Origin of the sequence: Streptomyces liliiviolaceus (assembly GCF_018070025.1) — a bacterium.
In the GTDB taxonomy this organism is placed as follows: domain Bacteria; phylum Actinomycetota; class Actinomycetes; order Streptomycetales; family Streptomycetaceae; genus Streptomyces; species Streptomyces liliiviolaceus.
The window spans coordinates 1,839,194-1,954,536 of record NZ_JAGPYQ010000002.1 but is presented as its reverse complement, the minus strand read 5'-3'; the positions used below and the strand labels follow the sequence as shown (position 1 = coordinate 1,954,536).

Sequence of the window (115,343 nt, the reverse complement as noted above, 5' to 3'; positions counted from 1 at the left end):
GGGCCGTGTCCGGCGGGGCGGGACGGTGCCGGTGAGCGAAGTGTGCGCCCACCGGTCGCGGTCCCGCCTCCCAGTCTCGTGCACGGCCTGCCCGGCCGACGGCACTACCGCCGTCCCGGAGCCGGTCTCCGTGGGTCAGATGCCCATGGAGGCCATCTCGATCGCCGACCGGTAGTTCGCCGACGCGGTCACCACGCAGGCGCGGTAGGTGCGGTTGTCCTTCACCGCGAGGAAGTAGTCCTTGAGGTTCTTCCAGTAGCTGAGCAGATAGCCGACGCCCGGGACGAAGCCGGCCGGACGGGGCACGAGGGCGAAGGCCTCGGAACACCGGAGGATCTCCCCGGTCGCCGTGGAGAGCACGTCGGCGACCTCGGGGTTCATGTTCCAGCCGGCGGCCAGGTCCGCGTTCCAGATGGCCGCGGCCACCTCGCGCAGATGGGCCTCCTCCTCCGGGGTGAAGCTGCTCTGTCCGAACGCCGCCTCCGCCGCCGCGGTCGAGGGTGCCGGAGCCGCGGCCGGTCCGGTGACGGCCGAGGCCGCGGTGCCCGAGACGCCGAGGAAGAGTACGGCCGCCGTGACTGCCGCCGCGTACGTGACCTGTCTGCCGCTCATGCTGATCGGTCCCCTCTGTGGATGTGCCCGGAGTCTGCCGCCCGGAGCCTGATGGCCGGGGCGGATCGACGCTGTCATGTGCGGCGCAAAGGGGTCAACGGCGACATCCTGCCAGCCGCGCCGCCCGCGGCCGAAGGGCGATGCTTGACGGTGTGACCGTCAACTGGGCGTCAGACGGGCCCGGTTGTGGATATGAGCGGCAGGAGGGGGCGGTCGGGGAGGGCCGACGGCACGCGTTCCAGGATGCCGCCGGCGAACACGTCGTACAGCGGCAGCGTCTCCAGGTGGACGTATCCGATGTGGCAGTCGCACAGGTCCTTGGGGCAGGCCCGGGGGCCGAGCGCGGCACGGTAGGAGCCGTCGTAGAGGTTGCCCAGTTCGGTGCGCACGAAATGGCAGCGGCGGACCGTGCCCTCGCCGTCGACCGACAGGACCGACTCGCCCGTGCGGCACGGCATGCCCGCGGAGCGGTGCGGGTGGCGGCTGAACGGGAAGAGCGGGTCCAACTCGGTCCACTCGGCAGCCTGGGCGTCCGTATAGGTGTGTCCCTCGGCGGCGTTGACCCACAGGTAGACGTGGGGCGGCAGCTCCGCGCGCAGCCGTCGCGCGTGCTCAAGGTGGTCGGGCACGCCGACGATCCCGACACTGAACCGGACCCCGAGACCGGCCAGCGCGTGCGTCTTGGCCAGGAAACGTTCGTACGGTGTCTGTCCGGGGTGGTAGGTGCACCACAGGGCGACGGTGTCGGGATCCGCGTCCCTCAGCCAGTCGGTCCGGCAGCTCAGATTGGTCTGGATGGCGACCCGCTGTATGTGCGGCTGGTTCGACAGCTCCACGAGGGCGCGGCGGTACCAGGAGCGCACCAGACCCTCGCCCCACGGGGTGAACAGCACCGAGAGACGGTCCTGCCGCTGCTCGTGCGCCCACGCGCCGAAGCGCTCAAGTGCCGCGCGGTCGGCGCGCAGCTGGGCCGTGGAGTCGCGCCGCTTCGCGAACGGGCAGTACGGACAGTCGTAGTCGCAGGAGGAAAGGGGGCCGCGGTACAGCAGGGTGAGGTCCATCGGCGCTCACTTCGTCTCGTAGGCGGCCATGGCCTCGCGCACGGCCGGTGAGAACAGCTCGGGGCCGATGGCGTCCGAGTGGGCGAGTCCCTCGGGGGAGAGGCGCAGCAGCCCGGGCCGGGTGTCGTCGAGCCAGCCGCGGCCGACGAGGGCGTCCAGCTCCGCCGGGAAGTCGTCGTACGGGTCCGTACCGAACCGCAGACGGTAGTCCTCGACGGGCAGGCCCTCCGCCTGGAGCAGCGACTGCAGCAGATGCCGCCGCCGTGCCTCGTCCTCGTCGACCCACCTGCCGTGCAGGGCGCGGGAGAAGTCCTCGGTGGCGGTGTAGTCGTCGATGATGCCGCGGATCTCGCGCATCGACACCGCGTAGTCGAAGGAGTAGTGCAGCCGCGAGGTGTACGAGCGCGCGCCGCAGCCCAGGCCGATCATGCCGTCGGTCTGGCACGCGTAGTCGTCCGGCCCCTGCGGCGGCGCGTCCGCCCGCCGGAACATCCGCATCGACACCTGCTCGTACCCCTGGGAGAGCAGATGGTCGCGGCCCTCCCGGTAGCGGCGCAGCCGTTCCTCGTCCCACTGCCGGTCGGCCGTGCGCCGGTCGGTGTGGCGGCCGAGACCGGTGAGCGGACGTATGTAGAGCGGGTAGAGGTAGATCTCCTCGGGCCGCCAGGACAGGGCCGCGTCGAGGGAGTACCGCCAACTGGCCGCCGTCTGGCCGTCGATGCCGTAGATCAGGTCGATGTTCAGGACCGGGATCGCGGCCTCGCGGATGCGGGTCAGCGCCGCCTCGACATCGCTCCTGCGCTGCGGGCGTACGGCGGCGCGCGACTCCTCCTCGACGAAGCTCTGCACCCCGAGGCTCAGGCGCGTGGTGCCCCGCTCCGCCAGGACGGCCAGCCGGTCGGCCGTCGCGGTGGACGGGGACGCCTCCACGGACAGGGGGACGGCCCGCAGGTCCACGCCCATCTCCCGCTCGGCGATGTCGCACAGCCGCTCCAGCTCGGCGGCCTCCAGATAGGTCGGAGTCCCGCCGCCGAACGCCGCGTTGGCGAACCGCGGCGGCTCCTCGTCGCCCAGAGCCTCGCGCACGGCGGCGGCCTGGCGCCGTACAGCATCCAGATAGCGGCCTGTCAGCCCGTCCGGCGCGCCGATGCGGGTGAAGAGGTTGCAGAAACCGCAGCGGATCTCGCAGAACGGGATGTGCAGATACAGCGAGAGCGCCTGCCGGGACTCCCCGGCCCACAGGTCCGCGAGCCGGGGCCGCGGGGCGAGCGGCCGGTAGGCGGTCTTGTGCGGATACGCGTACGTATAGCTCTGGTAGGGGCGTGGTACGGCGACGGAGGCGCCCGCGGACAGGCCCGCGGCGGGGTTCGAAGGGCTGCTCGCGGTGCTGCCCGCGGAGGTGGCGACGGTCATGCGGGCGGCTCCAGGAAGAAGTGGCCGTAGGGCACGGTCCACACGGATTCGTGGCCGAGGCGGTGGCCGGTGTAGCCGTCGTCCCCGTAGGCGGTGCCGTGGTCGGAGCAGACGATCGCGAAGCAGCGGCGGCGCGAACTCATCGCGCTGAACAGCCGCCCCACATGACGGTCGATGTACTCCAGCGCCGCGGCGTGGGTGAGGCGGCTGTCACCCGCCTCCCGGGTCGCGCCGGGGAGGTGGAACCAGTTCGGCTGGTGCAGCGCGGAGGCGTTCAGGAAGAGGAACAGCTTCTGCTCCGGCGGCAGTTCGGAGACCGTCTTCTCGGCCCGCGCCACCTGCGCCTCGAAGGAGGTCGGCGAGGCCACGGAGAACTCGGGCTCCCAGTGGCTCTCCTGGAAGTAGCCGGGCAGTACGTCGCCCAGGGCGCCCTGCTTGTTGAAGAAGCCGACCCCGCCGATGCACACCGTGCGATAGCCGCGCGCGGCCAGGGCGGACACGATGTCCGGGGTCTCGAAGACGAACGTGCCGTCCGCGGTGGTCTCGCTGCCCGCGAACCGGGCCGCGAACAGACGCGGATGCGGTCCGGGCCCGGCGGGCGTGGGGAGGAAACCGGCGAACATCGCCTGATGGGAGGCGTAGGTGAAGTTCCCCGGCGCGTGCCGCTCCTCCCACACGCCGCCCGGGAGATGGGCGGTCAGGTGGGGCAGCCGGCCGGCCGCCGCGAGCTCGACCGCCACGTCGTGGCGGAGGGTGTCCAGGGTGAGCAGGAGCAGATCGTCCCGGCCCACGACCTCGTTCATGTCCGGTGCGGCGGTGGACGTACCGGCCGAGGCGTCGGGGCGGTCGCCCGTGGGCGGTACGGGGTCAGGCTGTGGCATGGGCTGTCCTTGGCAGGTCGTGCGGTGAAGCGGGCGGGCCGGCCTCCCCGGTCGGTGCGGCGGGAGCGGGTTGCGGGCCGCGCCGGAAGGAGCCCGCCGCGGCGATCTGCGCCGCGTACGTGTCCCGGCCCTCCGCCCCGCTGCCCGGCAGGCCGGTGAGGCGGGGCAGCAGGTCGCCGAACGCGTTGACCTCGCCGACGGCGAAACGGCGCCAGCCGAGGGCGGGCAGCAGGTCGACCCCGACACAGAGCGTGCCGGGGAAACAGGCGGCGGCCCGCTCACTCACCTCGATCGCCGTGGCCCACCGGTCACCCGCCAGCGCGCGCACGGCCGCCAGATCGCCACGCGTCCCGCCGAGATGGAGATTGGTCAGCGGCGAACGGCTGGTGCGGACCACGGCATGGGTGGCCCGGCCGGCCACGACCACGATGCGCAGATCGGCCGACCGGCCGCCGAGGGAGGCCTTCGGCAGCCAGCGCTCGACATGCAGTCCGTCGGGGGCCAGGGTGTCGACGATCGCGGCGATCTCCGACTCCGACGTGTAGCGGCGCACCCGCAGGGAGTTGTACAGCCGGCCGTCCTCGGCGCGCTCCACCGAGGTCGTCGCACGGATCCGGCCCGAAGCGGCCGTCTCGACGGCCAGGACACCGGAGGCGGACGAGCCGTGGGCGAGCTTGACGAAGGCGCGCCGCATGCCCGCCGCCGCCATCATGTCCCGTACGTCCGACCACCCCCCGACCGGCGGGAGGTCGCCGGAACCGGACGTGGGGGACGGCGGCACCGGCACGTCCGCGCGGGCGAGCCGGTCGTGACACAGCCGTTTGTCGAACATCACGGCCAGCTCCGCCGGGTCGTCGAGCCGTACGCCGCCGCGCAGCGAGGCCACGCAGTCCAGGAACCGCGCGTACCACCGCGCGGAACCCTCCACCCGCGTCGGATCGTCCACACCCCGCAGCAAGGCGTCCACGCCCGCGTTCTCACCGGGGGAGTCGAGGCGCACGACCTCGTCGTCGGCGAAGGCGTGCCCGCCGTCGCGCAGGACGTCGAGCCACTCCACGACCCGGGGTGTGCCGTGACCGGCGGCCTCGGCGGCCGCGGTGAACAGCCCCACCCTGCGGTTGTCCCCGTTGGCGACGACCACCCACTTCGGCGGTGCGTCCGCCGATCCCGTACGGCGCATGCCGTTCCCCCTCCCTGGTCCGGACCTCGCGGCGCGCTACTCGCCCACCGCTACGAAACGCCAGACCTCGCCGTCGTCGTCCTCGTCGTCCTCGGCGTCCTCCTTGTCGGTGTCGACGAGCACACCCGCGGGTTCGAGGGTCTCCAGCAGCCGGGTGCTCAGGGCGGCGCTGAGGTAGTTGTGGTGGAGGTCGAGCTTCTTGAGGTGTGTCAGCGGCTGGCCGGTCAGCAGCGCCGTCGCGCCGTCGTCGGTGAGCACGCCCATGGAGACGTCGAGTTCCTCCAGGCGCGCCACCACCGGCGCGGACGCGAGGGCGGAGCAGATGGCGTCCTGGATCTCGCTGTTGTGCAGGGCGAGCCGGGTGAGGGCGGGCAGCCTGGTGCCCGCGAAGAACGGTTCGAGGTCGGCGATGTCGCAGTCCCCGCCGTACTCGGAGGTGCCGAGCCACAGGTCGAGTTCGACGAGGGCGGGCAGGTCGCTCGCGGCGATGCCGCGCACCACCCCGACGGGCAGTCCGCCGGTCTCGACGGTCAGCTTCCGCAGCCGCTCATGACGGGTGGCGGGGAAGACCAGGCCGTTGCCGCCGCGGATCCCGAACTCCTCCAGATCGGGGAAGGCCGCGAGGAGCGGACCCATGTCGCCCTGGGTGATCCAGGAGATCTCGGCCTCCTCCATCACGATGTCGCCGACGAACAGCGCGCGCAGGGCGGGCAGCCGGTCGCGGGCCGCCACCAGCGCCTCGATCACCTCGTCGGGGGCGGAGTCGTACACGTCGCTCCACGCGCCCACGACGATCGCCCGCACCCGCTCGGTGTCGACGGCCGCCACGAAGCGGCCGAAGGCCTCCTCCCACTGCTCGTCGGAGTCGTAGGAGTTCACCGCGATGTGCCAGGCCACGGACTCGGGAGACGGAAGCGACGACGGGTCCGGCTTCGGGTCGTCGACGCCCGGGAAGCTGAAGGCCGGCAGCCCGTGGAACTCCTTGAGGTGGTCACCGATGGTCATGCGCGCCTGCTCCTTCGTGCTGAGGTCGGTGGACTCGGCAGTCATGGGTCCTGATCCCGGCGCGCGCCGACCGCATCCAGGTACCGGAGTTCTACCAAGTCCCACTGACATCGCGTGGATCAGGGGTGCTCCTGCGGCGGCCCTCGCCCCGCACAGGGCGTGTGACCTGCGGGCGAGGGCGATTGTCAGTGGTCGCCTCTACGGTCCTTCCCATGGCACACGGTGTGCCGCAGCGGGAGGAGACCCATGTACCGGCAAGGAGACGTCCTGATCGTGGCGCTGGCCGAGAGCGCGGTGCCGGAGCACGCGGCCGACGCGGCGTCCGAACCGCGCGACGGCCGCGGCAGGCTCGTCCTGGCGCTCGGCGAAGTCACCGGCCACGCCCATGCGGTGGTCGGTCCCGGACGGCTCGTCCGCGAGGCCGGCCTGTTCGGACCGATGCTGCTGCACGTGCCCGACGGCGCCCGCGTCGTCCACGAGGAACACGCGGCGATCTCCCTCCCGAAGGGCTGGTACCGGGTGATCAGGCAACGGGAGTACGTGCCGGGCTCGGTGCGCATCGTCGCCGACTGACGAGAGACACATCGGTAGACACACATCGTTCGCGCGGTCAGAGCGACGCAGGACGGAACGAAGCAGGACAGCAGGACGCAGGACAGCACGGCGCAGGACCGGGCGGCACGGGGATGCGGCCCGGCACGGTACTCGGGGAGAGGAACGGCGTTGACGGAGCAGGGCAGTTGGCGGACGACGGCGGCGGCGACGGGGCCGGGGGACCGGGCGGCGGCCGAGGAGGGCGTACGGCTCGCCTACCGGCGGGCAGGACTGGCCGAACCGGAGCGGATCGTATGGACACGCTCCCCGCGCGAGGCGGTACGGACACTCATGACGACGGCGCGTCCGGACGCCCCGGAGACGGCCGCCCTCGGGGCGAGTGTCCGCGACGCGGTGCTGGGTGACCCCTGGGCCGCCGAGCGGGCGCGGCTGCACGCGGAGCTGGGTCCGCAGGGGTGGAGCGGCCACTGGCGTGCCACGGGAGCGGGACTGTGGGAGTCGACCCGCACCCTGGTCGACCGGGTGCGGGCGGGCATTGTCGACGAACTCGCCGGTGACCGGGGTCAGGAGACACAGGTCCGCCTCCTTCTGCTGGACGCGGCACTGGGACAGCACGACGCGGCCTGGCTGTGCGCGTTCGGCTCCGGGGACGGGAGCCCCCTGGAGGGCCTGGCTGCGGTGGCGCGCCACGCGGGCTGGTGGTGGCCCTACGAGAAGGTGGCGGTCATCAGCGAACGCCCCCTGACCCTGCACCGCGACGAGGCCGGCCGCCTGGACCGCGGCGACGGCCCGGCACTCGGTTACGCGGACGGGTTCGAGCTGTACGCGTGGCGCGGAATGCCCGTCCCGCGCGACTTCCTCGACGAGCTGACCAGACTGACACCGGAGCGGATCCGCGGCGAGGAGAACGCCGAACTGCGCCGCGTGATGCTGGAGTACTACGGCTACGACCGCTATCTGGACGAGTCCGGCGCGGTCCCCGTCCACCGCGACGAGACGGGTGTGCTGTGGCGGGTCCAACTCGTCGGTGACGAGGACGTGGTGATGGTCGAGGTCGTCAACTCCACCCCGGAACCGGACGGTACGAGCCGCACCTACTGGCTGAGGGTGCCGCCGTCGACCCGCACGGCCCGCGAGGGCGTGGCATGGACGTTCGGCGTCGGCGCGGAGGCCTACGAGCCGTTGCAGCAGACGTAGGAACGCGCGCGGGGGAGGTGTGTCAGGGAGCCGTCGGCGAGTCGTCGGAACCGCGTTCCAGCCTGATGTCGGCGGTGACGGGGAGGTGGTCGCTGCCGGTGGCGGGCAGGGTCCGCACGTTCGAGACGGTGGCCGAGCGGGCCAGGACCTGGTCGATCCGGGACACGGGGAAGGAGGCGGGCCAGCTGAAGGCGAAGGCCTGCCGTGTCGGGTCCGTACGGTCCATCCGCGAGGTCACCGGATCCAGACCCCGGTCGTCCAGCGTGCTGTTGAGGTCACCGAGCAGGATCACCCGGTCCAGCTCCTCGGCGGCCAGGGCCGCTCCCAGCAGTCCGGCGCTCTCGTCCCGCGGACCGGAACCGAGACCGCTCCAGCCGAGGCGGATCGAGGGCAGGTGGGCGACGTACACGGCGATGTCGCCCCAGGGAGTGCGAGCCGTGGACCGTATCCCGCGGCTCCAGCCCTCCTCGATCGCCGCCGGTCTGATGTCCACCCGGCGAACGTCCGCCAGGGGATGCCTCGACCACAGCCCGACCGTTCCCTCGACCGCGTGGTGGGGGTAGTCCGCCGCCAGGGCCTTCTCGTAGGCCGACAGTGCGGCAGGGGTCAGTTCCTCCAGGGCGACGAGGTCCGGTGCGGCCTCGATCAGGGCCGCCGCGGTGCCCGCGGGATCGGTGTTCACGTCACTGACGTTGTGCTGGACCACCGTGAGGTCGTGCGCGCCGCGGCCCTCCGGCAGGAACCGTCCGCCGAACGCCTGCCCCCACACGGCCACGGGCAGCACCAGGGCCACCAGCGCGGTCGCCGAGCGGCGCAGCAGGGCGAGAACCAGCAACAGCGGTACGGCCAGGCCGAGCCAGGGCAGGAACGTCTCCAGCAGGCTGCCGAAGCGGCCCACCCTGTTGGGCACCACCGAGGGGAAGGCCAGCAGGGCGGCGGTCAGTACGGCGAGCGACGCCACCACACGCCCACGCGCCCAGGACGACCGCCCGTCCGCGTCCGGGCCCCGATGCCGCCGGAGGAGGTGTCGCCAGGAGAGCTTGCGATGCCACCGTCCGGACGCCGACGCCGACGCCGCTATCGCGGCCTTCGTCCTCGTCCTCGTTGCCGCACTGCCGTCCTCCGTGCGCTCCACCAAGCCCCACCCGTATCCGTCCCGGGATCCCGCATCCGCTCCGGAACCGTTCTTCGCCCCGCGTCATGAACCCAGCGCCATGAACCCCGCTTCAACCTCGCGTCATGGACACGACGTGCCTGTAACGACGCTCGGCGCGGTGATCGGGTTCCGGCAGCGAGCCCTTCGCCCGGGGGAGGGTGGGTGCACCGGGGGAGGACGGGACGGCCGCACGCCGACAGGCCCGTAGAAGCAGAAGCTTCTACGGGCCTGTGAGCAGGTGCCCTTGCGGCGTCCTGTCGCTCAGAGACGACCGCCGCTGAGACGGGAGAGCGGACCTCGCTGCCGCAGACCGGCACGCCGGCCCACGGTGTAGGAGCCGAGGACCACTGCCGCTGTCCCCGCGGCGGCGCCGGCCGCGACGACCTTTCTGGCTTTCACGAGGGTCCAGACAAGACCGGCCTTCCCGACCGTCTGGTGCGCGGCCGTGGAAACACCGCCCTGCACCGTCCTGGCCGTTTCCTTGGCCTTCTGCGACGCGGCTCCGCCGAGGTTCACCAGGGCTTCCCTGCTGCCACGGCCGACGGCCCCGGCGGCGTCCCCGGCGTTCTTCACCGCCTCGGTGGCGGCCTTCTGTGACTCCTTCGCGGGCGCCTTGGCACCTTCGGTCACGGTGGTCTTCGCCGCTCGCGCATGCGCGGTGGGCGACTGTCCGTTCGTGGTTTTGTTGTTCGCTCCAGCCATGAACACCGGGTATCCGGCTCTGCGTTCGGCAAACGGGAATTGTTTTCTACGCCTTCACGGCCTTCACGCCTCCCCGTCGCACGCGTGTGCAGAGCGGGCCGGAAATGCTGCTAGACTCGATCTTGAGCGAGCCGCCCGGTACGGGCTCGCCTCGCGTCGGTGGTCCAAGGAAAGACGCCCCGCTTCCTGCGGGGAAATGCAGGTGCAAGGCCTGCCCGGCGCTCGACAAGACCCCACCCGATCTCCTCGGGTGGGGTCTTCGCGTTGGCCGGGGGCCGACCGCTCGATCGCGGTCAGCGTCGTCCGCGCAGTTTGCCCAGCAGTCGCTGCGCCTGGGCCCGGCGCCGCGGATCGGCGGAGGCGCGGCGTGCCTGCTCGATGGTGCGCCGTCCCTGCGGGCTCCGGGCGAACTGCTTGATCTTGTTCATGATGCCTGCCATGGCTCTACTCCTGGGCCGGGGGCGGTGGTGCGGTCCGTGCACAGGTCCGTATACCCCGCCGCGGGGAGACCACAACGGCCACCGGCCTCCGCTCTTGCCCGGAACCTGGTGGAGACAGCCTGGTGAGGCACCTGGGTCACAGGGCGAAGGTGTCGGTGAGGTGCACGGCGTAGCCGTCGTCCTCCATGAGGAGCACGGTGACTCCGAAAGGGGAGGGGTGGTCGAGATCGAGGGGAGTGAAGGAGTAGGTGAGGGCCGCCTGGATCGGCGGGGCCAGCTCGCCACCGGGCTGCGGCGCCGGGGCGGAGAGCCACAGGGGCTCGACCGCGTCCGGAACCTCGGACGTGGACCCCTCGGACGTGGACCCCTCGGGCGTGGACTTCACCGGCTGGTGCGTGCAGGGGAGTTGATGCAGGACGTGGCCGTCCTTGGTGGCGTGCACCAGGTTCAGGCAGGGCGCCGGGCCGACGACCGGAAGGCCGCATTCGGCCGCCACGTTCTCGGTGTCCCAGGCGAGCACGACCTCGTCCGCGCCTGCCGCCGCGGCGACGTTCGAGAGTTCGACGATCGCGGTCATGGCGTCCTCGCCGGTCTCGGCCGGGCGGAGCCAGACGAGCCCGACCAGTTCGCCGCGGACCAGCGGCATGATGACCGGGCGGGGCGCCCTCCCCTGAGCCAGATCCGCGGTGTACGCGTTCTTCATCGATGCGACCAGTGCGTCCCACGTCTGGGTGTCCACGGATTTTCCCCTCACCAACAGCCTGTTCACGAGCGACGCAGAGCCTGTCACGGCGGCCCGGTCCTGCGCCAGCGGCCCCGGCCGGAAGCGTCCGGAGCACGGCCGGCCGGGGGTGAACTACTGAGCGGGCTGTTCGAGGTGGTCGGTGACGAGCTTGGCGAACTCGTCGGGGGTGGCCAGGCGGATGCCGAGGGCCTCGGCCTTGGCGCGCTTGGATCCGGCGCCCTCTCCCGCGACCACCAGGGTGGTCTTCTTGGAGACGCTGGAGGAGGAGCGGCCCCCGGCCCGTTCGATCAGTTCGTTCATCTGGTTGCGGCTGAGCTTCTCCAGTACGCCGGTCATCGCGCCGGTGACCACCACCGTCATCCCGGCCAGCGGCCCGCCGGCCGGCGCCGATCCCTCCGTACCCTCCGCATCCTCAGGACCTCCTGAACCGGCCGGGGCCTCGGCGTCCTGGGAGCTGCCCGAGGCGTCCGTCGGCGGGCTCGGCGGAGTGGCACCCGGCTCGGTCATGTTCACCCCGGCGGCGACGAGCTTGTCGATGAGCGGGGCCAGTTCGGCGAGTTCGGAGACGATGGACGGCGCCTTCTCCGTCCCGATGCCCTCCACCTGCTGCATCGACGCGGCGTCGGCCGCGCGGACGTGGTCCATCGTGGCGAAGTGACGGGCGATGCGCCGGGACATGGACCGCCCCGTCCCCCGTACGCCGAGGGCGCACAACACCCGTGACAGCGGACGCCCCTTGGCCGTGGTGAGCGCCGCGAGGAGGTTGTCGGTGCTCGTGTCACCCATCCGCTCCAGCCCCAGGAGCTGGTCGCGGGTGAGGGTGAACAGATCCGCGAGATCGGCCACCAGCTTCGCCTCGACGAGCTGGACGACACGGGTGTGACCGAGACCCTCGATGTCGAGCTGGTCGCGGCCGGCCGCGTACGAGAGGGAGGCGACCAGGTGGCAGTCGCGGCCGTTCTCGCAGCGCCAGCGCTGCTCGCCGGTGTCGATGGCGCTCCCGCACCGCGGGCACACCTCGGGGAAGACGATGGGCTGTTCGTCCCCCGTGCGCAGATGGGCGACGGGGGCCTCGATACGGGGGATGACGTCACCGGCGCGGTGGACCATGACATGGTCGCCCAGGCGCAGATCGCGGCGGGTGATGTCGGCAGGGTTGTGGAGGGTGGCGTAGGTGATGGTGGCCCCGTCGATGACGACCGGTTCGAGGACGGCGCGGGGGGCGATGATGCCGGTCCGGCCCACGTTCCACTCGACCTCAAGGAGTCGGGTGATCTTCTCCACCGCGGGCAGCTTGTAGGCGATGGCCCAGCGCGGGGCGCGCGAACCGGATCCGGCGGCCTGCTGGTCGGCGGCCAGGTCGGCCTTGATGACGATCCCGTCGATACCGAACGGCAGGGAGGCGCGCAGCGCGGCGATCTCCTGCACCCGGGCCAGCACCTGCTCGGCCGTCTCGGCGGTGGTGCCGGGCACGGCGGTGCCCGCGGTGGTGTTCACCCCCAGTTCCGCGGCGCGGTCCATCAGTTCGCTGTGGGACAGCTCGTGCAGCCGCCCGGCCGACTCGGCGTCCGTGTCCGGCAGGGGCAGCAGACCGTAGCCGAAGAACGTCATCGGCACGGTGTAGGCACGCTCCTTGGCTCTCAGGGTGCCCGCCGAGGCGCCGCGCGGGTTCGCGAAGGGCTGCCCGCCGTGTGCCGTGCGCACCTCGTTGGCGTGCTCGAACTGGGCCGTGGTCATCAGGACCTCACCGCGCACCTCCACCGTCACGGGCTCGGCCAGGACCTCCGGCAGGCCCTCGACGGTACCGATCGCGTGCGAGACGTCCTCCCCGGCCGTCCCGTCCCCACGAGTGATCAGCCGCTCCAGGCGTCCTGCCGTGTAACGGGCGGCGATCGCCAGGCCGTCGAGCTTCGGTTCGACGCTGAACCGCTCCACGTCATGGCCGACGCGCCGGGCCAGCGACGCCGTCCAGGCGGTGAACTCGTCGGCCGAGAACACGTTGTCCAGACTGAGCATCGCCACCGTGTGCGGCACATCACCGTCCACCGCGCCGCCGGCGACCTTCCCGCTCGGCGAGCCGGGCAGCACCTCGTCGGGATGCTCCGCCTCCCAGGCGGTGATGGCGCGCACGAGCCGGTCATAGGTGTCGTCGTCCATCGGCGAGGTGCCGCCCGTGTAGTAGGCGGCCGACGCCTTCACGGCGTCCTCGACGGCCTGTGCGTAGGCGACGGCATCCACGATCACTGCAACTGGTGAGGTCATGAGGGTCATCCTGCCTGCCACCACTGACAACGGCTCCGGCTCGGGCGCCTGACACGACGTGCTCCAATGGAGGATGACATCGTTCTGGACCGGTGAACGCGTACGACTGCGTGGTGTCGAGCCCGACGACTGGACGGCGCTCATGCGCTTCGAGGCGGACGAGGAGCGGCTGGGCGACCTGGTGCAGGCTCCCCGCTCCGCCGAGGGCCATCGTGCCCGGGCGAAGGAACTGGCGCTCGCCGGGCCCGACGGCGACCGCTTCGTCCTGGTGGTCGAAGCCGTCGACACGGGACAGCCGGTCGGTGTGGTCGGCTCGCACCACGCCGACGCGCGCGCGGGCTGGTTCGAGTACGGCATCTCCCTGGGCGCGGAGCACCGGCGCAGGGGATACGCGACGGAGGCCGCGACACTGCTGCTGCGTTACATGTTCGCCGAGCGGCGCTTCCACAAGTGCCAGGCACGGGTCTTCGCGCACAACGAGGCGTCGCTGTCACTGCAACGCAGACTAGGTCTCGTCGAGGAGGGGCGGCTGCGCGACCAGGTGTACTTCGCCGGCCGGCATCACGACGTGGTCATGATGGGCGTACTCGCCGACGAGTTCGCCCGCCTGCACCCGGCCGGTCCCACGGTGACATGACCGGCCGCGGGGCAGGACGCCGACGAGGAAGGTCAGTTGGCCGCCGCGGCGGGCTCGGCCTTGGCGGCGGCCTCGGTGGCGGCGGTGTAGAAGACGGAGGAGCCCTGCTTGTTGCGGTGGGCGCTGCTCCGGGCGACCAGGTTTTCGAGGGTGGTCCGCACGACGGTGGTCTTGATGGTGCGCTCCGGGTGGGCCGCGGTGAGCGCGGTGGTGATCTCGGCGGCGGAGCGCGGCTCGTTCTGCGCTTCGAGGTGGCCGCGGATCAGGTCGACGAGGCTCGGCTGAGCGGTCGCCTTGGACGCCTTGGCCGCGGTCCCGCCGGTCGCGGGCTTCTTGGCCCCGGCCTTCTTGGGCTCCGCCTTCTTCGCGATCGTGGCAGCCGCCTTCTTCGGCTTGGCGGTCTTGACCTCCTTGACCTCCTTGGCGGCCTTGGGCTGCTTGGTCCGGGCGGAGGACTGACTCGGCACGGAGGGCACCGCGGAGGTGGTCCCGGCGACGGGGCTCGTACCACCGAGCGCCTGGTGCATGGTCACCAGCACCGTGTGGTCGTGCTGCAGAGCCAGCAACTGCTCCTGCAGGGCCGCGATGTCCGTCGCGATGCGCTCCTGCTCCTTGCCGTTGCGCTCCAGGTCGCTGGTCACCTGTGCGATGTACTGCGAGGTGAGTTCTGTGGTGGAGATCTGGTTCTCAGACATGAGTGGAGCCTTTCTCGGTCCGCCGGCACAGGTGCGAAATGGGGCTGCACGTCCGTGTGCGAGGGAAGAGCGGGATGGTGTCTGTCAGGGCTGGTCCGTCCGAAGGACTCAACTGCGCGCTTTGCGCCAGTGTAGAGATAGTACGCATGGGTGGAACGGGTAGTTCCTGATGCCTGCCTCGACATGACTAGTGAGCGGGCGATCCCGGTGCGCCGCCCCCGTATCGGGTCCACAGGTCGGTGTGCCAGTCCAGGTGCCGGACGAGGTCGTCGTCGCCCGGCCGCGACGCGGGGGCGCCCCGGCCGGGACGGGGTGTCGTGGGAGTGCCTCGGGAGATGTTTCCGCTCACGGTGACGTTGTCCTCGACCCGGGGACGACGCAGTGACTCGTACAGGGAGAGCGCGGCCTCGGTGTCGGGTGCGTCGCGCAGTGACTTCGCGAGAACGACCGCGTCCTCCAGGGCCATCGAGGCACCCTGGCCGGTCGCGGGGGAGGCGGCATGGGCCGCGTCACCGATGGTGAGGACGCGGCCGGAGCGCCAGGGGGTACCGGTGGGGATCTCCGTGGCGTTGGTGACCATGAGGCGGTCGGTGGTGGCCGCGACGACACCCGCGGCAGGAGTGGTGTCCTTGCGCAGCAGCGGCAGGAGCAGCTCGCGCCACCGGCCGGGTGTGCCGTGGGCGATCTCCTCGGCGGCCAGCGGCTCACCGGCCACGCGCGCGAACCAGTACGTCTCCCCGGCCGGCGACACCGCGTGGCCGAAGGCGGCCCCGCTGCCCCGCACCATGGTGATGCGCTCGCTCTCCCCGGCGTTCTCCTCGGCCAGGAGCGCGTCGTCGGTGTAGCCGTAGAAGACCCGCTGACCCGCGTGACAAGGCTGTACTCCGGGGGCGAACGACTGCCGTACGACGGAGTTCAGTCCGTCCGCCCCGACGAGCAGGTCACCGGTCGCGGTGCTGCCGTCGGTGAAGTGCGCGGTGACCGCGTCCCGGGTGTCCTCGACGGACGCGAGACGTGCTCCGTGCCGGATGCCGATGCCCCGGCGAGCGGCCTCCGCCTGCAGCGCGCCGGCGAGTTCACCACGATGCAGGCACCGGTACCGCAGCAGCGGGTCGCCGGCCTCGCCGAGCGGCACATGGGCCATCGTCGCGCCCGTGTCGTCGAGGACACGCATCGAACGCAGGGGGAAGCCGACGGCGGTGACCGCGGCGGAGGCGTCGATCTGGGCGAGGGCCCGCATGCCGTTGCTCGCGAGGGTGAGGAACGCCCCGATGTCCTCGGCCGAGTCGGGATGGGCCTCGTACACGGTGACGTCCGAACCTGCCTTGTGCAGCGCCAGCGCGGCAGCCGTGCCGGCGATCCCACCACCGATGACAAGTGTGCGCACCACGTCGTATCCCCCACTCGTATCCGTACGGACCCTCGGTCGCACTGTATGCCCGCTTCTCAAGGTGTGCCTCCCGCGAGGTGTGAGGGCTGTGGCGCTGTGTTGACGGAAGGGGAGTCCGGCCACCGACTTCGCACATGCGTATGGGTGTACGGGGCCGCAAAACACTTGGACTCGGCGGGTGTTGTCGCGGGACAATTCCAGTTCCGGCCCACCCGTACTCGCACCTGTCGTCGGCGTGCCGCGACGGCGATTCACCGGAGAAACGGGCGACGGGCCGCCTGACGACCACTCGGGGGTGGGATGGGATCGCCTGATACACGCAGGGTTCAACCACGCAGGGGTGCGGTGCTGCTGGCACTTCGTCACTACGGACGCGAGCTCGCCCGGTTACGGCTGTTCTCGGGTCCGGCCATGCTGCTGCCGGCGATGGGCAACATCGGCATCAACTACGTCGCGCCGCTCATCGTCGCGAAACTCGTCGCCAGGATCGCCACCGAAGGCGGCATCACCGTCACCGAAGCGCTCCCTTACGTCCTCGGCTTCGCCGGCGTCCTGTTGCTCGGGGAAGCGCTGTGGCGCCTGGGCCTGCACTGTCTGAACCGGCTCGCCGCGCGCGGTATCGAGAACCTGTACGTGATCGGCATGGACGAACTGTTCGCCAAGGACGCCGCCTTCTTCCACGACAACTTCGCCGGGTCGCTGACCAAGCGGGTGCTGAGCTTCGCCTCCCGATTCGAGGAGTTCGTCGACACGCTGACGTTCCAGGTCGTGGGCCGCGTGGTGCCCCTCGCGTTCGGATCGGTGATCCTCTGGCGGTACGAACCGCTGCTCGTCGTCGGCCTGTTGACGATGCTCGTGCTGACCGCGCTGTGCGTGGTGCCCCTCATCCGCCGCCGCCAGGCGCTGGTCGACCGGCGCGAGGAGGCGATCGCCCGGGTGTCGGGCCATGTCGCCGACAGCCTGATGAACATGGACACGGTCCGCGCGTTCGCGGCCGAGGAACGCGAAGCCGCCGAACACCGGTCCCGGGTCGCCGAGTCGAGGCGACTCACCCTGAGGGCCTGGGACTACGGCAACCTGCGCATCGACACGTTCGTCGCACCCATGTCCGTACTCACCAACGCGCTGGGCCTGTTGCTCGCGGTCGCCCTCGCCGGCAGCGGGCACGGTGTGGAGGCGGTCGTGGTGGCCTTCACGTACTACTCGAACGCGACGCGGATCATGTTCGAGTTCAACCAGGTGTACCGCCGTCTGGAGAGTTCGATGACGGAGGCGGGGCAGTTCACCGAACTGCTGCTGTCGCCGCCGACCGTGCTGGACCCGGTGCCGCATGAGCCGCTGCTGTCCCAGGCCGCCGACGTCCGCTTCGAGGAGGTGACCTTCGCCCACGCGGGGGCGGGGCCACTCTTCCAGGGGCTCGAACTGGCGGTGCCCAGCGGCACGAAGATCGGCCTCGTCGGCCGGTCCGGCGGCGGCAAGACCACACTCAGTCGGCTGCTGCTGAGGATGACGGACCTCGACGCCGGCCGCATCCTGATCGGCGGACAGGACATCAGCAGGCTGCGCCAGGCCGAGTTGCGCAGTCTCATCGCCTACGTGCCGCAGGATCCGGCGATGTTCCACCGCTCGCTGCGGGACAACATCGCGTTCGCCCGCCCGGACGCCACGGACCGGGAGATCCGGCGCGCGGCCGAGATCGCGCACGTCACGGAGTTCGCCGACGCCCTGCCGGACGGCTTCGACACGATGGTGGGCGAGCGCGGGGTGAAGCTGTCGGGCGGACAGCGCCAGCGGGTCGCGCTCGCCAGGGCGATCCTTCGTGACGCGCCGATCCTGCTGCTCGACGAGGCCACCAGCGCCCTGGACTCCGAGAGCGAGGTCCTGGTCCAGGAAGCGTTGTGGAGGCTCATGGAGGGGCGGACGGCGCTCGTGGTGGCGCACCGGCTGAGCACGGTCGCCACCATGGACCAGCTCGTCGTCCTCGACCGCGGGCGCATCGTCGAACAGGGCACCCACCAGGAACTGCTCGCCTCGGCCGGCGCCTACGCCAAGCTCTGGCAGCACCAGTCGGGCGGCTTCCTCGACGACGGGCCCACGCGGGAGACCGTGCACTGACCGTGCGGTGAACCGACCGCACCGAGCACACGCGATCCGTCGGTGCGGTCGGTGCGGTCGGTGCGGTGCGGTGCGGTGTGCTCAGGTCTGCGTGCGCCGCACGCACTCCTTGACCACGTCACCCAGGCTTCCGGTCCGCTCCAGGGTCTCCCGCTGGACCCGGGCGCCGTTGCCGTCCCGCAGCAGTTGCGACGCGGTCGTGTGCACCCAGTCGGTGTCGCCGCTGTCGTCCAGGGCGGGGCCGACATGTTCCAGCAGCGCGCGCACCACGTCCCCGGCCGGTGCCGGCCGCATGGTCGCGGGGTGCAGCAGTTCCTCCTCAAGCCCCGACCGTGCGGCCCGCCAGGCGGCCAGCCGCAACAGCTCCACGGGGTGCGCCGCCGGGGCGGTTCCAGCCCGCCACTCGCGCGCCGCCGTCTCGACGAGTCCACGGGTGAGGGTGGCCAGCAGGGTCGCGGTGCTCGCCTCCAGGCAGACGTCCGACACACGGATCTCGACGGTGGGGTACCGCTCGGCGATCCGCGCGTCGTAATAGACCATGCCCCTGTCCTTGAGCACCCCCGTGGCCACCATGGCGTCGATCCGCCGGTGGTAGGCGTCCGCCGTACCGAAGAGTTCCGTGGGGCCGGCCATCGGCCAGCGCATCCACACCCGGCTCCGGTAACTGCTGTAGAGGCTGTCCTTTCCCTGCCAGAAGGGGGAGTTCGTGCTGAGCGCCGTCAGCACGGAGAGCCAGGGGCGGACGCGGTCCAGTACCGCGGCGCCCTCGTCGTCGGATTCCACCGACACATGGATGTGGCAGCCGCAGACGAGCTGCTCCCGGGCAGGCAGGCCGAACTCCTCGACCATCCACTGGTACCGGGCGTTCGGACTGACCGACGGACTGACCGGCAGGGGGGACGTGGCGAGCGCGACGACCGTGGCTCCGATGTCCCCCGCGACCCGCGCCGCCTCCTTGCGGCACCGGACGATCTCCGCGCCGAGTTCGGTCATGTCCGCCCGCGGGTGCGTCGCGAATTCGAGCTGCTGGGTGTGCAGTTCCTTCTCGAACGTCTCCTCCGACGGATCGTCCCTGGCGGCGCGAGCGAGTACCGCGGCGGACAGCGCCTGTGGTTCGCCGGTCTCGGGATCGACCAGGAGAAGTTCCTCTTCAACTCCCACGGTACGCACGTGACAAGGCCTCTCATGAGGGTCGTCGGGGGCGACGACGCAGAATGCCGGGAAGGCGGAGGCAGCCAACTCCTCCCGCGGTTCCGAATGCCCTGGAACAGCGGCAGGACACCCGGCAGCCGAGAGGGCGTGCGTGTGCCCCGCGCGGCTCTGCCACGCGGGGCACGGGGGACAGGACGACGAGGACGTGCACGGGGTGTCCGGCATGGCTCGGCCCCGTGCGGGCGGCAGCGACGCCGCCCGCACGGGGCCGGTTCACAGCACCCGGCGCCTGCGCCCCAGCCAGGTCTGGGCCACCACGACCACGGCGAGGAAGGCACCGCTGACCACCTGCTGGTACGCGGAGTCCAGGGAGCCGATCTGGTTGATGACGTTCTGGATCACCTTCAGCAGCAGCACGCCCACCAGGGAACCGCTGACGAAGCCGAAGCCGCCGGAGAGCAGGGTGCCGCCGATGACGACGGCCGAGATGGCCTCCAGCTCCATTCCCGACCCGAGGATCGTCACGCCCGACACCAGCCAGGCCGCGTTGAGCGCGCCCGCGAGACCGGCGCACAGTCCCGACAGGGCGTACACGGCGATCTTCGTACGGGCCACGGGGGCGCCCATCAGGGCCGCCGCGTCCTCGTTGCCGCCGACCGCGTACACGTACTGGCCGAATCTGGTGAGCCGCAGGACGACGGCGCCCAGGACGAACAGCACCACCGTGATCCAGATCGGTACGCCGATGCCGAGCAGCGAGCCCTGCCCGAGGGTCGCGAAGAACGAGTCCTTGTCGACGAGGTACGTCTTCGAGCCCTCGTCGGTGATCGCCAGCAGGATGCCGCGCGCCCCGAGCATCGCGGCCAGGGTCACGATGAAGGGGGCCAGCCCCGACCGGGCGATGAGGAGGCCGTTGACGACCCCGATGAGCCCGCACACCGCGAGCGGGAGCAGCAGGGCCACCGCCGTGCCGTACTGCGAGCCCCAGGCCGCCAGCACCCCGCCGAGGGCGAAGAGCGAGCCGACCGACAGGTCGATCCCGCCGGTGACGATGACGAACGTCATCCCGAGCGCGACCACGGCCAGGAAGGCCGAGGACAGCGCCATGTTCTCCAGATTGTCACCGGTCAGGAAGGTGTCGAAGCTCAGCGACGCCGCGACCATGGCCACCAGGAGGGTGACCAGGGCGCCGTGCTGCTGCGCGAGCGCGCTGAAGCGTTCGGCGCGGGTGGGGGCGTCGGCCTTGTCGGGCTCCTGGTGGACGGGGGCCGGCCGCATCTCGGCCTCTGTGGTCCCGATGGTCATCGCTTCCCCCGTTCACGGGCCGCGTAGACGGCGGCGATGATCACCACGGCCTGGGCCATCTGCGTCCACGACGGTTGCAGGTCGTGCTTGATGAGCGTGGTGGTCAGCAGCTGGATCAGCACGGCCCCGGCGACCGTGCCGCCGATGCGTACGCGGCCCCCGGACAGGGGAGTGCCGCCGACGACCACCGCCGTGATCGCCGACAGTTCCATGAGGTTGCCCAGCGAGGTGGGATCGCTGGCCGTCAGCCGGGCGGTGGCCAGGACGCCCGCCACCGCGGCCAGCGCACCGGAGCACGCGTACACCACGATGAGGACCCGGCGCACCGGCAGCCCCGCGAGGCGCGCCGCGGGCCTGCTGTCGCCGACGGCGAGCAACTGGCGTCCGAAGGTGGTGCGGCGCACCACGAAGGCCACCAGCAGCGCCAGGGCCGCCGCGATGAGGACGAGGTACGGCACGCCCAGCACGTCACCGGAGCCGAGCGACGCCATGCCCGGATCGCGTACGTCCTCCAGCTGCGGGAGCAGCACCAGGGCGATCCCGCGGCCGGCGACCATGAGGGCCAGCGTGGCGACGATCGGCTGGACGCCCAGGAAGGCGATCAGCGAACCGTTCGCCAGGCCGATCACGATGCCGCCCGCCACCGCCATCAGGACGGCGATCCACGGGCCGTAGCCGAGATACAGGGACAGGAGCGAGGTGGACAGGGCCATCACCGAGCCCACCGACAGGTCGACGCCCTCGGTGCCGATCGCCAGGGCCATGCCGAGCGCGACGATGAGGACCGGCGCGACCTGGACGGCCTGGGTGCGGAAGTTCTCCGCCGACACGAAGTTCGAGGTGAAGACGAAGTTGAAGACGAGCAGGGCCGCGACGCCCGCGTAGACGCCGTACTCCTGGAGCAGGCGCAGCAGCCGCTCGCGGTCCACCTGACCGCGGGTCAGCGTCAGGTCAGTCATGGGAACTCCCAGCGGAATCCGCGTTCTTCGAGAGATCCGGCGAGGCCGGGTGGTCCGCCGCTTCGGAGGGGGCCGGGGGTTCGGCGGCGATGGCGCGCATCAGCGCGTCCTCGGTGACGGCGTCGCCGGTCAGCTCGTCGACCACCACACCGTCCTTGAGGACGACGATCCGGTCGCTGCCCTCGATCAGTTCCTCGGTGTCGGAGGAGATCAGCAGCACGGCGAGCCCCTCCTCGGCGAGTTCGTCGATGAGGGACTGGACCTCCGCCTTGGCCCCCACGTCGATGCCCCGGGTGGGCTCGTCGAGGAGCAGCACCTTCGGGTGCATGGCCAGCCAGCGGGCCAGCAGCACCTTCTGCTGGTTGCCGCCGGAGAGCTCGCCGACCTTCTGGTGCGGCCCCGCCGACTTGATGCGCAGCCGCTTCACGAACATGTCGACGACCTTGTCGACACGGGCGTTGTCCACCAGACCGAACCGTGAGAGTCCGGGCAGGGCGGCGAGCGCGATGTTCTCCCGCACGGAGAGGCCGGGCGAGATGCCCTCGGCCTTGCGGTCCTCCGGCAGCAGGCTGATGCCGGCGCGGATCGCGGCCGGTGTGGAGCCGGTCCGCACGGGCGTGCCACCGACCGACACCCGGCCGGAGTCGGCCGGCAGCGCCCCCGCGATAGCCCTCGCGGTCTCACTGCGGCCCGAGCCGAGGAGCCCGCCGAGACCCACCACCTCACCCGGACGGATGTCGAGCGACACGTCGTGCAACTGATGACGGATCGTCAGTCCCTTGGCGCGCAGCACCGGTTCGGCCGCCGCCTGGTGCGATCCGGTGAACTTGGTCAGGCCCTCGCTGCGGACCTCGCCGATCTCCCGGCCCAGCATCAGCGAGACCAGTCGCAGCCGGTCGAGGTCGGCGAGCCGCCCGGTGTGCACCACCCGGCCGTCCCGCAGCACGGTGACGGCGTCGCAGATCTCGTACAGCTCGTCCATGCGGTGGCTCACGTAGACCACCGCGATGCCGCGCTCGCGGAGCATGCCGATCACGTCGAACAGGGTGCGCACCTCGCGCGGTTCGAGCGACGAGGTGGGCTCGTCCATGATCACGACACGTGCGTCGATGGCGACGGCCCGCGCGAGAGCCACCATCTGCTGGGCGCCGACGCCCAGTTCACGCAGCGGCCGGCTCACGTCGACCCGGATGCCGAGGCCCCGCAGCGCCTCGTCGGCCTCCCGGTGCATACGGCGGAAGTCGATGAGTCCGAGCCGGCCGCGCGGTTCGCGGCCGAGGAGGAGGTTGCGCGCCACGCTCATCAGCGGGACGAGGTTGACCTCCTGGTAGATGGTGGAGATGCCTGCCTGCTGGGCCTGCAGGGGGGTCGTGAAGCGGACCGGTGAGCCGTTGTGGACGACCTCGCCGGTGTCCGGCTGGTAGACGCCGGTGAGTACTTTGATCAGGGTCGACTTGCCCGCGCCGTTCTCGCCGACGAGGGCGTGCACCTCCCCGGCGCGGGCGGTGAAGTCCACGTCGGACAACGCCTTCACGCCGGGGAAGTGCTTGGACACGCCAGTGACGGAGAGCATCTCAGTAGGCCTTGGCGATGTCCGACTCGGCGTTGGCCTCGGTGTACTCGGTGTCCTTGATGACGATGTCCTGCGACACCTCGTCGCCCTTGGTGAAGCTGTCGAGGGTCTGGAAGGCGAGCGGACCGAAGCGCGGGTTGGACTCGACCACACCGCTGATCCAGCCGTCCACGATGCCCTGGACGGCGTTGCGCGTGCCGTCGATGGTCACGATCTTCACGTCGCCGGCCTTCTTGCCGGCGCCCTTGAGGGCGTTGACGGCGCCGAGGCCCATCTCGTCGTTCTCGGCGTAGATGCCCTTGATGCCGGGCTTGGACTGGATGAGGTTCTCGGTGACCGACTGGCCCTTCTCACGGGCGAACTCACCGGTCTGCTGGAAGACCACCTTGAGGCCGGGGGCCTCCGCCTTGATCTGGTCCACGAAGCCCTTGGTGCGCTCGGTGGTGACGTTGTTGCCCGCCGCGCCGAGCAGGATGGCGATCTCGCCCTTGCCGCCGGTCGCCTCGATCATCTGGTCGGCGGCCCGCTTGCCCTGCTCCACGAAGTCGGAGCCGATGAAGCTCACATAGTCCTTGCACGCCTCGGCGTTGATCTTGCGGTCGACCGTGACGATCGGGATGTGCTTGGCCGACGCCGTCTTCAGCACCGGCTCCCAGCCGTCCGAGTTGAGCGGCGCGACGACCAGCACGTCGGCGCCCTTGGCGATGAGGTCCTGGACGTCGCTGATCTGCTTGGAGAACTGCGACTGGGCGTTGGCGGTGAGGAGCTTGATGCCGCGCTTCTTCGCCTCGGCCTTGATTGAGGCGGTCTCGGCGATCCGGAAGGGGTTGGCCTCCTTCTCGGACTGCGAGAAACCGACCGTGGCGTTCTTGAGGTCGAGCTTCTCGCCCCCGAACGTGTCGATGGTGCAGGAGGGCCCGGAGCCGGCACTCGGCGAGGCGACCTCCTGGCCCGCGTCGGCCTGCTGCTCGGTGGCCTTGTCGTCGGAGGAGTCCTCGGACTTGGTGCATCCGGTGAGTGCCAGGCTCGTGAGGATGCCGGTGGCGAGGAGAGCGCGAGCGGTGGTGCGACGAGAAGATGCGGTCGACTTCATGGAGATCCCCAAACGGCGCGGCCCTGGAGCTGAGAGCGCTCCCGGGAGTTCGGCACTTGACGGTCGATACGGCGTGCACGGCGTTCAGGGGAGGTTTTTACATCGTTGGAGAGGTCGTGTAAACCCCTCCGTCCGAAATCTCGACCGATTGGTTCGACCCGCCGTCAGCGCCGCCCGAGGGTGCTCTCCCGCTCCACCAGCCGGAACTCCGCCGTGAGTTCCCGTCCGCCGGGGTCCTGGCGGCCGGAAAGACTGCGCAGCAGCGAGGCCACGGCGAGGCGGGCGATGGCTTGTTTGTCGGGCGCGATGGTGGTCAGCGAAACCGCCCCGAACCGGCTCTCGGCGATGTCGTCGAAGCCGACCACGGCGATGTCCCACGGCACCCTGAGCCCACGTTCGTGCAGCACCCGCATGGCGCCGATCGCGATGAGGTCGTTGAAGGCGAAGACCGCGTCGGGCCGGTGGCCCGCGTCCAGCAGCTCGGCCATGGCCCGGGCGCCGTCGTCCCGGTTCCAGCCGCCGACGGGCACGATCAGGTCCTCGTCGGGGGTGAGGCCCGCCGCCGCCAACTCCGCACGCCAGCCGTCGAGCCGCAGATGGGCGGGACGGTTCGCGGAGTCCGTACGGACCCCGAGATAGGCGATCCGGGTCCGGCCGCGGTCGAGCAGGTGACGCACCGCCGCCCGGGCGGCGGCGACGTTGTCGATCGCGATGTGGTCGAAGGGCAGACCGTACTCGCGCTCGCCGAGCAGCACCAGGGGCACGTCGTCGGCCCGGCCCTGCAGGTCCTCGGCCTCCAGCTCCAGCGGGCTCAGGATCAGTCCGTCGATCACCCGGGCCCGGAAACCCTGGCTGACCAGCAGTTCCTGCTGGCGCTCGCCCCGTGTGTGGTCGAGCAGGACGGTGAACTCGTGCTCGGCGGCGGCGTCGATCACCGCGCCCGCCAGCTCGGCGAAATAGGGGTTGCCCAGCTCGGGAACGGCCAGCGCGATGATGCCCGTACGGCCTTTGCGCAAATGTCGTGCGGTGAGGTTCGGCCGGTAGCCGAGTTCGTCGATCGCCTCCTGGACCTTGGCGCGCATCGCTGGGGTGATGTGCGGATAGTTGTTCACGACGTTGGAAACGGTCTTGATCGAGACGCCGGCCCGTTCGGCCACGTCCTTCAGGCTGACCCGCAAGGGATCTCCTCGGCATCGACGGGAACTCCGCGACCGGAGCTGTGTCATGAACCTGGACAGCGGGTGGGAGCCCGTGCTCTCATGCCAACTGCCTCTGCTTCCAACGTTGTACAGACTGAAGCTCCGAGCCGCCACCCTTCCTCACCCTAGGACGTGTCCGCAGAGGCCCGTCGCCCGCCCGGACCGCGGGGCGGGCGGAACTCTCCGGACATGGCCCGGGGGGTTTCCGGTGGGCCTTCCGTGGGGGAGTGGCGTCCGGTGCTTCCGCACTGCCTGAAGGGCGTGGGACCCCTGACCGGGCCGGGTGAGACCGGTCCCCGGGCGGGGGGCGCGTGCCGGGCGTCGCGACACCGCCACGACCGGGTGTCCCGGCGCCGCGGAGATTCGTCAGAAGCTCCCTAGGAGGATTCGTGCGCATCACCTCACTCAAGTCACTCGGATCGCTCAGATCACGCATACAGCTCAGACAACGACTCGCCCTGTTCCTCGCGGTATTACTGGGGGCCGCGGGACTGGCCGCCGCATCGGTCGCGACGGCCGTGGAGGATCCTGTCGAGGTCCACGGCCTCAAGGGGGAGTACTACACCCAGTCCGCCCCCGGCGCCTTCGATTTCCACGAGCTCAAGGCCACCGGCATGGACGCGCAGCTCGACTTCGACAATCTGGAGTCCCGGCTGCGCGCCGCGACCGGGAAGTCGGACGACGTCAGCGTGCGCTGGACCGGCCGGATCGTGCCCGAGAAAACCGGCCCCACCACCTTCTCCATCATCGGGGACAACGGCTTCCGCCTCTGGGTCGACGGGAAACTCACCATCGACCACTGGGTCGACGACTGGGACCGCGAACAGACCGCGGAGCCGGTGGAGCTGACGGCCGGCACGGCCTACGACATCAAGGTCGAGTACTTCGAGCACTACGGAGGCTCCAACCTCCATCTGCGCTGGACCCCGCCCGGCGGCACCAAGACCGCGATCCCGCAGTCGGCGTTCCTGCTGCCCGCGGGCTACGACTACGACGGCGCCATCGCCACCACCGTCCTCAAGGACGGCCGCACCCTGCGGCTCGACTTCGCCCAGGAACTCAAGGCGCCCGCGGCCGGTCTGATCGACCACCTGGACGCGGTCATCGGCGGCGCCACCTGGCCGCTCGGCCGCATCAAGCTCGACCCGGCCGACTCCAAGTCCCTGCTGATCGAGCTCAAGGAGCCCGTGGTCGGCAACAAGACGGGCACCGCGCGCGGCAGCGCCGATGTGCGCTACGACGGGGAAGGGGGCCTCTCCGCCAAGGACGGCAACGTTGTCAAGCCGTTCTGGAGCAGCGGCACCAACCGGTCGACCCATCAGTTGAGCACCAAGTGGGGCAAGGACGTCACCCCGGCCAACGCCCACCGCGAGTACCCGAGGCCACAGCTCACCCGCGACAACTGGGAGAACCTCAACGGCAGCTGGCAGTTCGCCGCCGCCGAGGCGGGGGAGCAGCCCCCGGTGGGGAAGAAGCTCGCCGAGAAGATCCTCGTCCCGTATCCCGTCGAGTCCCAGCTGTCGGGCATCGAACGGCACGAGGACCGGATGTGGTACCGCCGCACCTTCACCGTCCCGAAGGACTGGAAGATCGGCTCGAAGCAGCGGCTGCGGCTCAACTTCGGCGCGGTCGACTGGCGTTCCGAGGTCTACGTCAACGGCACGAAGGTCGCCGACCACCAGGGCGGGTACGACAAGTTCGGCGCCGACGTCACCGACGCCCTCAAGCCGGGTCGCACCCAGGAGCTGATCGTCGGCGTCTACGACCCGACGGACGCCGCGAACGGCGAGAACCCGCCGATCGGAAAACAGCGCCTCGACCCGAGCGGCATCTGGTACACCCCGTCCTCCGGTATCTGGCAGACCGTGTGGATGGAGCCCGTCGCCGCCGACCACGTCGACTCGCTCGCCCTCACCCCGGACGTGACCGCCGGCACGCTGACGGTCGCGCCGAAGGGCGTACGCGACGGAGTCCCGGTCACCGCGACGGCGTACGAGGGCAAGCGCAAGGTGGCCACCGTCTCCGGCCGCACGGGCAGCCCGCTCACCCTGAAGATCCGTGACGCGCGGCTGTGGTCGCCGGACGACCCGTTCCTGTACGACCTGAAGGTCGCCGTCGGCTCCGATCGTGTCGGCAGCTACTTCGGTATGCGGTCCATCGCCGTGGAGAACGTCGAGGGCACCCCTCGTACCGTCCTCAACGGCAAGCCGGTCTTCATGATGGCCACCCTCGACCAGGGTTTCTGGCCGGACGGACTGCACACCGCGCCGAGTGACAAGGCCCTGGCGTACGACCTGAAGATGCACAAGGCCATGGGCTTCAACTCGGTCCGCAAGCACATCAAGGTCGAGCCCGACCGCTGGTTCTACTGGGCCGACAAGCTCGGCCTGATGGTGTGGCAGGACATGCCGGCCATGACGGCGGGCGTGAACCCGTCCGCCACCGCCCGCGCCACCTACGAGCGCGAGATGAAGCAGATGATCGACGAGCACATCAGCAGCCCGTCGATCGTCATGTGGGTCACTTTCAACGAAGGGTGGGGCCAGTACGACGTGGGCCGCATCGCCGCACAGGCCAAGGCCTGGGACCCGACGCGACTGGTCAACAACCAGTCGGGCCTCAACCTCGGCGCCGACGGCGGTACGGGCGACATCATGGACGAGCACGGCTATCCGAGCCCCGCGCTGCCACCGCATCCGGACGGCAAACGGGCGCTGGTCATGGGGGAGTACGGCGGTCTCGGACTCGCCGTGCCCGGACATGCCTGGTCGGTGCAGCAGTCCTATGTCGACGTCGACCCGGCCACGTACACCGACGACTACCTCACCAAGCTCGCCGAGGTGCACGCGCTGGCCTGCAAGGGCGGCAACGGCGCGGTGTACACCCAGATCGCGGACGTCGAGGGCGAGCTGAACGGGCTGATCACGTACGACCGCGCGGTCGTCAAGCCCGATGTGGCGCGGGTGAGGGCGGCGCACGAGGCCCTGATCGACGACGTGTCCCGGGCGATCCCCGCGGGCTGCGTCTGACGTCGTGCGCCAGGGCCGCCCGGTGGGATGCCTCCCCGCCGCTCACCGGGCGGCCCCCGTGCGCTGCCATGTGTCCGCCGACCGGCCTGCCCGGCGTCAGATGCGCCAGGTACGGATCCGGTCGGCGGCCTGGTAGACCGTGGCCTTGCGGGCCTGTATGTCGCGCACCAGCTCCACCAGCGCCCCGTAGGGCGGATCGATGCCCTCGGCGGAGGTGTGCATGTAGGCGACGGCGACCTGGCAGGCGTACAGGGAGTTCCGGTACGGCAGGGGCTCCAGCCGGACGATCGTGTGCAGGAGCGCCGCCGCCCGCCAGGACGCGTCCGGCGTGGCGAGGCCGGGGCGGGGGATGCGGGTCTTGTGGCGGGCGACCGCGGCCACCAGGGCCGAGTAGTCCCCGACCGTCACGTCCTCGGGGACGGCCTGCTCCTGGATGTCGAGCAGCCAGGCGATGTCGACATGGAGCATCAGGCGGCTTCGGCTCCCTGGTGGCGGCCGGCCGGCGGGATCTCGTCCGGGAACGCCTCGTCGAACTCGGCGCGCTGCAACTCGCCCCAGGAGACGGCGTAGCGCACGAACTGCTGGCGCTGGCGTTCGCGGAGGGAGAGGTCGTGGACGTACTGCTTGAGGGAGGTGCCTGCGGCTGCGGCTGCGGCGCGCAGTTCCTGCATCTCCTCGTCGCTGTAGGTGATGTTCAAGGACGGCATATGCGGATGGTACCTAGTAGGTACCTGGGTGGGCAAGCGGGGTCTTTTTCGGGGGTGTGGGAGCTGGGTTGCGGGGCGGGTGCGGGTTCGGTGGGGGCCGGTCGCGCAGTTCCCCGCGCCCCTGGAGGAACGGGGCTGCGCCCCTGTTCCTCCCCCAGGTGCTGAACCGGCGCAGGAGCGTCAGGGTGGATGTGAGGGGCGGAGTCGTCCGGTGAGGAGGGGTTGTGGAGCGTGTCCCGTCCGACCCGTTCGTGCATGTCAGAGGTGCCAGCGAGCACAATCTCAAGAACGTCGACGTGGATGTTCCCCGTGACGCGATGGTCGCCTTCACCGGGATCTCCGGGTCGGGCAAGTCCTCGCTGGCCTTCGGCACGCTGTACGCCGAGGCCCAGCGCCGGTACTTCGAGTCCGTCGCGCCCTACGCCCGGCGGCTGCTCCAGCAGGTCGGTGCGCCGCACGTCCAGGAGATCTCCGGGCTGCCGCCCGCCGTCGCTCTCCAGCAGCGGCACGGTGCCCCCAGCTCGCGGTCCACGGTCGGCACGCTCACCACGCTGAGCAACCTGCTGCGCATCCTGTACTCCCGCGCCGGCACCCATCCGGACGGGGCCCCGCGGCTGGCCGCCGAGGCGTTCTCGCCCAATACCGCCGCCGGTGCCTGTACGCGGTGCCACGGACTGGGGGTCGTCGTCGACGTCGCCGAGGACCTGCTCGTACCGGACCCCTCCCTGAGCATCCGCGACGGCGCTATCGCGGCCTGGCCCGGCGCCTGGCAAGGTGCGAACCTGCGCAGCGTCGTCAGCGGTCTGGGCATCGACATCGACAAGCCGTGGCGCCGGCTGCGGAAGAAGGACCGGGAATGGCTGCTGTACACCGATGAACAGCCGTCCGTGCTGATCGAGCCGGAGGCCGACCGGATCGATTACGGCTACTACGGCACGTTCTGGAGCGCCCGCGCCCATGTCATGCATGTCCTCGCCGACTCCAAGAGCGAGCGGATGCGGGAACGGGCGATGCGCTTCGTCCGGAGCGTGCCCTGCCCGCGGTGCGAGGGCAGCGGGCTGCGGCAGGAGGCCCTGGCCGTGACCTTTGCCGGGCGCTCCATCGCCGAGGTCAACGCGCTGCCCCTCACCGAGGTCGTCGCGCTGCTGCGGCCCGTCGCCGAACTGCCCGGGACCGGGGCGGCCACCACGACGGACCCGGCCGGGGAGGCGAGCGAGGTCGCGGTACGGATCTGTGAGGACCTGGTCGCCCGGATCGAAGTACTGCTCGGACTCGGCCTCGGCTACCTCGGTCTGGGGCGCCGCTCGACGACCCTGTCGCCAGGTGAGGCGCAACGGCTGCGCATCGCCACCCAGCTCCGTTCCGGACTCTTCGGCGTCGTCTACGTCCTCGACGAGCCCTCCGCCGGGCTGCACCCGGCCGACGCGGAGCCCCTGCTGGACGTGCTGGACCGGCTCAAGGCGGCGGGCAACTCGCTCTTCGTCGTGGAGCACGACATGGACGTCGTGCGACGGGCGGACTGGGTGGTGGACATCGGGCCGGAGGCGGGTGAGGGCGGCGGACGGGTCCTGTACAGCGGTCCGGTGTCCGGCCTCGAAGGGGTCGCGGAGTCCGCCACCGGCCGCTGTCTGTTCGGACACGCGCCACCGGTCGAGCACCGCCCGCGGACGCCACGGGGCCGGCTGCGGCTGAGCGGCGTCTCGCGGCACAACCTGAGGGACGTCTCGGTCGACATCCCGCTGCGGGTGCTGACCGCGGTGACAGGCGTGTCCGGATCCGGGAAGTCCACGCTGGTGACCCAGGTGCTCGCCGAGGTCGTACGCCGCCACCTGAGCCAGGGCCCGGACGGGAACGGAAGCGACGAGGACGGAGGCGACGGGGACGGCGCGGAGCTGGAGGTCGACCTGCGGGACGCGTCGGGGCTCGACTCCTTCGACCGGCTGGTACGGGTCGACCAGCGGCCCATCGGCCGGACGCCCCGCTCCAACCTGGCCACGTACACCGGCATGTTCGACGCGGTCCGCAAGCTGTACGCGGCGACCGACGAGGCACGGGAGCGCGGGTACTCCGCGGGGCGGTTCTCCTTCAACGTCGCGCAGGGCCGCTGCGAGACCTGCCAGGGGGAGGGGTTCGTCGAGGTCGAGCTGCTGTTCCTGCCCGGCACGTACGCCCCGTGCCCTGCCTGCCACGGCGCGCTACGACGCCGGGACGCTCGAAGTCACGTACAGGGGAAAGAACATCGCCGACGTGCTGGCCATGCCCGTGGACGAGGCCGCAGGGTTCCTCGCCGATCTCCCGGCGGCCTCCCGGAGCCTGGAGACGCTGCGGGAAGTGGGGCTGGGATATCTGAGGCTGGGGCAGCCCGCGACGGAGCTGAGCGGCGGTGAGGCCCAGCGCATCAAACTGTCCACGGAGCTCCAGCGGGCCCGTCGCGGCCACGCGCTCTACCTCCTCGACGAGCCGACGGCCGGACTCCACCCGGCCGATGTCGCCCTGCTGCTGCGGCAGTTGCACCGGCTCGTCGACGCGGGCAACACGGTCGTCGTGGTCGAACACGACCTGGACACGATCGCCACCGCCGACTGGGTCGTCGACCTGGGCCCCGGCGGCGGGGACGCGGGCGGCCGGGTGATCGCCGAAGGCCCTCCGGCAAAGGTCGCGAAAGCCCGCCGCAGCGCTACGGCGCCCTATCTGGCACGCCGGTTGGCGGGGTCCTGAGCCGCCGTCGCCGACCGCCCGGTACCGGATTCGGACATCGCTCGCGCCTCATGGGAACTATTTGGCCACAGAGGGTCCACAAGGCTCGCTCGCAACGTCATGATGCATCCCTCAGCAGCACCGCTCAGGGGGACACATGAGCCACGAGTCGACACCGCCGCCCGTGCCGGGCCTCCTGCCGCCGCCCCTGCCTCCGCCGCCCGCGAAGAAGAACCACTCGAACGCGGTCGTCATCGGCTCCGCGGCTGCCGTCGTCGTCGCCGTCGTCACCACGGGCCTCGCGGTGAGCGGCAGCCGTGACGGGGCGGCCGAGCCGGGACCGACCGTCACGGTCACCGAGGTCGCCACTCCGGGCGACGCGCACGCCGTGGCCGGGGACGACGCCCGACCGGCCGCCGAGGAGCCCGGCGACGGCGTCCACGGCCTCAGTGAACCGGCCGCCTACGACAACGACGTGGAAGTCAGCCTGTCGAAGTTCTCGCGGGGCACGTCGAGCGACTACGCCTCCCCGGGGAACACGCCCTACGCCAAGTTCACCATCAAGATCGTGAACGGGTCCGACGAGAGCGTCAACGCCGACGAACTCAGCGTCAACTGCGCCTACGGCGACGAGGGCAAGGAGGGTGACGCCATCTTCGACGAAGGGCTCGACGGCCTTCCCGAGACCCGCATCCTCGCCGGGCGCTCCCTTTCCGTCGTCTGGGCCTGCGAACTCCCCAAGGACCAGCAGTACTTACAGGTGGAGGTCGCACCCGACTACGAATCGAGGACCGCCGTGTTCACCGGCAATGTGAAGTAGGCAGGCGGCCTTTTCGCCAAAGAGCGACTCCTCGGTCACGGCTCGGTTCTGCCCTCGCCCGGGGCGCCGGGGCCGCCCGAGTCGCCCAGGCCGGCCTGATCGTCGCGTTCGGTGACGAGGATCCGGAGCAGACCGGGGCAGTGCTCCTCGATGTCCGTCCTGCGCAGGCGCAGGGTGCTTCCGTTGCCGTGGTCGCGCTGCACGACCAGGCCCGCCTCCCGCAGCACCCGGAAGTGATGCGTACGCGTGGCCTTCTTGACCGGCAGGTCGAACGACCCGCAGGCGTGCTCCTGATCCTCGGAGTCGGCCGCGAGCGAGGCGATCACCTTGCGCCGGGAGTCGTCCGCCAGCGCGGCGAACACTTTGCCGAGATCCACGATCCTCCTCCGGGCGGCACACTTCAGGTACGGCTTGCATCATACCTCGATGCTTGACTAGCCTCCGAGGTATGGACATCGTCATACCTGAAGCATCTGGTCCCATCGGCATCCACGGATTCGCCCGCTCCCGCCCGGAACGCGCCGAGGAACTGGAACGTCTGCTGCTCTCGTTCGTCGAGTCGACCCGCGCCGAGCCGGGCTCCTGGCAGTACCAGGTGCACCGCGACGCCGCCGACCCCACCACGCTGGTCTTCTACGAGCTGTGGCGCTCCGGTGACGATCTGCGCAGTCACCTCGCCCGGCCCGAGCTCGTCCGCTTCCAGGAGACCCGCATGGAGTACCTGCGCGAGGACCTGGAGATCCACTGGCTGACCCCGCTCAGCGCGGACGCCTCGACCCACTCCGCACAACAGGACGCGTAGCGCGTCGGCCCGGCTGCGGGCCGCCCCGGGCGCCGGTGGACCGTCCCGGCCGGAGTGTCAGCGGCGTGCCAGCAGTACTCCGCCGAGCGTGCGGGCCGCCGAGGTGATGGTGGGGTGGGTCTCGACCGTGAAGCCCGCCTCGGTGAGCCACGTGGCCACCTGGCCCGGCTCGCGGAGGCGGCCGTAGGACTCCGGCCAACTTCCGTCGCCGTCCTGCGGCTTGGGCGGTGAGGTGCCGGCGGCGTGGAAACCCAGGAGCAGCAGGCCGCCGGGCCGCAGCACCCGATGGAAGCCGGCGAGGACGTCGCCGATCGCCACATCGGGGATGTGCATGATCGCGTACCAGGCGAGCAGAGCGGTCAAGGAACCGTCCGCCAGGGCGAGTTCGGTCATCGAGCCCACCTCGAACCGCAGGCCGGGGTGCTCGCTCCGGGCCACCTCGATCATCCTGGGCGACAGGTCGATACCGAAGGCGTCCACGCCGAGGTCCCGCAGGTGGGCGGTGATCCGCCCGGGCCCGCACCCCACGTCCGCGACGGGCCCGCCGCCGGCCGCCCGTACGGACCCGGCGAACAGTGCCATGACCTCTTGCTCGGGCGGCAGTTCCGCCAGGAGGTTCCGTGTCTCGTCCGCGTAGCCGACGGCGTCGGCGTTGTAGGACGCCCGGGTGTCCGCCAGCCATCCCTCGGTCTCCGGGTCTTCCCGTCCGGTGCTCACACGGGGAGGTTAGCCGAGACGACGGTCGCCGCACGAGGAACCACGTGCGGCGGTCGCCGGATGAAGAACCATCAGGCGGCGGTCGCCGTATCGGGAAGCAGGGGTCGCCGTGCCTTCCGGCATCCGGGCGGGGCGGAAGGGGCTCAGCCCGCCACCCAGCCCGCGTAGAACACGCCGATCCCGAGGATCACGCAGATCCCCTGGATGGTCCAGAAGCGGACCACGACCAGGACCTCGGACCAGCCCTTCAGCTCGAAGTGGTGCTGCAGGGGAGCCATCTTGAAGACCCGTTTGCCGGTCAGCTTGAACGAGCCGACCTGGATGACCACGGACAGGGTGATCAGCACGAAGAGCCCGCCCAGCAGGGCGAGCAGCAGCTGGGTGCGGGAGCAGATGGCCAGACCCGCCAGCGCACCGCCCAGGGCGAGCGAACCGGTGTCACCCATGAAGATCTTGGCGGGTGAGGTGTTCCACCAGAGGAACCCGATGCAGGCACCCATCAGCGCGGAGGCGACGACGGCCAGGTCGAGCGGATCGCGCACCTCGATGCAGGAGCCGGGATCGGTGAGGTTCATCGCGTTGGCGCACGAGTTCTGGAACTGCCACAGCCCGATGAAGGTGTAGCCGGCGAGGACCATCGCCGAGGCGCCGGTGGCCAGCCCGTCCAGGCCGTCGGTCAGGTTCACGCCGTTGGACATGGCCAGGATCATGAACAGGGCCCACACGACGAACAGGACCGGCCCGATGGTCCAGCCGAAGTCCGTCACGAACGACAACTTCAGCGAGGCGGGAGTCAGTCCGCGGTCGTCGGCGAACCGGATCGCCAGGACGGCGAACAGGATGCCGACGATCAGCTGGCCCGCCATCTTGGCACCGGCCCGCAGCCCCAGCGAACGCCGCTTCACGATCTTGATGTAGTCGTCGAGGAAACCGACGACACCCATGCCCGCCATCAGGAACAGCACCAGGACACCGGGGAAGGTCGGCGGCTCACCGGTGATGACCTTGGTCAGGACGTACGCGGCGAGGGTGGACAGGATGAAGGCGATGCCGCCCATGGTGGGCGTGCCGCGCTTGCCGAGGTGGCCGCGGGGCCCGTCGTCACGGATGAACTGGCCGTAGCCCTTGCGGGCCAGCAGCTTGATCAGCAGTGGTGTGCCGCCGAGTGTCAGGAACAGGCCTATGGCCCCGGCAAACAGGATCTGGTTCATCGGACGGCGGTTTTCCCCTCGACTGCGTACTCGTGCGTGACCGCCGCACCGGTGTGGGCGGCTGTCGCAGCCCACACCCTATGCATAGAGCCAATCGCTGTACTCCGGTGGGTAGTTGCCGCCCCACGACCCGGCGCCGAAGGCTACTTTGTCGTCGAGTACGTGATGTGCGGGGCGAGCGCGTCGAGGAAGTCGGGGGCGTCGAAGACGGCACCGGCGAAGGCGACACCCGTCCGGCCGGTCCGTCCGTCGAGGACGCGGTGGACGGCCTCCACGGCGAGGGGCGCGGTGACGGCGTAGATGTCCTGACCCGAGGCCGTGGCACGGCGCTCGGTGCCGCCGGAGCGTACGACGACATCGACGAGGAAGGTCTGCGCGGACCGTCCGCTGCCGTCGACGGCGGTGGGCGCCGGGGTGTCCGGGGTCGCCAGGTCGCCGGCCGCCTCGGTGGACATGTAGGTGCGCACCTCCGGGATGGACAGGTGGCTGGGCACGGTGACGACATCGGCCATCGTGAACTCCCCGACGACGGCCCGCGTGCCCATCGGGGCGGGGAAGTGCCAGTCGAGGGTGGGCAGGTCGTCCCGGTGGTACTCAAGCCGCCCCTGCCGGAAGCGGACGCGCTGCCCGTTGCGCCGCGCGTGGACGGCCGCGCCCGCGACGCGCGTCCCGGCGGTGGGGTGCCAGCCGCTCAGCCCGTAGGCGATGTGCGCCTCGTCGGCCGCGGTCCAGTCACCCATCGCCGCGGTCACCAGCAGATCGCCGAGTCCGCCGTAGAAGGCCATCGCGGGCACGATCACGGTTTCGGCGGCGCGGGCACGGTCCGCGAAGTGCGCGAGCGTGTCCGCGTTCGCCTCGATCTCGGCCGCCACATCGACGTACGGGACACCGGCGCGCAGGGCCGCCTCGATCACGGGGGCCGCCGTGGTGGTGAAGGGACCGGCACAGTTGATCACCGCCGCCGCACCGGCCAGGGCGCGGTCGAGCGCGGCCGGATCGTCGACCGGGGCGGGCCGGACGTCGAGCCCGGGACGGGCTGCCGCCAGCGCCCGCAGCTTGCCCTCGTCGCGGCCGGACAGCACCGGCACGAACCCGCGCGCCAGCAGCTCCGCCACCACGAACCGCCCGGTGTGCCCGTACGCGCCGTACACCGCCACGGTGTGTCCCGGACTCGTGTTCATGACCGTGTTCATGACTGCTCCCCGTGCTCGAAGGTCCGTCAGGATCCGTTGAACGGACCGGTTGAACGGATCCGCTGCTCGGATCCGTTGTGATCATCCTGTCGAGCGCCGGTGCCTGATCGTGAGTGTCCGGAACGACATGCTGCGTACAATTACGGACATGGGTTCTGTCGCGGTGGTCGCCACCGAGGGAATGCTGCACTTCGAACTGTCGGTGGCCTGCGAGGTGTTCGGCAGCGCCCCGGCGGGCGTGGACGTCCCCTGGTACGACGTCGAGGTCTGCGGGTCCGCCGCCGTACGGGTCGGCCGGTTCCGGCTGGAGCCCGACCACGGGCTCGACCGGCTGCCGCACGCCGACACGGTCCTCGTACCGGCCTGGGCCGACGTCGACGAGGACCCGCCCGGCGACCTGGTCGACGCGGTGCGCGCGGCCCACGAGGCGGGCGCACGGGTGGCCTCCCTGTGCACGGGCGCCTTCGTGCTCGCCGCCGCCGGACTGCTGGACGGCAGACGCGCCACCACGCACTGGGCGCACACCGACGTACTCGCCGCCCGCCACCCCCGCGTACAGGTCGACCCGGACGTGCTCTACGTGGACAACGGCAGCGTGCTCACCTCCGCGGGCAAGGCCGCGGCGATGGACCTGTGCCTCCATCTCGTCCGCCGCGACCACGGTTCGGCGGTCGCCAACGCGGTGGCCCGCCGCCTGGTCGTACCGCCCCACCGGGCCGGCGGTCAGGCCCAGTTCGTCGCCGCGCCCGTACCCGCCCGGGACGACCACCCGCTCGCCGCGCTGCTGCCCTGGGTGATCGAACGCCTCGACCAGCCGCTGACCGTGGACGATCTGGCACGCCGGGCGGGGATGAGTGCGCGCCACCTCGGCCGGCACTTCAGGGCGGCGACCGGCACCACCCCGCTCCAATGGCTGCTGTCCCAACGCATCCGCCGCGCCCAGGAGTTGCTGGAGACCACCGACAGCGGTGTCGAGGCCATCGCGGAGGCCACCGGCATGGGGACCGCCACGACACTGCGCCGCCACTTCAACCACACGCTGGGCGTACCGCCGGACACCTACCGCCGTACTTTCCGCTCACGGCCCGCATGACGGCGACTGAATGCACCTGAACGCGCCCGCAGGGCCTACCCGAACAGCGACCGGCGCTCGCCGACCATCTTGGTGAGCATGTCCTGGACGGTGTCCCGGACCTCGTCGGAGATCTTGTGGACGAACATCGGGTCGTCCAGCGAGTCCTGCGCGTAGGAGGCGGTCGGCAGGGGCGTACCGAAACGGATCGTCCACTTCGTCGGCAGGGGGATCGCGCCGAGCGGTCCGAGCAGGGGGAACGTGGGAGTGATCGGAAAGTACGGCAGCCGCAGGAGCCTGGCCAGGGGGCGGGCGTCGGCGACCATCGGGTAGATCTCCTCGGCGCCCACGACGGCGCACGGCACGATCGGCGTCCCCGTGCGCAGAGCGGCGGAGGCGAAGCCGCCCCGGCCGAAGCGCCGCAGCCGGTACCGCTCGCCGAAGGGCTTGCCGAGGCCCTTGTAGCCCTCCGGCATCACGCCGACCAGTTCGCCGCGTTCCAGCAGCCGCAACGCGTTGTCCATACGGGCCTGGGCGTGCCCGGCCCGGCGGGCCAGCGTGCGCAGCACGGGCAGGTCGAACACCAGGTCCGCGGCGAGCAGGCGCAGCGCGCGCTGGGCGGGGTGGCGGTCGCGCAGGGCCACCTGCAGCATCAAGGCGTCCAGCGGGAGCGTGCCCGAGTGGTTGGCCACCACCAGGGCGCCGCCCTCGTCCGGCACGTTCTCCAGTCCCTCCACCGTCACCCGGAAGTACTTCTCGTACAGGGGCCGGAAGGGGGCGAGGATCATCTCGTCGGTGAGTTCGGGATCGAAGCCGAAGTCGTCGACGCTCTGCTCGTCCGTGAGACACCGGTCGACGAGGTCGCGGCCCCGCGCGAGAGTCAGCAGCCCCTGGGCGATCACTTCCGTGAACAACTCGGCCGGGCTCACCCGTTCCTGCGCGGTCCCGGACCGTCCGTCGTCCGCCTCGCCCATGCGCTCCTCCTCCTGCGTCGTGCGGTGTGCCGTCCGGTGTGTTGCCGGTCAACGGCCGAGTCAGTAGACGAAGGGGACCAGCTTGGCCGTCTTCTTCGCGTACTCGTCGAACGCTGTCCCGTACCGCTCGGCCAGGTACTTGTCGAGCATGGGGATGTTCATGAACGAGAACATGCACGCCATGATCACCGGGATGACCAGGGCCCAGAGGCTGCCCGTCACCAGGGCGAATCCGGTGAAGAGCACGACGTCACCGAAGTAGTTGATGTGCATGGAGTACTTGAAGAGACCCTCGGTGTAGAGCTTGCCCTTGTGCTCCGGCGCCCGCTTCCACAGCTTGCGCTGGTACTCCGAGCCCGTGTTGAGGTACGAACCCACGAGATAGAGCAGTATCCCGAGCCAGGTGACCACGCCCACGGAGGCGGAGTTGGTGCCGCCCAGGTACGCCATCGTGCCGTGGATGACGACGACCCAGACGCCCACGGTCGCGGCCTCGGACCACTCCATGCTCCTCTTCAGCATGACGAAGGTCGTGGCGACGAAGCGCAGCAGGTAGATCGCCGAGAGGGCGAACAGCAGCCCCCGGCGCAGCGGTTCGGCGTCGACCGCGTCGGTGCCACCGGACAGGAACCACCCCGCCGCGGCCACGGCCAGCGCGTTGCACGTGGTCACCAGGATCTTGGGACCGGTCGAGGCGTCGTACCCGCCGTACATCAGGAACGGGCCTTCGTCAGGCCGTCCTCACGGTCGCCCGACCCGGCGCGCTTGCGTCGGGCGCCGTGCGTGCCCTTCGAACCGTTGCCAGTGCCGTTGCCGTTGCCAGTGCCAGTGCCAGTGCCAGTGCCGTTGGTCGTGGGAGGTGTCTTGGCCGTCTGTGCCACAGGGGTCTCCGGGGTGTCCGTGGGTGTGGGTGCTGCCTTCGCCTCGGCCCCGGCCTCCGTCCCCGCCCCCGCCTGCGCCTCGGCCTTGAGCCGGTCCCGCATCTGCAGGAACTTGGCGTTCATCTCGTCCACGGCGATGAACTTGTTCACGCCGCGCTCACTGACCTTGGGCTCCTGCCGGAGCATGATGCCCACGTCCTGTGGGTCCTGGACGAGCTTCTCCATCAGGAGCGACGCGCGCAACACCCAGGGCCTGAGTGGCTTGATGGGCACCATGGTCCGCAACTGCGGGTACTCGTACAGGCGCATGATCGCCAGCGTGTTCTCGTCGTCGATCGGCGTGAGCCAGGTCGTGATCTCCAGCAGACCGGTCTTGACGTGGGTCAGTCCCGGCGCCTGGTAGATGAGGTCGAAGTGCGAGCTGTTGGCGGGGTTCGCCTCCTCGCACTGGTCGAAGGTGGAGCGGATCGTGGTGCCGTCCACCTCGACCTCATGGTTGACGATCTTGTTCGCGGCGAGGTAGCGCTCCCGGCCGTCCATCCACAGATTGCGGGCGGTGCCGTACATGAAGGTGTAGTCGATGTTGTTCGTCCAGTGATCCCGGTGCACGAAGGTCACGTGGTAGAACTCAAGAAGGCTCTCGATGTACCGGGTGTAGTGGACCGGCCGGGTCCAGGAGATCGTCTCGTGCGGGCGCGGATTGCCCACCAGTTCGTGGGGCAGCTCGATCTCGGGGAGCTGTTCCCGCGCCTCGCCCCACCACAGCCACACCAGCCCGTGCTGCTCGCGCACCGGGTAGGTCTTCAGCTGGAGCGACTGGGGTATCCGGGCGTTCGCACCGAGTGCGGGGACGACCTTGCAGGTGCCCTCGGCGTCGTAACGGAAGCCGTGGTACGGGCATTCGACCGTGTTTCCCTTGAGCCGGCCCCCGGCGATGTCGGCGCCCTTGTGCGGGCATCGCGCGCTCTGGCAGACGAGGGTGCCGCCGAGGTCGCGCCAGAGGATGAGCTCCTCGCCCATACGTCGTACACCGGTGGGTTTGTCGCGTTCGATGTCACCGGTCTGAAGGATCGGGTACCACTGATTGGGGATCATCTCGCTGCCTTCCTGGGGGTGACCGCTTCACGGGAGCGGCACTGATCGCTGGCGGACGGGGGAGGTTCAGCCTTCGATGACCTCCACGACACCCGTGTCGCCGTCGACGACGATCAGGTCGCCCGTGTTGATGCGCTGCGTGGCGTGCTTGGTGTTGACCACGGACGGCACGTTGAACTCCCGCGACACGATCGAGCTGTGGGAGAGCATCGAACCGATGTCGGTGACCACCGCGCCGGCGATGGCGAAGAGCGGAGTCCAGGACGCGTCGGTGTAGCGGGTGACCAGCACCTCGCCGGGCTGGAACTCGTCCGCCTGCCAGACCAGGTCCTCCACGATCCGCGCGCGGCCCATGATCCGCCCCGGGCTGGAGCCCAGCCCTTCCAGCCGGGTCCCGTCGGCCGTGGGCCGCACCGCCTGGGTGATGTCGTGCTCGCCGACGAACGTGAGCGGCGGCTCGGGCAGCCGGTTGTGGTACTCGTGCAGACGCCGCCGTTCGTCCAGTTCGGCCCGCGAGAACGCCTCACGTTCCGTGGCCCCACCGGCCAGATAGGCCCGTACGTCCTCGAATTCGAGGAAGGCGACCTCGTCCAGGGAGTGCAGGACGCCCTCCGCGACGAGCCGCCGGCCCACCTCGTACACCACGTTCCTGACCAGCCAGATCGAGGTGATCATCGACATACGGGTGGTCTCGCGGAGCTCGCTGCACAGGCTGTACATCGAGATGACGGTCTCCAGGACCTTCCGCTTGGCCAGCGGCAGCTTCTCCAGGGCCGCCCGGCCGTCGCCCTCAGCGTGGGCACGGCTGCGCCCCATGAGGTCGTCCACGGAGATCCCGTCGGCGGCGTAACGGCGGATCATCTGGAAGATGTACGACGGGTCGTCGATCCAGCGCGGATGGGTCAGCTCCATCTCCTGGCGCCCACGGGTGCCGTTGGCACGCAGGAACGGCTCCACCTGCGCGTCCCAGAACGCCCGGCCCTCGGCGTCGCCGCGCAGCCGTTCCTCGATCTCGTCGAGGGGCGCCTCGTCGATGATCTTCAGTACACGGGGCCTGGCCTTGGCGGCCTGGGCCACACCCCAGATCTCCTGCGCCGACGCGACGGTCCGCAGGCTCGACATGTCGGTCTTGATGCGGTTCTGCAGGTTGTCGCCGTCGGCACCGAGCCAGCTCGCGCACAGCTCGGTGAGGATGCCGTAGAACCCGAACGCGTTGATGTAGTACGGCATGTAGCCGACGTGCGCGTCGTGGAAGTAGCCCAGGTAGCGGGACAGTTCGGCATCGAGTTCCCGGCGGCTCATCCGCGTCAGGTCGAGCTGCCGGGCCCGGTCGAACTCGTAGAGCCGCGAGCCGGCCATCTCCTCGGCACGCTGCTTCATGCTCAGCATCTCGGTGGCCGTGGCCTGCACCCAGTGCACCGTCGAGAGCAGATCCTCCACACCCCCGGGAAAGGTACCGAAGGGGTTCCTGTACGCGGCGAGGTCGACCTCCTCGCTGACGAAGCGCTTGGTGAAGTGGCGCTGGTCGCGGGTGGGCAGACACTGCCCGAGCAGATAGGCGGTGTAGGAGATGTTCAGGTACACATGCCCCTGGAAGAAGCCCATCTGCAGACCCACGTCACCGGTGTCCCGCACCCCGAGCGCGGCGGCGCAGTCCCCGTGCACATGGCGCTGGTAGTACTGCGCGAAGCTCAGACCGAGCGGCGACATCAGTCCCACGAAGATCTCGCCGATGTCCATCCGCGACCAGAGCGTGCCGTGCTGCACGGGGTCGCTCTGCCGCTTGAGATACGGGCTGCGCTCCCCGTCCGCCGTCGCCCTGTCCGGCGGACGCGTGGTGACCGGCCTGGCCTGGAGGAGGTGGAGCTCTCCGTCGCGCATGGCCCACTCGATGTCCTGCTCGGTGCCGTAGTGCGCACGGACCTCGACCGCGAGCCCGGCGAGCACACCCAGCTGCTCCCGGGTCAGACAGGGCGCGTTGCGGTCGGCGGCGTCGACCTTCGTCATACCGATACGGCCGGGGGTGAGGGGCGCGCACTTGGTCACCTTGTATCGCACATGTTCCTCGATGACCTCCAGCGTGCGGTCGTCGACGACGAAGAAGTCACTGGACACCCGTCCGGAGACCAGTCCCTCGCCGAGACCGCAACAGGCCTCCACGACCAGGCGGTTGGGCCGTGCGCCGACGGGGTCGACGGTGAACAGCACCCCGCTGACGTCCGCCTGGACCATCTCCTGCACGACCACGGCGATGGAGCCCGCGGGACCCGTCCCGTCGCGGTAGGCGGCCGCGCGGTCCGACCACAGGGAGGCCCAGCAGACCTTGACCGCGTCGAGCAGGTCCTGGTCGCCCGACACATCGAGGACGGTGTCGTGCTGGCCCGCGAAGGACTGGGCGGCGGAGTCCTCCCGGCAGGCCGACGAACGGACCGCGACCCGGGGCCTGCCCAGTTCCTCGTAGGCGGCCACGATGGCATGGGTGAGGGGCTCGGGTATGTCCCGGGCCGTGATCAGCTCACGGATGACCCCGGGGTCCGTGCCGCGCGCCTCGGCGGCCCGGATCTCCGCGCCGAGGCCCGTCTCGCGCAGGAACAGGTCGAACAGTCCGGTGGTGAGGCAGAACGCGGGCGGGACGGGCAGCCCCGCCTCGATCATCTCGCCGAGCCGGGCGGCCTTGCCGCCCAGTGTCTCGCTGCCGACGCCCGTCGTGCGACCGAGTACGACCACGAGTGAGGCGGGAGAGACGGCGGGGGCCGGAGTGCTTGCCGTGCGTGTGTCCATGATGAGGTCTCCTGGCCCGTCAGGCCTGAACGTGGGTGCCGTGGCTGCCGTCGACGCTGCCTGCGCCGTTGGTCGCGACGAACACGCGGAACGGCTGTGTGGGGACGATCCCGGCGGCCCGGACGTCCGTGAACCCCGCCTTCTCCAACTGGGCGACCAGCTCGTCCTCCCGCGGCAGCGGGCCACCGAAGTCGGCGTACTCGAACCAGAGGTTGAGCACGTCGAGTCCGGCGTTGCCGCCGCCCTGGCACGAGGAGGTGAGGAGCAGCCGGCCGCCCGGCGCCAGGAAGGAACGGGCCCGCTCCAGCACCTCGACGCGCTCGGCCTCGGGGAAGTAGTAGATGTTGTTGTGCAGGGTGACGAGATCGAACTGGGGCTGGAGTTCGAGGGTGCGCAGATCACCCTGGCGGGTCTCCACGCGGTCGGTCAGCCCCCACTCGGCCATGTTGGCGGCGGCCCGCGCGGCGACCTCCGGCTGGAGGTCGACCGCGAGGGCGGTCAGGCGCGGGTTGAGCCCTGCGGCGTGACGGACGTACGCCCCGGTCCCGCAGCCGATCTCCAGCAGCCTGACCGGGGTGGCGCGCTCCAGGTGCCGGTCGACGGCCTCCCGCACCATGCCCTGCAGCGCCAGGGAGGACCGGGCGATGACCGTGCCGTCCTGGTCGCCGAGGGAGAAACGACGGCCCTCCTTGAGCATCCGGGGCGCGTCCAGCAGCGCGGGCACATGGAAACGCATGATCTCTTCGAGGGCGGCGGCCACCGCGTCGTTCCCCGCGCGGGCCAGGAGCTTGGCCGGCGTGCTGCGGAGGCGGTAACACCCCTCGCGTACATCGAGTTCACCGAGACGGACACCGGTGTCGAGCCACGCGCGCAGCCGCTCCCGGTCCTGCGGCACCTCCAGATACTCGACCAGGCTGTCCAGGTCGCAGGGCCGGACCGCCAGGCACTGGAGCACACCCGAGCCCGAGGCGGACGCCAGGAAGGCCGCCCGGTACAGGGGCGTCACCACCACCGTGGAGAGCGCCAGCAGCAGCGGGGTCCGCGGGTCCGTGACGACCTTCGCCACGGCCAGCGCGTCCGTGATCGGTGCCTCCACCCGGTCCTTGACGGTCCTGGCCAGGCTCAGTAGATCCATGAGGGTTCCCTCTTCACAGTGGGCGGTCGGGGCGGCGGCCGCGGCGGTGGTCGAGGTGGCGGGCGAGTTCGGCACGGATCTCGCGCAGGAGGTACGGCCTGGACGCGCCGTTGAGGAAGAAGTGGTCGCCCTCCACGTGGTGGCGCAGGAGCGAGCCCCGGGTGTGGACGCGCCACGCCTCCATCTCATGCGCGGGCGCGATCGGGTCACGGGTGGCGGAGAACGCGGTCATCGGGCAGTTCAAGGGCCGGCGCGGGGCCCAGCGGTAGGTCTCGCAGACGGTGAGGTCGGCGCGCAGCACCGGCAGCCGCCGTTCCAGGTACGAGCCGCCGATGGTGTCGTCGGCCCCCAGGCCTCCGAGGTCGCGTACCAACTGCCGCAGCTCCGCGTCGGAGAGCGTGTGGTCGCGGCGGTCGCCGTACAGGTGCGGCGCCTTGCTGCCCGACACGAACAGGTGCGCCGGCTCGGGCAGCCCGCGGTCCCGCAGCTCACGGGCCACCTCGTAGGCGAGCAGCGCTCCCATGCTGTGCCCGAACAGGGCGTAATCATCGACGAGTCCGTGCTCGATCAGTGCGTCCGTGAGGTCCGTGACCAGCGCGCCCATGGCGGTGTACGGCGCCTCCTTGGCACGCAGTCCCCGGCCGGGCAGGAGGACGGGGACGACGTGCACATCGTCACCGAGGTGCGCCGCCCAGTTCCGGTAGACGGACGGTGTGCCGCCCGCGTACGGCAGACAGACGAGACGCAGGGGCGCGCTGCGAGCCCCGGCACCCATGGCTGTGGCTGTGTCTGTGGTCGTGCTCGGGCCGAAGCCGGGGAACCAGCCAGCAGTGGGTGGTCGCGGAGCCGAAGGGCCCCTCGCCGCCGGCCGCTCGATCGTGTGCACGTGGATCCTCTCGGTCGGGGTCAGCGGCTGACGAGCGCACGGCCCTCCGGCGAGTCCAGCCAGGCCAGCGTCAGCTCGATGCCCTCCTCGAAGCCCACCTCGCTCTTGAACCCGAAGTCGTCGCGCGCCCGGTCGACGGCGTAGGACTGATCGCGGTCGAAGAGATGGACGGCATGGCGGGTGAGCACCGGGCGGGACTTGATCCCCAGGGCGTCGTAGACCCTCTCGGACACCGTGGCCACGCCCCGCGCCACCGGGGTCGGCAGACTGAACGCGGGGGGCTTCACGCCCAGACCGCGAGCCAGCGCCTCCACGTACTCCCGCCAGGTCGTCGGATCGGGGTCCCGCATGTTGTACGCCTTGCCGATCGCCGTGTCCGACGCGCACGCCGCGATCATTCCGTCGACGAGGTTGCCCACGTAGACGAGCCCCGCCGGTACGGCGCCGCCGCGGACGTAGACCATCTGGCGGCTCAGCAGCAGCGTCGCTATCTCGATCACGAAGTCCTTGCTGCGCGGCCCGTAGACCGACACCGGCCGTACGACGGTGACCGGCAGCCCGGTCCGCTCGGCGGCCTGCCGCACGGCTCGCTCGCCCAGCACCTTGCTGCGGTTGTACGGCAGTCCGATGTCCCTGGGTTCCGCGCTCTCGTCGCAGGGGGTGACCGGATAGCCGTACACGTCGGTGGTGCTGAGGTGGAGGAGACGCTCCACGGTTCCCGCTTGGTGGGCGGCCTCGACGAGGTTGCGGCTGCCGTCGACGTTGATCCGCCTGAACTCCTCCCACGGGCCCCAGTCGGCCGACAGGCCCGCACAGTTGTAGACGTGCCGGACGCCGGACGCGGCGCGGCGCAGGCTCTCCGGGTCGCTCAGATCACCGGTCGCCACCTCGACGTCCAGACCCGCGAAGGCGGAACGGTCACTGCCCTCGCGCACCAACACCCGTACGCGGTGGCCGTGTTCGGTCAGCCGGCGCGTCAGATGCCCGCCGATGAACCCGCTCGCGCCGGTGACCAGGACGTCCGCGACGGAGTCGCCCGACGGGCCAGGGTGAGCGGCGGGAGCGGGAGCGGTCGGGCGTGAGGTCGCGGTCGGGTGCTCCGCGGGGCCGGGGGAGGGGGATGGGGTTGCGTGGGTGTGTTCCGCCATGGCTCGTCCCAGGAGGTCGAGGGAGTGTTCCAGGTCTTCTTCGGTGTGGTCCGCGTTGACGAAGAAACGCAGCCGGCACTCGTCGCGTGCGACGGCCGGATAGCCGATCGGCATCACGTTCACGCCGCGCTCCAGCAGGGAGTTGGAGAGTGCCATCGTCTTCTCCCAGTCGCCGATGACGACCGGGATCACCGCCGAGGCGCGGGACACACCGATGTCGAAGCCGCGCGCACGGGCCGAGTCGCGGAAGTGCTCGGCGAGCCGCCGCACCCGGGCCACGCGCTGTGGCTCGTCCCGGAGGACCCGGATCGCCTCCAGGGCGGCGGCCGTGTTCGCGGGTGAGATACCGGTGCTGAAGATGTGCAGCGGCGCGGTGAACCGGAGGTACTCGACGATCGGTTCGCGGGCCGCGATGTACCCGCCGAGGCTGCCGAGCGCCTTGCTCAGCGTGCCCATCCACAGGTCGACGTCACGCCGGTCGACGCCGAAGTACTCGCCGATGCCCCGGCCCGTGCGCCCGAGGACACCGATCGAGTGGGCTTCGTCGATCATCAGCATCGCGCCGTGGCGCTTCTTCACGTCGATGAACCTGCGCAGGTCGGGGAGGTCGCCGTCCTGGCTGTACGCGCCCTCGATGAGCACCAGGGCCCGCCGGTGCTGCAGGCGCAGTGTGCCCAGCAGTGAGTCAAGCGCGCGCCAGTCGTTGTGCGGGAAGGGCCGGCGCCGCGCACCCGAGAGCATGCAGCCCCGCAGCGCGCTGTCGTGGATCCACTCGTCGTGCAGCACCAGGTCCTCGGGCCCGAAGAGGTGCCCGATGGTCGCCACGTTCGTGGCGTGGCCACCGGCGAAGACGATCGCGGCCTCCGTACCGAGGAACGAGGCGATCTCCGCGTCGAGTTCGTGGTGCAGCGGCGTCTCGCCGAACAGCAGGGGCGTGGCCGAACTGGAGGTGCCGTACCGGTCGACGGCCTCCTGCGCCGCCCTGCGCACCCGCGGGTGGTGCGACAGCGCGAGGTAGTTGAAGGAGGAGAAGTTGACGACCGGGCGACCCTCGATGGAGACACGGCCGGAGTTGTGGCCCTCGTGGATCCGGCCGTACGGGTTGGAGCCGCTCGCCGTCGTCTGGCGGAGGCGGCCCTGCAGTTCCGCGTACTCGGCCCACTCCTCGAACGCGCGCTCCTGCTTCACCGGGGGACCGTCGACGGCGGCCGGGGGAGTGCCGTTCCCGTGGACCGGCGGCCGGTCACCGGTGTCCAGCAGCGCCACGAGCTGGCCGACGGTCGGGTCCTCGGGCACCGATTCCCGGTACGTGGCCAGCTGCTCGGGGAAGCGGCGGGCGAGGGCGCGTTCGAGCTCGGTGCGCATCAGTGAGTCGAAACCGAGGTCCGCGCCCAGGCGTGCGTCCAGGGGGATCTGCTCGGGCGGGAAGGCGCAGGCACGGGCCACCTGGTCGACCACCTCGCTGCGGACGTTGCCGGTGGCCGGAGGGGCCGGGGCGGCAGGAGCCGGAGGAGTGGTTGTGACCGGGGGCGCGGCGACAGCGGAGGCCGGACCGGGATCCGTGACACCGTCCCGCGCCCCACCGCCCGTCGTCGGCGATTGCGCCGAGAACCAGTACGGCCGCCCTTCGAGCACCGCGTGCGGTACCGGGATCCGCGGCCTGCGCGCGCCCTCGTCCAGCGCGGCCCAGTCCACCGGCCCGCCCGCGCAGTGCAGCCGGCCGAGCGACTGGAGAAGCGTCTGCCAGTCACCGTCGCCCGCCGGGCCGCCGCGTGCGCGGCGCAGCGAGGGCAGCCACAACACCGACTCCTCGTCGTCCCGGGTCGTCATGGTGCGTGCCATGTTGAGCAGGGTCGGATGCGGGCCGATCTCCACGAAGGCGTCGCAGCCGAGGCCGCGCAGGGTCGCGAAGCCGTCGGCGAAACGCACCGGACCCAGCATGTGCCGCGCCCAGTCGTCGGCCCCGACCTGCCCGGTGACCAGGTCGCCCGTGGCGTCGAAGACCCAGGGGATCTCCGGCCGCCGGAAGGCGACACCGTCCGCCGCGGAGCGCAGCGGCTCGGCCGCACCGGCCATCAGCGGGGAGTGGAAGGCGTGGGACACCGTGAGAGGCCTGACGACGACGGACCGGCTCTCCAGCCGCTCCCGTACCCGGTCGATCTCCGTGCGGGGTCCGGACAGCACCAGCTGCCCGGGGGCGTTGACGGCGGCGACCGCGACGGAGTCCTCGGCGGCGGCCTCGGCGCGGATCGTCTCCGCGTCCCCGGCGCAGGCGATCATCGCGCCCTCGCCGGGCTGGTCGGCCATGTGCCTGCCCCGCACCACGGCCAGTGTCAGGGCGTCCTCCAGGGACATCACCCCGGCGACACAGGCGGCACCGTACGCGCCGATGCTGTGTCCGAGCAGAGCGGTGGGCCGCACACCCAGCGAGATCCACAGCTCGGCGAGCGCGACCTCCAGCGCCACCAGCGCGGCCTGGCAGTACCGGGTGCTCGCCAGCCGGTCGGCGCTCCCCTCCCCGAACAGCAGTTCCGTCAGCGGGACGCCGAGGTGCGGGCGCAGGACGCGGTCGGCGCGTTCCAGGGTGCGGGCGAACCCGCCGTGCGTGTCGTACAGACCCTTGCCCATGCCGGTGTACTGCGTGCCCTGGCCGCTGAAGAGGAACGCGACCTTCGGCGCCGGTCCCGGCCGGGACCGGCCGCGCACCACGGCGGTGGACGGTCCGCCGCGGGCCAGGGCGTCGAGCGCGGTGTCGAACGCCTCCTGGGAACCGCCGGTGACGACCGCCCGGAAGGCGAGCCGGGCCCGGCCGGTGTTGGCCGTGTGGCACAGGTCCGCGAGTTCCGCGTCGGGGTGGGCGGCCAGATGGGTGCGCCAGCGCTGCGCCAGCGTGGTGAGAGCCGTCGGTGTGTGCGCCGACAGACACAGGGCGTGGGTGGGCCGCTTCGGAGCCACCGCGTCGATCGGGTCGGGATCGGGAGCCGATTCGAGCACCACGTGCGCGTTCGCCCCGCCGAACCCGAACGAACTGACCCCTGCCCGTACGCTGCCGGTGTCCGGCAGGCCGGTGAGCCGGGTCGGCACGTCGAGCCCGGCGTCGTCCCAGGCGAGACGGCGGTTCGGGGTACGCAGATGGAGTGTCGGCGGAACCTGGCGGTGCCGTACGACGAGGGCGGCCTTGATGAGCCCGGCGATGCCCGCCGCCGACTCCAGGTGGCCGATGTTGGTCTTGACCGACCCCACCAGACAGCGGCTGCCCTCGGGCCTGCCCCGGCCGTAGGCGGCGGCGAGACCTTCCCATTCGACGGGGTCGCCGAGCGAGGTGCCGGTGCCGTGCGCCTCCACGTAGTCGATGTCCGGACCGCTCAGACCCGCCTGGGCCAGGGCCCGTTCGATCACGGACCGCTGGGCCGAACCCCTCGGCGCCGTCAGGCCGTTGCTCCTGCCGCCGTGGGCGGTGGCCGACCCGCGGATCACGGCGTGGACCGGGTCGCCGTCCGCGAGCGCCGCGGAGAGCGGCTTGAGGAGGACCAGGCCCACGCCCTCCCCGCGTACGTAGCCGTTCGCCGAGTCGTCGAACGTACGGCACCGTCCGTCCGGGGAGAGCATGTTGCCCTGGGCGAACGCCACCGAGAGGCCCGGCGAGAGCAGCAGGTTGACCCCGCCGGCCAGAGCCGTGTCGCACTCGCCGCGCCGCATGCTCTCGCAGGCGAGGTGCACCGCCAGCAGCGACGACGAGCACGCGGTGTCCACGGCGAGACTCGGCCCGCGCAGATCGAGCGTGTACGACAGCCGGTTCGCGGCGATGGAGTGCGCGTTGCCGGTGGCCGCGTGGACGTCGATCGTCTCCAGCCGGCTCATCTGCAGCGCGGAGTAGTCATGGCTGCTGATGCCGACGAACACCCCGGTCGCGCTGCCCGCCAGGCCGGTCGGGTCGAGGCCCGCGTCCTCCACGGTCTGCCAGGCCGTCTCCAGGAGCAGCCGCTGCTGGGGGTCCATCCGCGCCGCCTCCCGCGCCGACAGGCCGAAGAAGCGGGCGTCGAACTCGTCCACGCGATCGACGAACCCGCCGAACGCGGGCGCGTCCACCTGCTCGGCGGCCCACCGGCCGCCCGGTACCCCGGTGATCGCGTCGCGCCCGTCCACCAGGAGCCGCCAGTAGCTGTCCGGGTCCGGGGCCCCCGGGAAACGGCACCCCATGCCGATGACGGCGACGGGCTCGTACCCGGTGTCCTGCTGCCGTGCCGGTCGCCGCAACGGCTGCGATCTGGGTGGCGGTGGCGCCGCCGTAGTGCCTGTTGTGCCCGCCGTGCCCGTCGCGCGCCCGGCGGCACCGACGTGGGTTGCACCGACGTGGGTTGCGACGGCCCGGATGGTCGGGTGCTCGAAAGCGGTGCCCGTGCTCATCGCGCGCCCCGTCCGCGCGCCGAGTTCCGCGAGGATCGCCACGGCCTGCTTCGAGTCCAGGCCCAACGAGGCCAGGGGCCTGGTGACGTCGACCGAGGCGGCGGACAGGCCGAGGCGCGTCGCCACCTCCCCGACCAGCCAGGCCTCGACGGCGTCCGCGTCCCACGGATCGGCCGCCCGGTCCCCGGAGAGCGACTCACGACCGGGGTCCTCGCCGAGGAACAGGCCGATCAGGGTGTCGACCCTCGGACGTGTCAGCAGCGCGCCCACGGGAATCCTGGTGCCGAGCCGCTCCTCCAGGGCGCGTACGGCGACGAGGAGCGCCGGGTAGTCCAGGTCGAGTTCGCGGAACGTCCAGCCGGTCACGTCCGGCGCGTCGGCCGTGGCCGGGACACCCGTCAGGATCTCGGTGACCGCGTCGACCACCCGCTGCCGGCGCGCGGCGACGGACAGGCCGGCGAGGTCCCCGGCGGGGAGAGGTGTCTCAGGGTCCCGCGTGACGCTGGCCGCCACCACGGTGAGCCCGAGTCCGAGGAAGTCCCGCCTGCACGCCTGTCGTTGGATCTTTCCGCTGGTCGTCCTGTGGACCGTCGACCTCTTGAGGAGGACGACGGCGTGGGGTGCCACGTCGTGCTCCTCGGCGATGGCCGTGCGCAGCTTCGCCAGGAGCGCCTGCGCCCCGTCGAGGCGCCTGCTCTCCACCTCGTGCACGACGACGAGTTCCTCGGCGCCGTCGACCTCGACCGAGAAGGCCGCGCCCGACCCCGCCCGGACCGCCTCGTCGGCCCGCTCGACGGTGAGTTCGACGTCCTGCGGGTAGTGGTTGCGGCCCTGCACGATGACGACGTCCTTGATACGGCCGACGACATGGAGGTGGCCGTCCTTCAGGAAGCCGAGATCGCCGCTGCGCAGGAAGGGCGTCGGCCCCTCGCCCTCGATACGGGCCCGGAAGGTGGCCTCGCTGGTCTCGGGGCGGCCCCAGTAGCCGTGCGCCACGCTCCCGCCCGCGATCCAGATCTCACCGACGTGCCCCTCGGAGTCGATCCGCCGTCGGGTACCGGGATCGACGATCGCTACGTCCACCCCGTCGACTGCGGGGCCGCAGCCGACCAGCCGGACCGCCCGCTCGCCCCGCGCGGACTCGGCGACCCCCGTGCCCAGCGCGGCGGACGCGAACGCGCCGACCGGCGGCGGTTCGTGCGCGCCGACCCCCGTCACCATCAGCGTCGCCTCCGCGAGGCCGTAGCAGGGCAGCAGGGCACGGCGTTCGAAACCGCAGGGCGCGAACCGCTCGGTGAACAGGTCGAGGGTGTCGGCGCGTACCGGCTCGGCCCCGTTCAGCGCCAGCCTCCAGTGGCTCAGGTCCAGGCCGTCCCGCTGCTCGTCCGTGATCCGGCGCACGCAGTGCTCGAAGCCGAAGTTGGGGGCCACGCTGGTGGACGCCCCGGTCCGCGACAGCGTCTCCAGCCACAGCAGCGGCTGCCGCACGAAGGACATCGCGGCCATCAGGTGAGCGGGAAACCCGCCGTACAGGGGCGTGAGGATGCCGCCGATGAGACCCATGTCGTGGTACGGGGGCAGCCAGGACACCATGCCCGAGTCGGCGTCGTGCTCCAGCCTGCGGTGGATCGAACGGAGGTTGTGCAGCAGGTTGCCGTTGCTGACCATGACGCCCTTGGGGGACGAGGTCGAGCCCGACGTGTACTGGAGGAAGGCCGTCGCATCGCTCCCGACGGACGGCTCGCGCCAGTCGTCGGCTCCGGCGTCGTCCAGCTCGGACAGCGCCAGCCAGCGCAGACCGGCGAGCCCGAGCGAGTCCATCTCGCGTCGTTTCGTGGCCGCGAAGCGCGACAGGGCCGCGGTCGTGAGGGCGTGGGTGGCACCGGAGTCCCGGGCGATGGCCGCGAGACGAGGCATGGTCTGGCCGAAGCGCCGGGTGTCCGGCGGGTAGGCGGGTACGGCGATGGCTCCGGCGTACAGGCAGCCGAGGAAGCCGGCGATGTAGTCGAGCCCCGGGGGGTGGAGCAGCAGGACCGGCCTGCCGGTGAGGCCTTCGCGTTGGAGGAGCGCGGCCACGGCCCGGGTGCGGAGGTCGAGCTCACGGTAGTTCCATGACTCGCCCTGTTCCGTCTCGCCCGGTTCTCCTGTCCCTCCCGTGTCGGTTCCGGCGAGGAAGCGGTAGGCGAGCGCGTCCGGACGGTGTTCGAGATGGCGGCGCAGCAGCCCGGCGACGGTCTTCGGCTCTTTCCCCTGCCAGGGTTGCCAGGGGGTCTTGTCGGGATCCTGGTTCATGAGCGTCTCCGTCAGTTGCCGGGCACGGCCTGCGAGTGCCGGACAGGACCGGCCGTCCCGCTGCCCAGGCGGTGGTAGTCGGTCTTGCCGTTGGCGTTGTGGGGCAGTTCGTCGAGGCAGGTGGCCAGCTGGGGCAGCATGTAGCGGGGCAGGTGCTGTGCGCAGTGCCGCTTGATCTCGATGAGGTTCGGTCTGCGGGCGCCCGGACCGAGGGTGTAGTGGAGGGCGATCCGTGGCTCCGGGCCCTGTGTGTCGACCACGACGGCGGCGGACGCGACGGCCGGGTGCTTGAGCACCGCGGCCTCGATCTCGCCCAACTCCACGCGGTAACCGCTGAGTTTGACCATCCGGTCCCGGCGTCCGCGGTAGACGAGGCCGGCTCCCTGGTAGCTCACCAGGTCGCCGGTGGCGTGACGGCCCTTCCCGTGTCCGGCAGCGGTTTCTAGGGCAGCAGTGTTTCGGGCGGCAGCGTCTCCGGCGTCGGCCGTGTGCGACTCCCGTCGCCAGTAGCCGGGCGTGACACAGTCACCTTCCACGATCAGCTCGCCGAACGCATCGGGTCCGTGCAGGGTGTGTCCGTCCTCGTCCACGACGGACACACGGGCGCCGGGTACCGGGGTGCCGATCGGTACGGGCTCGTCCCGGGCCAGGTCCTCCGCGCGGACCCGGTGGTAGGTGCAGACGTTGGTCTCGGTCGGCCCGTACAGGTTGTAGAGCGTCGTCTCCTCGGCCAGCCGGGCCGCGAGCGAGCGCAACTGGCCGATCGGGTACACCTCGCCCGCGAAGAGGACGTACCGCAGGGTGCGTACCGTGTCCGGGGTGAGCGCTCCCGAGCGGGTCAGGAGGTTCAGCACGGAGGGGACGGAGTACCACACCGTCACGCCGTGCTCGCGTATCCCCCTGGCCAGCGCCGCGACGTCGCGTGCCTGGTCGTCGGCGACGATCCAGACCCCGGCGCCCACCGACAGCGCGGTGAAGAGGTCGAAGGTCGACAGGTCGAAGTTGAAGGAGGCGTGGTTGGCGAACACGTCGTCCGGTCCCACGGCCAGTTCGGTACGGGCCCAGCGGATGAAGTTCGCCAGGTTCCGGTAGGTGATCCGCACCCCTTTCGGCGTGCCGGTCGAGCCGGAGGTGTAGAGGATCGCCGCGAGGTCGTCGCGGTCCGGGGTGGGGAGTGACTCGACATGAGCCGCCTCGCCTGTTGCCGTCGCGGCGAAGTCGGCCCACGGCCGGACAGGTGCCGTCGGCCTCGACGTGGCCCCGTTCACTTCCTCAGCGGCGAAGTCGGCCACCACGATCGCCCGTACGGAGGAAGGCAGTTCACGACCCGCGAGCAGTTCCAGGTGCCGGTGGTCGGTGAGGAGGACCACGGGTTCGCAGTCCGTGAGGATGTGCTCCACGCGTGCGGGCGGCTGGCCCCCGTCGAGGGGGACATAGGCGCAACCGGCCCGCAGGGCCGCGAGAATCGCCTCGGCGTAGCGGGGCGACTTGTCCATCCAGATGGCCACCCGGTCGCCGAGCGTCGCGCCGAGTCCGAGCAGGCCGGACGCGACACCGGTGACGTTCACCTGCAACTGGCCGTATGTGAGGGGCTGTGCGCCGATGAACGCGGGCCGGGCCGCCTGCTCGGGGGACAGCGACCGCGGCAACCGGATCAGCGCGGTGTCGTCGGACTCGTTCGACGGGATACCGGAGTCGGCCAGTGAGGGATCGCGGCCGTACGGCATCCGCGTCAGGGCTGTTTCCGTCATCGTCGCCTCACCCCGCCGACGGCAGGACACCGACCTCGCGGCCGGCCTCGACGAAGATGCCCGCTGCGGTCTCCAGGTCCTCGGGGGTGTGCTCCGAGGTGACGCTGACCCGCAGCCGCGCGTCACCGAGCGGCACGCCCGGGAACACCACGGTCTGGCAGTAGAGCCCTCTGTCCCGGACCGCGCGGCCCATCTCCATCGCCTTGCGCTCGTCGCCGATGACCAGGGGAAGGATCGCGCTGCGGGTGTTCTCCAGATCGAAGCCGGCGTCCGCCAACTGGCTCCGCAGCAGCCGGATGTTGTGCCACAGCTTCGTGATGCGTTCGGGCTCCGACTCGATGACGTCGATGGACGCGATGAGCCCGGCGGCGACACCCGCGGGAATGTTCGCGGCGAAGACGTACGAGTTCGAGTAGAAGCGGAGGTACTCGACGACCTCCTCGTCGCCGACGACGAACCCGCCCATGCCCGCGAGCGTCTTGCTCATCGTGCCGAGTTCCAGGTCCACCTCGCCCTTGAGCCCGAAGTGCTCGGCCGTGCCCGAGCCACGCCGGCCGAGGACGCCCGTGGAATGCGCGTCGTCGATCATGACTCTGGCGCCGTGGTCCTTGGCCAGGCGGACGATCTCGGGCAGGTCGCAGATGTCGCCGTGCATGCTGAACACGCCGTCGGCCACGATGAGTTTGCCGCCGGACCCCTCGTCGCAGCGCTTCAGGATGCGCTCCAGGTCGGCCATGTCGTTGTGCTGGTAGATCCGGCGGGTGGCGCCGGAGAGCCGGGCGCCGTCGACGATGCTCATATGGTTGAGCTTGTCGACGACGACGGTGTCGTAGCTCTTGACCAGCGCCGAGATCGCGCCGATGTTCGCCGCGTAGCCACCGGGATAGACGATGCAGGCCGGCCGCTGCTTGAAGGCCGCGAGGCGCCGCTCCAGTTCCTTGTGGAGCATGTTGGTCCCGCCGATGAACCGGGAGCCGGTGTGCGTGGCCCCGTACCGGTGCGTGGCGTCGCAGACCGCCTCGATCACCTTGGGGTGGTTGGCCAGGCCCAGGTAGTTGTTCGACGCGAACATCAGGAACTCGCGTTCGCGGCCCTCCAGTTCGTCGAAGATGACGGCCCGGTTCGAGCAGCGGGAGTGCAGCGGCATGCCGTACCAGTAGAGCCGCTCGGCCTCGCGCCGCCGCAGATACCTGCCGAAGCTGCGGGTCTTGGCGAACAGGTCGCCGTCGCGTTCCTCCACGAAGTCCTTCATGGAGCGGCCGTCCCAGGCCGGGTCCGACTCGTCCGCGGCCCGTTCGTCGGCGGCTCGCTCGTCCGGGATCCGCGCCGCACTCCGACCGGGTTCGGTGAGCGACCGGCCCACCCGGTGTGCGCCCTCGTGGTACGGACGCAGGGCCTCCACCAACTCGTCCAGGGTCGTCGCGGTGACGGTGCCCGCCAGGTCGGGGGGAAGGCCGAGCCCACGCGCGGCGTCGGCCACGATCGAGGCCAGGACCACCGAGTCGATGCCCAGTTCGCTCTCGAAGTCGGCGCCGGGCGCCAGCTGATCGCGCTGGTACTGGGTGTGCCGCATGGTGGTGGTGACGACCGTCTCCAGGAGCGAGCCACCCGGTGCGGTGTCCGTCGGCCGGGGAACGTCCCCAGCGGGGACCTCGCAGGCCTGCTCGACCGCGCGGACGAGGTCGCCGACCGTCACGAGGCCCGACGGCAGCGGCGCCACCAGTGAGAACTGCTCCTTCACCGAGGCCAGGATCGACTCGAAGATGACCGAGTCGATACCGAGTTCCGCCTCGAAGTGGCTGTCGGGAAGGAGGTAGGACTCGTCGTACAGCGTCCGTGAGGCGATGATGTCGACGACCTGACGCCGGACACCGCCGCCGTCCTGCCCGTCCTGCCCGGTCCGCCGGTCGTGGCTGTCCGGCCTGTCCCCAGTGACGTTCGTCATCGGACGGTCTCCCCCTCTCGCCGCAGCCGCTCGACCAGCGCTGCCATCGTGTCGACCGTGCGGAAGTTCGCCGGGGAGATCTCCTGCAGGGGCACGGTGATACGGAAGTCGTCCTGCATGTAGTGCACGAGGTCGAAGATCCCCGCCGAGTCGATGATGTTGAGCTCGGCGAGGGGGACCTGCGCGTCGAGGCCCTCGGCGTCACCGTCGAGCCACACACCGGCGATGTAGTTGATGATTGACTGCTGGGTGCTCATGGTCGTCCTCGACTCGTTTTCCGGCGGACTCCGGCCCCGGCTGCTCGGCTGCCTGGTCGTCGGTGGGCCGCGGCTGGCTGCGGCCTGGTCACGGCCCGGTGGGGACCTCGGCGGAGGCGAGGCGCTCGATCAGGTCGGCGACCTGCGTGACCGTGTCCCCGGGGGAAGCGGCGTCGTCGTCGACGTGCACACCGAAGTCGGACTGGATGACGAGCAACAGCTCGACGAGGAACAACGAGTCCATGTCGAGGTCCTCGAACGTGGTGTCAGGGCCGATCTCCGCACGGTCCACCTCGAAACGGTCGACCAGCAGATCGACCAGCCTGCCGTACATCACACTCATGCCGTCTGCTCCTTCGCTCCTGCTCGTTCTTGTGCTCGTACTCGCGCTCCTGTCGGTACCGGCGCCGGTACTGCCGCTCATGCGCGGGCCGGGTCCAGGTCCGGCCAGGTCAGTACCGCGGACCCCCAGGTGAGCCCGCCGCCGAACGCGGTGAGCAGCATCCGCCCGCCCGGCCGCAACGCACCTTCGGTGTGCGCCTGGTCGAGGGCGAGGGGGATGGAGGCCGCCGCGGTGTTGCCGACCTCGGCGATGTTGCTGACGCAGCGGTTGCGGGGAATCCCGAGGTCGTCGGCGACATGATTGGTGATCCGGAGGTTCGCCTGGTGGCTCACCAGATGGTCGACGTCCCGCGCCCGCCAGCCCGCCCGGGCGAGGACCGTGCGGGCCGACCCGGTCATCCGCAGCACCGCGTGCCGGAAGACCTCCTTGCCCGACATGGCGAAGTACCGTTCGCCGGCCGCCGGCGGCAGCCCGGACAGGCGCTGGCGTGAGCCGCCCGCGGGCACGGTGATCAGGTCCTCGCCGTCGCCGTCGCTGCCCAGGTCGAACGGGCCGAGCGCGCCGGGCTCCGCCGCATCGCCCGAACGCAGGACGACCGCTCCGGCGCCGTCCCCGAAGATCACAGCCGTGGACCGGTCCTCGGGATCGAGCAGGGTGGAGAACGTCTCCGCGCCGATCACCAGCACGCGGTCCGCGACGCCCGCGGAGATCAGCCCCGCCGCGGTCGCGAGCCCGTACACGAATCCGGTGCAGACGGCGGACACGTCGTAGGCGGCCGTTCCCCTCATACCGAGCCGGGCGGCCACCACGGGGGCGGTCGCCGGACAGGGGCGGTCCGGGGTGGTCGTCGCGACGAGCACCGTGTCCACGGTGGAGACGCCCGCGCTCTTCAGGGCTCTCTCGCCCGCCCCGACGGCCAGATCGGAGGTCGCCGTGCCCTGCTCCGCGAAGTACCGCTGCTCGATGCCTGTGCGTGAGCGGATCCATTCCTCGGAACTGTCCAGCCCGGCGGCGAGTTCGTCGTTCGGGACGGCTCTGGGCGGCAGGCAGCTGCCGACCCCCGTCAGCACGGCGGCCCGGCTCACCTGACACCGTCCCGGCTCGGCCGACCGCGGCGGTCACCGGTGACGTACCGAGGTGTCGGTCGGTCGCGAAGACGTGCAACCACGCGAGTGCTCCTCGTCTTCCGGACGGCCGTGTGCTCCGGAGATCCATGTGGTGCGGACGGTCGTGCGGTGCGGACGGTCAGGTGTTCCGGGCGGTCATGGGCGATGTCCGGGCCGAGTCTGGTCGGAGGGGCTGACCGATCGCTGACGAGGCACTGACCGATGACTGACACAGCACCCCTGTGCCGATGGGTGCCGGTCCGTCAGCGCGCGGTCAGTCATCGGTCAGCGGGCGGTCAGCCCGGGCGCCCACACTCGGTGGCGAAATGCCGCGGCGGCTCCTTGCGAGCGCCGGAAAGGCAGGGCGCATCGCAACGGCGCGAAGGACACAAGGGCGACAGGGACGCGAGGGCGAGAGGGACGCATGAGCGTGAGGTACGGCAGGCTGGTCGTCGATGACGACGCCGCTTCCCCCGACGAGGGCCCGGCATGACCACCACCGGGTCGCCTTCACCGCCCATCGCGGTCACGGGCGTCGGACTGGTCACCTCGGCCGGCATCGGCGCGGACGACACCTGGAAGGGTGTGTGCGCGGGCCGCTCCCCGGCGGCCAGGAACCCCTCGCTGGCCGGACTTCCCGTGGACATCTCCTGCACCGTGCCCGGCTTCTCCGCCCGCGAGCACGTGGGCCGGCGCAGCTCCCTCGCGCACGACCGCTTCAGCCAGCTCTGCATCACCGCGGCCCGTGAGGCGGTCGCCGACGCCGGGCTCGACCCCCGTACCTGGGACGGCGTCCGCGTCGGTGTCGTCGTCGGCTGCGGCCTCGGGGGAGTGGCGACCTGGGAGACCCAGCACCGGAGAATGCTGGAGAAGGGCCCGGAGGCGGTCTCTGCCCTGCTGATCCCGATGCTCGTGCCCAACATGGCCGCCGGACACCTGGCGATGGACCTGCACGCCAAGGGTCCGAACCTGGTCACGGCGACTGCCTGCGCCTCCGGTGCCACGGCGATCGGCACGGCCCTGCACCTGCTGCGCGACGGAAGCTGCGACGTGGTCGTCACGGGCGGCGCCGAGGCCGGGGTCAGTCCCCTGATGGTGACGGGATTCGCGCAGATGGGCGCACTGTCCCGGAGGCTCGACGCACCGTCCGCCGCGTCCCGCCCCTTCGACGCGGACCGCGACGGTTTCGTCATCGGCGAGGGCAGCGGCATGCTCGTCCTCGAACGCGAGGCGGACGCCCGGGCACGCCGGGCGACGGTCCGGGCACGGATCGCCGGGTACGGGGCCTCCGCCGACGCCTACCACATGACCGCCCCCGACCCCGAGGGCGCGGGGGTTCTGCGGGCGTTGCGCACGGCCCTGTCGGGAGCGGGCGTCACACCCGAGGAGGTCGACCACGTCAACGCCCACGGCACCTCCACACCGCTCAACGACGCGGCGGAGGCCAGGGTGCTGAGAGGGCTCCTCGGCGAACGCCCTGCGGTCACCTCCACCAAGGGGGTGACCGGCCACACCCTGGGAGCCGCCGGCGCGATCGAGGCCGCGCTGACCGTACTGACCGTCGAGAACGGCACCATCCCGCCGACCGCCAACCTCGAACGGCAGGACCCCGAGGTCGAGTTGGACATCGTCGCCGGATCGCCCCGGGAACGGAAGGTGGAGGTCGCGGTGAGCAACTCGTTCGGCTTCGGCGGTCAGAACGCGGTCCTGGTGATCACGGCCGCCTGATCCGGCGTACCCACGAACACCGGATCGCACCATCAGTGGATCTCGTCCGAAAAAGCCCCGGCCGCCAGGCCACGACACCGGAAGACTCCATCGGGTGACCAAACGAGACCTGATCCTCCAGCGCATAGTGGGCGTCCTCTACGTCATCGCCGGCATCGGCAAGTTCTTCCCGGAGATCGAGTCGGTCGAGGAGCGCCTCGACGGCGCCGCGGACGGCAACGACGGTGTCGCCGTCCTCGGTCCCTTCACCGACCGGCTCGCCGAACACCCCACCGCCGTCACCGTGTTCGTCGCGGCGGCGATGATCGTCAGCGGGGTCTTCCTGATCCTCGACCGGTACCTGGTCGTCGCCGCGCTCTACGGCCAACTGCTCATGCTGGTCTGCCTGGTCGTCATCCTCGTCAGCAGCGTGCCGCAGATCCTCGTGCTCGACGCCGCGTTCTTCGCCGCGGCCATCTACCTCCTCGTGCGGCACCGGCGCACACCGTCCCCGTCCGCCGCGGCACCCTCGCGGGCCAGGACGGACAACCAGAGCTAAGGGTCATGCCATGTCCTTCACCGTTCCGCACGACGAACTCGCACAGCTCGAAGACCGGGTTCGAGCCGCGCTCAGGACCATGGACGACAGCGCCCTCGACGTGCTCGGCTACGGCGAAGTCAGCCTGGTGCTACGGCTGCAGAGCGGCGACGACGTGTTCGCGTGCAAGCGACTGCCGGTGTTCCCCGACCGAGCACGCCTCGAACGGTACGAGGAAGGCCTCCGCGAGTATCTGAGGAGGCTCGGCGACAACGGCCTCACCGTCGCCGACACCGAGCTGTGGCACACACGGCTGCCGTCGGGGCGGATCACGGCCTACTGCGTGCAGCGCGAACTGCCCTCGCACCGGCTGTGTTCCAGGCTGCTGCACACCGAGGACGACATCTGGATCAAGGATTTCTTCTCCCGGTTCCTCGACCGGGTCGAACACGCCGTGGAGCCCACCCTCGGTCTGGACGCACAGGCCAACAACTGGATGGACGTCGGCGGTGAGCTGGTGTACCTCGATGTCACGACGCCCCTCATGCGGGACGCCCGCAACCGCGAACGGCTGGACGTCCGCCTCTTCTTCAGCTCGCTGCCCTGGGCCCTGCGCGACGCCGTCCGTATCTCGATGACCAGGTCGATCTTCGACAAGTTCTACGAGACCCGTGGCGTCCTGCTGGACTTCCTCGGCAACCTGTACAAGGAACGGCTCCACGAGCTCGTACCGGCGTTCCTGGAACAGGCCAACGCCCGCCTCTCCGAGCCGATCACCGTGGAGGAGGTGGCCGCGTACTACCGCGACGACGCCCGGATGTGGGAGCTCATCCAGCGGCTGCGGCAGGCCGACCGCTTCTGGCACCACCGGATCAGACGGCGCACCTACCCGTTCCTGCTGCCCCCGCGCGTGGAGCGCTGAAGGCCCGGCGATGGCGATCACCTCGCCGGACCGCGTCGCGGCCCGCAGCCTCGACGACAGCATGGCGCTCGACCCCGCGCGTCCCCTGTACGTCACTCACGCCCGCGGCCCCCTGACGGTCGCCGTGGTGTCGATCGCCTGGCTGCGCGGACGCGACGAGACGGACCGCGCGACGATCGCCGCCCGGCACCTGAGCGACGAAGAGAACCGACAGGCGGCACAACTGCGCCTGGTCAAAAGGCGTTTGGAGTGGCTGGCGGGACGTCTGGCCATCAAGCACAGCGTGTGCGCCTATCAGCGGCGGCACGCCGGCACCTCGGTGCGCCCCCGCGACATCACGGTCGGTGTCGTCCCGGACGGACTCCGCGCCGGAAAGCCCGTCGTCGACGCCCGCGTGGAGGTCGGTCTGTCCCACTCGGCGGACTTCGCCGTCGCCGTCTGCGGGCCGCGCGCCGTCGGGATCGACGTCGAGCGCAGCCGCCAGGTGCCACCACCGCTCGCGGAACTGCTCACACGGGCCCCGGAGATCGCGGCGGATCCCCGCCTCGGGGGAGTGGGCGCCATGCCGCTGCCCCTGCGGTGGGCCTGCAAGGAGGCGGTGCTCAAGCACTTCGGCTTCGGCCTGCGGGTGGACAGCCGCGAGGTGCGGCTCACCCAGTGGTGGCCCGACGGCCGGTTCGCCTGGCGGGCCGGGCCGGAACTGCGCCGCCACGCACCCGCGGCCGACGGTTCCCGCTTCGACAGCTGGGCCCGGGAAGTCGACGGATACGCCCTGGCACTCGTGTGGCAGTGAGAAGACCCGTGCGGCAGTGAGGAGAACGGACACCGTGACCAGCTCACCCACCTCGACACCCAGGACGCCCTCCGCGGAACGCCGGGTGCCCTTCGAACACGCGCTGCGCGAAGCGGCCGACATCGCCGCGCACAGCCCGTCGTCGCACAACTGCCAACCCTGGGGCGTCGCCTGGGCCACCGGCCGTGGTGCGCGCCGGGCAGCGGAACGGCTCGTCGAGGAGGCTCCCACCGACGGCCCCGAAGCCCCTGACGGCAGCTCCGGTGAGAGCAGAACCGCTGGAGGTGACACGGACGAGTACGTCATCCTGGCCCTCGACCGGGAGCGTGAACTCACCTCCCTCCCCGCGCACGCCGTCGAGATGCTGGTCAGCTGTGGCGCGTACCTGCAGATCCTGTCGCGCTCCCTGGCCCACCAGAGCTGGTCGACCGACCGTATCCACTTCGTCGAACCGCTCGCCGGCGGACGGACGGGCGGGGCGCGCGAGGTGTGCCGCCTCCTCGGCGACACCTGGCCGGTGTCATGGTCACCGCTGTGCGCGGTCCGGCTGCGCCGCACGGACGAGCCGGACGGCTCTCTCGCCGACCTCCGCCGCACCGCCCTGGCCCGGCGGACCAACCGCGCGCCCTACCGCCCCGAAACGGTCGAACCGGCCCTCCTGGAAGGGCTGTCCGCCCCGTCGACCGGCGTCGCCGCCGGCGCGGACGTCACCGTCCGGCATCTCATGGCCGACCGTGAGCGCGCGGCCTTCGCCGACCTCGTGGCCCGCCACGGGGGACGCGACTTCAGCCATCGACAGGCCTGGCGCGAGACATACTCGTTCGTGCGCCGGGACGAGGCCGAGGCCCGGGCACGCGGCGACGGCTTCCCCCTCAGCCAGCTGTTCGGACCGCTCTCGGCGCCCCGGCGCCACGCCCTGCGCCTCGCGCTGGCACCCACCACGATGAGCGTGCTCAGTCACGCGGGCTACCACCGCGTGCTAGCCCGCCAGCTCGCCCGCGTCGTACGGCCGACGCCGGCCGTCGTCGCCCTGGGGCTCGCCGACGCGTCTCCCGGTGTCGAGGCCACCGTGCGCGGCGGAGCCCGCCTGGCCGAGTACTGGCTGCGGGCCACCCGGGCGGGGCTCGCGCTGCACCCCGTCAGTGTCGTCCTGCAGCACGACGACGTACGAAAGGAGCTCCAGGACCGGCTGGGACTGCCGGGCCGGACCTTCTTCGTGAGCAGATTGGGGCGCCCTCTCACAGATTTCCCGCCGCCACCACGCCGGATAGGAGTCCGTGCCGTATGCACGATCTGACCACGATCCGACACGGCGCCCAAAGGTCTCGTGAAATTCTCCTGTGCGTTGTCAGAACCAGCCACCAAATACCGGACAGATAAGGCACGAGGTTACTCGGTGGTAAAACTCCATGAGATCCTCGGACCCCCGTGAACATGTGTCTCTTGTGTTACCCTGCATATGCCATGCGGCCTCGATGTTGCGAGACCGATAAGCAGCGAGGGTCTCCTGGAACACGCAGGGTCGCGTCAATCTCGGGGGAGGAACGAACCTTGCACTGCTCTCGGCGAACGGGCCTCAAGGCCACGCATCGTTTCGCGTGGACGACCTACCTGATCGCCGAGCGATGAGCGTCCACCGGCGGAGGCCGGGACATCGAGCCGTGCGGGACGACTGGTCTGTCTCTCCGGCACATCACACCACCCCGGGCGGTGGTGCCGCACGCGGCATCCGGGTGCTGCTCTGCTGTGAGGGATCGATCGTGGGCGCCGGTATGCGAGCCCTGCTCGACCAGCAGCCCGACATCGCTGTCATCGGGTACTCGACCGGGACGGACTCGGAGGCCGCCGCCGCCGACTCGGCACCCGACGTCACCGTGGTCGTGGCCCCCGCCCTGACCATCGAGGACAAGCGGGAGCTGACCGCCCTCGCGGCACTGACCAAGGTCATCCACATCACGAAGGCCGAGAACGCGAGCCGTTCGATCGAGATCCTGCGTCTCGGTGTCCGTGCCGTCCTCGCCCCCGACACCTCCGCCGACGAGCTGATCCACGTCCTGCGGACGGTCAGCGCGGGCAGCGCGATGGTCATCCCCGAAGCGGCCCGCAGGAGCCTCGACCATCTGCCGCAGCGCCCTGCCTCCGCGCTCGCCGCGAGCGTCGTACCCTCGCTGACGCCACGGGAGACCGAGGTGATCGCCCTGCTCACGCAGGGAAAGTCCAATGCGGAGATAGCGGAGAAACTATCGGTTTCCACGGCGACTGTTCGTTCCCACGTTCACCATTTGCTGAGGAAACTGGGTGTCGGAAGTCGCGCCCAAGCGGTGGCCGTCGCCTACGAGACCGGACTCATGGCGGCCATTGAACAGAATTCAAAGGGCTCGGACCGGAGCTGACGACTGCAAATCAATACGCCTTTCGACACGGAAGTCGGCTCCGCTATTTACGCGCGATAGCCGTCTCCGATACGGTTGCCCACCGTCTCGGACACGACCTCTGCCATCTGGTCGAAGTCGGAGACCAGCTTTCGAAATGGCGGGCTCTGCATGTCGATCTCGAAGTCCGCGAGGCTGGATACGTCGATGATTTCGACGTAGGCGAGAGGCTCGGCGCCGGCCTGTCCGTCCACCGCCGGCCCGATCACCCGCTGGACGCTGAACGACCTGACGCTGGGCAGCTCCGGGCAGGTGGCGTAGTCGACATCCCGCACCCAGGTCTCGAAGCGGTCCGGTGCCACCCCGTCGAGCAGACGGATCCGGTGAACGATGATCGTCATGGTGTACTCCGTTCCGGGCCGGACAGGACGACCGGTCCGACGAGTGGTTGCCGACGAGGCAGGAAGAGTGGTTGCCGAAGCGGGACGAGTGATTGCCGGAGTAACCGGTGGATCAGCGCCGCCCGGCCCGGCGACGCCTGCCGTTCAGGCCCAGCGCCCGGGCGATGTTGTTCTTCTGGATCTCGTTGGTGCCGGAGAAGATCCGAGCGGGGAGCGCGTCGCGCAACAGCGTCTCGGCCTCCCCTTCGAGGACGCCCAGCGCACCGCGCACCTGGATCGCGTCGAGACCCAACTGCACGGCGGCCTCGCTGACCGCCAGCTTCGCCAGCGCGGGAGCCACCTCGTCCTCCGAGCCCCGCGCCAGCCCCCACGCGGCCCGGTAGAGCAGGAGCCGGGCGGACTCCAGCCGCAGGGTCATGTCGACGAGACGATGACCCACCGCCTGAAAACTGCCGATGGGGGCACCGAACTGCTCACGCTCTCCCGCGTACTCGACCGTCGACTCCAGGACCCGCTGCATGGCACCGAGATAGGCGGCGAAGAGACAGGTGCGCTCCCACTTCATCGACGAGGAGAACACACTCGCCCCCGCGCCCCGGGCCCCGAGCACATCCGCCGACGGCACCACACACCCGTCGAAGTGGACATCGGCCGTCGGGGAGCCCCGCAGCCCGACCTTGGCGTAGGGCGGCCCCACGACCAGCCCGGGTGTGCCCGCCTCGACGACGAACGCCGTCAGACCGAAGAAGCCACGGCCCGGCTCGGTCGCCGCCTGCACGACGAACACATCGGCGACCGGCGCGTTCGTGGTGAAGCATTTGCTGCCGTGCAGCACATAGTGGTCGCCCCGGAACTCGGCGCGCGTACGCAGGTTCAGCGCGTCCGAACCCGCCTCCGGCTCCGTGATGGCATGTGCCGCGATGCGCTCTCCCGAGCAGAGCGCCGGCAGCAGACGCCGCTTCTGCTCCTCCGTACCGAACTCCACGATCGGCATCAGCGACGCGAACAGGTGCGCCGCGACGGAGAAGGCGAAACCCGTGTCGGAGGAGCCGTACCCGAGAGCCTCCATGACCGCTGACGCGGCGACCGCGTCCAGGCCGCTGCCCCCGTACTCGACGGGGACGACGCCACCGACCACACCCTGCTTGCCCGCGAGGAGCCAGCGCCTGCGGAACTCGTCGGCGTCGAAGGCCGCGCCGGACTCCCCGTCCCGGCCCTCCAGTTCGCGCCGGGCGAACGCCACCGTCATGGCGCGCATCTCCTCGACGTCCGGGTCGAACTCGAAGTTCATCGTGATCCGTCCATGTGCTCTGCGTGCTCCTCGACGAGTACGTGGTAGTTGATGCCGCCCGTGCCGAACGAGCTCACGGCAGCGCGCCTCGGCCGCCCGGGCCGCCTGTTCCACGCGGAGGGCCCGGTCGAGACCACGGCGGGAACGGCGGCCAGATCGAGCGCCGGATTGAGGGTGTGCAGGTTCGTGTTGGGCGGCAGCGTCCGCGCCCGCATCGCCAGCAGGGTGCGCAGCAGTCCGGCGCTCCCGGCGGCGGCGAAGGTGTGGCCGTAGAACGACTTCGCCGATCCGATCTCCAGCGGACGGACGCGCCCGGCCCCGCCGTAGACCTTGGCCACCGCGGCGATCTCCACCCGGTCACCCACCTTCGTGCCGGTGCCGTGCGCCTCCAGGTAGTCGACCGCCGAGGGATCGAAGTCGACCTGCGCGAAGGCCCGTTCCATCGCGCGTGTCTGTCCCGCGACATCGGGCGCGATCAGGGACTTGGCGTCGTTGGACGCCCCGACACCCCGGACGAGACCGGCGATCTCGTCGCCGTCGCGCAGCGCGTCACCGTAGCGCTTGAGCAGGAACAGACCACAGCCGTCGCCCGGCGTGAAACCGTCGGCGCCCGCGTCGAACGGCGCGTTCCTGCTGTGCGACAGCAGACCGAGTGCGGAGCACAGAACCATGTCCCGGGCGTTGCAGGCCAGTTCGACGCCGCCGGCGATCGCGAAGTCGGCGGTTCCCGCGCGCAGCGCGCCCACCGCCACGTCGATCGCCGCGAGGGAGGAGGCGCACGCCGCCTCCACGGCGAGGGGGACCGCGTCGAGCCCGTACTCGTTGGCGAGGAGAGCGGCGATCCCGCCGGCCAGGCAGCCGTCGAGCAGATCCGGCAGCACGCCCTCGTCCGGCGGCCCCGTGTGCTCGCGCAGTGACGTGAGGAGCGACTTCCTCTGCAGCGCGGACAGGCCACCCAGCGCGTCGAGACGGGCGACCGTGTCCTCCAGATCCTGCAGCGACGACTCGGCGTTCAGACGGCGCTCGCGGGACAGACCGAGATTGGTGCCCACGGCGATCAGCCCGCGGCCGTGCGGAACGGTCGTGTCGCGTCCGGCGAGGAGTTGTGCGGCGACACCGAGAGCCAGGCGCTGCGCGCCGTCCATGGAGGCGTGGCGCGAGGGCGAGATCCGCAGACCGGACGGGGGAACGGTCGGCGGCGTCGTGTGACCGCCCTGGTCGGTGTAGCTGTGGGTGAGGCTCAGCGCGCCCGGGGCGTGGTACAGGTCCCGGTCGAGGACGCTCTCCGGCACCGGGCCGATCCTGCTGACGCCCGAGCGGATGGCCTCCCAGAAGCTCTCCGCGTCGGGCGAGTCCGCGAACCACCCCGCCAGGCCCACCACCGCGATCGGCTCGGCGTCCGACGCCGTGTTCCCGACCGCGTACCGGGCTGTGGGGCCGTCTCCGGGCAGCCGGGTCAGCTGCGTCGGCTGGGGCGGTCGGGTCGGACGCGTGGCCTCGACGTCCGGCGTGCGGCCGTGCAGGCCCGTCCGGTCGTGCGAGCCCTTCCGGTCGTGTTCTTCGAGTACGAGGTGGCAGAGCGTGCCGGTGAGGGAGGTGCCGTGCACGGTCGCCCTACGCGGGTGGCCGTCCTCGCCCGGCGGCCACCGCAGGCCCGCGCCGGCGTTCCTGAGCGGTGTGCCGGAGCGTGCGAACTCCACCGCGTCGGCCGGCTCCAGCTGGGGTGGGATCCTGCCATGGTGCAACGCGAGCGCGACCTTGCTGAGTGCGGCGATTCCCGCGTTGGCGAAGGTGTGCCCGAGCCGGTCCTTCACGCTTCCGACGGCCACGGATCCGGCGCCGGCGCCCTCGTGGAGCGCGGCGAGCGCCTCCAGCTCCACGCGGACCTCGTGGGCGACACCGGATCCGACGCACTCGACGTACTGGATCGTCTCCGGGCGCACCGCCGCCGTACGCAGGGAGCCGACGGCCGTCGAGTGGCGAAGCCCGACTGACGGCGAGGCGGCGAAGGGGCCCGGGCGGGGGTCGTGACGCAGCGAGCAGTCGAGGATCGTGGCGTAGATCCGGTCACCGTCCTCCACGGCCGTGGACAGGCGCTTGAGCAGAAGCGCCCCGACACCCTCACCGAGCACGAAGCCGGAACCGGAGCCGGAGTTGGAGTCGGGATCGAGGCCGGAGCCGGAGTCTGAACCGGTGCCGTTCGTCGCGAAGGGGTGGCTCGTGCTGGAGATGAGCCCCTTGGCGTCGAGGGCCCTGGCGAACAGCGGGCTCTCCCGGCGCTGCCCGGCGACGACGAGCGCCGCGTCGGACAGCCCGCCGCGGAGATTGAGCACGGCCTGGGCGACACCCACGTACGAGGTCGCGTCCGCGGACTCCATGGCCAGCGTCCTGCCGTGGAACTTGAACGCCGTCGCGATACGTGCCGGGATCGTGCTCGCCATCTCCCCGACCCGGTCGTGCGGGGAACCGTGCAGGCGCCGGGCCAGGAGCAGCCGCAGTTCCTCGGCGGCCTGCCGCGCGCTGTCGGAGTCGGCGCCCGCGGAGAGAGCCGCGCGTTCGACTTCGCGGACGTACCGACTCGCCTCGACGCGCAGCGCGTTGGCGTGCTGGCGGTCCAGGCCGAAGCAGGTACCGGTGATGACATCCGTCCGCTCAACGGGCAGAGCACGTCCGGGATGGCCCGCGTCCGCCAGGCACTGCCGGGCGGCCTCAAGCATGAGGATCTGCATGCGGGCCATGGAACGCGCCTGGGCCGGGGGAATGCCGAACCGCGCGACATCCACCTCTACGTCGTCGAGACCCCGCGTCGCACGGGAGGTCGTCGAGACGGGAAATTCCGCATTCAGCAACTGCCAGTACTCTTCGGGTCCCTGCACACCCGGGTACAGGGCGGCGATACCCACGATCGCCACGGGTTCCGCCGAATCGAACCGCATGATGTCTGAACACTCCCGCTGGTTGGCCCGGCCGACGGTTCAAGAATTCCGTGAGAGCGGAAAGTCGGAGAACAGTGAATTACGGAGGGGGGGAATGCCGGCCGCAGGGAAGACGCGGTCCCGCACACGTCAGTTTCTGGCGGCCGCGGGCTCCCGCCGGCCCGGGATGACCGCGGAGGGGAGCGTCAGTGACGGGTCCTGGGCGAGGATCTCCGTGTGACGGCGCTGGAGCGGGGCGCCCGGCCGTACTCCCAGCTCCTCGTCCAGTCGCCTTCTGGCCCACTGGAACAGATCAAGGGCCTCACCCTGCCGGCCGGTCCGGTACAGCGCCAGCATGAGCAGTTCGCAGAACCGCTCGCGCAGCGGGTACCGGGCGACGAGCTGGCGAAGCTCCGCGATCGCGCCCGCGTCGTCCCCCAGGGCCAGATAGGCGCTGACCAGGTTCTCCCAGGCCGTGAGCCTGCGCTCGTCGAGAAGGGCGGCCGCGCCGCGGGCCCGCGGTCCGTCACCGGCGTCGAGCAGCGCGGGTCCCTGCCAGAGTTTGAGAGCCTGTTGCAGGAGTTCCAGTGAGCGGTCCGGACGGACCGGCAACTCGGCGGCGCCTCGCGCGGCCAGGTCGAGGAACCTGTTGCTGTCGACGCACTCCGGCTCCACTTCGAGAAGGTAGCCGTTGTGCACGGCCCGCAGGACGGAGGCGCCCTGGCGCTGCTGGGCGGAGCTGACGATCACCTTGCGCAGCCGCGTCGCATGCGCCTGTAAGGCATTCCGGGTGTTGCCCACCAGATGCCCGGACCATAGTTCTTCCGCCAGGTCCTCGTTCGACACGGCCCGGCCGGCTTCCAGTGCGAGAAGGGCGAGAAATGCCCGTACTTTGTGAGCACGTATGGTGTCATGCTTGCCGTCCATGCTGATGGACACAGGTCCCAGAATGTTGATCCGCAAGCTGTTCCCCCGTTGTGTGCTGCGCGATGTGCTGCTTCATGGAAGGACCGGCGTCAAAGCCGCGCTGTTCCAGAAAGCGTGGCTGAATTTGCAGGGGTTCAGTATTTCAGCCCTTCTGACGCATGTCATCGATCAGCCGGTCGATTTCCCCCGTACACATCCGGTCGAGCCCAGGGGTGTGGTCGGCTCAACCTTTCGTTGAGGAGGGTTGCGGCAGGAGTCAACGAAGGGGGGACCGCGGTGGGAGGACGGGGGAGCGGGACCTCGGCCGTTCGGACGAGTCGCGGTGTGGCGCGGTGCGGAGAGGCGGCCGGATGACGGTGGGTTTCGCCCCCGCCGCCCCTACCCGTCCACCCGTCCCGTCACTGCCTGGGGGCTCCGCCCCCGAACCTCCGTCGCGCAGTTCCCCGCGCCCCTGGAGGGCCCCGTCAGGCTCGGGCCCGGGTCGCTTGGACCCGGGCCCGAGCGGGCGGTCAGCTGCCGGGGACGGTGTCCTGGAACGTGGTGCCCGCGCTGCGGTAGGCGTTCAGCTTCGTGGTGACCTGTGCCGGCGTGAGGACCTGGTCCTTCACATGCAGGACGTAGTCGACCTGCTGGTCGTACGCCCGGGCCGTGGTGCTGGTCTGGCCCGCGAGGTCGATCAGCCACTGGTTGAAGTTGATCGACATGGGCCGCTCCGGCAGATACGCGGAGCCGTGCGTACCGAAGAGCTGCCCGTCGATGTAGTACTTGATGGTGCTGTTGTCGATGGTCAGCACCAGGTCGTGCCAGCCGCTGAAGCTCTGCCTCGACTCGGTGTGCTCGTTGACCGCCACCCACGGCTCGGCCTGGTAGGTCTCCCAGGACGTCGTGTAGAGGATGTTGGACGGCTCGCCCCAGCCGCCGTTGGGCAGGTACTCGAAGTCGTACTCGGAGTAGTCGTCCGCCAGGGGCGCCTTGAGGTCGTTGATGGTGAAGAACGTCTGGACGAGTCGGTCGCCGTCCGGGCCGTACTTGGGCGCGTCGTTGAACCGGACCCGTGCCGCGTAGGTGCCGTTCTTGAACTTCGTCGCCTTGGTGAGGATCTCGGTCTGCTTGGTGCTGGCCGCGGTGCCGGCGGTCGAGGTCTCCAGGTTCATGATGGAGTTGCCGCCCGTGGTGGCGAAGGTGACCTTGTCGGGCGCCCAGGTCGCGCCGGGCACGCCGGGGCCACCGGAGTTGGAGCGTACGGTCCAGCCGTTCGCCGAGATCCGCGGGTCGCTGTAGCCGCTGTAGTTGAAGTCGTCGAACAGCGTGGCGGCGTCGGCCGGAGGATCGGTCGGCGGGTCGGTGGGCGGATCCGTGGGCCCGTTGCCCGCGGGCGCCTGACCCCACACGGTGGTGCCGCCCAGCTGGGCGGTGACCTTGGACCAGTCGCCGTACGAGGTCTGGGAGGCGCCGAAGGAGTAGTCGTCGCTCTGGTTCAGTGACGCCCAGGTCGACTGGTAGAACCGCAGTTGCAGATCGCCGGTGTCGGCGCCCGGGGCGAGCGACCCGGCCCCGGAGGTGAAGCCGATCTCCAGATAGCGGTCGGCGGTGGCGGTCGGGTTGGCGAGCGTGCCGAAGGTGCCCGTGACGTTGCCGCAGCCCTTGACCGCCCAGGAACAGGCGAAGCGGTAGCTCGCGCCCGCCGAGTCGGCCTTGAAGTAGTACCGGACCTTGACGCTGCTCAACTGCACGGTCGCGGTACCGGTGTTCTTCACCTTGAACCAGGGCTCGGCCTGGTCGGCGCCGGCTCCGGTGGCGCTCGTACGGTACTGGACGCTCAGTCCGTCGGCCGCCGCGCTCGCGGTGGCCGGGAGTGCGGTGAGCGCGGCGGCGCCCAGGGCCACCGCGACGGCGCTGTGTGCGGTGGCGCGCAGCCGGTTCTTCGCGAATCTCATGGTGGTTCCTCTCCAGAAAGGTGGGGTGATTCCCGGAAACGGACGGGTCGGGGGATGGGGGACAGGGGGGTGGGTTGGACAGGGGGAGGTCAGGGGTGGCGGTGGACGCCGAGCGCGTCCAGCCGGGGCAGGTGGCCGTCGAGCCGGGTCCGGAAGTCGGACCAGTCGGTGGCGCCGCTCCAGCCGCGGTCGGCGAGGGCGCACAGCCGCGGATAGGTGAGGTATTCGATGTGCGCGGGCGTCGCGACGAACTCGGTCCACAACTGGGCCTGGGTGCCCAGCACCCGCCCGGCGGCCTCCGCGTCCGCGTGCTCGGGCACCGGGTCGTGGGCGTGGACGGCGCGCAGATCGACGACGGCTCCCGGCTGCGCCTGCGGTTCCGTCGGGTCCCCGGACTGGGCGTAGTCGAGATAGGTGGCCCGGTGATGAGCGTTGATCACAAAGTGGCCGCGGCGGGCCGCCGCCAGGGTGTGGGCCGGGTCGCGCCAGGTCATCACGGTGAACTCGGGGGGCAGTTCGGCACCGGTCTCGGCCCAGCCGACCGGCCTGCGCCCGTTCTTGACGACATGCTCGCCGACCTTCCCGAGGAACCAGCCGTGCAGCGCCTCGGGACCCGACAGGCCCTCCGCCGCCGCTCGTTCACGTGCGGCGGCGCTGTGCGTCCACTCGGCGGTCGGGCACTCCTCGCCGCCGAGGTGGATGTACGGCGAGGGGAAGACGTCCATGACCTCATCGAGGACACCGCGGCAGAAGTCGAGGACCTCGTCGTGGACGCCGAGGACGGTGTCGCACACACCCCAGCGCGTCCACACGTCGAGGGTGCGCTCGGGGCGGTTGCCCAAGGAGGGACAGGCGGCGAGGGCGGCCCGTACATGCCCGGGCATCTCTATCTCCGGCACGACGGTGACACCACGGGCGGCGGCGTACCGGACCAGACCGGTCAGTTCACTCCGCGTGTACGCCCCACCGTGCGGGATTCCGTCGTACGTGCCGCTGCCGGCCGGGCCCTGCTGCGACTCGGCGCGGTGGCCGCCGATCTCGGTGAGCTCGGGGTGGGCGGCGACCGGCATGCGCCAGCCCTGGTCGTCCGTGAGGTGGAGATGGAAGACGCTGATCTTGTGCAGGGCGAGCAGGTCGACGTACCGGCGCAGATAGGAGACGGGCTGGAAGTGGCGTGCCACGTCCAGCATCGCGCCGCGCCAGGGGTGCCGGGGGACGTCGGTGATGTCGACGCAGGGCAGCGACCACCGGGTGCCGGGCTGCGGGTCGGCCGACAGGGCGGCCGGGGGCAGGAGTTGACGGACCGTCTGGATGCCGCGGAGCAGCCCGGTGGGGTGTGCGGCGCGCAGCAGCACGGTGTGCGGGTCGACGGTGAGTACGTATCCCTCCTCGCCCAGACCACCGGAGCCACCCGGGCCACCGAAGTCGCCCGGGCCACCGAAGTCGCCCGGACCACCGTGGCCGGGGTCGAGTGTCAGGGTGAACCGCCCCTCCGGGGAGGGGCGCAGGGGCAGCCCGGTGGCGGGGGCGAGCAGGGTGCGCAGCAGGTCCGCGGCGGGTTCGGCGCCTCCGCCGATCCGCAGCGCCGTGTCGGCGTCGAGCGTGAAGTGTCCCGGCCGGAACGCGGCCTCGGTCGGGCGGGGGACGAGGGTGGGCGCGGGTGGCTGTGCGGGCACGGATCGCCTCCGGAGCTGGGTGCAGCCGAGTACATGGGGGGAGTGGCAGGGGTCAGCCCTTGACCGCGCCCGCGGCGAAGCCGGACGTGACATGGCGTTGCAGCAGCAGGAACACCACGAGCGCCGGGGCCGCGAAGAGGGTCGAGGCGGCCATGGTGGCGCCCCAGTCGGTGCCGAAGACGTTCTGGAAGGAGGACAGCCACACGGGCAGGGTGCGGTTGTCCTGCTGTTTGATGATGAGGAAGTTGGCGTAGGCGAACTCGTTCCAGGCGGTGATGTAGCCGAAGAGCGAGGTAGCCATGAGACCAGGTGCCAGCAGCGGGAACGCGATGTGCCGGAACGCTCCGAGCCGGGTGCAGCCGTCGACCTGCGCGGACTCCTCCAGCTCCGGCGGGATCGTGACGATGAAGCCGCGCAGCACGATGACCGTGAAGGGCAGGGTCATCATGAAGTAGACGAGGGTCAGGGTCGGCAGCCGGTCCAGCATGCCGGTGTCCCGCGAGATGATGTACACCGGGATGATCAGTGACTCCCAGGGTGCCATCTGCGCGATGAAGACCATGAGCATGAAGTGTCGGCGCCCCTTCCACCGCATGCGGGCGACGGCGTAGGCGGAGCCGAGCGCGACGACGAGGGAGAGCAGGACGGCGCTCAGCGTGACGAGAAGGCTGTTGCGCCAGAACAGACCGAAGCCGTCGGCGCCGACGGCGGTGCGGAAGTGGTCGAGCGTCCAGGTCCGCGGGACGAGCCGCGGAGTGTCGGACTGGATGTCGCGGGCCGGGGTGAACGCGGTCGCGACCATCCAGTAGACCGGGAACAGACAGAGCGCGACCGTGACGACGGCGGCGGCGTTGAGAGGGATGCGGCGCATGCGGGGTCGGGTGGTGCTCATGCGAGCTCGTCCTCCTGGCGGAACATCTGGCGGAAGTAGAGGACGAGCACGCCCGACATCAGTACTACGGTCACCATGGAGGCCGCCGACCCGAGGTCGTAACGCTGGCTCGACAGGGCGGTCTGGACCGCGTACACGGGCAGGATCGTGGTCGCGTCGCCGGGGCCGCCGTTGGTCATCACCCAGATCTGCACGAACGCCTTGAACGTCCAGATCACTTCGAGCGAGAACACCAGCAGGAAGATGGGCCGTACGACCGGGAAGGTGATGGACCGGAAGATCCGCGTTCCCGACGCCCCGTCGAGCCGCGCCGACTCGTACAGCTCGACGGGCACGGTGGTGAGCGCCGAGTACAGGGTGATCGCCGCGAACGGCACGGACTGCCACACGATGAGGGCGATCAGGATGGCGAAGGCGGCCGGCCCGTGGGCGAACCAGGCGTAGCGGTCGAAGGACTCGAACCCCAGATCCTTCAGGACCGCGTTGACGATCCCGAACTCCGAGTGGAACAGCCACTGGAAGACGGTGGTCGCCGCGATGACGGGCATCGCCCAGGTCAGGACGAGTGAGCTGAGGACCGCGGTCCGGCCGAACCGGCCGAGCCGTTCGATCATCAGCGCGACCAGCGTGGACAGCACCATGATCAGGGCGACGTTGACCGCCATGAAGAGGAAGGTGCGGCGCACGACCTCCCAGAAGCGGCTGTCGCCCAGCAGCGTCCCGTAGTTGTCGAGTCCGACGAACCGCGCGTCGCCCAGGATGAGTTGGCGCAGTCCGAAGTCCTGCAGCGAGATCACCACCGCGCGGACCAGTGGATAGACGAGCAGGTAGAGCGTGCCGAGGACGGCGGGTGCGATCAGGACGTACGGCCAGACGCCGGGCCCGCCGTCCTTCGACGGGCGGCGCGGTCCTGGGCCGGGGGAGCGCCGGGGGCGACCGGCGCTCGGCGGGGGATGGGGTGCGGTCTGCTCTCGGACGGCCGTCACGGCACACTTCCTCCAGCGCGGCACCGGCGCGGACGGCCGGTGCGGGGACGGTTGAGGGGCCGGGCGGTTCAGGTGCCGGAGTTCATCGCCGTGGTGATGGCTTCGGAGGCCTTGGCGGCTTCCTTGCGCGCGTCGCCTCCGGTGAGTACGGCGGTCAGATAGTCCTTGATCGGGTTCTTGGCCTCGACGGCGGCCCAGCCGGGTGTGTTGGGCGTGGCGTGGCCCTCGGCTGCGCCGACCGCCATGGCCGAGGCGCCCGGATCGGAGGCGACCGCGTCGGACAGAGTGGTCTTGTTCGGTACGTAGCTCATGGCGACGGCGAGCTTCTTCTGCCAGGTGTCGCCGGTGAGTTCCTTGACGAAGGTGTAGGCCGCGTCCTGCTTCGCGGAGGCCGTGGGGATGACGAGGTCCGAGCCGCCGGTGAAGACGGCGCCGGGGACGTCGGCGGTCCTCCCCGGGATCGGGAAGAAGCCGAGCTTGTCCTTGAGCGCGGGGTTGTTCTCGACGACCGTGTTGGCGCCGCCCGGGGACGACACGACCTGGGCGACCTTCCCCTTGGCCATCACGTCCGCCTGCGGGGGATTGGCCTCGTCGGAGTCCTTGGGGCCTCTGCCGAGTGCCTGCAGCTTCTTGTAGAACTCCATGCCGCGGACGGCTTCCGGGGTGTCCAGTGAGCCCTTCCACTTGCCGCCGGACTCGGTGGCGAGGTCGCCGCCCTCGTCCCAGACGAAGCCCGCGAGGGTGTACCAGTTCTGACCGGGCAGATAAATGCCCTGCGTGCCACCGGTGTTGAGCTTCTTCGTCGCGGCGATCCACTGGTCACGGGTCTTGATCGCGGCCGGGTCGACGCCCGCCTTCTCGAAGAGGTCGGTGCGGTAGATGACGACGCGGTTGGCGGCGTAGTACGGGATGCCGTACTGCTTGCCCTCGAAGGCGCCGGGCTCGGCGAGGCCCTTGAGCCAGTCCTTCCCGCCGAGTTCGTCGACCTTGTCGCTGAGGTCGAGCAGGCCCCCGCTCTGCGCGAACTGGGCGACCTGGGTGTTGCCGGTCTCGATGACGTCGGGTGCGTCGCTGCTGGCGAGGGCAGCCGTGACCTTCTCGCCGATGCCGTCCCACTCCTGGATCTGCACCTTGACGTCGATGTCGGGGTGCGCGGCCTCGAAGCTCTTGACGAAGTCCTTCTGGAACCGGTCCGAGACGCTGTCGCGCATCAGCCAGACGTCGATGGCGGTGCTCCCGTCGGAGGCGTCGGAGGAACTGCTGCAGGCACTCAGCCCGGCGGTCACGACGAGCGCGGACACACCGGCGAACAAGCGGAGCTTCACGGTTCACCTCTGGAGGACATGAGCAGACCACCTGACCAGTGAAGCCCACTGGACAGCTCACCTCTCGATGCGGGGATGAAACTGGCATAGACCAATCGACGTCGTCAACCCCTGCTGCTGCATGGGTTGTTGACGCCCGCGTGGGTCAGTACTCGGGCGTCGATCCATAGACAGCGGTTACACTTCGCCCGACCAGGAGTGACAGGGCGTGCGACAACTGGTCAACTGGTAAAGGGGATGTCGCGCACGACAGCATGAGGGGCACAGCATGGGGGGCGTCATGGCGGGGAGCGGTGCGAGGGTGGGAGCGGCATGAGGGAAGACGCATCGGGTGCGGTGCTGAAACGGGAGCGGGTCCGCGACTTCATCCTCGACCTCGTCGAGTCGCGCAGCCCGGGTGACGCGATCCCCTCCGAGCGCTCCCTGTGCGCCCGTCTGGGAGTGTCCCGCCCGACCCTGCGCGCGGCGGTCGACGAACTCGTGGCCGCGGGCCTCCTGGTGCGGGAGCACGGCCGGGGCATGTTCGTCGCGCCCGAGAAGATCACCCAGGAACTCGTCTCCGGTCAGCAGACCATGACGGCGCCTCAGGCCTCCGGGACCTGGTCGAGCCGTCTGCTGGAGTTCACCACCTTCGCGGCCGGCGCACGCGTGGGCCGCAAACTGCGGATGTCACCCGCCGCCGAGATCGTGTACGTGGCACGGCTGCGCCTCGTCGACGGCGCCCCGATGGCCATCGAGCACCTGCACATCAGGGCCGACCTGGTCCCCACCCTGTCCGCACAGGAACTGGAAGCCGGCGACCTGTACGAGCATCTGCGCGAACAGCACGGCGTACATGTCCAGGAGGCCGTGCAGGCCATCGAGCCGACCGTCGTCACCCGCGCCGAGGCCGAACTGCTCGATGTGCCCGAACTGTCCCCGGCGCTGCTCTTCGAGCGGCTCACCTCGGACACCACGGGCCGACCCGTCGAGTACGTCCACTCGATCTACCGCGGCGACCGCTACCGCATCGTCTCCCGCCTCACCCTCGACCCCTCCGCCACCGAACCGTCCACCCGCCTCGGCCACCACCCCGGCATCCCCCCGGGCGACTTCGCCCACCGCGAGACGATCGCGTCCTCCACGCGGGGTGACATCCAGACGGGGCAGTGAGTCGCCCCGCAGTGACAGGAGGGATCGCGGCGACGGGACGGACCGCGCGATGGGCGTATCGGGGCGCCTGTGCCCCGAGCGGGGCGGGGATCTGGTGATTCGTGTGGGTCCCGGGCTATGTGGTGTGACACGGGGCAGGCACACTGCATACAGGCATTCTCACGATCAAGAGGAACAGGCATGATCACGCTTACGAAGGAAGACGGCCCGGCGGATCTCGACGGAGTGACCCATCTGTCGATCGGGGTGTCCTGGGACCCCACCGTCGGCAGCAGCGGCGGACTGATCGGCAAGCTGCGCCAGAAGACCGGCACGGACCTCGACCTGATCGCCATCGCCATGCAGGGCTCGGACCCGGTCCGGCTGGCGGGCCTCGACTCCCTGGACCCGCTGGGCAACGGCTCGTTGGTGCACACCGGCGACAACCAGACCGGCAAGGGCGACGGTGACGACGAGACGGTGACCGTCGAGTTCTCCCGTGTCCCGGCGAACATCACCTCGATCGTCTTCGTCGCCGCCGCCTACAAGAAGAGCAGCTCCTTCCAGAAGGCGCGGAACATCAGCTTCAAGGTGTACGACGCCAGCGGTGGCAGCACGCAGCAGGTCGCGGACATCTGGCCCAGCCTCCTCAGCAACGACAACGGCTGCGCCGTCGCCAAGGCGATCCGGGTCGGCGGGGCCTGGAAGCTGCAGGTGATCAACGAGACCGGGAAGATCAAGCAGGGCGACGAGCAGGCCCTGATGCGCTTCGCCGCGAGCAAGTAGGTCACACACGAGCGATCGCCCGGAGGCGGGACGATCGCGCAGAGGCGGGACGGGGCGGGACCGGCGCACATGCCGGTCCCCCCCGCCGTGCGTCCTGACCTGCCGAGCATTGAGAGTGTACGTTCGTACGCTCCCGCTATAGGCTCCCCCTCATGACTGTTGACGTACTGCGCCGACCCGCGTCGGCCGAACGGCAGGCCCGGGTGGCCGTCGCCGTGCTGTTCTTCACCAACGGAGCCCTGTTCGCCAACCTCCTGCCGAGGTATCCGCAGATCAAGGCGGATCTCGGCATCGGGAACGCCGCCTACGGTCTGGCCGTCGCCGCGTTCCCGGCGGGCGCCATCGCGGCCGGTCTCGCCGCGGGCGTGGTGATCCGCCGCATGGGCTCGGCGCGGGCGGCGGTGGCCGGCACCCTGCTGACCGGAGCGTGGATCCTCCTCGCGGGGCTGGCCGACTCGGTCGTGATGTTCGCGGCGGCGCTGTTCCTGGCCGGAGCGATGGACGCGGTCACCGATGTGGCGCAGAACGCCCACGGACTGCGCGTGCAGCGACGCTACGGACGTTCCATCATCAACTCCTTCCACGCGATCTGGTCCATCGGCGCAGTCACCGGCGGAGCCATGGCCGCGGCGGCGATAGCGCTCGACCTCTCCCGCGGGCAGCATCTGACGATCTCGGCGGTGGTGTTCGCGGTGGCCGCGTGCGTCGCGCTCCGGTTCTGCCTGTCCGGCCCCGAGGCCGAAGCCGAGTCCGAGTCCGAGGGTGGCGCCAGGGTCGAGTCCGTGGCGGACCCGGCAGGGGAGTCCGGTGCCGGAAGCAGTGGAGAGGGGCGGCGCATCGCGCGTCCGACGCCGGGTCGGCGTACCGCGTACGTGCTGGCCGCCCTCGTGCTCATCGCCACGGCCGGCACGCTCGTCGAGGACGCGGGCAGCTCCTGGGCCGCGCTCTACCTCTCCGGTTCGCTGTCCGCGTCGGTGACGCTGGCCGCCTCCGGCTACATCGCCCTGGTCGGGGCCCAGTTCGTCGGCCGCATCATCGGCGACCGCCTCGTCGACCGGTTCGGCCAGCGCACGGTGGCCCGCGCGGGCGGCCTCGTCGTCGTGGCCGGCATGGGCCTGGCGCTGGCCGTGCCCACGGTGCCCGGCACGATCCTCGGGTTCGCCGCGGCCGGGTTCGGCGTGGCCACCCTTGTCCCCGCGGCGATGCACGAAGCCGACGAGCTGCCCGGCCTCAAGCCCGGCTCGGGGCTCGCCATCGTCTCCTGGCTGATGCGCCTGGGCTTCCTGCTCTCCCCGCCGGTCGTCGGCCTCGTCGCGGACGCGGCCGGTCTGCGGGTGGGTCTGCTCGTGGTGCCCCTCGCCGGAGTGCTCGTGCTCCTGCTCGCCGGAGTGCTGCAGCCCGGCCGCCGCCAGGGCCGGTAACCACCCCCACGTGCACGTTTCCCGGGCAGCGGTCCGACGTCGAGTGTACGATCGTACGCATGTCGACGGACTACTTCGCCCAGGATCCCCGTACGCATCTCGAACGCATGATGGCGGGCGATCACTACATCGCCGACGACCCGGAGATCGTCCGCCGGTACGAGCGGGCCGTACGGTTGGCCGCCCGCTATCAGGCCGCCTATCTCGAAGACACCGAAGGGGCCCGCCCGCTCCTCGCCGAACTGCTCGGCTCCCTCGGGCCCGACGTACACCTGCGGCCGCCGCTGTACGTCGACTACGGCAGCAACATCACGATCGGCGCGCGCACCTTCGTCAACTACAACCTGACCGCCCTGGACGTCGCGGCGATCACCATCGGCGAGGACTGCCAGATCGGCCCGAACGTCCAACTGCTCACCCCCACCCACCCCTTGGAGCCGGACCCCCGGCGCGACAAGCTGGAGGCCGCCCGGCCGATCACCATCGGGAACAATGTGTGGCTGGGGGGAGGCGCCATCGTGCTGCCCGGTGTCACCATCGGGGACAACTCCGTCATCGGCGCCGGGGCCGTGGTGACGAAGGACGTGCCCGCCGGCGTCGTCGCAGTCGGCAACCCCGCCCGCCCGGTCCGCACCCTCTGAAGGCTCCCGTCATGGCCACCGGACACACCGACCCGCAGCGCCGCGAACGCATCATCGCAGCGACCCTCGATCTCATCGCCGAGGAGGGGATCGCCAGCGTCTCCCACCGGAAGATCGCCGCGCGGGCCGGTGTCCCGCTGGGGTCGATGACTTACCACTTCAGCGGTATGGACGAGCTGCTCCGGGAGGCGTTCACCCGCTTCGCCGACCACATCGTCGCCGTCTTCGACGCCCACCTCTCGGCTCCGGCCGACCGCGACCAGGCCCGTCGGGCCGTGGCGGATCTGGTCCATGTGCTGTCGGAGGGGAGCCAGCGCGACCTCGTACTCACCCAGGAGCTGTACACCCTCGCCGCGCGCCGGCCGGTCTACCGGCAACTGACCCACGAGTGGATGGGCCGCAGCCGCACCCATCTGGAGAAGCACTTCGACCCGGACACGGCACGCCAACTCGACGCCCTGATCGAGGGGCTGACCCTCCACCGCGCCCTGGACAACGAGCCCCACGACCGTGCCCTGACCCTTGAGGCGATCACCCGCATCACCACCCCGGGCGGGTAGGGACGCCGGCCGGGCGCGGGGCACCCGGATCGATCAGGAATCGAGAAGCGCCGACCCCGGTGCCGCGTCTAGCGTGACTGCCATGGACGTCACCCTGTACGCGAGCTTCCTCCCGCACACGGATCCGGACGCGTCCCTGGCCTTCTACCGGGACGCCCTCGGCTTCGAGGTCCGCGACGACGTCGGCCACGGCGCGACGCGCCGGATCACGTTCGGGGCCGCCGGCCGGCCCGGCCCGTCCCTCGTCCTGGAGCCGCCGGTCACCGACCCCGGCGTCACCGAGGACGAGCGTCGCACCGTCGCGGAGATGATGGCGAAGGGCGCGTACGCGGGCATCCTCCTGGCCACCCCCGACCTCGACACCACCTTCGAGCGGGTGCGGGCGGCCGGCAGCGGCGAGATCGTCCAGGAACCGGCCGAGCGGCCGCACGGCGTCCGGGACTGTGCCTTCCTCGATCCCGCGGGCAACATGATCCGCATCCAGGAGCTGCGCTGAACGGCCCGGCGGGCGCAACAGCCGCGTACAGGCGCGAACAGGTCAACAGGTCGACAGAGCGACAGATCAACAGATGGAGACATGATGAGCATGGCCCCGAGGACCGACACACAGTCGTCCGCGCCGCACGCTGCCGACAGCCATGACCTGATCCGTGTGCACGGCGCACGCGAGAACAACCTCAAAGACGTCAGCATCGAGATCCCCAAGCGCCGCCTGACCGTGTTCACCGGTGTCTCCGGCTCGGGCAAGAGCTCACTCGTGTTCAACACGATCGCCGCCGAGTCGCAGCGGATGATCAACGAGACCTACAGCGCCTTCCTCCAGGGCTTCATGCCGACCCTGGCCCGCCCCGAGGTCGACGTCCTCGACGGGCTGACCACCGTGATCACCGTCGACCAGCAGCGGATGGGCTCCGACCCGCGCTCCACCGTGGGCACCGCCACCGATGCCAACGCGATGCTGCGCATCCTCTTCAGCCGCCTCGGCACACCGCACATCGGTCCGCCCAGCGCTTACTCCTTCAACACCGCCTCCGTCCGTGCCAGCGGCGCGATCACCGTCGAGCGCGGAGCCAGGAAGACGGTCAAGGCGACCTTCAACCGAACCGGCGGCATGTGTACGCGCTGCGAGGGCCGGGGCTCGGTCTCCGACATCGACCTCAGCCAGCTCTACGACGACTCCAAGTCCCTCTCCGAGGGCGCGTTCACCATCCCCGGCTGGAAGTCGGACAGCCAGTGGACCGTGCAGGTCTACGCCCAGTCCGGCTTCGTCGACCCGGACAAGCCGATCCGCGAGTACACCAAGAAGCAGTTGCAGGACTTCCTCTACGGAGAGCCCGTCAAGGTCAAGGTCAACGGCGTCAACCTCACCTACGAAGGACTGATCCCGAAGATCCAGAAGTCGTTCCTGTCCAAGGACAAGGAGTCGATGCAGCCGCACATCCGGGCGTTCGTGGAGCGGGCGGTCACCTTCGCCACCTGCCCCGAGTGCGACGGCACCCGGCTCAGCGAAGGGGCCCGCTCGTCGAAGATCGGCAAGGTCTCCATCGCGGACGCCTGCGCGATGGAGATCCGCGACCTGACCGAATGGGTCCGCGGACTCGACGAGCCGTCGGTGGCCCCGCTGCTCGCCGCGCTGCAGCAGGCCCTCGACTCGTTCGTGGAGATCGGTCTCGGCTATCTCTCGCTCGACCGGCCCGCGGGCACGCTGTCGGGCGGCGAGGCGCAGCGCGTCAAGATGATCCGCCACCTCGGCTCCTCGCTCACCGACATCACGTACGTCTTCGACGAGCCCACCATCGGCCTGCACCCCCATGACATCCAGCGGATGAACGACCTGCTGCTGCGGCTGCGGGACAAGGGCAACACCGTGCTCGTCGTGGAGCACAAGCCGCAGACGATCGCCATCGCCGACCACGTCGTCGACCTCGGCCCCGGTGCGGGCACGGCGGGCGGCACCGTCTGCTTCGAGGGCACGGTCGAGGGGCTGCGGGCCGGCGGCACGGTCACCGGCCGCCACCTCGACGACCGGGCCACCTGCAAGCAGACGCCGCGCAAGCCCACCGGCTCGCTGGAGATCCGCGGCGCGACGGCACACAACCTGCAAGGCGTCGACGTCGACATCCCCCTCGGGGTGCTCACCGTCGTCACCGGCGTCGCGGGCTCCGGAAAGAGCTCGCTCGTCCATGGATCGATCCACGACGACGAGGGCGTGGTCTCGATCGACCAGAGCGCCATCCGCGGCTCCAGGCGCAGCAACCCGGCGACGTACACCGGAATGCTCGATTCGATCCGCAAGGCGTTCGCCAAGGCCAACGATGTGAAGCCGGCCCTGTTCAGTGCCAACTCCGAGGGTGCGTGCCCCACCTGCAACGGTGTGGGCGTCGTCTACACCGATCTGGCGATGATGGCCGGGGTCGCCACTCCCTGCGAGGAGTGCGAGGGGAGGCGGTTCCAGGCCGCGGTCCTGAAGTACCATCTCGGCGGCCGTGACATCAGCGAGGTGCTCGCGATGTCGGTGACCGAGGCCGTGGAGTTCTTCGGCGAGGGCGAGGCGGGCATCCCGGCCGCGCACCGCATCCTCGAACGCCTCGCCGACGTAGGACTCGGCTACCTCAGCCTGGGCCAGCCGCTCACGACGCTCTCCGGCGGCGAGCGTCAGCGGCTCAAGCTGGCCACCCACATGGGCGACAAGGGCGGGGTGTACGTCCTCGACGAGCCGACCACCGGCCTGCACCTCGCCGATGTCGAGCAACTGCTCGGCCTTCTCGACCGGCTCGTCGACTCCGGCAAGTCCGTCATCGTCGTCGAGCACCACCAGGCGGTCATGGCGCACGCCGACTGGATCATCGACCTGGGCCCCGGCGCGGGCCACGACGGCGGCCGGATCGTCTTCGAAGGCACCCCGGCCGACCTGGTCGCCGCCCGCTCCACCCTCACGGGCGAACACCTTGCGGCGTACGTGGGCGACTGACCGTACCGCCCCGTGTCCTGTGCGGGGCGCGGTCAGTCGGCCGCGGCCCTGTGCGTGAGGGCGAGCGCCCGGTCCGCGGCGGCGGCCAGCGCGGTGTCGTCCCGGTCCGTACCGACCCAGGCGACATGGCCGTCGGGGCGGATCAGGGCGGCACGCACCGCGGCCCAGTCGGCCGGGGGCCGGTCGAGGGCCCCGGCGAGCACGGTGAGCCCCGGTCGTTCCCGGTCCGCGAGGACACCTTCCGGCCGGACGCCCTGACCGGGTACGGGTGCGTCGCCCGTCAGGTCGAGGAGCAGGTAGCCGTCCGCGCGCGACCGCCCGTGCAGGCCGCGCCCGGAGTCGGTGAAGGCCAGGTCGGGGGCGCGACCGCCGGTCAGAGGGTGGGCCGTCGCGTCCGGTGGCGGGTAGCTGACGGCGAGCGCGGTGAGGCGTTCGGCCAGGGCCCTGCCGAAGTCCGGCTGCGTGGCGATCATTCCGCTGAGGAACGACCGCAGATCGAGGCCCTCGGGAGTGAAGCCGGTCATCAGGGCGGTCTGGGCCCGACTGTGCTCCATCAGCTGGGCGCCGACGGGGTGGCGCTCGGCGTGGTAGCTGTCGAGCAGACCGTCGGGGGCCCGGCCGCCGAGAACCGCGGCGAGCTTCCAGCCGAGGTTGTGCGCGTCCTGGATGCCGACGTTCATACCGACGCCCCCGGTCGGGAAGTGCTGGTGGGCGGCGTCCCCGGCGAGCAGGACCCGGCCGCGCCGGTACTCCGCGGCCAGCCGGGTGGCGTTGCCGAAACGGGAGAGCCACACCGGGTCGCGCATCCCGTAGTCCTCACCGGTGATGGCGACGACCTTGGCCCGCAGCTCCTCCAGGGTGAGGTCCTGCGGCGACTCGGTGGTGAGGCTGTCGGGGCTGATCCCGACGAGACGATGCCGCCCGCCGGGCAGCGGCGCGACCATCAGCCCGCCCCGGGGTCCGAAGAGGCCGAACCCGGGGCGTGGCGGATGGTCGAGCACCACGTCGCCGAGCCAGCCCAGCACCGTGGAGGGCGTACCGGGGAAGTCGATGCCGGCGGCGGTGCGCACGGTACTGCGGGTGCCGTCGCACCCGACGAGATACGCCGCCCGCAGCCCGTACGGCCCGTCGGGCCCCTGCACCCGCACGGTCACCGACCCCGCGTCCTCGGTGAACCCGCTGACGCGGTGCCCGCGCACGACCGTGGCGCCCAGCGCGAGCGCGTGCTCCTCCAGCAGTTCCTCGGTACGGGCCTGGGGCAGCGCGAGGGTGTACGGGAACGGGGTGTCCAGCACCGTGAAGTCGAGCCGTCGGTCGAGCGAGGCGAAATGCCCGCCCGGTATCCGCAGGCCCTCCGCGAGGAAGGGCTTGTGCACCTCGCGCGACGCGAGGATCTCGATGGTCCGGGGATGGACGGTGAGCGCCTTGGAGCGCTGATCGATGTCGGTCCGCTCCTCGACGACGGTGACGGAGACCCCGCCGCGCCGCAGTTCGGCGGCCAGCCACAGCCCGACCGGACCACCACCGGCAATGACAACCTGCTGTTCCATGCACTCTCCTAGGTCACTGACCAACAGCGTGTCCGCAGTAAACTAGGTCAATGACCAATAGGCAAACGAGTGAGGGCCGCGCCCCCCGGCTGGACCCCGCGACGGTGATCCGGGCCGCGCTGGAACTGCTGGACGAGAAGGGCCTGGACGCCCTGTCCACCCGGGCCGTCGCCGACCGGCTCGGCGTACGCATGAACACCGTGCTCTGGCATGTGAAGACCAAGGCCCGGATGCTGGAGCTGATGGCGGACGCCGTCATCGGCGAGGCCCCGCTCGACGGGCTGCCGGCCGACTGGGACGAACGCGTGCGCGAACTCGCCCGCCGCTACCGCCGCGCCCTGCTCGCCCACCGCGACGGCGCGGCGCTCGTGGTCGGCACCTACGCCGCCGAACCCCACACCCTGGCCTTCGCCGAAGCACTGGTGACCGCGCTGCTGGACGGCGGTCTCGACGACCGGGACGCCGCCTGGACCACGTGGACGATCATCTATCTCGCCCTCGGCCTCACCCAGGAGGAACAGGCGGCACCCCCCGCCCCCCTGAACGACGGTCTGGCGAAGGCGGTTTCCAGGACGGCGCACCCCGCCCTCCACCGCGTCCTCCACCACCTCGACGCGCGGTCCTTCGACGAGCGCTTCGAGTTCGGACTGTCCGCGATCATCGTGCGCGCGGGAGACTCGACCCCATGAACACATCGGATCCCCGCACCGGCCACGAGACCGATCCCGAGGCCGCTCCCAAGGCCGACCTGCGCTTCTACCTGCAGTCCGCCCGCGATGCCCTGCTGTGGAAGCTCGAAGGGCTCTCGGAGTACGACATCCGCCGCCCGTCGACACCGACCGGAACCAACCTCCTGGGCCTCGTCAAACACACGGCCGGGGTGGAGCTGGGCTACCTCGGCGACACCTTCGGACGGCCGTCCGGCGAGGCGCAGCCCTGGCTGGAGGACGGCGCCGAGGCCAATGCGGACATGTGGGCCACCGCAGACGAGTCACGCGAGCACATCGTGGGCCTCTACCGCAGGGCCTGGGCGCACGCGGACGCAACGATCGACGCGCTCGCCCTGGACACGGTCGGCCGGGTGCCGTGGTGGCCGAGTGAGCGGAACGAGGTGACCCTGCACCACGCCGTCGTACGCGTGATCGCCGACACACACCGGCACGCCGGCCATGCCGACATCGTCCGCGAACTCATGGACGGCTCGGTCGGGATGGACAAGACCAACGGCAGTGTGGCGCCGGGCGATACGGCGTGGTGGGAGGAGTACCGGAGCCGACTGGAACGGGCGGCCCGGGAAGCCGAACGGGGCGTGTGACGTCGAGCCGGCCAGGCTTCACGGAGATTTCGGTCCGGACACGGGTCCGCTCGCAGGTGGGTTCTCCTCCCGCATGCCCCACGGCGACCCGTACTCCGTGAGCAGGTCGAGGAACGGCCGGGGAGGCATCGCCTCGGGGCCGAGCACTCCGCTGCCGTGCCAGGCGCCGGACGCGATGAGTTCGAGGGCCGCCACGGGGTTGACGGCGGTCTGCCAGACCACGGCCTGGGAGCCGTACTCACGCATCGACCACTGGTTGTCGACCACGTGGTAGAGGTAGACCTCCCGTGACCGGCCGTCCTTGGTGCCCCTGACCCACGTACCGGCGCACGTCTTGCCGTGCATGCTGTCGCCGAGGCCGGCCGGATCGGGGAGGCAGGCGGCGACGACGTCCCGCGGGGAGACCGCGACCCTGCCCCCTCCACCGTCCACGGTGACCGGCTCGGTGCGGTCCAGGCCCAGCTTGTGCAGGGTCCGCAGGACACCGATGAACTCGTCGCCGAGACCGTACTTGAAGGTGACCCGCCCGGCCTTCAACCACCTGGGGATCAGCAGGACTTCCTCGTGCTCGACGTTGACGCACTCCACCGGACCGATGCCCTCCGGGAAGTCGAAGACCTCCGGCTCGCTGAACGGCGGTGTGGTGAACCAGCCCCGGTCCGCCTCGTAGACGACCGGCGGGTTGAGGCACTCCTCGATCGTCGTCCAGATGCTGAAGGACGGGGCGAAGTCGTGGCCGTCCACGACCAGGTTCGCGCCGTCGCGGACGCCGATCTCCTCGATCTCGTCGAAGAGGACGTCGGCGGCGTAGCGGGCGAACACGTCGGACAGGCCTGGCTCCACGCCCATGCCGACCAGCGCGAGCCGGTCCGCCGCCTCCCACTCGGCGGACCGCTCGAACTGCGCGTCGCCCAGCTTGACGCCGCACTCCTCGTAGGGGCGCGTCGGGTGGGGCCGGGAGAGGGACATCGCCATGTCCAGGTAGTGGGCGCCCCGGGCGAGCGCCGCGTCGAAGAGCGACAGCACGAAACGCGGATCGGTGGCGTTGAGCAGGACATCGCAGCGGTGCTCGGCGAGCGCGCCCCGTACGCCGTCGGTGTCCGAGGCGTCGAGCCGCACCGCCGCGAACCGGTGCCCGTCCTCACCGAGTGCCGTGACCGCCGCCTGCGCCCGCGCGAGGTCGTAGTCGGCGACCACCATGTGCTCGAAGAAGGGGCGGCGGGCCGCGATCCTGGTGATCGCGGTGCCGACGCCCCCTGCTCCGACCAAGAGGACTCGCATGGTGCAGTACTCCTTCGTCCCGCCCGCCCGTTTCGGTGGGCCAGGACGATAGCAGTGGCACCGCTCGCCCCGGCTCCTACCGCGAGCCCTGTTTTCGTGCGCCGGGCGGCGGGCTGTCACGGCCGTGGAGTTCGATGGCCAGCGGCGCGGCCGTGAACATCGAGGAGTACGTGCCGACGACGATGCCGATGAGCAGGGCGAGCGCGAAGTCGGTCAGGGAGTCGCCGCCCAGCAGGGTGAGGGCGGCGAGGATGAACACGGCTCCCATGCCGGTGTTGACGGTCCGGGGGAGGGTCTGCAGGATCGCCGTGTTGGCGAGCACGGGGAAGGGGACCTTCTTTCGTTTTCCGTCGGGGCTGTCGGGGCCGTCGGTCCGGTTGGCGGCCGACAGTTCTCTGATGCGGTCGAAGACGACGACCGAGTCGTTGACCGAGTAACCGATCACCGTCAGCAGTGCGGCGAGGAAGACTCCGTCGACCGGTTTGCCGAGCCAGGCGAAGACACCGATGAGGATCAGGGTGTCGTGGACCATCGCCGCGACCGCGGACGCCCCGAAGGCCCACCGGAAGCGGACCGCGAGATACAGCAGTTGCGCGGCCAGGGCCGTGGCGAGGGCGATGAGGGCCCCACGGCGTAGCTCGTCCCCGAGGCTGGGACCGATCAGCTCGTCACGGACCTTCTCGGCACCGCCCGCCAGCTCGCCGACCGCCTTGTCCACCTTCGCCGCCTCGGCATTGGTCAGCTGATCGGTGCGTACGCTGAGATCGCCGTCGCCGGAGGTCTGCACGACGGCACCGGGCATACCCGCGTCGGCCAGGGCCTCCCGGGCGCGGTCGGCGTCGACCGGGGCGGAGGCGGAGTACTCCATGAGCCGTCCGCCGGTGAACTCGACGCCGAAGTCCAGCCCCCTGACCGCGATGCCCGAGGTGGCCAGGACGAGGGCGACGGCGGATCCCGCCAGCCAGGTGCGCCCGTGCCGCATCAGGTCCGGGTCGCGGCGGGTGAGCCAGTCGCGGACCTTCCCGGTGTCCGCGATGCCGGTGAGGTGCGGACGGCGTCGTACGGATCGCCGGGCGACCGCGTGGTCGGCGAGGACCCGGGTGATGACCAGGGCGCTGAGCATCGAGGCGAGGACGCCGATGCCCAGAGTGACGCCGAAGCCCCGCACCGGTCCGGAAGCGAGGAGGAAGAGCAGTCCGGCGGCGATGAGCGTCGTGATGTTGGAGTCGGCGATGGCACTGAAGGCATTGCGGAATCCCGCGGTCAGGGCCGAGCGCAGGCCCTTGCGGCGCGCCGCGTACTCCTCACGGGCCCGTTCGAAGACGAGCACGTTTGCGTCCACGGCCATACCGATGGCCAGGACGAACCCCGCGAGCCCCGGGAGCGTGAGCGTGGCGCCGAGCGCGACCAGGGCCGCGTAGGAGACGACCCCGTAACAGGCCAGGGCCACGGCGGCGAGGGCTCCGAGGAGGCGGTAGACGGCGATGATGAACAGCGAGGTCAGCGCCGTGCCGATGGCGGCGGCCCAAGCGCTGGCCTCGATGGCCGCGGCGCCCAGGGTGGGGCCGACGGTGCGCTGTTCGACGGTCTCGACCGGTACCGGCAGGGCCCCGCCGTTGATGAGCAGGCCCAGTTCGCGGGCTTCCTCCCGGCTGAACGAACCGGTGATCTGGGTGGACCCGCCGGCGATGCCCGTACGACAGGCCACGGACGAGTTGACCTGCGGGGAGGAGATGACCTCGTCGTCCAGGACGATGGCCACGCGGCGGGCCGGGTCGCCGGCCGGATGGCACGCTGCCTTGCCGGTCAGCTCGGCCCAGGCGTCGCCCGCACCCCTGAACTCGATGCCGACGAACCAACCGGCGCCGGTCTGCGGATCGATACGCGCCTCCGCGCTGTCGACGTCCGCGCCCGTGAGCGCGGACGGGCCGAGCCGCACGGGGTGACCGGACTCGTCGGAGTCGACCGTGCCGGAACCTGTGCCGGTCTTCGCGTCGGTTTTCGTGCCTGGATCCGTGCCGAGGACGGGGTGGAAGGTCAGTTGGGCGGTGCGGCCGAGGACGTCCGCGGCTTCGCGCGGGTCCTGGACCCCGGGCAGCTCGACGATGATCCGGTTGTCCCCGGAACGGGCGATGGTGGGCTCGGAGACGCCGAGCGCGTCGATGCGCCGGCGCAGTACCTCCAGAGTGCGGTCGGTGGCCTCGGAGTCGGCTTCGGCGGTGGGGGAGTCGCGGGTCTCCAGGACGATCTGGGTTCCGCCGCGCAGGTCGAGCCCGAGGCGGACCGGGACGGTCAGGGTGATGTAGAGCGACAGGGCGAGAACGGTCAGGGCGAAGAACGCCCGCACGCGGATGGCGCGCGTCAAGGGTGCCTCCAACAGGCATACCGCACCCCGGAAAGGGGCGCGGTGGAGATCGACTGTCGACTGGGTGACGTCAGATGCCGGCTGGAGGCGGCGGGCCGCGCCCGCTGTGCTGAGTGGTGTGCTGCGAGGGGGCGAAGGCGCCCAGTGCGGTCGGCGGTGACAGCCCTGGTTCCGGCAGCGGGACCACGAGACCGGGCGGGGCCGACACCCCGCCGGGAGGCGGCGCGTGCCATTCGCCCGCGGTGACCCGGCCCGCGCGGGGCGGCTGACCGCAGGTTGTGGTGCAGGAGCCGTCGACGCCGGTGCGGGTGTCGGCCTGCGCTTTCGCCGGAGCCGGAGCCGGAGCCGGAGCCGATGTCGATGTCGATGCGGGAGCCGGTCCGGGTTCCTGGCTGTGGTGTGCGGCGGCCGTGGCCGATGTCAGTGCGTCGTTGGAGGCCGCGGCGGGGTTGCCCTGCAGGCCGAGTACGCCGAGGAGGGTGAACAGCGCCGCCAGCAGTACGCCGGTGACGGGAGCCCGGTGTCCGGCGGGGGACGAGGTCGCGCGAACCCGCTCTGCCATGGCCTGCCCTCCTCACCCGGCTCCGACCGAACGCGGTCCGGCCGACAGGGAGCGGCCTTCAAGGACAACGCACGGGGAACGCACAAGGTTCGCGTTCGCGCGGACCGGCGCGGATCACATCTGATCGTCCGTGTCGTCGTCGGGCACCCAACGGAGCACATCACCGGGCTGGCAGTCGAGCGTGCGGCAGATCGCGTCGAGGGTCGTGAACCGCACCGCCTTCGCGCGGCCGTTCTTGAGCACGGCGATGTTCGCGGGCGTGATGCCGACGGCGGCGGCGAACTCACCGACCGACAGATTGTGCCGGGCCAACTGGACGTCGAGGTCGACGATGATTGCCATCAGACGACCGCTGCGATCTCGGTCTCCAGGTCCGTCGCCTTGCGCAGGAGCCCCCGCATGATGACGGTGAGCATCGCGAACGCCGCTCCCACGGCGACGGCCGTGACCGTGGCCCCCAGGACTCCGAGCAGTTCCATGCCGTCGTCCGGAGAGGGAATGTCGGCCAGGAGGATATGAACGGCGACTCCGCCGGCCAAGAGCGTCGCCACGACCGAGGCTTCGATGACGATGTCGACCCAGCGGAAGGCCAGCGCCGTGAAGATCGCGTCGCGCTGGATCATGTCGAGCAGCATCCACACCGCGAAGAGGGCGACCTGGACACAGGCGACGCCGATGATCGCCAGCGTCACATAGGGCGTGGCGAAGGGGGCGTACGGCGGGAAACGCTCGACCTCATCGGCCGCCGTCGTCGGAATGACCACGATCTGGCCGAAGAGCCCGACCGCGACCGTCGTGAGGATGCCGACCCGGAGTACGGCAATGAAGAGTTGATGCATGTATCGATTATCGATTGGTATCGATCGAAAATCAATCGATCTCCTGGATTCGGCTCCGGAGGGGCCCCTTGTGGCGGGCGGGGCGAACGATCACGATGCAAGGGCGGCCGGACCCGATGGGCAGGGCCGGCCCACAGCACAGCCGGTTGGCCCGGCACAGCACCGACAGGAGCATTCGTGACGTACGACATCACCGCCCTCCGCGCCGAGTTCCCGGCGCTGAGCGCAGGGATCGCCCACTTCGACGGCCCCGGCGGCACCCAGGTCCCGCAGCCCGTCATCCGGGCGATCGCCGACGCGATGGGGCAGCCGCTGTCGATCCGGGGCCGGATGACGCCGGGGGAGCGCAACGCCGAGGCCATCGTCACCAGGACCCGGCAGGCCCTGGCCGACCTTCTGGGAGCGCAGCCGGACGGGATCGTCTTCGGCCGCAGCGCCACCCAGCTCACCTACGAGTTCTCCCGCACCCTCGCCAAGGCGTGGTCGCCCGGCGACGAGGTGGTCGTCACCCGGCTCGACCACGACGCCAACATCCGCCCCTGGGTCCAGGCCGCCGAACAGGCCGGTGCCACCGTGCGCTGGGCCGACTTCGATCCCGCCACCGGGGAGCTGACCGCCGACGACATCCGCGCCGTCCTGTCCCCGCGGACCCGGCTGGTGGCCGTCACCGCCGCCTCCAACCTGATCGGCACCCGCCCTCCGATCGCGGAGATCTGCGGCCTGGCACACGAGGTGGGAGCGCTCACCTACGTCGACGGCGTCCACCACGCCGCCCACGGGCTGGTCGACCTGGAGGAGTTGGGCGCGGACTTTTTCGTCTGTTCCCCGTACAAGTTCTTCGGCCCCCACCACGGAGTGCTCGCGGCCCGGCCCGAGCTGCTGGAGACGCTTTCGCCCGACAAGCTCCTGCCCTCCACCGATGTGGTCCCCGAACGCTTCGAACTGGGCACCCTGCCCTACGAGTTCCTCGCGGGCACGGAGGCGGCCGTCGACTTCCTCGCCGGCCTGGACACGGGCGCCACCGGGACGCGGCGGCAGCGCCTCGCCTCGGCCTTCACGGCACTCGAAGCACACGAGCAGACCCTGCGGACACAACTCGACAAGGGGCTGGCCGCCCTCCCGGGAGTCCAGCTCCACTCCAGGGCGGCCGACCGCACGCCCACCGTGCTGCTCACCTTCGAGAGCCGGCCGGCGGCGGAGGCGTACAGCTTCCTCGCGGAGCGCGACGTCCACGCTCCGGCGGGGTCCTTCTACGCGATCGAGGCCTCCCGTCGACTCGGTCTCGGCGACACCGGCGGCCTCCGGATCGGCCTCGCCCCCTACAACAGCGCCGAGGACATCGAACGGCTCCTGACGGGCCTGGCCGAGTTCCTGACACGCTGAAGGGCCCGTCCCGGCCGCCCGGATCTCGTCAGGCGCCCCACGCCGCGGCGCACAGCGCCCGGTCCACCTCCTCGGTGTAGTGGGCCGCCGCGAGCCAGGCGCGGGCGAACCGGTCGAGGTCGGCGGGGACGAGACGGCCGAAGACGTCGCGGGACCGGTCGGCGGCAGCGGCGTGGAGTTCGCCGAGGAGGTCTCCGGCGCAGGCGAAGCCGTACCGGCTCAGACGCCTGCTGTCGGCGGCACTGTCACCGGGGAAGGCGAGCACGCGACGGCCCGCCGAGGCCGCCTGGTGGACACGGCGTCGCAGCACGTGCAGCGGCGCCTCGTCCAGGACGGCGGGCGGCGAACCGGCCGACACCGGCACCGGCACCGGCACCGTGGAGACCGTCGTGGGAGCGGGCAGGTCCGCCTGCTGGAGGCGGTCGAGGCCCAGGTCGACATGGGCCCCGGCGTCAGTGGGGTGGCCCGCGGCGACCAGCAGAGCCCGGGGCACGGGAGAGGCGTCGAGGTGGGCGACGACGCGCAAACGGGTGCCCGGAGCGGTCGCGAGGAGACGGAGGTTGTCGCGGTAGGGCAGCGCGGGGTGGTCGTGCGCGGCGGCCAGACGGAGCGTCAGGCCGTCGCAGTCGGCGAGCAGACAGTCGCCCGCCGCCTCGCGGACCGTCCCGGTGAGGGTCACGTCGAGGAACAGCAGCCCGTCCCCGCCGGTGCCGGTCAGGGCACGCGACACCTGTTCGGCGACCGGTACCTGCCACAGGCTGTCGAGAGGGGCCTCGCTCCAGGAGGCACCCGCCGCCCGCACGGCCCGCACGCCCGCACCCGCGCCGAGTCGGCCCGTCGGGGAGACGGTCGCGCCGGACACGGCGAGCCCGGCCCGCGACAGCTCCCGATGGGTGAGAGCCGTGTCCCCGACCCGCACCGCCCGGCCGGCCGCACCCACGGCCCGGCCGGAACCGCCCGGGGCGACATCGGAGACCGTGTACAGCCTGCCGTCGGCGTCGGCCGTCCAGGTGACCGCTCCCGCGTAACCGGTCGCCGTCAGGACGGGCTCGGAGAACAGTCCGTACAACCGCAGGGACCCGTCCGGGGCGTAGGGCTGTCGTGCGGTGCCGCGCAGATCGGCGAGTTCGGCATCGGTGGCGTCCGGAAGGCGATGGGCCGTCATGAGGACGTCACGGAGAGCCGCGGTGAGATCGGTGAGGCGGTACGCCGGGTCGGCGCTGCGGGCGGCCCGGAGCTGGGTGACCACGGAGACCGCCGAGGCGGCGACCCTGGGCAGCCCGCCGACCCGCGCGGTGTGCGCGGCACGCAGCAACTCCGCCTGAAGCACGGCCCCGGCCCCGTCCGTACCCGCTTCGAGCACGGCGGCCGTGGCGTCGTACATCGCCAGCGCGGCGAGGCGCTGCTCGGGGGTCGCGGTCTCGGACTCCGCCCCTGCTTCAGGGGCCGACGGGGGCGGAGACCCGGCGCCGGTGTCCGAGCCGGACCCAGAGCCCGGCTCCTGCTCTGGCCGCGCATCCGGTTCGGGCTCGGCCTCGTGCTCGGCCTCGGCGATCGGGGCGGCCGAGGCGGCGGCCGCGCGGTGCAGGCAGTCCGGTGCCAGCAGACAGCCGCAACGGATCGCGTCCGCGCTGGTCACGCTGCCGCCGGGGGCGTGCAGTTCGAGGCTGGTGTCGTCGTCGACGGCGATGCGCACGGTGTCGCCGTCGCGGACACGTGGGCGGTCCGCGAGCTTGGTGATGCCGGCGTCCAGCCGCTTGCGGAGGCGGGGGGTGAGCCCCTGGACGAGAGCGGCGGTCACGGACGGGGCGACCGGAGGCAGGTCGAGGCTCATGAGACTTTCTCCCCTACCCAGCGGGCGAGTTCGAGCGGGCTGAGGGCGGCGACGGGCATGCCCGCGGAGACGAGCTGTCCGGCGACGCCGGTCGAGTACCGGGGGCGGCCGGTGTCGTCGAGGCTCGCGCAGCCCAGGACATGGCAGCCCGCCCCGACGAGGTTGCGGACCTCGGCGAGCAGGCCCCCGATGGGATACCCCTCCTCGAAGTCGCTGACGACCACGACGAGGGTGCGGGACGGCACGGTGACGAGCTCGCGGGCATGGCGCAGCCCCGCGGCGATGTGGGTGCCGCCGCCCACACTGACCTCAAGCAGCAGCGACAGCGGATCGTCGACATGGCCGGTGAGGTCGATGACCTCCGTGGAGAAGGCCAGGAAGTGCGTCGACAGGGTCGGTACGCCCGCCAGGACCGACGCCGTGAGCGCGGCCCAGACCGTCGAGGCCTCCATGGACCCGGACACGTCGGTGACCAGGATCAGCCGCCAGTCCGCGGCGCGTTTGGCGCGCGAGCGGAACACGGGGTGCTCCGGAACGACCTGGACGGTCCCGTCCGGGGCGCGGCGTGCCGTCGCGAGGTTGGCGCGCAGGGTGCGGGACAGATCGAGTCCGCCGCCCGGCCGCCGGCTGGGGCGCGGCAGGGTCGTACCGTGCAGCGCGGGACGCAGCCGCGTGGCCAGTTCCCGGGTCAGCGCCTCGACCAGGCGGCGGACCAGGGGGCGCAGTGCGGCCAGTCGTGCCTCGGGCAGTCCTCCCGCGTGCCGGAGCACGGTACGCAGCAGGTCGACGGAGGGCCGCACGCTCGCCGGATCCAGTTCGGCGAGAACGTCCTTGCGGCCCGCCGCGGCGGCGGCCGCCAGCACCTCTTCCCGGATGCCCGGGCCGAACAGGGCGGCGAGTTCCTCGGACCACTCGCGCACACCCGGGTACGGAGCTTCACGGCCGCCGCGTGAGCCCGGTCCGTCCAGCCCGCCCCTGCTGCCCTCGCCGCGTCCGCTGCCGTACAGCTCGTCCAGCGCGGTCGCCAACGCCGAAGCCGAGGACGGCAGTTGATCCGTACGGCGGCCGAGCACGAGCCGCCACCGATCGGCGGCCCCGAGGACATGATCCTCAGGGGCTCCTTCATCGGCCTTGTGCGGTGCGGGGGCCTCCGCCGCCGGGGCGAGGCCGTCCGCGGGGGGTGGCAGCAGTCCGAGCGTGCGCAGGGCGGCGCGGGCCGCGAGGTCCGCGCGGGTCCAGGTGGCGAGCGCGACGGGGTCGACGCCTCCGGTGTCGCTCAGCCGTGTGGTGGCCAGACGCTCCTCGACGATGTCGAGCAGCCGGTCGCGGGCCGCGGGGCTGAGCGCGTCGAAGCCTCCCCGGAGCGCGGGCAGCCGATCGAGCAGGTCCCGGTCGGGCATCTCGGACACCCGGTTGAGCAGCGGCTCCAGCGCGGGCGCCGCCGCCTCCAGCAGCGGACCGGCGGCGGTCAGTACGCCGACGAGACGATCGGTGAGGGTGGCGCGGGCCTCGGGAGTGCCGGCCCCGTCGACCCAGGAGGCGATCCGGTCGCCGAGCGCGCGCGGATCCTCGTGTCCGAGGAGCACCCGTACGGCTCCGGCGGCGCCGCGCATCAGCGGGGAGCCGTCGGCGGCCAGCCGGGCGAGTGCGTCGGTGAGCCGTATGCCCCCCAACAGATCGGCTCGATGGGCGAGTTCGACCAGTGCGTGCGCGTCGGCCGGCTCCTCGGAGCCGGTGAGGCCGTCGACCTGCCGCACCGCCGCGGCGGTCAGCAACTCCGCCACGGCGACCACCGTGGCGGTACGTTCCTCGTCGGCGCCGAGACCCGCGACATGGCCCGTCCGCAGCCGGTCCAACAGGGCCAGGGCGCCGAGGAGTTCCGGGAGCGTGGCGGACCCGGGCAGTACGTCACGGACCTCGGCGAGACGTTCGTCGGTGAGGTCCGACAGGCCGCACTCCGCCGCCTGCCGAAGCCCCTGCAGGGTCTGTGCGGCCGTGGGCCCGCCCTCGTCCTGCTCGGCCCGCCGCCGTTCACGCAGCAGACCTTCGGAGGCCTGCGCGGGGGTGACTCCCCTGACACCGGCCGCGGTCAGCATGGCCGCGGTGGCGGGTGTCCAGCGCACCTCCCAGCGCGAGGTCAGGGCCTCCGTGCCGCCGGCGCCGACGGATTCCCTGGGCTCCCCGTACGGCACACCGCACACGGTCAGGCGGTGCAGCAGCAGTTCGCGGCGGCGGTCCAGGTCGGAGCGCAGCGGGTCCAGTCGCAGTTCCCGAGTGGCGTCGGCGCCGTGGCTGTCGGGCCCGGGCAGCCGCAGCTCCGCCAACTCGTCCTCCACCGCCGGAGCGAGTCCGCTGCGGGGCCCACCGGGGGCCGGGCGGCCACCGCGCTTTCCGACGAGCACCCGCTCCATCGCCCGCGCCACGGCCCGGCCGCGCCCGTACGGCTCACCCTGTGTGAGGACCGTCTGCACCGCCTCGACCAGTTCGCCACGGCCTGCCGCGGGGAGGCCGCGCAGCCGGGCGAGGTCTCCGGCGAGGCGGCTGATCTCCCGGGCCTCGGCGGGGCCCGACGGGTGGCCCATGGTGCGCAGTTCGGCACAGACCTGTACGGCGGCGCGTGTCAGGGACTCCTCCAGCACGACCGGATCGCCCGCCGCACGCAGCACGAGATGCTGCCACTCCGGGTCCCGGATCCCCGCCGGATAGCCGGACCGCTCGTCGAGAAGCGCGTAGGTGTAGGGGATGAGGGAGGTCGTCCAGGCTGCCGGAGCGGCGGTGGCGGTGCTTTTGAGGGAGGACGCCGGGCTCTCCGCGCCTGAGTCCGGCGACGCCGGTGATGTTCTCAAGGGCGCCGATGAGCCCGAGGACGCCGGTGCCGTCAACGCCGGGGCGTGGAAGGCACCGACGACCACGGCGGCCCGTTCGCCGTTCGCGGTGGCGGCGGCCAGCCGGGCGCGCATCCATTCCTCACGCCGAAGGTCCAGCTCGGGCACGCCGCCCGAGGCCGCCGCCTCCGCGCGCAGCGCCCAGCCCGTCAGGAGCGCGGCGCGCCGCAGCGCTTCGGGAGACGAGCCTGGGGCGGCGGCCTCGACGAGGCGGTCCCAGAGGTCGTCACCCGGACGGCCGGTCAGCCGCGCGCGCAGGGCGGTGCCGAGGCCCGCCGCGGCCTGGGTGGCCGGGGCAGGGTCCGGCGCCGAAGCAGGTGCGGGACCTCCGGTCGGCAACGGGCCCGCGGACCGGTCCGTCCCCTCACGGCCGGCGCTCCACGCGCGGTCGGCGAGTGGCAGGTCGCAGGTGAGGACCGGCACGTCTTGCCGTGCGGCCCAGCGCACGGCGGCCAGTTCGGGTGAGAAGTCGGCGAACGGATAGAAGGCCGGGCCCCGGCCGCCGCCCCCGTCACGGGGGGCGGCGGCGAGGGCGACCGGTGCCCGCGTCTCCTCATGGCTGAGCCAGGGCAGCCATTCCTGCATCTCGTCGGGGAGTTCGACGAGCAGCACGTCCGGCGCGGCCGCGTCCAGCAGCGCGGGCACGGCCGCGGCCAGCGAGGGCGCGTGATGCCGGACGCCGATGAGATAGGGAGCCGCCGGGTCGGTGAGAGCCGCGACGGCTTCCTCGGGGGTGAGGGGCACGGTGGTCAGTCCTCCAGGACGGTGCGCAGGTCCCACAGGGTGCGCCAGGTGGCGGAGCCCTGCTCGGCGCGGCGCCTGACGGGGCCGTCCCAGTAGCCGCGGAGCCGGGCCGCGTCGGCGGGGTCGTCCTTGCGGACCACGCCGAGCAGATGGCCCGGCAGCAGGCCGAGGACGTCGCGGTCGCCGGGGAAGTAGGCGGCGGCGAGTCCGAGGGCGCCCGCGACGGACACGGCTTCCGCGGTGCTCATCACCGTGGAGGGCCGCTCGACCTCCCAGCCCTCCGCGGACCGGCCCTCCCGCAGATCCCGGAAGGCCGTGACGAGGGCTTCCAGTACGGCGTCGTCGACCTTGAAGGGTGCCCCGGCGCGCTCGACCGAGGCACGGGCCTGACTGCGGACGAGCGCGGTCTCGGCGTCGAGGTCCGCGATGGGGCCGATGGTCTCGAAGTTGAAGCGGCGCTTGAGCGCGGCCGACATCTCGGAGACGCCCTTGTCGCGCAGGTTGGCGGTCGCGATGAGGGTGAAGCCGGGCGCCGCGTGGGCCAGGGCGTCCTCGCTGCCCGCCAGTTCGGGCACGGCGATGCGCCGCTCGGACAGCAACGACACCAGCGCGTCCTGCACTTCGGGCAGACAGCGGGTGACCTCCTCCACCCGGGCGACGGCGCCCCTGGTCATGGCGGTCAGGACGGGCGACGGCACCAGGGCCTGCCGGCTGGGGCCCTGGGCCAGCAACAGGGCGTAATTCCAGCCGTACTTGAGCTGGTCCTCCGTCGTGCCCGCGGTGCCCTGGACGACCAGGCCGCTGGTGCCGCAGACCGCGGCGGACAGCAGCTCGGACAGCATGGACTTGGCGGTGCCGGGCTCGCCGACGAGCAGCAGCCCGCGCTCACCGGCGAGGGTGACGACACACCGCTCGACCAGGGCACGGTCGCCGACGAACTTCCCCTCGACCACGAGGCGCCGCGGCACGCCTTCGGGCACCTGGGAGCCATTGGGAAGTTGCAGGGCCCGGCCGTCGCTGCCCATGACGAACGTGACGACGGCGCGGGGTGTGAGCCGCCACGCCGGCGGACGGGGCCCGTCGTCGTACGCGGCCAGGAAGGCCAGCTCGGTGGCGTGCCGGTCCTCGGGCGGGGTGATCTGGCGGCCCGGGGAGGGGGCCAGGGTGGTGGTCATCGGTGGTCCGTCCGGTCAAGTCGGTGGGGCAGCGGGATCATCGGGAGAGGGGGCGTCACCTGGTGGGCGGTCATCGGCGGCGGCCCTTCCGGGTGGCGCGGGTGGTGAGCTGCTCGTAGGCGGGCGCGTCCCCGTCCTGGACGCGTCGCCAGGCGCGGGCGAACAGCTCGGGCACCGGCAGGAGCGGCACGGCACGCGTGTTCGCGCGTATCGGGTACAGGCTCTCCTTCCAGGTCTCCACCGGCAGGGCGGGGGACTTGAGGTCGAGCCAGCCGCACGGCAGGAAGAGGGTGCGCCCGGCGCGCGGTCGCTTCGCCTCGACCACCAGGTCGGTGGCGGCCAGTTCGGCGCGGGCCTTCTTCAACCGGGCGGGCTTCCAGCCGGTCCAGCGGGCGCAGTTGCGGTCCGTCGGATCGGGCAGGGCCAGCAGCTGGAGGTAGAGCGTCGCCGCGTCCTCGCCCAGACCGTGTGCCGCGGCCACCTCGGCGACCAGTGCGGGAGCGCAGACGGTCGGGTCCTGGGCGTACCCGGCGGGGCCTTCGGGGTCCGTGCCGGCCCTCAGCGCGTGGGCCAGCTCGTCGTCGAGGATCGCACGCAGGGACTGGACACCGGCGTCGCGCTGCGGACCCACCAGGCCCGCGAGGAGCCCGATGACCGCGTCGTCCGGACCGGTCAGGGCGGCGGGGCGCAACAGGACCGTCTCCCGCTCGGCGTACCAGGGCCGGAGCGCGAGGGCCTCCCCGACGGTTGTCAGGCCGTACGCGTCGGCGCCCCCGGTGGCGGGAAGCCCGTACGCCTTGCGCAGTTCGACCGCCGTCGAGCCGCCCTTCTCCGTCCACATGACGTCGAGTGCGAGGAGCAGCTCGGGGTCGGTGAGGCGGTGCCGCAGGGCGGCGAGGCCCTCGGGCAGGGAGGCGCGCAGTGGGTGCCCGTACGGCAGGGCGTAGGCGAGTGAGGCCAGTGCCGCCACCGCGCGGGTCAGGTCGTGCGCCCCGGGCAGCGCGGCGGGGTCCGCCGCGACGAGGTCGCCGTCCTTGTCCGGGCGCTGCACAGTGGTCCGGCTCATCCAGGGGGTGAGCCCCGGATTGAGCACGGACTCGGCGAAACCGGCGGGCAGTCCGGCGAGATCGACCGCCAGGTCCTCGGGCAGCCGGACGACGGAACCGAGCCGCTCGGCCCACACCCGGCCCGCGGCCGCGGTGTCGGGACCGGTGGTCCACAGGTCCGCGGGGTCCTCGGGCAGCAGGGCGCTCAGCAGCGCGGACCGGTCCTCCCGGCCGAGCGACGACAGACGGCCGTTGCCCAGGTCCAGCTGCCGGGGCTTGAGTCCGATCGTCGCGAGGGCGTCGGCTCCGGGATCCTGCGGACGCCCGGCGAGCAGCACGGTGGCCTGGACGGGGCCCAGTCCGCCGCGGGTCGCGTCGGCGAACGCGGCGGGTGCCTCGGGCAGCCACGGGGCGGCGCCCTTGTCCCGGATCAGCCGGGTGACGGCGGCGAGCCCGTTCTCGGGGAACGCCGACACCACCGGGGTCTCCTTCTCCAGGGTGAAGTGGGCGACGGCGCCGAACGCGGCGGAGGGGTCGTGGTCGAGGGCGAGCCAACTGATGCGGCCGTGCTGGTTGTCGACGTTCTCGCAGCCGAGGACGACCACGGTCCGGCCCTTCCTGCGGAGCACCTGACCGACACGCTGGTGCTTGGTGTGCGGCTCGCTCAGTACGATCTCGCGCAACCCGCTCCCGGGTGTGGCGAGCGGCCCTTCGGTGATCGCTTCGAAGAGCAGGAGCAGTGCTTCCCGCACGGCCTCGCTCGCCACGGGCGTGGCGGCCCGGTAGGCCAAGGGCCGAAGCGCGGCGAGCAGGGACGTCCACGCGCTGCCCATGCCGGGGATCGTGTGTTCCTCGCTGCGCCATCCGTCACCGACGGCGCCCGTCCGGGCGAGTTCGGGCAGCGGTTTGCCCTCCGCGGGCCGTCCGGACAGGACATGGTTCACGGACCGGATCTGGCGCAGAGCGGTCCACTGGGATTCGCCGCCCCAGCCTCCCCACATGTCGGCGAGGCCGTCGACGGCCGTGCGCACGGACCGGTCGTCGCCGTGCACGGGGCTGTAGTCGGGGAACATGCCCTCGGTCCGCCGGCGGTCGGCCTGCGGACGCTCGACCGGCGGTTCCACGAACGTGCCGACCGATCCGACGACGCGGAGCGCCGCCTGGACCAGGGCGGACACACCGGTGAGCAGCCGCTCGTCGGTGAGACCGGGCAGGGCCTTGGACACGACGCCTCTGACGAAGGTGTCCGCGGACGCGACGGCGGGCTTGCCGTCGGCGGTCGTCCTGGCCGCGTCACCCGTGCCGCGCAGGGTGTCACCGGCCTTGTGGAGCTGGGCCCGCCGCTCTGCCAGGGCGCGGTCCGCGGCGGCCAGGATCTCGGCCGCCGTCCTGTCGGTGAGCGCCCGCAGCACGGCGGAGGCCTGCTCGTCACGGGGGCGCAGAGCGTGCCAGAAGGCGAGCGGCGGTACGAGCCGCGTACCGGCTGCGAACTCTCCGCCGCGCTGACCGGGTGTCACCCGGCCGAGTTCGCCGGAGTCGGAGGTGTCCTCGGCGGCGAACAGCGCGACCTGCTGGTGGAACTGTGCCGCGACGGGCTCGGCGCCGCCGGGCAGCCGCAGCGCGCCGAGGGGTAGGCCCCCGGACCGGCTGTCGGCCGACGGCCGGGTGACGGTCCGGCCGTCCGGCGTACCGGTGGTCGTCCGGGCCTCGGCTCCGGTGCCCTCGGAGCGCACCCAGCGGCCCAGGACCGTGCCGTCGGTGCCGAACGGGCTCTGTTCGAGGCCGGGTTGCAGCGGCAGGACCTGGCAGTGGTGCGGCAGGAGCGTGGTGTCCTCACGGATGCCCGACCGGAGGAAGGCGGGCAGGGACGCACGTCCGTGCGTTCCGGTGGTCGGGTCGTACTCCAGCCAGACCTGCTGCAGCCCCTGCCTGCCCTGACGCCAGCACGTCGTGCCGTCACCGATGACGGGCCGGTCGGCGGGCAGGACGGTGTCTCCGGCGTGCAGGGTGCGTCCGCCGGTGGCACGGCCGCCGCCGGACAGCGGGATGGAGGGGTCGGTGGTTTCACTGCCGTACCAGTACGGCAGTTGTTCGCCGCCGAGGGTGAACACCTCGGACGGCCGGGCGGACCAGTAGCCGAACTGCTTGTTGTCATGCCGCCACATCACGAGCAGTTCACCGTCGGTGAAGCGGAACCGCGGATACGTCCAGCGCTCCAGCTCGACGGGCATCCGCACCTCGTGGTCGAGGAGTATTCCGTCCGGGCCGACGACGACGGCTTTGTGGCCGCGGGAGAGGATCAGGGCGGGCCAGGCCTCCGTGAGGCGCAGCTGGTCGTCCTGGTGGCGGCCGGTCTCACTGTCCATGAGCCGCAGCGCCTCGTCGAGGGCGGGCCAGCCCAGCTCGTCGGGGATGCCGGCCCGCAGGGTGCGGCCGAGCAGCGGCGCGATCTCGTGCCCCGCGACGCGGGCGACCGCTCCCGGGCTCACCCGGGTGGCGACCGGACGGAAGGGGCGCAGGTGCTGGAGGGCCGCGCGGGCGCCGGGCAGGCCGGTCGACGCGCCGAACGTCTCGGCCGCGTCGTCCAGCCATTCGCGCAGCACGTCGTTCAGCACGGGGTGGTCGGCCAGGCTCTCCAGCAGCTTGGCGGAGAGCGAACGGTCGTTGCCGAGCGTCCCGATGGCCCGGTGCAGCAGTGGCCGGCAGCGTGCGTCCGCGGCGGTGGCGACCAGGTCGCGTCCGTCGGGCTGCTGTTCGCGGAGCCAGCGGTCGAGGGCCAGATGCACGTCCTTGTCCGCGGCGGGCATCGCGAGCGGGACGCCCTGCGCCACGCACAGGTCCAGCAGGTCGAGGTCGGCACCGGCGTACCAGCGGCCCGTGAAGAGGTCCACGGCCCGGCCGTCGGCGCGCAGCCGCGGCGCCATCCGTTCGACGAGCCGCAGGGTGAGCGGGGAGCGCCCGCTGACCGTGGCGCCGTGCTTGCGGTGGGCGGCCCAGCGGCTGAGCCAGTCCGCCGCGTCGATGCCGTCCGCCGTGCCGCCGCCACGAGTCGCGTCGACCGCGTCTTCCGCGTCTTCCGCGTCGACCACGTCGGCCTCGGCGCCCGCGGAGCGCACGCCGTTCTCGTCGTCCTCGCCGGTGAGCAGGCGGTCGGCGCCGCTCTCCATGAGCAGCGTGAGCCAGAACTCGTCGTTCTTGACGTCGCGTCCCAGGCCGGTCGGCATGATCTCCAGCAGCCGGGCCCGTACGGCCGGTCGCCGCTCGGTGAGGACGGCGAGGGTGGCCCGGTACGCCGTCCAGAAGGAGGCGGGCGCCCGCACCGCGGCGGGCGAGGCGACCAGGTCGGCCACGAAGGCGCATTCCTCGGTGACCCGGTCGAGCCCGGCGGCCTTGATCAGACCACGGGCGTCCTGCGGCAGAGACGCGTACGGCGGCATGCCGGCCGCGCAGCGCTCCACGCACAGCTGCCGGAACTGCGCCCACGCCGTGGCAGGGTCGAGCCGGTGGGCCAGAGCCTTCACATGCTCCTTGAGCGCCTTGACCGTGAGCGCGCCGGCGAAGGCGAACTCCAGGAACACGGCACGCTGCCGCTCCTCGTCGACGGTGAGCGCGTGCACCCGCTCGGCCTCGCGGGCCTTGCCGAAGAAGGTGGCCCCGTACGTCGTGTTCTCGTGCTGGAGGAAGACCCGCGCGGCCTGCTCGTAGAAGGTCGGCAGGAAGTGCGGCACGGCCCGGCCGAGCCGCTCGCCGAGTGCCTCGAAGCCCTCCTTGGCCGTGCCGGGGCGGGACTTGGCCTGGCGCGCGAGCCGTTCGACGTCCTTGACCAGCGCCAGTGCGTGGTGGCCGTTGGCAGGGTCGTTGACCAGCGCCCAGGCGGGGAAGCCCAGGGTCTCGCGGCGGACCTGGCCGACCTCGGGCGTCTCCGGGTCACGGGCCAGACCGAGGAACTCCAGCGCCAGGTCCTCGGCCTCGCCGAGAGTGCCCGGCACGAGACGGACGGCCACCCGGCCGTCCAGCGCGGGATGGCTGTACGTCCGCACGGTGAGGGTGTCGGCGTCGTCGCCGGTGTGGGTGCCCGGGGGCAGGACGGCGCCCGCTTCGAGCAGCGCGGCCGTGTCGATGTGCGCGTACGTGGTCATGCCGCCTGCTCCTCGTCCTCGATGTCCCGCCCGGCGAACAGGGTGGCCGCCATGCGCATGCCCTCCGACCAGGCGACGGGCCCCACCTGACCGAGCTTCAGCACCCGGCCCGCGCCGTCCGTCCACATCAGGGGGCCGGTCTCGGTCTGCTCGTAGGTGTCGTAGTCGCCGATCCAGACGCGGGCCTCGATGGCGCGGGAGTCCTCCCGCACGGAGCAGACCGCGTTGCCGCCGCGCACGCGGTATCCGTGCTGGGTGGTGCGGCCCTGCAGGAAGCGCAGTTGCTTGAACGCGCCGCCCGCGTACTCCTCCACGGTGGTGGCTTCGGCGTCGACGGCCGCGGGACGGTGCCACACCTCGCGGAAGAGCTGCTGGGCGCGCTGTTCCACACCGATCTCGACGGCGAACTCCCGCAGCTCCTCCAGGTCGTCCAGAAGGACGGGATGGGGGAGACGGACCAGTTCGGGAGTGATGCGCACGCTGTCTCCGTCGAGGTCGACCAGACCGAGACCGCGGTCGAGGTCGACGTCCCGCAGGAATCCGGCCACCTCGTCGTCCGGGCCGGTGACGACGAGATCGCGGAGCGCGCTCTGCCAGGCGGGATCCGGCCACACCCGCGCGATGACCGCGAAGGGCACCGGAAGCGAGCGCACCATCCAGTTCTCGACGTCGGTGAGGCACTGGCGCTCGTGCCGCTCCAGCCACTCGGCGAGCTGCCGCAGTCCCATGACCGCGGGATCCTCGGCGAGTTTGGGCGGTACTGACTTCAACTGCCGTCCCGCCGCGTTGCGGCACACCACCTTTCCGCCGTCGAGGCCGACCTCGTAATCGCCGGCCGTGACCCACCCCATATGTGCCTCCCCGCACTTCACTGATCAAGTGCGGAGAACTCTAGGTGAGACCACTGACAACGCCCTTCCGGAGCCACCGGGCAACGGCCGCAGTCGCTTTCGAGCCAACCGCCGACCGCTGAAGGGCAGTCGCCGGCCGACGGCCGCCGACCGGCGACCGGCACCCTCTCAAGGCCGGCGGCGCAGGCCCGCGATGAGGATCTCCACCAGTCGACGTGCGTCGTAGCGGGGGTTGTTGCCCGCGCCCGCGCAGAGTCCGCCGACGCCGCGCATGAGTGCGTACGGATCCATGCCGGGATCGATCTCCCCCGACGCGGCCGAGGCGTCGAGCAGTTCGGCGCACACCGGTACGAGGCGCTCAAGGAAGTACGAGTGCAGGGGGTCGAAGCAGGGGTCGTCGGACTGCAGCACGGAGGCGAGCCCCTGTTTGGTGACCACGAAGTCGACGAACAGGTCGATCCACCGCGCCAGTGCGGCGTACGGCTTCGGGCCGGCCGTCAGCAGCGCGGGACCGGCCTCGGCCAGGGCCTCCACCTGATGCCGGTAGACGGCGACGATGAGGTCCGCCCGGGTCGGGAAGTGGCGGTAGATCGTGGCCGTCCCGACGCCCGCCTCGGCCGCGATGTCACGGATCGGCGCCTCGACGCCCGACGCGACGAAGACCGTGGCCGCCGCGTCGAGCAGGGCCTCCTGGTTGCGGCGCGCGTCCGCACGTTTGGGGCGGGCCGTACGTCCCGCACCCTGATCGCTTCCGCTCACCACACCGTCCCTGTCGCTGTCGGCACCACTGTCGGCTCTCGCTGCCGACTTTACTAAACGGGACGACGTCCCGTATGTTCGACGTCAATGCGGGACAGTGTCCCATTTCCCCATCATTGCAGGTGGGGGGACTGGTGGCCAATCGCGCAGAGTCAGCACGTCCGGACGGTCGGAAGAGGAAAATCCCCGTGACTGCATCAACTCCGTCAACTCCGTCAAGCGCATCGGCTGCATCCGCATCCGCATCCGCACCCGTACTCGCACCCACCCCCGTCGTCTCGGTGAAACCGTTGGTGCTGGACGCGCCCGGCCGTGGCGCGGACCTCCGGGTGCGGATCTCCGCGCCGGTCACCGGGAGCGGGCTGCCGATCGTCGTCCTCTCGCACGGCTTCGGGTCGTCGCTCGACGGCTACGGCCCCCTGGCCGACTTCTGGGCCGCTCACGGCTTCGTCGTCGTCCAGCCCACCCACCTCGACTCCCGCACCGTGGGCCTCGCCCAGGACGATCCCCGTACGCCGCGGATCTGGCGTCACCGCGTCGAGGACGTGAAGCGGGTTCTCGACCGGCTCGATCTGCTGGAGGCGGCCGTTCCCGGTCTCGGCGGCCGTCTCGACCGGTCCCGTATCGCCGTGGCCGGACACTCCTTCGGCGGCCAGACCGCGGGCAATCTGCTGGGTCTGCGGGTCCTGGATCCGGTGAGCAAGAAGGAAGCGGACCTCTCCGACGCGCGGATCAAGGCGGGCGTGCTGCTGGCCACGGCGGGAAAGGGCGGAGCCGACCTGACGCCGTTCGCGGCCGAGCGCTTCCCGTTCATGAACCCGGACTTCGCGCACATGACCGCGCCGGCCCTCGTGGTCGTCGGGGACCGGGACGACTCCCCGCTGTCCGTCCGGGGGCCGGAGTGGCTCGCCGACCCGTACTTCCTGAGCCCGGGTGACAAGAGCCTGCTCACCCTGTTCGGGGCGGAACACTCGCTCGGCGGGATCGCCGGCTACGAGGTCCAGGAGACGACGGACGAGAACCCCGAGCGGGTCGGCCTGGTGCAGCGGGTCACCTGGGCCTACCTCCGCCATGCGCTCGGCATCGAGGACGACAGCTGGACGGCGGTGCGCGAGGCCCTCGCCGAGGATGCCGCCCCATTGGGCCGGATCGAGTCCAAGTGACGTTACGCGCGGGCAGGAGCAGGACGCGGGCGGGTGTGCGACCGTCAGACGCCGGCCGCCGAGGCCGCCTGGAGCTGGTCGCGGTGCGCCCGCGCCGAGGTCATCAGCTGGTCGAGCGCGTCGCGGGTCTGGACGAGTTCCACGATGTGCGTGGTGAGCCGGTCGCGTTCCTGGCCCATGCGGTCGAGGGCGGCGTCGGAGTTCTCCTCGCTGGGTGAGTCGACGCAGGGCAGCAGTTCGGCGATGGTCCGGCTGGACAGGCCGGCCGCGTAGAGGTTCTGGATGAACCTGACGCGTTCGATCTCGTCGTCCGTGTAGTGCCGCTGTCCGCTCGCGCTGCGGGTGCTGGTGAGCAGCTTCTGTTCCTCGTAGTACCGCAACGACCGGACGCTGACACCGGCCCGCTCGGCGAGCTCCCCGATACGCATGACCTTCTCCCCGCTCTCCTCGCGTCCCACTGTTACCTGGGTCACAACACTTGCCCCTGACGTCAATGTCAGGTTTTAGCGTAACCGCTGTGCCCGGTACCCGGGCCACGGATCGCGAAGGAGTCGCAAGTGACGAGCCTGTTCCAGCGTTACGACCTCGGTGCCCTGACGCTGCCCAACCGAGTGGTGATGGCCCCGATGACCCGGGTGAGGGCCGCCGCCGGTGGTCTGGCCACGCCGTCGATGGCCACCTACTACGCTCAGCGGGCGAGCGCCGGGCTGATCGTGACCGAGGGCGTCCAGCCCAGTTCGATCGGGCAGTCCAACCCGGGTACGCCGGGCCTGCACACCGATGAGCAGGAGGCGTCGTGGCGGCCGGTGACGGATGCCGTGCACGCCAACGGCGGACGGATCTTCGCCCAGCTCATGCACGGCGGGCGCGTCTCGCACCCCGACACCACGGGTACGCAGCCGGTCGGACCGTCGGCCGTGGCCGCGGTCGGCGAGGTGTTCACGCCGACCGGACCCCAGTCCGCGCCCGTGCCCCGCGCACTGGAGACCTCGGAGGTGCCGGAGCACGCCCGCTCCTACGGCGACGCGGCCCGCCGCGCCGTGGACGCGGGATTCGACGGCGTGGAACTGCACGGCGCCAACGGATACCTGATCTCGCAGTTCCTCTCCTCCAACGCCAACCTGCGCACGGACGGCTACGGCGGCTCCGTGGCCCACCGCATCAGGTTCGCCGTCGAGGCGGTGTCCGCGACCGTCGAGGCCGTCGGCGCGGCACGCACCGGCATCCGGCTCTCGCCGGGCGGGACCTTCTGGGGAGTGGAGGAGACGGAGGTCGTCGACCTCTACACCGCTCTGCTCGCCGAGTTGGCACGCCTGGACCTGGCGTACGTGCACATCGAGGCGACCGCGGAGGAAGAGGTCCTGGTGGCGCTGCGCCGCGCCTGGCCCGGCACGCTCGTCATGAACCCGGTCCTCCCCATGGGACCCAAGCAGACCGGCCGGTCGGACGCCGACCACTGGCTCGGCCTCGGAGCCGACCTCATCAGCTTCGGCCGCGCCTTCATCGCCAACCCCGACCTGGTGGAACGCCTGCGCACGGGCGTGCCCATCGCCCCCGTCGACGAGGCGACCTACTACCAGGGCGGCGACGCCGGATACCTGACCTATCCGGCACACCAGTACAGCGCCTGACACCGGCCGGCGCGTCGCACGCGCCGAGAACGCCTGAGGCTGCTCAGGGGCGGGCCGGTGCCTCCAGCTCCCGCTTGAGGTTGCGCAGGGTTCTGTCGATGTTGCCGACCTGGAAGACGGCGAAGGTCTTGCCGCCGGTGGCCACGCGGTCGAAGGCGTTGGCGACGAACGTGGGCCAGGAGCGACGGTCGTCGGTCCAGGTCTCCGTCACCCGGGTGCCGCCGTCCTCCGCCTCGAACCGGTACTCCCAGGTGGCGATGGGTGCCTTGAGGCGCGGACGCCGGATTCCGATCGCGTGGACGCGGAAGGCGAGGCGGCTGCCGGGATCCGCCGCGGTGACCGTGCAGCGGGTCGTCCAGCGGAAGCCCCGACGTTTGTTGTGCCCCTCGAAGACCATCCCGGCCTGGGCCGGCGCGTCCCCGCCCGGGACGGTCGCGCCCAGGTTCTCGGGGCTCCAGCGGCCCATCTGCGAGAGTCGGCTGACCTGGTCGTAGACCGTCGAGGGTGATGCCTCGACCAGGATGTCGCGAGTGACGGTGAACGTGCGGGGCATGGGCACTCTCTCCGTGGGCGCAGAAGTTACCCGGGAGTCTACTCGTAAGTAGGAATGTGGAACTCCAGCTCGGGCCGGTCCCACACCACCGCGGGCGGTGTCGCCGACGCGGTCCCGACGTGCACCGCGCCCACACTGCGGTAGAAACCCTCGGCGGGGGGATGCGACACCACACGGACCCGGTCGAGCCCGGCCGCCCGGGCCTCGGCCGTCATGTGCGCCACGAGCAGCCGTCCCACCCCGCGTCCCTGTGCCTGATCGGCGACGAACATCAGGTCCAGTTCCGGCGGGGCGAGGACGAGTGAGTAGAACCCGAGCACCTGGCCCTCGTGTCCCTCCGCGGTGGTGACGGCCACGAACACGCGGTGGGTCTCGATGTAGTCGGGACCGACCCGGTAGCCCGCCACCATGGCCGCGTACTGGCCCTCGTAGGCGCGTGAACCGCGCACGAGCCGCGTGAGCCGTTTGGCGTCCCGCGCGGTGGCCCGGCGTACCGAGATCGAGCCACCCCTGCCTGTAACGCTCCGGTTCATCAGGCGAGTATTACAGGCAGGAGATCGCCGTCCGGACACCAGGTCCCAGCACACCAGGTCCCAGTACGCCTGGCCCCAGCACACCAGGCCCCAGTACGCCTGGCCCCCGAACGGCACGCCTCAGACGAACGCGCTCTCGCCGGTGACCGCCTTCCCGACGATGAGCGTGTTCATCTCCCGGGTCCCCTCGAAGGAGTAGATGGCCTCCGCGTCCGAGAAGAAGCGGGCCACGTCGTAGTCCAGCACGATCCCGTTGCCGCCGAAGATCTCCCGGGCCCAGCCGACGACCTCGCGCATACGCGCCGTGACATGGGCCTTGGCCAGCGAGGAGTGCTGGTCCTTGAACACGCCCGAGTCCTGCAGCCGGGCGAGCTGCAGCAGCATGCCCCAGCAGGCGGTGATGTTGCCGAGGCTCTTGACCAGCAGATCCTGTACGAGCTGGAAACCGGCGAGCGGCCGCCCGAACTGCTCGCGCTCGGTGGCATAGGCGAGCGCCAGCTCGTACGCGCCGATCATCACCCCCAGCGCCTGCCAGGCGACCCCGCTGCGGGTGGCGCGCAGCACCTCCGCGACGTCGCGGAAGGACTCGACGTTCTGGAGCCGGTCGGCCTCCGGCACCCTGACGTCGGTCAGGGTGATGTCGGCGTTCTCGACGATCCGCAGGGAGATCTTGTTCGCGATCTTCTCCGTGACGAAGCCCGGCGTGCCCTTGCCGACGACGAACCCCTTGACCTGCTCGTCCGCGAGGTCCCTCGCCCAGACCACGACATGGTCGGCGAAGGTGGCATTGCCGATCCAGCGCTTGGCGCCGTTGAGGACCCAGGTGTCGCCCTGCCGCTCGGCCGTGGTGCCCATACCGGCCGCCACGTCGGATCCGTCGAGCGGTTCCGTCAGGGCGAACGCCCCGATGGTGTCCATGGCGGCCATGCCGGGCAGCCAGCGGTCCCGCTGCTCCTGGCTGCCTCCGGCGTGGACGGAGTACATGGCCAGGCCGGTGTGCACGCCGAAGAACGTGGCGACGGACGCGTCCACCCGGCTCATCTCCAGCGCCATCATCCCGGTCAGCAGATGGCTCACCGCGGGACGGTGCTCGCCGTAGCCCTCGTACGACAGCCCCACCAGGCCGCTCTCGCGGAACTTGGTGATCAGTTCCTCGGGAAAGGTGCCCGCGGCCCAGTTCTCGTTCACCAGGGGCTTGACCTCGTCGTGCATGAACGCGCGTGTCTTCAGCAGGATCTTGCGTTCCTCGTCCGACAGCGCGGACTCGAAGTCGTAGAAGTCGGCGGCGATCCCGTCATCCATGGAAGATCTCATCTTCGCCTTCTTCCACGCTTTCCTTGCAGGATGCACGGGAATTCGGCGAAATGGATCAACCGGTCCCGCGCAGGAGTGAGTCGCCCCGCCCGGCGGAACGAGTCAGCCCGCCCGGCAGAACGGCTCCCTGCCCATGGCGGACTCGATGCCGCCGAGGATCAGCTTGCGGAACTGTTCGGCGCCGGGGAACGAACCGTCCGTCGAGAAGGCCGCGGCGTCATGGCCGAGCGTGGTGAGCCAGGCCCGTCCGCCGTCGTAGTACTGGCACCAGGCGACCGGGTGGTTCCTGCCATGGCCGGGGTGTCCCTGGTTCCCCGTGACGCCCTCGGTCAGCGTGGACTCGTCGACGGTGGCCAGGACCCGGACCTCCGAAGGGGCCGGGACGAGGTTGTACCACTCGTCGGAGAAGCCCCAGCGGGCCGGCAGCCCGGCGGTGGAGGAGTCGCGCCGGTTCTGTACGACGACCTCGCCCGGTTGCTCGGGTCCGTGGTCGTAGAAGTTGGCGCCGCCCAGCAGACCCTCGTACCAGGGCCAGTTGTACTCCGTGCCGAAGGCGTTGTGGATGCCGGCGAAACCGCCGCCGCCGCGGATGTACTGGCGCAGGGAGGTCTGCGCGGCGTCGTCGAGGGCGTCGCGGCTGGTGGAGTAGAAGACGACGGCGTTGTACCGGAAGAGCCGCGCCGGTGTGGCGAGTTGGGTGACGTCCTCGGTCCAGTCGACGGTGAAGCCGTGCTCCCTGCCCAGTTCGACCAGGGCGTTCTGGACGACGTTGGTGTCGGCGAGCGGCGGGTTGAGTCCGGTGCCGAGCGCGGGGCCGAGGTTGGCGTGCCGGGGCCCGGCGGTCCGCGTGTAGAGGAGCACCCGGTAGCCGTCCGTGCCCGGGGAGAAGTTCCCCCAGTCGTGGTAGCACTTGGCACTCACGCCACGGCAGACGCCGTAGTCCGGACTGCCCAACTCCGATGCGGCCGACGTGTGTTGCGCGCTCCCCGATGTCCCTTCGCCCCGCACGTCCCCCTCCTGCTGAAGACCGAAGAAGGCGGCCAGCGCGATGAGGAGCGTGGCACCGACGGCGGCGACCACGGACACGGCCGTACGCGCCGCACGTGCTCTTGATGTCATGGTGACCGACCCTCTCCCTGGACGGCGATTCACCGGACGACGATCTTGCCGGTGGACTGGGGGAAGACCGGGTCGTTGTAGAAGTACTCGCCGGCCCTGCCGAAGGTGTACGTGTACGACTGGCCCGGCATCAGCAGCCCCGTGTCGAACTCCGCGTCGAAGAACGCGACCGCGCCATGGGCCTGCGCGTTGTCGGCGGGGTTGGTGAAGGTGACGGTGGTACCGGCCGGGACCGTCAGGTGCTGGGGTGCCATGGCGTTCTGGGCGACCGTGTTCTCGGTGGTTCCGGGCGCGCCCGTGGAGGTGTTCCAGACGCGGCCGAGCGTGACGGTGTCGTGTGCCGCCGCCCCGGTCACCGCGGCGGTACGGATCTGGTTGCGGCGGGACGGGGGAGTGGGCGCGGGAGCCTGGCCCACCGTGCCGCCGAGTTTGAACGCCCAGAGGTGGTCGCCCCGCGGGATGTCGGGGAAGGGGAGGCCGTTGCCTCCGGCCAGCACGGCGATGTACTGCTCGCCGTCGATCTCGTAGCTCACGGGAACGGTGTTGACCCCGGCGCCGCACTGCCAGGTCCACAGGGTCCTGCCGTCGGTGTCGTCCATCGCTTCGAGGACGCCGTCCGGGCGGCCCTGGAAGAGGAGACGGCCGGCGGTGGTGAGGACGCCGTTGCCGTGCGCCAGCGACCACGGGCCCTCCTTGCGCCAGGCGACCGTGTTGGTGCGCGGGTCCATCGCGACCAGACCGCCGCCGAACAGCTCGCCGAGGGGCCGGGCCGTGTTGACCCGGCCGCCACGGGTGTTGGAGTAGGACGAGTTGACGAGCCCGTAGCCGACGTAGACGTATCCGGTCCGCGGGCTGAAGGAGGGGAAGCCCCAGTCGGCGCCGCCGCCCGCTCCCGGGAAGATGATGGTGGCCCGGTCCCAGAAGACCTCGTACAGGCCGCCCGTCGGATAGAAGGGGACGGGCCGGGTCGTCTTGTCCAGCTCCGGGTACGGGGACACGAACGGTTCGCCGCCGGGGAAGGGCTGGGTGGGGGACGTCTTCTGGAGGGTGTGCTGGGGGACCGGCCGCTCCTCCATGCCGTGCACGGCCTCACCGGTTCGGCGGTCGAGGACGTAGTACCAGCAGGTCTTCGAGCCGTAGACGACGACCTTGCGCTTCCTGCCGTCGACGAGCAGGTCGGCGAGGACCGGTGCCATGACGTTGTCGGCGTCCCAGATGTCGTGGTGGACCGACTGGAAGTGCCAGCGCCGCTTGCCGGACTTGGCGTCGATGGCGACGATCGAGTTGGCGAAGAGGTTGTCGCCCCCGCGCGAGGACCCGTCCGTACGGGGATAGGGGTTGCCGAACGTCCAGTAGACGAGGCCGAGTTCGGGGTCGACGGCCGGGTGGATCCAGGGGACCGCGCCGCCGGTCTTCCAGGAGTCGCCCTCCCAGGTGTCGTGCCCGTACTCGCCGGGTCCCGGCGGACCCCAGAAGGTCCACACGACGGCGCCGGTCCGGGCGTCCAGCGCGTACCCGCGTCCGCGGGCGCCGG

The 115,343-nt window shown here is 71.1% G+C and carries 93 protein-coding genes (1 of these 93 cut by a window edge); 29 read left to right on the top strand and 64 right to left on the bottom strand.

Going from position 1 to position 115,343, the window contains the following annotated elements; all coding sequences use genetic code 11:
• Positions 1-135: 135 nt before the first annotated feature.
• From J8N05_RS43920 to J8N05_RS43895, 6 genes are all read right to left on the bottom strand, one after another.
• A complete protein-coding gene (locus J8N05_RS43920) occupies positions 136-612 on the bottom strand; it encodes a hypothetical protein (RefSeq protein ID WP_210893260.1) in 477 nt (158 codons plus the stop codon).
• A 170-nt stretch (positions 613-782) separates the two neighbouring features.
• Positions 783-1,673, bottom strand: coding sequence for an STM4011 family radical SAM protein (locus tag J8N05_RS43915; protein ID WP_210893259.1), 891 nt, complete (start codon positions 1,671-1,673; stop codon positions 783-785).
• Positions 1,674-1,679: 6 nt separating this feature from the next.
• A complete protein-coding gene (locus tag J8N05_RS43910) occupies positions 1,680-3,086 on the bottom strand; it encodes an STM4012 family radical SAM protein (protein ID WP_247706939.1) in 1,407 nt (468 codons plus the stop codon).
• Positions 3,083-3,889: an STM4013/SEN3800 family hydrolase gene (locus J8N05_RS43905; RefSeq protein WP_210894318.1), complete on the bottom strand. Its 807-nt coding sequence runs from the start codon at positions 3,887-3,889 to the stop codon at positions 3,083-3,085. The genes J8N05_RS43910 and J8N05_RS43905 overlap by 4 nt, the downstream gene beginning before the upstream one ends.
• Positions 3,890-3,953: 64 nt before the next feature.
• The gene (locus J8N05_RS43900) at positions 3,954-5,147 is read right to left on the bottom strand and encodes an STM4014 family protein (RefSeq protein ID WP_210893257.1); all 1,194 of its coding nucleotides are present in this window, start codon (positions 5,145-5,147) and stop codon (positions 3,954-3,956) included.
• Positions 5,148-5,183: 36 nt separating this feature from the next.
• A complete protein-coding gene (locus tag J8N05_RS43895) occupies positions 5,184-6,152 on the bottom strand; it encodes an STM4015 family protein (protein ID WP_210894316.1) in 969 nt (322 codons plus the stop codon).
• A 246-nt stretch (positions 6,153-6,398) separates the two neighbouring features.
• On the opposite strand from J8N05_RS43895, the gene J8N05_RS43890 reads away from it, so the two are divergent.
• Together J8N05_RS43890 and J8N05_RS43885 are read left to right on the top strand one after the other, a co-directional pair.
• Positions 6,399-6,725 (top strand): hypothetical protein, encoded by a 327-nt coding sequence (locus J8N05_RS43890; RefSeq protein ID WP_190854525.1) that lies wholly within the window; start codon positions 6,399-6,401, stop codon positions 6,723-6,725.
• A gap of 150 nt (positions 6,726-6,875) precedes the next feature.
• Positions 6,876-7,904, top strand: coding sequence for a DUF6745 domain-containing protein (locus J8N05_RS43885; RefSeq protein ID WP_210893255.1), 1,029 nt, complete (start codon positions 6,876-6,878; stop codon positions 7,902-7,904).
• Between the two features lie 22 nt (positions 7,905-7,926).
• Here J8N05_RS43885 and J8N05_RS43880 read toward each other — a convergent pair whose 3' ends face one another.
• The 5 genes from J8N05_RS43880 to ligA all read right to left on the bottom strand — a co-directional run bounded on the left by J8N05_RS43880 (position 7,927) and on the right by ligA (position 13,209).
• Positions 7,927-8,868 (bottom strand): endonuclease/exonuclease/phosphatase family protein, encoded by a 942-nt coding sequence (locus J8N05_RS43880; RefSeq protein ID WP_210894314.1) that lies wholly within the window; start codon positions 8,866-8,868, stop codon positions 7,927-7,929.
• Positions 8,869-9,321: 453 nt separating this feature from the next.
• Positions 9,322-9,762, bottom strand: a complete 441-nt coding sequence (locus J8N05_RS43875) for a hypothetical protein (RefSeq protein WP_210893253.1) — start codon at positions 9,760-9,762, stop codon at positions 9,322-9,324.
• A gap of 293 nt (positions 9,763-10,055) precedes the next feature.
• Entirely contained in the window at positions 10,056-10,202 is a 147-nt protein-coding gene (locus J8N05_RS43870) for a hypothetical protein (protein WP_189767551.1), read from the bottom strand.
• 136 nt (positions 10,203-10,338) lie between these two features.
• Complete coding sequence (locus J8N05_RS43865) at positions 10,339-10,941, bottom strand: hypothetical protein (RefSeq protein ID WP_210893250.1); 603 nt, start codon at positions 10,939-10,941, stop codon at positions 10,339-10,341.
• Positions 10,942-11,058: 117 nt separating this feature from the next.
• On the bottom strand, positions 11,059-13,209 hold the full coding sequence (gene ligA, locus J8N05_RS43860; protein ID WP_210893248.1) for an NAD-dependent DNA ligase LigA: 2,151 nt from the start codon (positions 13,207-13,209) through the stop codon (positions 11,059-11,061).
• A 73-nt stretch (positions 13,210-13,282) separates the two neighbouring features.
• Between ligA and J8N05_RS43855 the strand changes: the two genes are divergently transcribed.
• Entirely contained in the window at positions 13,283-13,846 is a 564-nt protein-coding gene (locus J8N05_RS43855; RefSeq protein WP_210893246.1) for a GNAT family N-acetyltransferase, read from the top strand.
• Between the two features lie 32 nt (positions 13,847-13,878).
• Here J8N05_RS43855 and J8N05_RS43850 read toward each other — a convergent pair whose 3' ends face one another.
• Positions 13,879-14,541, bottom strand: coding sequence for a hypothetical protein (locus J8N05_RS43850; protein ID WP_210893244.1), 663 nt, complete (start codon positions 14,539-14,541; stop codon positions 13,879-13,881).
• Positions 14,542-14,728: 187 nt separating this feature from the next.
• Positions 14,729-15,931, bottom strand: coding sequence for an FAD-dependent oxidoreductase (locus tag J8N05_RS43845; RefSeq protein WP_210893242.1), 1,203 nt, complete (start codon positions 15,929-15,931; stop codon positions 14,729-14,731).
• Positions 15,932-16,231: 300 nt separating this feature from the next.
• Between J8N05_RS43845 and J8N05_RS43840 the strand changes: the two genes are divergently transcribed.
• On the top strand, positions 16,232-18,046 hold the full coding sequence (locus tag J8N05_RS43840) for an ABC transporter ATP-binding protein (RefSeq protein ID WP_210893241.1): 1,815 nt from the start codon (positions 16,232-16,234) through the stop codon (positions 18,044-18,046).
• 81 nt (positions 18,047-18,127) lie between these two features.
• Here the strand turns inward: J8N05_RS43840 and J8N05_RS43835 are convergent, their stop codons facing one another.
• The 6 genes from J8N05_RS43835 to J8N05_RS43810 all read right to left on the bottom strand — a co-directional run bounded on the left by J8N05_RS43835 (position 18,128) and on the right by J8N05_RS43810 (position 25,306).
• Positions 18,128-19,216 (bottom strand): glutamate--cysteine ligase 2, encoded by a 1,089-nt coding sequence (locus J8N05_RS43835; protein ID WP_210893239.1) that lies wholly within the window; start codon positions 19,214-19,216, stop codon positions 18,128-18,130.
• 255 nt (positions 19,217-19,471) lie between these two features.
• Positions 19,472-20,503 (bottom strand): ABC transporter permease, encoded by a 1,032-nt coding sequence (locus J8N05_RS43830; protein WP_383944956.1) that lies wholly within the window; start codon positions 20,501-20,503, stop codon positions 19,472-19,474.
• Positions 20,500-21,462 (bottom strand): ABC transporter permease, encoded by a 963-nt coding sequence (locus J8N05_RS43825; RefSeq protein ID WP_210893237.1) that lies wholly within the window; start codon positions 21,460-21,462, stop codon positions 20,500-20,502. Before J8N05_RS43825 ends, J8N05_RS43830 begins: the two co-directional genes overlap by 4 nt.
• Positions 21,455-23,035 carry a sugar ABC transporter ATP-binding protein gene (locus tag J8N05_RS43820; protein WP_210893235.1) on the bottom strand — a complete coding sequence of 527 codons (1,581 nt, stop codon included), beginning with the start codon at positions 23,033-23,035 and terminating at the stop codon, positions 21,455-21,457. The genes J8N05_RS43825 and J8N05_RS43820 overlap by 8 nt, the downstream gene beginning before the upstream one ends.
• Position 23,036: 1 nt before the next feature.
• Positions 23,037-24,128, bottom strand: a complete 1,092-nt coding sequence (locus J8N05_RS43815) for an ABC transporter substrate-binding protein (protein ID WP_210893233.1) — start codon at positions 24,126-24,128, stop codon at positions 23,037-23,039.
• A gap of 164 nt (positions 24,129-24,292) precedes the next feature.
• A complete protein-coding gene (locus J8N05_RS43810) occupies positions 24,293-25,306 on the bottom strand; it encodes a LacI family DNA-binding transcriptional regulator (protein ID WP_210893231.1) in 1,014 nt (337 codons plus the stop codon).
• A 410-nt stretch (positions 25,307-25,716) separates the two neighbouring features.
• On the opposite strand from J8N05_RS43810, the gene J8N05_RS43805 reads away from it, so the two are divergent.
• Complete coding sequence (locus J8N05_RS43805; protein WP_247706938.1) at positions 25,717-28,356, top strand: PA14 domain-containing protein; 2,640 nt, start codon at positions 25,717-25,719, stop codon at positions 28,354-28,356.
• Positions 28,357-28,452: 96 nt separating this feature from the next.
• On the opposite strand, the gene J8N05_RS43800 is transcribed toward J8N05_RS43805, so the two are convergent.
• Both J8N05_RS43800 and J8N05_RS43795 read right to left on the bottom strand, forming a co-directional pair.
• Positions 28,453-28,827: a toxin Doc gene (locus J8N05_RS43800; RefSeq protein WP_210894310.1), complete on the bottom strand. Its 375-nt coding sequence runs from the start codon at positions 28,825-28,827 to the stop codon at positions 28,453-28,455.
• Positions 28,824-29,063 (bottom strand): hypothetical protein, encoded by a 240-nt coding sequence (locus J8N05_RS43795; RefSeq protein ID WP_107017285.1) that lies wholly within the window; start codon positions 29,061-29,063, stop codon positions 28,824-28,826. The genes J8N05_RS43800 and J8N05_RS43795 overlap by 4 nt, the downstream gene beginning before the upstream one ends.
• Before the next feature lie 224 nt (positions 29,064-29,287).
• On the opposite strand from J8N05_RS43795, the gene J8N05_RS43790 reads away from it, so the two are divergent.
• The 3 genes from J8N05_RS43790 (at position 29,288) to J8N05_RS43785 (ending at position 32,580) form a co-directional block, all read left to right on the top strand.
• Complete coding sequence (locus J8N05_RS43790; protein WP_456339989.1) at positions 29,288-31,450, top strand: ABC transporter; 2,163 nt, start codon at positions 29,288-29,290, stop codon at positions 31,448-31,450.
• The gene (locus tag J8N05_RS48335; protein ID WP_456339988.1) at positions 31,395-31,781 is read left to right on the top strand and encodes a hypothetical protein; all 387 of its coding nucleotides are present in this window, start codon (positions 31,395-31,397) and stop codon (positions 31,779-31,781) included. Before J8N05_RS43790 ends, J8N05_RS48335 begins: the two co-directional genes overlap by 56 nt.
• A 136-nt stretch (positions 31,782-31,917) precedes the next feature.
• The gene (locus J8N05_RS43785) at positions 31,918-32,580 is read left to right on the top strand and encodes a hypothetical protein (RefSeq protein WP_210893229.1); all 663 of its coding nucleotides are present in this window, start codon (positions 31,918-31,920) and stop codon (positions 32,578-32,580) included.
• A gap of 35 nt (positions 32,581-32,615) precedes the next feature.
• On the opposite strand, the gene J8N05_RS43780 is transcribed toward J8N05_RS43785, so the two are convergent.
• A complete protein-coding gene (locus J8N05_RS43780; RefSeq protein ID WP_407700009.1) occupies positions 32,616-32,957 on the bottom strand; it encodes an ArsR/SmtB family transcription factor in 342 nt (113 codons plus the stop codon).
• A 71-nt stretch (positions 32,958-33,028) separates the two neighbouring features.
• Here J8N05_RS43780 and J8N05_RS43775 point away from each other — a divergent pair, with 71 nt between their 5' ends.
• Positions 33,029-33,382, top strand: a complete 354-nt coding sequence (locus J8N05_RS43775) for a putative quinol monooxygenase (protein ID WP_210893227.1) — start codon at positions 33,029-33,031, stop codon at positions 33,380-33,382.
• Between the two features lie 57 nt (positions 33,383-33,439).
• Here J8N05_RS43775 and J8N05_RS43770 read toward each other — a convergent pair whose 3' ends face one another.
• From J8N05_RS43770 to J8N05_RS43760, 3 genes are all read right to left on the bottom strand, one after another.
• Positions 33,440-34,099, bottom strand: coding sequence for a class I SAM-dependent methyltransferase (locus tag J8N05_RS43770; RefSeq protein WP_210893225.1), 660 nt, complete (start codon positions 34,097-34,099; stop codon positions 33,440-33,442).
• A gap of 143 nt (positions 34,100-34,242) precedes the next feature.
• Positions 34,243-35,310 carry a phospho-N-acetylmuramoyl-pentapeptide-transferase gene (mraY, locus tag J8N05_RS43765; RefSeq protein ID WP_210893223.1) on the bottom strand — a complete coding sequence of 356 codons (1,068 nt, stop codon included), beginning with the start codon at positions 35,308-35,310 and terminating at the stop codon, positions 34,243-34,245.
• Between the two features lie 143 nt (positions 35,311-35,453).
• Complete coding sequence (locus J8N05_RS43760; RefSeq protein ID WP_210893222.1) at positions 35,454-36,503, bottom strand: saccharopine dehydrogenase family protein; 1,050 nt, start codon at positions 36,501-36,503, stop codon at positions 35,454-35,456.
• A gap of 148 nt (positions 36,504-36,651) precedes the next feature.
• Between J8N05_RS43760 and J8N05_RS43755 the strand changes: the two genes are divergently transcribed.
• Entirely contained in the window at positions 36,652-37,596 is a 945-nt protein-coding gene (locus J8N05_RS43755; RefSeq protein ID WP_210893220.1) for a helix-turn-helix domain-containing protein, read from the top strand.
• 35 nt (positions 37,597-37,631) lie between these two features.
• On the opposite strand, the gene J8N05_RS43750 is transcribed toward J8N05_RS43755, so the two are convergent.
• From J8N05_RS43750 to J8N05_RS43695, 12 genes are all read right to left on the bottom strand, one after another.
• Entirely contained in the window at positions 37,632-38,549 is a 918-nt protein-coding gene (locus J8N05_RS43750; protein ID WP_210893218.1) for a lysophospholipid acyltransferase family protein, read from the bottom strand.
• A gap of 60 nt (positions 38,550-38,609) precedes the next feature.
• Positions 38,610-39,263 (bottom strand): methyltransferase family protein, encoded by a 654-nt coding sequence (locus J8N05_RS43745; protein WP_210893216.1) that lies wholly within the window; start codon positions 39,261-39,263, stop codon positions 38,610-38,612.
• The gene (locus tag J8N05_RS43740) at positions 39,263-40,525 is read right to left on the bottom strand and encodes an aromatic ring-hydroxylating oxygenase subunit alpha (protein ID WP_210893214.1); all 1,263 of its coding nucleotides are present in this window, start codon (positions 40,523-40,525) and stop codon (positions 39,263-39,265) included. Before J8N05_RS43740 ends, J8N05_RS43745 begins: the two co-directional genes overlap by 1 nt.
• A 66-nt stretch (positions 40,526-40,591) precedes the next feature.
• Positions 40,592-43,306 carry a PEP/pyruvate-binding domain-containing protein gene (locus J8N05_RS43735; RefSeq protein ID WP_210893212.1) on the bottom strand — a complete coding sequence of 905 codons (2,715 nt, stop codon included), beginning with the start codon at positions 43,304-43,306 and terminating at the stop codon, positions 40,592-40,594.
• Between the two features lie 19 nt (positions 43,307-43,325).
• Entirely contained in the window at positions 43,326-44,441 is a 1,116-nt protein-coding gene (locus tag J8N05_RS43730; protein WP_210893210.1) for an SAM-dependent methyltransferase, read from the bottom strand.
• 13 nt (positions 44,442-44,454) lie between these two features.
• The gene (locus J8N05_RS43725; RefSeq protein WP_210893208.1) at positions 44,455-45,216 is read right to left on the bottom strand and encodes a thioesterase II family protein; all 762 of its coding nucleotides are present in this window, start codon (positions 45,214-45,216) and stop codon (positions 44,455-44,457) included.
• A gap of 131 nt (positions 45,217-45,347) precedes the next feature.
• Complete coding sequence (locus J8N05_RS43720; protein ID WP_210893206.1) at positions 45,348-53,174, bottom strand: type I polyketide synthase; 7,827 nt, start codon at positions 53,172-53,174, stop codon at positions 45,348-45,350.
• Between the two features lie 11 nt (positions 53,175-53,185).
• Positions 53,186-54,925: an amino acid adenylation domain-containing protein gene (locus tag J8N05_RS43715; protein ID WP_247706937.1), complete on the bottom strand. Its 1,740-nt coding sequence runs from the start codon at positions 54,923-54,925 to the stop codon at positions 53,186-53,188.
• Between the two features lie 7 nt (positions 54,926-54,932).
• The gene (locus J8N05_RS43710) at positions 54,933-56,870 is read right to left on the bottom strand and encodes an aminotransferase class I/II-fold pyridoxal phosphate-dependent enzyme (protein WP_210893204.1); all 1,938 of its coding nucleotides are present in this window, start codon (positions 56,868-56,870) and stop codon (positions 54,933-54,935) included.
• Positions 56,867-57,127 (bottom strand): acyl carrier protein, encoded by a 261-nt coding sequence (locus J8N05_RS43705; protein WP_210893202.1) that lies wholly within the window; start codon positions 57,125-57,127, stop codon positions 56,867-56,869. The genes J8N05_RS43710 and J8N05_RS43705 overlap by 4 nt, the downstream gene beginning before the upstream one ends.
• An 88-nt stretch (positions 57,128-57,215) precedes the next feature.
• Positions 57,216-57,470: an acyl carrier protein gene (locus J8N05_RS43700; protein WP_210893200.1), complete on the bottom strand. Its 255-nt coding sequence runs from the start codon at positions 57,468-57,470 to the stop codon at positions 57,216-57,218.
• A 77-nt stretch (positions 57,471-57,547) separates the two neighbouring features.
• A complete protein-coding gene (locus tag J8N05_RS43695; RefSeq protein WP_210893199.1) occupies positions 57,548-58,555 on the bottom strand; it encodes a beta-ketoacyl-ACP synthase III in 1,008 nt (335 codons plus the stop codon).
• Between the two features lie 510 nt (positions 58,556-59,065).
• Here J8N05_RS43695 and J8N05_RS43690 point away from each other — a divergent pair.
• The 6 genes from J8N05_RS43690 to J8N05_RS43665 all read left to right on the top strand — a co-directional run bounded on the left by J8N05_RS43690 (position 59,066) and on the right by J8N05_RS43665 (position 64,929).
• Positions 59,066-60,304, top strand: coding sequence for a beta-ketoacyl-[acyl-carrier-protein] synthase family protein (locus tag J8N05_RS43690; RefSeq protein ID WP_210893197.1), 1,239 nt, complete (start codon positions 59,066-59,068; stop codon positions 60,302-60,304).
• Between the two features lie 94 nt (positions 60,305-60,398).
• Positions 60,399-60,842 (top strand): DUF6041 domain-containing protein, encoded by a 444-nt coding sequence (locus tag J8N05_RS43685; protein WP_210893195.1) that lies wholly within the window; start codon positions 60,399-60,401, stop codon positions 60,840-60,842.
• Positions 60,843-60,852: 10 nt separating this feature from the next.
• Positions 60,853-61,743: a DUF6206 family protein gene (locus J8N05_RS43680; RefSeq protein ID WP_210893193.1), complete on the top strand. Its 891-nt coding sequence runs from the start codon at positions 60,853-60,855 to the stop codon at positions 61,741-61,743.
• Between the two features lie 10 nt (positions 61,744-61,753).
• Positions 61,754-62,536 (top strand): 4'-phosphopantetheinyl transferase family protein, encoded by a 783-nt coding sequence (locus J8N05_RS43675; protein ID WP_210893191.1) that lies wholly within the window; start codon positions 61,754-61,756, stop codon positions 62,534-62,536.
• A gap of 34 nt (positions 62,537-62,570) precedes the next feature.
• Complete coding sequence (locus J8N05_RS43670) at positions 62,571-63,833, top strand: RedV protein (RefSeq protein WP_210893189.1); 1,263 nt, start codon at positions 62,571-62,573, stop codon at positions 63,831-63,833.
• 463 nt (positions 63,834-64,296) lie between these two features.
• Positions 64,297-64,929 carry a response regulator transcription factor gene (locus J8N05_RS43665; protein ID WP_247706936.1) on the top strand — a complete coding sequence of 211 codons (633 nt, stop codon included), beginning with the start codon at positions 64,297-64,299 and terminating at the stop codon, positions 64,927-64,929.
• Between the two features lie 47 nt (positions 64,930-64,976).
• Here J8N05_RS43665 and J8N05_RS43660 read toward each other — a convergent pair whose 3' ends face one another.
• The 4 genes from J8N05_RS43660 to J8N05_RS43645 form a co-directional block, all read right to left on the bottom strand.
• Positions 64,977-65,309 carry a RedY protein gene (locus J8N05_RS43660; protein ID WP_210893187.1) on the bottom strand — a complete coding sequence of 111 codons (333 nt, stop codon included), beginning with the start codon at positions 65,307-65,309 and terminating at the stop codon, positions 64,977-64,979.
• A 112-nt stretch (positions 65,310-65,421) separates the two neighbouring features.
• Complete coding sequence (redW, locus tag J8N05_RS43655; RefSeq protein WP_210893185.1) at positions 65,422-66,600, bottom strand: L-prolyl-[peptidyl-carrier protein] dehydrogenase; 1,179 nt, start codon at positions 66,598-66,600, stop codon at positions 65,422-65,424.
• On the bottom strand, positions 66,597-69,536 hold the full coding sequence (locus J8N05_RS43650) for a beta-ketoacyl [acyl carrier protein] synthase domain-containing protein (protein WP_210893183.1): 2,940 nt from the start codon (positions 69,534-69,536) through the stop codon (positions 66,597-66,599). Before J8N05_RS43650 ends, redW begins: the two co-directional genes overlap by 4 nt.
• 129 nt (positions 69,537-69,665) lie before the next feature.
• Positions 69,666-70,442: an AfsR/SARP family transcriptional regulator gene (locus J8N05_RS43645; RefSeq protein WP_210894302.1), complete on the bottom strand. Its 777-nt coding sequence runs from the start codon at positions 70,440-70,442 to the stop codon at positions 69,666-69,668.
• Here J8N05_RS43645 and J8N05_RS43640 point away from each other — a divergent pair.
• Positions 70,441-70,680 carry a hypothetical protein gene (locus J8N05_RS43640; protein ID WP_210893181.1) on the top strand — a complete coding sequence of 80 codons (240 nt, stop codon included), beginning with the start codon at positions 70,441-70,443 and terminating at the stop codon, positions 70,678-70,680. The genes J8N05_RS43645 and J8N05_RS43640 overlap by 2 nt on opposite strands.
• Positions 70,681-70,951: 271 nt before the next feature.
• On the opposite strand, the gene J8N05_RS43635 is transcribed toward J8N05_RS43640, so the two are convergent.
• From J8N05_RS43635 to J8N05_RS43615, 5 genes are all read right to left on the bottom strand, one after another.
• The gene (locus J8N05_RS43635; protein WP_210893179.1) at positions 70,952-72,379 is read right to left on the bottom strand and encodes a cellulose binding domain-containing protein; all 1,428 of its coding nucleotides are present in this window, start codon (positions 72,377-72,379) and stop codon (positions 70,952-70,954) included.
• Between the two features lie 89 nt (positions 72,380-72,468).
• Complete coding sequence (locus J8N05_RS43630) at positions 72,469-74,055, bottom strand: beta-N-acetylhexosaminidase (RefSeq protein WP_210893177.1); 1,587 nt, start codon at positions 74,053-74,055, stop codon at positions 72,469-72,471.
• Positions 74,056-74,107: 52 nt separating this feature from the next.
• A complete protein-coding gene (locus J8N05_RS43625) occupies positions 74,108-74,947 on the bottom strand; it encodes a carbohydrate ABC transporter permease (protein ID WP_210893175.1) in 840 nt (279 codons plus the stop codon).
• Positions 74,944-75,933, bottom strand: coding sequence for a carbohydrate ABC transporter permease (locus J8N05_RS43620; RefSeq protein ID WP_210893172.1), 990 nt, complete (start codon positions 75,931-75,933; stop codon positions 74,944-74,946). The genes J8N05_RS43625 and J8N05_RS43620 overlap by 4 nt, the downstream gene beginning before the upstream one ends.
• 68 nt (positions 75,934-76,001) lie before the next feature.
• Positions 76,002-77,258 carry an extracellular solute-binding protein gene (locus J8N05_RS43615; protein ID WP_210893170.1) on the bottom strand — a complete coding sequence of 419 codons (1,257 nt, stop codon included), beginning with the start codon at positions 77,256-77,258 and terminating at the stop codon, positions 76,002-76,004.
• A 312-nt stretch (positions 77,259-77,570) separates the two neighbouring features.
• Between J8N05_RS43615 and J8N05_RS43610 the strand changes: the two genes are divergently transcribed.
• The 7 genes from J8N05_RS43610 (at position 77,571) to J8N05_RS43580 (ending at position 84,768) form a co-directional block, all read left to right on the top strand.
• Positions 77,571-78,410, top strand: a complete 840-nt coding sequence (locus J8N05_RS43610) for a GntR family transcriptional regulator (protein WP_210893168.1) — start codon at positions 77,571-77,573, stop codon at positions 78,408-78,410.
• A 180-nt stretch (positions 78,411-78,590) separates the two neighbouring features.
• Complete coding sequence (locus tag J8N05_RS43605) at positions 78,591-79,175, top strand: TerD family protein (RefSeq protein WP_210893167.1); 585 nt, start codon at positions 78,591-78,593, stop codon at positions 79,173-79,175.
• 152 nt (positions 79,176-79,327) lie between these two features.
• The gene (locus J8N05_RS43600; RefSeq protein ID WP_210893165.1) at positions 79,328-80,596 is read left to right on the top strand and encodes an MFS transporter; all 1,269 of its coding nucleotides are present in this window, start codon (positions 79,328-79,330) and stop codon (positions 80,594-80,596) included.
• A 59-nt stretch (positions 80,597-80,655) separates the two neighbouring features.
• Positions 80,656-81,237: a sugar O-acetyltransferase gene (locus tag J8N05_RS43595; RefSeq protein WP_210893163.1), complete on the top strand. Its 582-nt coding sequence runs from the start codon at positions 80,656-80,658 to the stop codon at positions 81,235-81,237.
• Positions 81,238-81,248: 11 nt separating this feature from the next.
• Positions 81,249-81,797, top strand: coding sequence for a TetR/AcrR family transcriptional regulator (locus J8N05_RS43590; protein ID WP_210893161.1), 549 nt, complete (start codon positions 81,249-81,251; stop codon positions 81,795-81,797).
• Positions 81,798-81,879: 82 nt separating this feature from the next.
• On the top strand, positions 81,880-82,293 hold the full coding sequence (locus tag J8N05_RS43585; RefSeq protein WP_210893159.1) for a VOC family protein: 414 nt from the start codon (positions 81,880-81,882) through the stop codon (positions 82,291-82,293).
• Between the two features lie 84 nt (positions 82,294-82,377).
• Complete coding sequence (locus J8N05_RS43580) at positions 82,378-84,768, top strand: ATP-binding cassette domain-containing protein (RefSeq protein WP_210894300.1); 2,391 nt, start codon at positions 82,378-82,380, stop codon at positions 84,766-84,768.
• Positions 84,769-84,800: 32 nt separating this feature from the next.
• Here J8N05_RS43580 and J8N05_RS43575 read toward each other — a convergent pair whose 3' ends face one another.
• On the bottom strand, positions 84,801-86,318 hold the full coding sequence (locus tag J8N05_RS43575; RefSeq protein ID WP_210893157.1) for an FAD-dependent monooxygenase: 1,518 nt from the start codon (positions 86,316-86,318) through the stop codon (positions 84,801-84,803).
• 50 nt (positions 86,319-86,368) lie between these two features.
• Here J8N05_RS43575 and J8N05_RS43570 point away from each other — a divergent pair, with 50 nt between their 5' ends.
• Positions 86,369-87,007 carry a TetR/AcrR family transcriptional regulator C-terminal domain-containing protein gene (locus tag J8N05_RS43570; protein ID WP_210893156.1) on the top strand — a complete coding sequence of 213 codons (639 nt, stop codon included), beginning with the start codon at positions 86,369-86,371 and terminating at the stop codon, positions 87,005-87,007.
• Positions 87,004-87,633, top strand: coding sequence for a DinB family protein (locus tag J8N05_RS43565; RefSeq protein ID WP_210893154.1), 630 nt, complete (start codon positions 87,004-87,006; stop codon positions 87,631-87,633). Before J8N05_RS43570 ends, J8N05_RS43565 begins: the two co-directional genes overlap by 4 nt.
• An 18-nt stretch (positions 87,634-87,651) precedes the next feature.
• Here the strand turns inward: J8N05_RS43565 and J8N05_RS43560 are convergent, their stop codons facing one another.
• The 5 genes from J8N05_RS43560 to J8N05_RS43540 all read right to left on the bottom strand — a co-directional run bounded on the left by J8N05_RS43560 (position 87,652) and on the right by J8N05_RS43540 (position 92,680).
• Positions 87,652-88,914 (bottom strand): saccharopine dehydrogenase family protein, encoded by a 1,263-nt coding sequence (locus tag J8N05_RS43560; RefSeq protein WP_210893152.1) that lies wholly within the window; start codon positions 88,912-88,914, stop codon positions 87,652-87,654.
• Positions 88,915-88,990: 76 nt separating this feature from the next.
• On the bottom strand, positions 88,991-91,279 hold the full coding sequence (secD, locus tag J8N05_RS43555; protein WP_210893150.1) for a protein translocase subunit SecD: 2,289 nt from the start codon (positions 91,277-91,279) through the stop codon (positions 88,991-88,993).
• 70 nt (positions 91,280-91,349) lie between these two features.
• Entirely contained in the window at positions 91,350-91,841 is a 492-nt protein-coding gene (locus J8N05_RS43550) for a hypothetical protein (RefSeq protein WP_210893148.1), read from the bottom strand.
• Positions 91,842-91,955: 114 nt separating this feature from the next.
• Positions 91,956-92,183 (bottom strand): helix-turn-helix domain-containing protein, encoded by a 228-nt coding sequence (locus J8N05_RS43545; RefSeq protein WP_210893146.1) that lies wholly within the window; start codon positions 92,181-92,183, stop codon positions 91,956-91,958.
• A complete protein-coding gene (locus J8N05_RS43540; RefSeq protein ID WP_210893144.1) occupies positions 92,183-92,680 on the bottom strand; it encodes a DUF2975 domain-containing protein in 498 nt (165 codons plus the stop codon). The genes J8N05_RS43545 and J8N05_RS43540 overlap by 1 nt, the downstream gene beginning before the upstream one ends.
• 177 nt (positions 92,681-92,857) lie before the next feature.
• On the opposite strand from J8N05_RS43540, the gene J8N05_RS43535 reads away from it, so the two are divergent.
• Complete coding sequence (locus tag J8N05_RS43535; RefSeq protein WP_210893142.1) at positions 92,858-94,063, top strand: cysteine desulfurase-like protein; 1,206 nt, start codon at positions 92,858-92,860, stop codon at positions 94,061-94,063.
• Between the two features lie 28 nt (positions 94,064-94,091).
• On the opposite strand, the gene J8N05_RS43530 is transcribed toward J8N05_RS43535, so the two are convergent.
• The 6 genes from J8N05_RS43530 to J8N05_RS43505 all read right to left on the bottom strand — a co-directional run bounded on the left by J8N05_RS43530 (position 94,092) and on the right by J8N05_RS43505 (position 107,496).
• Positions 94,092-95,897 carry a hypothetical protein gene (locus J8N05_RS43530; RefSeq protein ID WP_210893140.1) on the bottom strand — a complete coding sequence of 602 codons (1,806 nt, stop codon included), beginning with the start codon at positions 95,895-95,897 and terminating at the stop codon, positions 94,092-94,094.
• Positions 95,894-99,526 (bottom strand): vWA domain-containing protein, encoded by a 3,633-nt coding sequence (locus J8N05_RS43525; RefSeq protein WP_210893138.1) that lies wholly within the window; start codon positions 99,524-99,526, stop codon positions 95,894-95,896. The genes J8N05_RS43530 and J8N05_RS43525 overlap by 4 nt, the downstream gene beginning before the upstream one ends.
• Positions 99,527-99,531: 5 nt before the next feature.
• A complete protein-coding gene (locus tag J8N05_RS43520) occupies positions 99,532-100,701 on the bottom strand; it encodes an ATP-binding protein (RefSeq protein ID WP_210893136.1) in 1,170 nt (389 codons plus the stop codon).
• A gap of 70 nt (positions 100,702-100,771) precedes the next feature.
• The gene (locus J8N05_RS43515) at positions 100,772-105,886 is read right to left on the bottom strand and encodes a hypothetical protein (RefSeq protein ID WP_210893134.1); all 5,115 of its coding nucleotides are present in this window, start codon (positions 105,884-105,886) and stop codon (positions 100,772-100,774) included.
• Positions 105,883-106,737 carry a DUF4132 domain-containing protein gene (locus tag J8N05_RS43510; RefSeq protein WP_210893133.1) on the bottom strand — a complete coding sequence of 285 codons (855 nt, stop codon included), beginning with the start codon at positions 106,735-106,737 and terminating at the stop codon, positions 105,883-105,885. Before J8N05_RS43510 ends, J8N05_RS43515 begins: the two co-directional genes overlap by 4 nt.
• 168 nt (positions 106,738-106,905) lie before the next feature.
• On the bottom strand, positions 106,906-107,496 hold the full coding sequence (locus tag J8N05_RS43505) for a TetR/AcrR family transcriptional regulator (RefSeq protein ID WP_210893131.1): 591 nt from the start codon (positions 107,494-107,496) through the stop codon (positions 106,906-106,908).
• A 281-nt stretch (positions 107,497-107,777) separates the two neighbouring features.
• On the opposite strand from J8N05_RS43505, the gene J8N05_RS43500 reads away from it, so the two are divergent.
• Positions 107,778-108,659, top strand: coding sequence for an alpha/beta hydrolase family protein (locus J8N05_RS43500; RefSeq protein WP_247706934.1), 882 nt, complete (start codon positions 107,778-107,780; stop codon positions 108,657-108,659).
• Positions 108,660-108,703: 44 nt separating this feature from the next.
• Here J8N05_RS43500 and J8N05_RS43495 read toward each other — a convergent pair whose 3' ends face one another.
• Positions 108,704-109,087, bottom strand: a complete 384-nt coding sequence (locus J8N05_RS43495) for a MerR family transcriptional regulator (protein WP_210894297.1) — start codon at positions 109,085-109,087, stop codon at positions 108,704-108,706.
• A 129-nt stretch (positions 109,088-109,216) separates the two neighbouring features.
• On the opposite strand from J8N05_RS43495, the gene J8N05_RS43490 reads away from it, so the two are divergent.
• Entirely contained in the window at positions 109,217-110,290 is a 1,074-nt protein-coding gene (locus J8N05_RS43490) for an alkene reductase (protein ID WP_210893126.1), read from the top strand.
• A gap of 43 nt (positions 110,291-110,333) precedes the next feature.
• Here J8N05_RS43490 and J8N05_RS43485 read toward each other — a convergent pair whose 3' ends face one another.
• The 5 genes from J8N05_RS43485 to J8N05_RS43465 form a co-directional block, all read right to left on the bottom strand.
• Complete coding sequence (locus J8N05_RS43485; RefSeq protein WP_210893124.1) at positions 110,334-110,843, bottom strand: SRPBCC family protein; 510 nt, start codon at positions 110,841-110,843, stop codon at positions 110,334-110,336.
• Between the two features lie 38 nt (positions 110,844-110,881).
• Complete coding sequence (locus J8N05_RS43480) at positions 110,882-111,376, bottom strand: GNAT family N-acetyltransferase (RefSeq protein WP_210893122.1); 495 nt, start codon at positions 111,374-111,376, stop codon at positions 110,882-110,884.
• Between the two features lie 120 nt (positions 111,377-111,496).
• Positions 111,497-112,690 carry an acyl-CoA dehydrogenase family protein gene (locus J8N05_RS43475; protein WP_210893120.1) on the bottom strand — a complete coding sequence of 398 codons (1,194 nt, stop codon included), beginning with the start codon at positions 112,688-112,690 and terminating at the stop codon, positions 111,497-111,499.
• A 102-nt stretch (positions 112,691-112,792) separates the two neighbouring features.
• Complete coding sequence (locus tag J8N05_RS43470) at positions 112,793-113,809, bottom strand: ThuA domain-containing protein (RefSeq protein WP_210893118.1); 1,017 nt, start codon at positions 113,807-113,809, stop codon at positions 112,793-112,795.
• Positions 113,810-113,838: 29 nt separating this feature from the next.
• Positions 113,839-115,343: the 3' portion of an outer membrane protein assembly factor BamB family protein gene (locus tag J8N05_RS43465; protein ID WP_210893116.1), read on the bottom strand. Its footprint extends 643 nt past the window's final position; 1,505 of the gene's 2,148 nt are visible here — the last part of the coding sequence; the start codon falls outside the window, past its right edge; its stop codon occupies positions 113,839-113,841.

Excerpts from the sequence above, each read along its gene's own strand:
- J8N05_RS43760 (WP_210893222.1), bottom strand. The coding sequence starts at position 36,503 with ATGAACACGGTCATGAACACGAGTCCGGGACACACCGTGGCGGTGTAC.
- J8N05_RS43715 (WP_247706937.1), bottom strand. The coding sequence starts at position 54,925 with ATGACGGAAACAGCCCTGACGCGGATGCCGTACGGCCGCGATCCCTCA.
- J8N05_RS43900 (WP_210893257.1), bottom strand. The coding sequence starts at position 5,147 with ATGCGCCGTACGGGATCGGCGGACGCACCGCCGAAGTGGGTGGTCGTC.
- J8N05_RS43610 (WP_210893168.1), top strand. The coding sequence starts at position 77,571 with ATGAGGGAAGACGCATCGGGTGCGGTGCTGAAACGGGAGCGGGTCCGC.
- J8N05_RS43540 (WP_210893144.1), bottom strand. The coding sequence starts at position 92,680 with ATGCATCAACTCTTCATTGCCGTACTCCGGGTCGGCATCCTCACGACG.
- J8N05_RS43830 (WP_383944956.1), bottom strand. The coding sequence starts at position 20,503 with ATGACCATCGGGACCACAGAGGCCGAGATGCGGCCGGCCCCCGTCCAC.
- ligA (WP_210893248.1), bottom strand. The coding sequence starts at position 13,209 with ATGACCTCACCAGTTGCAGTGATCGTGGATGCCGTCGCCTACGCACAG.
- J8N05_RS43590 (WP_210893161.1), top strand. The coding sequence starts at position 81,249 with ATGGCCACCGGACACACCGACCCGCAGCGCCGCGAACGCATCATCGCA.
- J8N05_RS43625 (WP_210893175.1), bottom strand. The coding sequence starts at position 74,947 with ATGAGCACCACCCGACCCCGCATGCGCCGCATCCCTCTCAACGCCGCC.
- J8N05_RS43575 (WP_210893157.1), bottom strand. The coding sequence starts at position 86,318 with ATGGAACAGCAGGTTGTCATTGCCGGTGGTGGTCCGGTCGGGCTGTGG.
- J8N05_RS43875 (WP_210893253.1), bottom strand. The coding sequence starts at position 9,762 with ATGGCTGGAGCGAACAACAAAACCACGAACGGACAGTCGCCCACCGCG.
- J8N05_RS43725 (WP_210893208.1), bottom strand. The coding sequence starts at position 45,216 with ATGGGTGCCGGGGCTCGCAGCGCGCCCCTGCGTCTCGTCTGTCTGCCG.
- J8N05_RS43920 (WP_210893260.1), bottom strand. The coding sequence starts at position 612 with ATGAGCGGCAGACAGGTCACGTACGCGGCGGCAGTCACGGCGGCCGTA.
- J8N05_RS43475 (WP_210893120.1), bottom strand. The coding sequence starts at position 112,690 with ATGAGATCTTCCATGGATGACGGGATCGCCGCCGACTTCTACGACTTC.
- J8N05_RS43905 (WP_210894318.1), bottom strand. The coding sequence starts at position 3,889 with ATGAACGAGGTCGTGGGCCGGGACGATCTGCTCCTGCTCACCCTGGAC.
- J8N05_RS43850 (WP_210893244.1), bottom strand. The coding sequence starts at position 14,541 with ATGTCTGAGAACCAGATCTCCACCACAGAACTCACCTCGCAGTACATC.
- J8N05_RS43840 (WP_210893241.1), top strand. The coding sequence starts at position 16,232 with ATGGGATCGCCTGATACACGCAGGGTTCAACCACGCAGGGGTGCGGTG.
- J8N05_RS43635 (WP_210893179.1), bottom strand. The coding sequence starts at position 72,379 with ATGAGATTCGCGAAGAACCGGCTGCGCGCCACCGCACACAGCGCCGTC.
- J8N05_RS43735 (WP_210893212.1), bottom strand. The coding sequence starts at position 43,306 with ATGGACACACGCACGGCAAGCACTCCGGCCCCCGCCGTCTCTCCCGCC.
- J8N05_RS43675 (WP_210893191.1), top strand. The coding sequence starts at position 61,754 with ATGGCGATCACCTCGCCGGACCGCGTCGCGGCCCGCAGCCTCGACGAC.
- J8N05_RS43795 (WP_107017285.1), bottom strand. The coding sequence starts at position 29,063 with ATGCCGTCCTTGAACATCACCTACAGCGACGAGGAGATGCAGGAACTG.
- J8N05_RS43565 (WP_210893154.1), top strand. The coding sequence starts at position 87,004 with ATGAACACATCGGATCCCCGCACCGGCCACGAGACCGATCCCGAGGCC.
- J8N05_RS43495 (WP_210894297.1), bottom strand. The coding sequence starts at position 109,087 with ATGCGTATCGGGGAGCTCGCCGAGCGGGCCGGTGTCAGCGTCCGGTCG.
- J8N05_RS43595 (WP_210893163.1), top strand. The coding sequence starts at position 80,656 with ATGTCGACGGACTACTTCGCCCAGGATCCCCGTACGCATCTCGAACGC.
- J8N05_RS43650 (WP_210893183.1), bottom strand. The coding sequence starts at position 69,536 with ATGCGGTTCGATTCGGCGGAACCCGTGGCGATCGTGGGTATCGCCGCC.
- J8N05_RS43915 (WP_210893259.1), bottom strand. The coding sequence starts at position 1,673 with ATGGACCTCACCCTGCTGTACCGCGGCCCCCTTTCCTCCTGCGACTAC.
- J8N05_RS43470 (WP_210893118.1), bottom strand. The coding sequence starts at position 113,809 with ATGACATCAAGAGCACGTGCGGCGCGTACGGCCGTGTCCGTGGTCGCC.
- J8N05_RS43485 (WP_210893124.1), bottom strand. The coding sequence starts at position 110,843 with ATGCCCCGCACGTTCACCGTCACTCGCGACATCCTGGTCGAGGCATCA.
- J8N05_RS43825 (WP_210893237.1), bottom strand. The coding sequence starts at position 21,462 with ATGACTGACCTGACGCTGACCCGCGGTCAGGTGGACCGCGAGCGGCTG.
- redW (WP_210893185.1), bottom strand. The coding sequence starts at position 66,600 with ATGAACTTCGAGTTCGACCCGGACGTCGAGGAGATGCGCGCCATGACG.
- J8N05_RS43580 (WP_210894300.1), top strand. The coding sequence starts at position 82,378 with ATGAGCATGGCCCCGAGGACCGACACACAGTCGTCCGCGCCGCACGCT.
- J8N05_RS43710 (WP_210893204.1), bottom strand. The coding sequence starts at position 56,870 with ATGACGAACGTCACTGGGGACAGGCCGGACAGCCACGACCGGCGGACC.
- J8N05_RS43750 (WP_210893218.1), bottom strand. The coding sequence starts at position 38,549 with ATGGGCGAGGCGGACGACGGACGGTCCGGGACCGCGCAGGAACGGGTG.
- J8N05_RS43775 (WP_210893227.1), top strand. The coding sequence starts at position 33,029 with ATGGACATCGTCATACCTGAAGCATCTGGTCCCATCGGCATCCACGGA.
- J8N05_RS43755 (WP_210893220.1), top strand. The coding sequence starts at position 36,652 with ATGGGTTCTGTCGCGGTGGTCGCCACCGAGGGAATGCTGCACTTCGAA.
- J8N05_RS43530 (WP_210893140.1), bottom strand. The coding sequence starts at position 95,897 with ATGAGCCTCGACCTGCCTCCGGTCGCCCCGTCCGTGACCGCCGCTCTC.
- J8N05_RS43720 (WP_210893206.1), bottom strand. The coding sequence starts at position 53,174 with ATGAACCAGGATCCCGACAAGACCCCCTGGCAACCCTGGCAGGGGAAA.
- J8N05_RS43870 (WP_189767551.1), bottom strand. The coding sequence starts at position 10,202 with ATGGCAGGCATCATGAACAAGATCAAGCAGTTCGCCCGGAGCCCGCAG.
- J8N05_RS43640 (WP_210893181.1), top strand. The coding sequence starts at position 70,441 with ATGCTGATGGACACAGGTCCCAGAATGTTGATCCGCAAGCTGTTCCCC.
- J8N05_RS43705 (WP_210893202.1), bottom strand. The coding sequence starts at position 57,127 with ATGAGCACCCAGCAGTCAATCATCAACTACATCGCCGGTGTGTGGCTC.
- J8N05_RS43515 (WP_210893134.1), bottom strand. The coding sequence starts at position 105,886 with ATGACCACGTACGCGCACATCGACACGGCCGCGCTGCTCGAAGCGGGC.
- mraY (WP_210893223.1), bottom strand. The coding sequence starts at position 35,310 with ATGAACCAGATCCTGTTTGCCGGGGCCATAGGCCTGTTCCTGACACTC.
- J8N05_RS43895 (WP_210894316.1), bottom strand. The coding sequence starts at position 6,152 with ATGACCATCGGTGACCACCTCAAGGAGTTCCACGGGCTGCCGGCCTTC.
- J8N05_RS43910 (WP_247706939.1), bottom strand. The coding sequence starts at position 3,086 with ATGACCGTCGCCACCTCCGCGGGCAGCACCGCGAGCAGCCCTTCGAAC.
- J8N05_RS43740 (WP_210893214.1), bottom strand. The coding sequence starts at position 40,525 with ATGATCCCCAATCAGTGGTACCCGATCCTTCAGACCGGTGACATCGAA.
- J8N05_RS43690 (WP_210893197.1), top strand. The coding sequence starts at position 59,066 with ATGACCACCACCGGGTCGCCTTCACCGCCCATCGCGGTCACGGGCGTC.
- J8N05_RS43680 (WP_210893193.1), top strand. The coding sequence starts at position 60,853 with ATGTCCTTCACCGTTCCGCACGACGAACTCGCACAGCTCGAAGACCGG.
- J8N05_RS43745 (WP_210893216.1), bottom strand. The coding sequence starts at position 39,263 with ATGTACGGCGGGTACGACGCCTCGACCGGTCCCAAGATCCTGGTGACC.
- J8N05_RS43660 (WP_210893187.1), bottom strand. The coding sequence starts at position 65,309 with ATGACGATCATCGTTCACCGGATCCGTCTGCTCGACGGGGTGGCACCG.
- J8N05_RS43890 (WP_190854525.1), top strand. The coding sequence starts at position 6,399 with ATGTACCGGCAAGGAGACGTCCTGATCGTGGCGCTGGCCGAGAGCGCG.
- J8N05_RS43730 (WP_210893210.1), bottom strand. The coding sequence starts at position 44,441 with ATGGATCTACTGAGCCTGGCCAGGACCGTCAAGGACCGGGTGGAGGCA.
- J8N05_RS43605 (WP_210893167.1), top strand. The coding sequence starts at position 78,591 with ATGATCACGCTTACGAAGGAAGACGGCCCGGCGGATCTCGACGGAGTG.
- J8N05_RS43520 (WP_210893136.1), bottom strand. The coding sequence starts at position 100,701 with ATGACCACCACCCTGGCCCCCTCCCCGGGCCGCCAGATCACCCCGCCC.
- J8N05_RS43585 (WP_210893159.1), top strand. The coding sequence starts at position 81,880 with ATGGACGTCACCCTGTACGCGAGCTTCCTCCCGCACACGGATCCGGAC.
- J8N05_RS43600 (WP_210893165.1), top strand. The coding sequence starts at position 79,328 with ATGACTGTTGACGTACTGCGCCGACCCGCGTCGGCCGAACGGCAGGCC.
- J8N05_RS43570 (WP_210893156.1), top strand. The coding sequence starts at position 86,369 with ATGACCAATAGGCAAACGAGTGAGGGCCGCGCCCCCCGGCTGGACCCC.
- J8N05_RS43480 (WP_210893122.1), bottom strand. The coding sequence starts at position 111,376 with ATGAACCGGAGCGTTACAGGCAGGGGTGGCTCGATCTCGGTACGCCGG.
- J8N05_RS43645 (WP_210894302.1), bottom strand. The coding sequence starts at position 70,442 with ATGGACGGCAAGCATGACACCATACGTGCTCACAAAGTACGGGCATTT.
- J8N05_RS43785 (WP_210893229.1), top strand. The coding sequence starts at position 31,918 with ATGAGCCACGAGTCGACACCGCCGCCCGTGCCGGGCCTCCTGCCGCCG.
- J8N05_RS43815 (WP_210893233.1), bottom strand. The coding sequence starts at position 24,128 with ATGAAGTCGACCGCATCTTCTCGTCGCACCACCGCTCGCGCTCTCCTC.
- J8N05_RS43820 (WP_210893235.1), bottom strand. The coding sequence starts at position 23,035 with ATGCTCTCCGTCACTGGCGTGTCCAAGCACTTCCCCGGCGTGAAGGCG.
- J8N05_RS43510 (WP_210893133.1), bottom strand. The coding sequence starts at position 106,737 with ATGGGGTGGGTCACGGCCGGCGATTACGAGGTCGGCCTCGACGGCGGA.
- J8N05_RS43700 (WP_210893200.1), bottom strand. The coding sequence starts at position 57,470 with ATGAGTGTGATGTACGGCAGGCTGGTCGATCTGCTGGTCGACCGTTTC.
- J8N05_RS43855 (WP_210893246.1), top strand. The coding sequence starts at position 13,283 with ATGACATCGTTCTGGACCGGTGAACGCGTACGACTGCGTGGTGTCGAG.
- J8N05_RS43545 (WP_210893146.1), bottom strand. The coding sequence starts at position 92,183 with ATGGCAATCATCGTCGACCTCGACGTCCAGTTGGCCCGGCACAATCTG.
- J8N05_RS43550 (WP_210893148.1), bottom strand. The coding sequence starts at position 91,841 with ATGGCAGAGCGGGTTCGCGCGACCTCGTCCCCCGCCGGACACCGGGCT.
- J8N05_RS43560 (WP_210893152.1), bottom strand. The coding sequence starts at position 88,914 with ATGCGAGTCCTCTTGGTCGGAGCAGGGGGCGTCGGCACCGCGATCACC.